Raw genomic sequence first — 115343 nt, forward strand, 5'->3', positions numbered from 1 at the left:
AGGTTACCCACGTACTGATGATTTGAACGGCTATCAACAAGAAGGCTTTGGTCCAATGGACCGCACTGTAACACCAAAAGGTCGTCGTTCAAGTACAGCGCGTGGTTATTTGGATATGGCGAAAGGTCGACCAAACTTAACCATTGTCACCCATGCAACCACCAATAAAATTCTTTTTAACCAGAAACAAGCGGTCGGTGTAGAGTATATTCTGGGTGCTGACCAAGCCAATTTAAAACAAGCGCAAGCAAAACGGGAAGTTTTACTGTGTGCAGGTGCGATTGCTTCACCACAAATTTTGCAACGCTCAGGCGTAGGTCAAAGTACTTTCCTCAAATCAATGGATATTGCTGTGGTTCATGATTTGCCAGGTGTGGGTGAAAATCTACAAGACCATTTGGAAATGTACTTACAGTATAAGTGTAAGCAGCCTGTTTCTCTGTATCCAGCACTAAAATGGTTTAATCAACCTGCGATTGGTGCTGAATGGCTCTTTAATGGCACAGGCATTGGCGCAAGTAACCAGTTTGAAGCAGGCGGCTTTATCCGTAGCTCAGATGAGTTTGATTGGCCCAATATCCAATATCACTTCTTGCCTGTGGCGATTAACTACAATGGTAGTAATGCTGTTAAAGAACATGGCTTTCAAGCGCATGTCGGTTCCATGCGCTCACCGTCTCGTGGTCGAATCAAGCTCAATTCAAAAGATCCGTTTCAACATCCAAGTATTTTGTTCAACTATATGTCCACTGAACAAGACTGGCGTGAATTTAGAGATGCAATTCGCATTACTCGTGAAATCATGCAACAGCCTGCTTTGGATGCCTATCGAGGTGATGAAATCAGTCCTGGTAAGAAAGTACAAACCGATGCTGAGCTAGATGATTTCGTACGGAACCATGCAGAAACGGCTTATCACCCTTCTTGCAGTTGCAAAATGGGTGAAGATGAAATGGCCGTGGTGGATGGTCAAGGTCGAGTGCATGGCTTAGAAGGTTTACGTGTCGTAGATGCCTCGATCATGCCATTGATCATTACTGGAAACTTAAATGCAACCACCATTATGATCGCAGAAAAAATTGCAGATCAAATCCGTGGTCAAAAGTTACCACGATCTGAAGCGGGCTATTACAAGGCAGGAACAACGCCTGTACGCCAAGCACCTTTGCGTGCAATCCATTCATAGAGGTCTATATTGCGCCAGCTGAGTAAGCACTGAGCTGGCGCATTACACAAGGACGAATAAGATGAAAAAGCAACTATTATTTCTCATTCCTTGCAGCATATACGTTCAAGGCATCTATGCAGACGAATCGAGTACAGTCACGACATCACCGTATAGCGCGAATCTAACCATAGCAAGCCAATATATTTCACGTGGTTTCCAACAAACTTGGGGGAAACCTGCTGTACAAGGTGGCTTAGATTACAATCATAGCAATCGCTTTTTTGCAGGAACATGGGCATCTACAGTCAGTGATGATTTTATCCGAGATGCGACTGTCGAATGGGATGTATATAGCGGATATCGCCGTAGTTTCGGTGAGCTTACGCTAGGTACAAAAGTCGCGTATTACTATTACCCTGGTGCAAAAACTACAGCAGAAACGGCACATACCCGATTTAATTATGGTGAGATCATTCCTGAAATCAGTTATGGTCCATTCAGCTTGAAATATGCCATCACCTATACACAAGACTACTTTGGCAATAACTCTGACACCTTAGCCATTGGCAACAATCAACACTCTCGTGGCTCTGGATATCTAGACTTGAATTGGTATCAACCCATTACTCAAGGTTGGTCTGTAAATGCACACTATGGTCACCAACGTATTCGAAATTTTTCTGAGGCTAACTTTCAGGATGCAAGTTTGACCATCAGTAAACAATTGCCTTATCAGATTTCAAGCAGTTTGAGTTATAGCAAAGCCTGGGATAAAGATGGTTTCTATCAGAACTATAGTAACGGTAACCCAAATGCTAAAGTTTCTAATCCGATTGACTCAACCTTGACTTTTGCACTCACCAAAAGTTTTTAGTTTTCAGGCTCAATTCTCAGAGCTTAGTATGGCTATCCTATAAAAGGGACTAAAAACCTAAATATTTTTGAATTCAGTTCCCTCTTTAGCATGACTCATCCTCATGCTTTTTTTATTGATCTATAAGACTTCCCCTCCAGCACATACATAAAATGGCTAGCTCCACACCAACCAAAACCAATAAAAATTATTTTAATTACAACAGCTTAATAAAAACATTCTCCATTTATACTCTATGTGCTTGGTCTTTGTAAACCGATGATCTCACTATAATTTTTAAAATTTTCGATGATTTTATCGACAGTCTGACATATTTTGTGACGTGATATTCCCTATTTATTTTCAGGTTTTTTATCGTTTTTATGATTTAGCAATGTATTCCTGCGAACTTTTACTTTAAAATGCACCTACTATCTTTTCGTAATTCGTCACCACCTTGCGCCAAAGCAACTGTTTTATGCGTGGTAGCACGAATAAACATGCCTTTGAAAATTCGCGTGGCTAATAATCGTAATGACTCAAGCAACTCATCATCCTATGGAATCCATTTCCAACATCCGTGTATTGGATGAATGGCAAGAAGAAATTCCAGAGGATTTATACATTCCTCCTGCTGCATTCGAAATTCTGCTTGAACATTTCGAAGGACCACTCGACTTTTTAATTTATCTGATTCAGAAAAACGGTTTTGATCTTTTACAATTGGATATTGCTCCAATTGCAACGCAATATCTGTCTTATATGGACAATATGAAATCGCTTAACATTGAACTCACTGCGGACTACATGGTCATGGCAGCACTGTTAGCTGATTTAAAATCGCGCTTGTTGTTGCCAAAACCGAAAACAATTAATATCGAAAAAGATCCAAAACAAGATCTTATTGATCGTTTAGAAACTTATTTACGAATCAAACAAGCAGCTGAACGTTTAGGACAAATGCCTGTTTTAGACCGAGATACTTTTGCCAGTCATGTGGCAATTGGTGAAATTCCAAAAGTATATGAGGGCTATGATGTCAACATGTTAAAAGATGCCTTGTACTGCATTTTTAACCGCCCTGAACCAATTACCCATAAAATTGAACAAGAGCCTGTCCTGCTTGAAGAACGTATTGCTTATATTGAATATATGACCCAATCTGGTGGAGTACTCAGTTTTCAAGAATTGCTTAAGCCAAACCAAGGTCGTATGGGCATGGTGGTAACTTTCATGGCAATCTTAGAGCTGACGCGTCAGCAAAAAGTTCAAATTATTTCATCTGGTGTCGAAGCTCCTCTTTCCATTCAAGGTGCAAACGCATGACCATAGATCAAAATAATGTATTTAATGTTGATGAATTACATCATGAAGTTTTGATGCAACTTGAAGCGATTATCTTTGCCAGTGACGCCCCTGTCTCTCTAGCACGTTTAAAAGAAGCATTTCAAAATCAGTACTCTAAACAGCAGTTGCAACAGTATTTACAACAACTGTCTGTTTTACAACATGGTCGTTCTATTGAGCTGATTGAAACCGCTCAAGGTTATCGTTTTCAAGTTCGTGCTAAATATCGCAATATGATTGCACAAGTTTGGCCTGATCGACCAACCAGATTATCGCCATCACTGTTAGAAACTGTTGCAGTGATTGCTTATCATCAGCCTGTAACCCGCGCTGATATTGAGCAAATACGAGGAGTGACAAATAATAGTCAAATACTCAGGACTTTATTTGATTGGAACTGGATTAAAGAATCTGGTTACCGTGAGCTCCCAGGAAGACCCGCGTTGTTGGTAACGACGCCACAATTTTTAAATGCCTTTGGTCTAGTGTCTTTGGATCAATTGCCTCCCCTACAGGACGCCAAGGAAGCTTTTATGGCTTTGGATGCGCAAGCGCCAAAGTCTTAAATAGGTGCACTGTTGATGATTATTTCTAAGGTTATGCTGTCATGAGTGAAAAATTGCAAAAGGTACTCGCACGAGTTGGTCTGGGCTCTCGCCGTTATATGGAAGAGGTCATTGCCGCTGGTCGTGTAAGTGTCAACGGGCAGGTTGCTCAAGTGGGTGAACGTATCGAACCAGGTGATGAGCTTCGCATCGATGGTCGTAAGGTTCAGTTCCAAATTGAAGACGAAATCCGTCGTCGTGTATTGATTTACTACAAACCAGAAGGTGAAATCTGCTCACGTAATGATCCAGAGTCTCGCCCGACCGTGTTTGATCATTTACCGCCAATTGCCAACGACCGTTGGGTCATGGTAGGTCGTTTAGACATTAACTCTACCGGTTTATTGCTTTTCACAAACGATGGTGAACTTGCCAATCGTTTAATGCATCCCTCAAATGAAATCGAACGTGAATATGCTGTTCGTGTCATGGGAGAAGTCACGCCTCAACTTAAAAACAACATGACAAATGGCGTTGTTTTAGATGATGGTCCAGCTAAATTTGAATCTTTCTCTGAAATTGGTGGTGAAGGGATCAATCGCTGGTACCAAGTCGTTGTAAAAGAAGGTCGTAACCGTGAGGTTCGCCGTATTTTTGAATCACAAGGTTTAAAAGTAAGTCGCTTGCTACGTACACGTTACGGTACTGTGATTTTGCCTCGTGAACTTCGTACAGGTCGTTGGATGGAACTGGATAAAACTGATATTGATAATTTAACCAAAGCGGTTGAACTAAAACCACGTCAAGGTACGGGTCTATTTGGTATGGCAAAACGCCGTACAGAACGTATGCAAGACAAACCAATGGCTGCACGTCGTGGCGGTTTCCTTCGTCAGCAACGTCGTGACAATGAAGGTGAGCAACAAACTAACCATAATGAACAACGCGACTATAAAGCGGGTTCAAATCAATATGGTCAAAACCGCAGTGAAAATCGTGCTGATCAACGTAATGAACGTTCTGAAAACCGTTTTAATAAAGCGCGTTCTGGTGGCAACCATTACAATCAAGATCGTGCAGATAATCGTGGCAACAGCTTTAACAGCAACCGCTCTGAAAACCGCTATGGTTCACCACAAAATCGTAACCGCTCAGATGAACGTTACAGCAATGATCGTCGTGATTATTCAGACCGTCAAGAACGTAGTGAACAACCTGAAAAGAAAAAACCTTTTGTAGTGAATAAAGGTTTTAAAAAGTTTTAAGTCATACATAGACTGAACGCTAAAAAGCCACTCGATTGAGTGGCTTTTTGATGTGCATCGGATCAGAACAGTTACTCAACAACAGCTTTTGGAATGGCACTCAACAAGCGTTTGGTATACTCATGTTTAGGTGACTGATACAGTTCATCAGAATTGGCAATTTCGACAATATCACCATGATTCATCACCATGATTTGATCAGAAATATATTTCACTACAGATAGATCATGTGAAATAAAAATATAGCTCAATCCAAACTCATCTTGTAAATCCTGAAGTAAATTTAACACCTGAGCTTGAACAGATACATCCAATGCAGATACTGACTCATCACAAATTAAAATTTCAGGCTTTAAGGTTAAACAACGAGCAATTGCAATCCGTTGACGCTGACCACCCGAAAACTCGTGTGGATAACGATCAAAAGCCTGTACAGGTAAGCTGACTTTCTCCAATAAGGCTAAAGCAAACTGTTTGCGCTCTACATCGTTTGCACCAATGCGATGAATCTGCATCGGTTCCATCAAGATCTGTCCAACCGTAAAACGTGGGTTCAGTGAAGCATATGGGTTTTGGAAAATAATCTGAATTTTACGTTGATATTGGGTGAATTCTTTTTCAGACATTGCCAAAATATCTTTACCTTGAAATAATGCCTGCCCGCCTGTAGCCTGTTGTAGACGCATCAGCAATAAGCCAATCGTGGTTTTACCAGAACCTGACTCACCGACCAAGCCTAATGTCTTTCCTTTTGCCAATTGAAAAGATGCACCTTTTACCGCTTGATATTCCTCTTTTCCAAAGAACCCTTTACTGCTAAAAAATGATTTTTTTAAGCCTTTGACTTCTAGGATGATTTCCTCACCACCGACTAAACCACGTGTTCTTTCTGGTATTTTTGTTTTTGCTAAATCTCCGCCTTCGACCCAATGCCCTTCTTGTTGTTTAAGAAAGTCACTGATGACAGGTAAACGATAAGGACGTTGTGATAATGTTGGTCGGCATAACAATAAAGCTTTGGTATATGGATCTTTGGGATGTTCTAGCACCTCGTTGGCTAAACCTTGCTCACGAATTTCACCATGACGCATCACAATGACTTGATCAGCAATTTCATTCACCAAAGCCAAATCATGAGTAATAAATAGCATCGACATTTGGCGGCGTTTACGCAAAGCCTCTAACAAATCTAAGATTTGTTTTTGAATCGTAACATCTAATGCTGTGGTGGGTTCATCAGCGATCAGTAATTTCGGTTCACAGGCAATTGCCATTGCAATCATGACCCGTTGCTGCTGACCACCTGAAAGCTGATTGGGATATGCATCAATCTTGGTTTCTGGTGATGGGATCCCCACTTCAGTGAGTAACGCAAGTGCACGTTGTCGCGCTTGTTTTCGTCCCATGTTTAAGTGAATACGTAGAATTTCAGCAATTTGATCACCGACAGTAAAGACAGGATTAAGCGATGACATCGGTTCCTGAAAAATCATGGCAATATCTTTACCACAAATCTTACGCATTTGTTTGGTTGTCAAACCCAGTAAATCTTGACCTTCAAACATAATTTTACTTTTTTCACCGATACGAGACTGATCTTTGGGTAATAGTCCCATTGTTGCCAAAGACGTCACAGACTTACCACTGCCAGACTCACCCACCAATGCCACGGTGGTATTGGCAGGAATCTGAAAAGAAATGCCTTTTACAGTTTCAATGAATTGCTTATTTTCCCCCTTAAAACTCACACTCAGATCTTGAACACTGAGCAATACAGGAGGTGTCACATATTGTTCTGACATTGATGTGCTCCTTATTTTAATTTCGGGTCTAGTGCATCACGTAATGCATCTGTAAACATTGAAAATGCCGTGACGAGTACTGCCATTGCGACTGATGCAGCAACCAATTGCCACCATTTACCCAGTATGAGCTCGCTTTGTGCTTCATTTAGCATACTGCCCCATGACACAACCCCTACAGGAACACCAAAGCCAAGGAAACTTAAAATCACTTCTGATTTAATAAATCCAACCACTAAAATTGACATTTGAACCAGTGCAATATGACTGACATTGGGAAAGATATGCACAAACATTCGTCTCAGGTGGCTCACCCCAATAGCTTTAGCCGCAAGCACATATTCACGTGAGGTATGCTTCATATATTCAGCACGAATTAAACGAAACACACCTGTCCAACCAGTTAAACCTAAAATCAAAACGATAGACAAAATTCCTTTTTGTTGTAATACAGCTGCTATCGCCAAAACCAGTAATAAATAGGGAATAGAGGTAAAAATGCTATAAAACCAGTTTAGAACGTCATCGACCCATCCACCAAAATAGCCTGCAATCGCCCCAAGAAAAGTACCAATCACCACAGCAAGCAATGCAGAAACCAACCCTACAACAATCGAGGTTTCAGCGCCTTTAATGGTCTTTAATAAAACATCCTGTCCCCATTTATCAGCACCAAAAGGCAAAGTTTTTTTCAACTCGCTTTGCTGATCGAGCAAATGTCCACCCAACTGCTGATCAATGACCTTCATATCCTCAGCGAGTGGATCTTGAACACCATAATAATCCACTGCACCACCTGAAGCCTGCTCAGTGGCAATTTGAGCATTTAATTCTTTGATAACATCTTTTAAAGGATCAACAGGATTTTCAGGTAAAGCTGCTGTATTTGCTGTCTTTTGAGCAGCATTTTGTAGTGTTTGATCTGCTCCCATAAAGGTAGGAGGTGCATAACTTTCGGCAACCTCTTTGTTCCAGTTAGAAGCGATGACACCTGTCATGGATAAAATCAAGATGATGAAATAACAGAACAATACCCCTAACGACACCATGGCGACACGATCAGCTTTTAATCGTCGCATAGCCAAGCGCCATAACCCCGGAGAAGCTTGCTGTTGTGTTTCTACTTTTTTAGATAAAATTCCAAGCATCATCCCACCTACTTCAACTGTACGCGTGGATCAACCACTTTATAAATCAAATCAGCGATGAGATTAAAAATCATGGTTGCGGCTGCGACATACACAGTAATGGCTTTAATCACAGGAAAATCACTACGCTCAACTGCAATGATGATTTCACGCCCGATCCCTGGAATCCCAAAAAAACGCTCAATTAAGAATGCACCGATTAATAAACCAGGCAGACTTGCCATCACATCAGTGATAATCGGAATTGAAGCATTACGAAGCACATGAATCCCCAAGATACGTCCTTCCCCTACGCCTTTTGCACGAGCAGTTCTGACATAATCCTGATTGACTTCATCCAAAATAAAGCTGCGATAAAGCCGTAATGTAGGCGCAATACTGACCACTAACATGATTAAAATTGGCAATAAGGCATACTCAAATAAATTCCCCGTCAGACTGTCACTCCATCCTTGCACAGGGAACCAACCAAGCTGATAAGCAAGACTGTATTGAAATACAATGATATAGACCAATATACTGATCGACATACCGATGGTACACAACAGCATCACCATGCGATCTGTTAAAGAACCACGGACCGATGCAACAGCCAACGCCAAAATGATTGAAATCACAGTTTGTAAGATCGTCAATGGAATAATGATGGTGAGTGATGGTCCTAGACGGGTCAAAATAATATTTGAAACAGACTCCCCGGTACTCCAACTAAAACCATAATCAAAAGTGATAATTTGTTTAATAAAAATCCAAAGTTGAATGTAATAGGGTTGGTCAACGCCCAATTGCTGGCGAATATTTGCAATTTGTTCTGGATTCGCCATTTTGCCTGCAAGGATATATGCAGGATCGCCCCCGACCCAATTAAATAAAAAGAAAATCAGCAACACAACTCCCAACATGGTAGGAATCATTTGCCATATACGACGTATGATATATGCCAACATAGTTCTTATTCCCTTTAGTTACGTTGTCCCGTAATTTCTTGAAAGAATGCCTTGTTATCTGGTGCTCTGCCTAAGAAATCGACCACCAATTGTTCAGCTTTCTTCTGCCCACCTTGCGACAAGATTGTCTTCCGATAACGTGCACCAACTTCAGGATTATTTAAGTTATCGCCAAATGCTGAAAGCATGTCTAAGGCCAAGACTTCAGACCACATATAACCGTAATAGCCGACTTGATAGCCTCCCATAATATGACCAAACTGACCTGGGAATTCTGTCGTAGGCACATAGCCTAGAGCCGTTTGAGCTTCTAGATTTTTCCAGACGTCCATGGGTTGGGTTTTTAATGCATTGGCAGTATGTAGTGCCATATCATATTGCGCATACAAGGTCTGACGAGAATAGAACAAACCACGTCCATAGTTTTTAACCGCTTTGAGTTTTGCAATCAGTTCATCATCAATGCGTGGACATGCAGGCTTACAATAATCCGCCAAGGTAGAAAGCGTTTCTTTACGACGTGCCCATTCCTCATACATTTGGGAAGGTGCTTCCACAAAGTCACGCTCTACAGAAGTCCCTGATTGCGAGGCATAACGCGTATTTGAAAGAATTCCATGTAAAGCGTGACCAAACTCATGGACAAATGTTTCCAGTTCATCACTGTTTAAGCCTTTACGATTAAAGTTGGTGACCAAAGCAGAAATGGGCTTACGCTGGGTCAGTGTACTTCCGCCTCTCACTCCCCAAACCGCAGCGTGACCATATTTACCTTCACGTGGAAACTTATCCATATACAGACCACCTAAAAGTTGACCTGTCTGCTTATCGATTACATCGTAGTACTCAACTTCATCTTGCCAAACATCGACTTTAGCAGGCTTAAACTCGATTCCATATAACTGAGATGAAATGGCAAATAACCAGTCTTGCGACGCTTGGGTTGGAAAATACTCACGCATTTTTTCTTGGTCAATTTTGTACTTATCTTGGCGTAATTTTTCACTCCAATATGCTTCACTCCAGCGATTAATTTCAGCTTTTTCCACAGGAATGTTCAACGTTTTGGCTTTGAATTCACGGAGAGTCTGTACTTCTTTTTGTTCTAATGGTGCAACGGTATTGTGCACGTCTTTGAGGAACTTATTGACTGTTTCAGGATTTTGCGCCATGCGGTTTTTCAATGCCCAATCGGCATAGCTGGTTTTACCAAAGAGTTGTGCCAACTCATAACGCAGATCAATGGCTTGTTTAAGCAGGACTAAATTCTTTTCAGTTCCGCGACGTGTATAAGCAATTTGATAACGTTTACGCGCATCATCGCTGTCTGCCAACTCCATAAATGGACGATATTCGGGATAGTCAAATCCCAATAAATAGTTACCCTTTTCATTTTTCTTTAAATTGGCGATATAACTTTCGGGTAAACCTTTTAGCTCGGCAGGTGTGAATTCTAATTTTTCTGGATTATCACGAATATTACGCGCATATTCTTGTTGGATCTTGGTCAACTCATCCAAAATGACCTTTAAACGGGCTTGTTTTTCTGCGGAGAGCTGAACACCAGTATCTTCAAAACCATCTAAAATATCTTGGCGATATTTACTGTCAATCTCATTATTGGCTTTGGTTTTTTTAATCTGCTGATATAACTTGGCATCTTGATAAACTTCAGTCTGGAATTGGCTAATTTTAACCTCACAATCCTCAGCAGCTTTGCGTAATGCTGCATCTGGATCGACATTGCTCATCAAATTGATCGGTCCATAAAAATCTTCAAACTCAGCAAAAATTTGATCCCACTTTGCCAACACATTACCAGCAGGCGCATTATTTTTTAATTTGATTTTGGCAAATTCAGCAAGTTTACTTTTTACATCAGCAATTTTTGCATCACATTGGGCTGGAATGTCTTTCGCTTGAAACTTCGGTAAAGTACTCCGTTCCGATTGTGCATATGCCCACTGTCCTAAACCTATTGATAACATACATAACGCACAGAGCTTAAATCGCTTCATTTTCATCTTTAACTCCAATCTTCAATTTATTTTTCAAAATTTAATCTGTTTATTTTTTCAACCACTGCAATAAATTACTTTTTCATATCAAAATACATCCATTCTGATGGAAGAATAGGATGCTTTTTAAATCCAATCACACGCGGTTGCGCCAAAGCATTTCGATAACGTGTTGATGCCATTTGTACAGGCATATAAACTTCTAATATTCTTGCCATTTTGCGATAGAGTGCATCGCGTTCAGGACCCGGCTTTAACTTTTGGGTTTGTTCATAGAGGCGGTCATATTCAGGAATTTTCATACAGGCATTGTTGGTCGCATGAATATTTTTGCTGTAGAACAATTGCATAAAGTTGTCAGCATCAGGATAGTCAGCAACCCAAGCAGAACCTTTAAACATGGTTTTACATTGCTTTTCAGCTTTTAGACCTTCTGCAAAAGGTAAGGATTTGGTGGTCATTTTGACTTTAATATTGTCTAACGTTTTTTTCCAAAATTCGGCACTCTGCTGACTACGCGCACTCCCCCCATAAACTGCTAATTCGATCACCAACGGCTTACCATCGGGCAAAGTTCGCCAACCATCTGCCCCCACCTTATAGTGATAACGATCAAGAAGTAAATTGGCTGCTTTGACTGAATAAGGGATACTGGTTTTGTAATTTGGATCATGCCCCACTACCCCATAAGGGACAGGGAATTGTAATCTTTGTGCATCCCCTTTCATTAAAATTTTAATTTGGTTATCTGGGGAATACGCCATTGCCATGGCACGACGTAAAGCAATTTTTTCTTTACTTAAACCACCAACAACAGGATTCTGCATATTCCAGTAATAATAATCAATCGAAGGATCGACAATTCGAGAAAGTTGAATGCCTTTTTTCGCCAGTTCAGGCTTGAGCTGACCATCCTGAATCGCTTGAACAGTTAAATCACCATCAAGGACGAATAAGTCTGTTTCATCTTTGCTAAACGATAACCAGCGTGATTGCGCTTCTTCCATCACTTGAATATCAACCACACCGATTTGCGGCATCTTTTTGCCTTTCATCGCATCGACAATTTTCTGATCTTCGGGTGTTGAAGCTTTGAAATCCCAAACATAGCCACGATAGTCAGGATTTGCTTTTAAAATAATACGTGAGCCAGGAATCCACTTGGTCAAAATATAAGGACCTGTACCTACAGGATGAGCCATAGCAAAACCGGATTTATCGCGATAATGTTCAATTACTTCCCGAGCCACCGCACCTGCTGGCTGATGTGCCAAGAGCATTGGAAAGTTTTGATCAGGCTGTTTTAACTTAATCACCAAAGTATAACGATCTGTTGCCTGAAGCCCTGCAACAGGTTGATCATAATCAAACTTCCCTGTTTTTTTGGCTTGATCAAGGAGTTTATCTATACCCACGATCTTGTCATCCAACAACCAACTATTGGGTGAATGTAAACCTGGATCTAATAAACGTTTATAAGAATAAACATAATCTTGTGCAGTTAACTCTCGCGCCTTACCTTTAAACACTGGATCTTTTGCAAAATAGATACCTTTTTTAATTTTAAAGGTATAGGTCAACCCATCCGCACTCACTTCAGGCAATGCTACAGCAGTACGCGGGACTAATTTGGCAGGTGATGCTAGATAATCATAGGTATATAAGCCTTCAAAGATTGAATTATGCACATGTGCAGAATACAAATCTTGTGTTCCAGCTGGATCAAATCCCGTTTCCGCAACGGGAAAAACATAACGTAAAACCTTATTTGGATCTGCTGGATTTTTGGCAAAAACATTCATCGTGCCTGTAAGCATCATACTGCCCAACAATACACTTAACCCAATCTGTTTAAGTTTCCTATTTAAATTATCCTTCATCATTTCCTTCAACTTTATCAGTTATTTTTTGATTGACTGTACATCAAGATATTGCCAAACGGTATTCATCATTGGGTGCGCTTTATAGCCTTGAACTTGTGGTTGCAATAACCAATTACGAATTCGGGTGGTATGTATAATCCAAGGATTATCGGCTTCAATCTGACGACTGATTTTTTCATAAAAAGGCTGTCGTTGTTGTGGTGGTAAGGTTAAGGCTTGCTGATAAAGTGAATCGTAAGCTTTAGATTGATAACAACTTAAATTGCCTTTTCCTGAATTAGGACCATAAAGCAACTGAGCAAAATTTTCGCCTTCAGGGAAATCAGCAATCCACGCACCACCCCAAATCATATGCTTACATTGCATGGCTTCTTTTAAATTATCAGCAAAGTTACTGACTTTAAATTCAACACGCACCCCAATCGCGTCCAAATTTTTCTTCCATAACTCAGAATGAATGACTGAACTGGAACTATTTTCCGTATTGTATTTCAATGTCAATGGCTGCCCATTGGGTAAAGTTCGGTATCCATCCTTGGCTTTTTTATAGCCAAATCGATCCAGTAGTTTGTTCGCCAATAGAGGATTATAAGCCACGCTACTGCGATATTGGGCATTATGCCCTTGTACACCATCTGGCACGAGCATTTCAGCTCGGACAGGTTGTCCCTTATAAAGCTGCTTAATTGCTTCTTCTTGGTTATATGCCAAGGTAATCGCTCGACGCAAGGCGATTTTATCTAAACTATAGCCACCCACAATTGGATCTTTCATGTTGAACATGGTGTAAGTAATTTCTGGATCTTTATTGGGAAAGTGCTGAATACCTTGTTTCTTTAATTCAGGTTTTAATTGTGTACCATTGAGTGCCTGTGGAACAGCATTAGAGGTTAATTTATCAAAGTCCAATTGCCCAGATTTAAACGCTAACCATCTGGATTGCTCCTCCTCAATAATACTGACCACAACCTTACCGACTTGGGGCATTTTTTTGCCTGTCATTTCCTTGACCAACTGATTATCCCAAGCTGTTCCTGTAGATTTATAATTCCAGATAAAACCACGATAGTCAGGATTTGCCACTAATTCAATTTTACTACGTGGCACATATTTACTGAGTTGATAGGGTCCAGTACCTACGGGATGTTGCGCTATACGATCTCCATAAAACTCAACAACTTCTCGTGCTGTTCCGCTAAAAGTGACATAAGCTAAAATATATGGAAAATTATAGTCAGGACGGGTAAGGGTAAATTGCAATGTATATTTATCTAAAGCTTTAAGCCCTGCAATCGGTGCATCATAATCAAACTTTCCGGTCTTTTTTGCCTGAGCAACAACAGATGCTAAACCTTGAATCTTACCATCGATAAAAGAGTAAGTTGGAGAGTGATTTTTCGGATCACTGATACGCTGTATTGAGTAAATATAATCCTGCGCAGTCAATTCACGTCGTTTTCCCTTAAATGCAGGATCTTCAGTGAAATAAATTCCAGGCTGAATTTTAAAGGTATAAACCTTACCCTCTTGTTCTATTTTTGGTAAGGACTGTGCTGTATTGGGCACGAGTACCACTGGTCGAGCCAAATAATCATATTTTAACAAAGGCTCAAATATCGCTTCTGCGATATTGCCGCTGTAGTAATTATAGGTTTTAACCATATCAAAACCATCATCTGGCGCTTCAAAGGCCAAATTCAAAATTTTATTGGGTTGCGCAGGAGTTTTCGCAATGGCGAGTTCCCCACAACCGATTGCATAAGCACACAACGCAATACGTAAAAGCTTAGATTCCAAATTCATACCTATGTATTTTTATAAGAGTAGCAAACCTTGAAAAGCGCCTCAGCTCTGAATCAGATCATATGAAACAGTATGCTAACGGTACGATCATCCTGTACATTACCGCTTTGGTACGAAACCAAATATCAAATTAACAATAGTGAAAAACTGCACAAGATAACAGCCCTAAATCGAAAGCGAATTTCATGCCACCCATAATCAACGTTGTAAATTTTGTTTATTTTTACCGCAATAAATCGACAATTATTAAAGATTTATCAAAGTTCGACATATACTAATTTGTACGATAACTGATATAAATATTAAATTCGTATAACCTTTATCAAAATGACTTATATTGCACAATTTAAGCACACCAGTGTTCCAAAATTGCTCACTTATTTTATCAAACACTTTAAAATAATTAATAAATATATGATTATTATAAAATAATATAAAAATTTAAATCATAATAAATTTATATAATACTCATAACTTATATTAAACATTTGATTTTAAAAACATTGCTTAAACATAATCACCATAAAACAACACCTTTAATTACAATCTTTTCATCTTTCCTTAATATTTTTTAAAAATTATATTTTTTCAATCAAGCCACGGAAGAATAAGATAATTAGACACTAGTAACGTAATTTATTAGCAATTTTTTGTATATTTTTACAACATATAATTAGATAGTTGGCACTTGTATTGCTAGAAAGCATTGCAGCAATATCGCTAAGTACAAAAAAAAACGGATGTCTGAAAATATGAAAATGAACAAAGAGTTTCGTTCTTTGGAATCGCCAATAATAGGGAAAAATATTCTTAAATTAAGCATACTTAGTTTAAGTTTGATGTACCTCTCTGTAGCAAAAGCAGCGGAAAATGAAGAAAGCCCTCAAACAACCAAAGTGGCAAAAGTGACGGTCACAGGCTCTTCGATCAAAGGGGTTGCTGCCCAAAGTGCGTCCCCCATTACAATTATTAAAGGAGATGATTTAGCGAAACAAGGGGTCACCACAGTTGAAGAAGCGTTGACCAAAGTCAGTTCAAACCAAGCAGGATTTTCAACTTCACAAAACGTCGGAGCAAGTAATACAGAGGGTTCTTCTGCCAACCTTCGTGGTTTAGGAACAGATAAAACATTGGTATTACTCAATGGTCGTCGTTTGGCTTATAGCCCTTTCAGCACATCCACCACCAATCTTAATATTATTCCAATGGCAATGGTGGAGCGTATAGAGATTCTCCGTGATGGTGCTTCCGCCGTGTATGGCGCAGATGCAATAGGAGGTGTAATTAATTTCATTACAAAAAAATCCTTTGAAGGACTCAATATTAGTGTTGGTGCTACTCAACCTGAAGCCAGTGGTGGAGATAAACAAGACATTTCTATTTTTGGGGGATATGGTAATTTAGACGAACAAGGCTTTAACGTTTACGGCGTAGTTGATTATCGTAGAGCCAATAATATCATGGCGAAAGACCGTAAAATCAGTCGTCGCGGGGGCGTAATCCCTGAACTGGGACTAGATGCCAGTTCAGCAAATGCCTTTCCTGCAAACTTTTTTGAGCCAAAATCCAATATTCTTGCAAACCCATATGGCAATACAAATTGTAATAACACACCCAATGTTATTGCAGATGGGGGCTTATGCTATTTGAACACGCAAGCACTGATTGGCATTACCCCAGAAGTTGAAACAATTTCAGCACTTGGTCGAGGTACATTTAAACTTTCAGATCAATTTAATTTAATTGGGGAGTATATTTTTTCTCGCAATGAAGTGACAACTTCGATTGCCCCTGATGTATACAGTCGTTCTGTAACACTCCCAAGTACAAGTCAATATTATCCAGGCAAAGGAATCACCCCAGAAGTGAGTGGCTTGAATGATGCAGATTTACAACTTTATCTGCGTTCACAAGGTGGCAATCGCTCTGGCAAAACAACCAATGACTCTCACCGAGCTTTTGCTGGAATTGAAGGTGAAGCTTATGGATGGGATATCAATGCAGGTTTAACTTATGCAAAAAGCGAGGCAACAGACAGCTTTAATGCTGGTTATCTTAACCAAAGTAAAGTTCAAGCTGCATTAAATGATGGTTCGCTCAATCCATTTGGTCCCTCAGCAGATGCCAATATTTGGAAATCATTTGAAGTCAACGGAGATACCAACAAAGCCAGTTTAGATTCAACTTCTGTTGATGTCACTGTATCTCGCCCCATCTACAGCTTACCTGCTGGTGATGTTGGCTTTGCTTTAGGTGGAAGTTTTACCAAACAAAATTGGGATCAAAAAATTAATGCTGAAATTGTTAGACAAGTGCCTGGAAGTGGAATAGATCCAGACAAACCTGTGAGTAAAGGTGATCGTGATATTTCAGCCGTATTCACTGAATTACATATTCCGATTTTAGCCAATTTAGAGGCGCAACTTGCCGCTCGCTATGATGATTACAGTGACTTTGGGGATACTTTCAATCCTAAAGTAGCGCTGCGCTGGGAACCTTTAAAACAATTAATGTTCCGCACATCCTATAGCACAGGCTTCCGTGCACCAAGTTTATACGACATCAATGCACCTCAAAGCCAGACCTACACAGGCTCAAGATACAATGATCCTGTACTTTGCCCAGGTGGAGTTGCAAGTTCACCACAATATCAAACAGAATGTAATGTCCAATTTAAGCGTATGCAAGGTGGAAACCCAGATTTAAAAGCTGAAGAATCAACATCATATACAGCTGGCGTGGTATTTGAACCGATCAAAAACCTTGTATTCACAGCAGATTATTACAACATCAAAGTTGATAATCTAATCGATGCCATTACAGATTCAATTGTTTTCGCAGATCCAAATAAATATGCAAGTCTTTTTGTCCGTGACGCAGATGGTCGTATCAAATATGTCAGTACCACTTTGATCAATATGGGAGGGATCAAAACTCAAGGGGTTGATTTAAGTTTGAATTATCTTACACCTGTGACCAAAACTGGACGATTTGGGTTTGGTATTGACGGAACCTATGTCATCAAATATGACAAACAAGAAGAAAAAGGCGGTGAATGGATCGGTCGTGTAGGGAGCTATTACAATCAACAAGTGTATACACGCTGGAAACATGTTGCCAATGTAAATTGGAGCTACGACAACTGGAAAATGATCTTTGAACAACAATTTAGCCGTGGCTATAAAGACTCAAATACAACGGGTGAAGCAAAATACGACCAACATCGTGTAAGCGATTACACCCTCTACAACATCGCAGGTACTTATAGTGGATTTAAGAATCTTGAACTCACTGCAGGAATCAAAAATATTTTTGATCAAGATCCACCTGCCTCGAACGTTACAGATAACTTTCAATATGGCTATGACTCAAGTTATGCCGATCCAACAGGTCGTGCATATTACTTAAGAGCGACCTATAAGTTCTAACTGAGTATTTCACAAACAGCAGCCCAATTTCTTCTGTTGTTTGTGAAAGTAAATCGTTCACATCGTCAAACAAAAAATTGAACACAATTTTTATATAGCCTCTTTTGCGCTATTTATTGTTTGTCTCTCATTTCAGGAGTCGCAATGGGCAAGAATTTTTCAGAATTAGAAAATAATTCTGCCAAACGCCTGATTGGTATTGGAGCTGTAATTCTTCTGCATCTGATCATCCTTTATGGACTGATTACAGGATTGTCTAAGCATGTGGAAAAGCCGACTAATGAGCCAGTTGAATTACTCATCATTCAGGACAAAAAGCCTGAACCAGAAAAACCAAAACCTATTGAAAAACCACCTGAGCTTCCAAAGTTAGTGGAGAAAGTATTAAAAACACCCGATCCAAAGCCTCGTGAAAAACAGGTGCAAAAAACCAATCCAGATTCGAAACCTCAGGAAAAACCAACTGAAAAGCCAACACAGAAAACATCTGAAAGCCCAGAGTCTACACCAACCCAAAAAACAGAGTCAGAGCAGAAATCTGATCCTACGCCAAAATCCAAACCTGCTGGTGAAACACATGGTGTTTCTCGTGGTGAAGCGGGCTGTAAAAAGCCTGATTATCCAAGGGAGTCTTTACAGAATGAAGAACAAGGTGAAGTTCTTATTTCAGTCTTTGTTGGTGCTGATGGCAAAGTTAAAGAAGCCAAAGTTAAAAAATCGAGTGGTAGTAAAGCTTTAGATAGAGCAGCTTCAAAAGCTTTCAGTTTATGTACTTTCAAACCTGCCTTGAAAAATGGTGAACCTCAAGATTCTTGGTATGACATTCCCTATGAATTTGTAATGAATTAATTAAAAAATTGGAGATCCTGAATGAATAAAATGATGAAAACTGTCCGACTTTTTGCATTAACAAGTGTTTTAGCAGGTACGAGTGTACTGCCTATTTCTAGCGTATTTGCAGAAGAAACAGTTACAGCAACAGCAGTTCAAACTACTGAAAATGCCAATAATAGTGCCCACACCCCACCACCTCAACCTGCTACAAGTCAAGCTGTTCACAATCCTTATGGCTTAGAAGCGTTATGGCGTGAAGGCGATATCGTTGCTAAATCGACCTTATTTATCTTGGTGCTGATGTCGATTGGTACATGGTACATCATGGTGACCAAGTTTATCCAACAAGCCAAGATCAAACGTCAGGGAAAAGAAGTTGAAGCTAAATTTTGGGATGCAGCTTCGATTGACCATGCAACAGAAACATTAAATGAAACAAGTGCATACCGTTTTATTGCAGAAAAAGGGATTCATTCAACAAAAAAACATGGAGGTAATTTACTAGAGCGTATTGATTTCAACACTTGGGTCACGATTTCGATTCAACGTGCCATAGATAAAATCCAAAGTCATTTAAGTGGTGGCTTGGCATTCTTGGCGACAGTAGGTTCAACTGCTCCTTTTGTGGGGTTATTTGGGACGGTTTGGGGAATTTATCATGCCTTGACCGCAATCGGAATTTCAGGACAGGCATCAATTGATAAAGTTGCTGGTCCTGTGGGCGAAGCCTTAATCATGACTGCAATCGGTCTTGCTGTCGCAGTACCTGCCGTACTCGGCTATAACTGGCTCACTCGACGTAACAAAGCAGTTTTGGACAATGTTCGTACTTTTGGTTCTGATCTGCACACAGTGTTATTGAGTGGTGAAATCAAAAATACCGATGATCTTAAATAATATAAACAATAATACGAGGTATTTAGCATGGGAATGAGCGTAAATTCAGAGGGCGATGAAGATGATGTAATTTCAGCCATCAATACCACACCATTGGTTGATATTATGTTGGTCTTGCTGATTATCTTTTTAATTACTGTGCCGGTTGCCATACATACAGTGCCAGTCAAATTACCTGAGGAAAAAAATACGCCTTATGTGACCAAACCTATCAATATCCAAATTGCAGTCAACAAAGCAGGTGATATTTTTTGGAACGAAAAATATATAGCAGATAAAACTACCTTGATCAGTCGTTTACAGGTGGAAGCTCAGAAACGCCCTCAGCCTGAGGTACACATCCGGGGAGATCAAGTCACCAAATTTGAGGCAATTGATGAAGTCATTAGTGCGACCAAGCAGGCAGGTATTGGCAAAATTGCCTTTGTGACCACTCCTGTTGCGGCACCATGATCAAATAAGAGGAATATTTTATGGCGATGAATGTTGGTTCAAATAAAGATGATGATGTCATGTTGGATGTCAATATGACACCGCTTATCGATGTCATGCTGGTCTTGCTCATCATGTTCATTATTACTATCCCAATCCCTAATAACGCGATTAATATTAATTTACCTAATGGCAATCCTCCACCCAATCAAGATCAACCACTAGAGCCAATCAATTTGAGAATTGATCCACAAGGTAAAATTTTTTGGAATAATCAAGAGGTGGAAAACAAACAAGCGTTGGAAGTTTTATTGGCAAGTGTTGCGCAAAAATCTGATCAAGATCAGATCAAAGTACAACCTGACCAATTCACTGAATATAAAGATGTCGCGATGGTTATGGCAGCAGCACAACGCTTAAATGTGAAAAAAATTGCCATTGTAGCAAATCATTAAATCGTAAACTCAAACTGAATCACGCATAGATCAATCTATGAGTGATTCTAAAGCTACTTGAATTTTAAGAAAAAAACTTATTAAAGCACATCTTACTTACTGCTTTGCTGCCAAATTTGATATAAATGAAAAGGCAGATCCAATTTTAATTGAACAAATTGTAAGCCATCTTGCTGTTGTGGAGGCTGCCTAAGTTGCACAGCCACCTGTTCAGTCGATAAACCATAAGGTTCTGCATCAGAATTGGAATAAGCATAGACAATTTTCTCCACGCCAACCATCCGCATTGCAGCCAAACACATTGGGCAAGGCTGACCACTTGCATAGACCACACAATCTTTTAAAGATAAACGTTGTAATTTCTGGCAAGCTTGGCGTACTGCGTTCAGTTCTGCATGCGAAGTCGGATCATTGTGAGCTAAAATCTGATTAACGCCTGTACTCACTAGCTCGCCTTGATAAACAATAACTGCACCGAAAGGACGACCACCTTTCTCAACATTTTCTCTAGCAAGATTCACGGCGTATTGTAAAAACTCAATATCCTGCATGCTTTCATCTTCTCTTAAATAGCTTAAATTTCAGGCAACATCAGTGAGCAAAAGGTTTAAACTTTTTTAACAAACTCAGATTTCAACTTCATTTGACCAATACCCTCAATTTTACAATCGATATCATGACCATCACTACTATCTGTAAGCAAACGAATACTTTTAACTTTAGTACCCACTTTTACCACTGAAGATGAACCTTTGATTTTTAAATCTTTAATGACAGTAACAGCATCGCCATCTGCCAAAATATTACCTACAGCATCTTTGATGACAACTTGCTCTTCAGCTTGTGATAACTCACCTTCTTTCCATTCATAACTACATTCAGGGCAAATCAACAAATCACCGTCTTCATAGGTATATTCAGAACTACATTTTGGGCAGTTAGGCAATGACATGATTCACTCCTATAATATTAAAAAAGAAGCATCATAACATCTATCCATTTTTCATCAACTTAAAACCCCTAACAAATATAAGGAATAATAAACATCATGACGAGACTGGATGATTCAGCACCTCAAGCAGTACTGTCAGATGATTATGATCTTCATTCTTGACAGCAGTTAATAAAGTCACTGGACCCTGTTGACCCCATTGTCGCAGTTGTTCTAAATGTGCCTGTTGTTGCTCTAATTCAGCCTTATATTTCAGTCTAAATTCGTCCCAACGATGCTCAATATCTTGGTGATACCATTTTCTTAAATCATTTGAAGGTGTAATTTCTTTAAGCCACACATCAATATGTGCATTTTCTTTTTTTATTCCGCGCGGCCATAAACGATCCACAAGAATACGTTTTCCATCTTTTTCAGACACTTCCTCATAGATACGCTTTGTATAAATTGTCACTTTTATTAAACTCTACTGGTCTATTTTTTATTGATCAGGAATAGTTGGATTGACTAAAAGACCGAGAAGCTGCAGCGATTCTTGCCAGCCTAAATAACAAGCTTCAACAGGAATGACTTCAGGAATACCAGACTGAGTAATATTCACTTCCGTTCCCACAAGCACACTTTTTATTTCAATGATGACTTCAATTTCACCAGCCAATTCAGGATTATCAAAACGATCAAAATAACGTATGCGTTGATTCGGGATCAGTTCCGCATACGTTCCGCCGAACGAATGAATTGAACCCGTTGAAAAATTGGTAAATGACATTCGATATGAACCACCCTCTGTGGCATCCATATGATGTATTTTGGCGGTGAAACCATGCGGTGGCATCCACTTAACCAGTGCATCTGGGTCTAAAAATGCTTTATAAACACGTTCAGGTGGTGCACTAAAAACACGATGCAATTTTACAGTATTACTCATCTTTTACATCCTTGATTATTTATTCTTGTTAAATATCTAGTTTAGCGCTGTAAATTATTGGTATTTGTATGGCTTTAGTAGTTTGAAACTTAAAAAAGAAAAGCATATCTCTTTGGATATGCTCTATAAATAATTGATCTCAATTTAATTGTTGATCATCACTCTCTTCGATATCAAAGACATAAGTTGTACATCCCCAACCATCATATTCACCATCGAACTGCTCGGCAATCTTAGTAAACCATTGTTCTAAGTCCACAATATCCTCATATTCTGGAAAAAGATTGACATAGATGGTAATCACCCATTCATTAGGATGTACTTCTTCATCTAAATACAGTGATATTTTTTGTTCTTCAAGCAACAGAGAAATCGCACATTTTTCAGCAAGTTCCTGTGTCTTGAAATACATTGAGAATTCAAGCTCATGTATTTCGTCTAAATCATCACCATCTTCGTGCATTTGCCAAAGTAGATTACCATTATCATCTTCTGGAAATTTTTCAAAATCACGAGTCATGGCAGCGTCCTCTTATAGGGTTTTAAAATAGGATGACTTTAAAAATAACAAAACTTTATGACAGTTTTAAAATATTGCCTATTCGCACACAAATTACTACTTTTATTTGGCTTTGTTTTGTAATAAAAAATGAATTAATTCTATGATAAATAAAAATTCCTAAGGCTTACTGGCGGTTACTAAGTCGTGCTAAAACCAATACTCAAAGGTGAACAATGACACATTTTAATAATCATCAATTGCAGGAAATTCGTTTACTTCTTCAACAAAACCGTAAAGTTGAAGCAGTTAAATATGTTAAAGATCACTCAAATTTAGGTTTAAAAGAGTCCAAAGACTTTGTTGATCAATTTGAAAATCAGGCGCAATTTTTTAACAGTGAATACGCTCATCAGAACACAGATGATTTAAATACACCCCAACCGATACAACATCATGAAGTTCTATCGCTCATCCAACAAGGTCGTAAGATTGAAGCAATAAAATTGGTCATGGACCAAAGTCATCTGGGTCTAAAAGATGCTAAAGATTTTGTGGAGGAATTAGCTGAGAATCCTGATTCTAACATTCTCGACTTTGAATCTGACCAGGATTTTTATCAGCGTTCTCATCCTCAGTACAAATCTATTCAAACCAACTACAGCACAGGTGAAATTTTTATTTTATATCAGGATGGTCGTAAAGAACGCATTAATGAACATCATCCTGACTGGGATGATATTATGGATCAATTTGGTGGTGGAGCAAGCTATGATTCAGCAACGGATTATCTTACCGCTATGCAAACAAGAACCCAGAAAACCACAACAGATGCCACGCTTCACGTGCACAATCGTCCAAGCGCCTCAACAAGCCCATTGGTAGGAATTGAAGATCAATCGAAGAAAAAACTTTCACCTTTGTTTATCATTGTTATCGTGATCATTATTGCATTCATACTCTACTTGTTAAGCACCCGCTAAGAAAAACATGCATCTAATCATGTTTAAACAAAGTTCTAAAATTTTATTTACCCATCTTTTACATCAAGATTAATCAGTATTTTGAGGGCACTATGTATCAACTTAACCCACAACAATTACAAGAATTCTCTACACTAATGAAACTGAGTCAATACGATCAAGCAGAACAACTTTTAATTGAACAGCTTCATTTAAGCCCAATTACATCAAAGAATTTAGTACATGCACTCAGCCAATCTGATGAAGCGATGAAAAGTTTTCAGGCAAATCCGCAAATTGTGTTTGCCGATTCTGCTGAATTCGATAAAGAAATGAAAGCGGTAGAACATAAATCTTTTGAGTTTAATTTTTCTTCCAGTAAAGTGAAAATGACCAATAAGGAAGGAAAAGTCGTCGAAATTGATGACCAACATCCAGATTGGCAAGAAATCAAAAAACAATTCAATATTGATTTAACTCAACCTGATGCATTGTCTAAGTTTGCTGAAAGTTTTAGGCAAGGACAATCACAAAATAAAGACTCGCAAGAAACCTTTTCATCTCAAGATACCAGCGCTTCACCTCATTCATCCACCCCAGCAAGCGTTGAAGACTTAAACCATCAAAATAAATCCAGCTCACTCTGGCTACTGATTGGATTCATTTTGCTGGTCGGGATAGCCGCCTTTTATTATTTTAAGACCTAAATTCATTTGAAATTAATATAATTCAATAATATCAATCGTTGGTGGCACTCTAAAGCGGAATGGTACACCCACCATTCCAGTACCCACACTGACAAAAACATCTGCATTCTCATGCTGATATAAGCCACGTTTATGCCCTAAGATCGACACCTTTTTCATCACATAACTGGTTAACCACGGTAACTCAACTTGTCCACCATGTGTATGACCAGACAGCATTAATGGACGTGTCGGTAATTGCGGAACCATATCCACTGTATCAGGATTATGCGATAAAATTAACCATGGTTTATCTTGAGGTAATTCAGGCATATATCGCATATCGGCTTTACCAGCCCATAAATCTCCAATCCCGATTAAACGAAAGTCATCGAACTCAACAATTTTTCCTTCAATGTCCATTACATTGTTGGCTTGTAATGCTTTTGCCAGCAACGTTTGAATAGGTGGTCCAGGATATTGTTCATCATGGTTACCATTGACAGAATAAACAGGTGCTTGAATCTCTTTTAAAATGGCGAGTTCTTCGACCAGTTTATTTTCAGGCTCATAAGTCCAATCCCCTGCAACCACAACAAAATCAGGTTGTGCTAAGTTGACTTTTTTCACGATACTTTTAAGTTGACGTTCATGCCCTGAAAAAAGCCCGATATGTAAATCTGCTAACAATGCAACTTTGACAGGTCGTACAAAACGTTGTGATTGTCCTAGAGCATAAGATAAATGTTTGACATGTACCGTGTGCGGTTCAATGAACCGTGCATATATCAATAAAGCGCTCAATATGAAAACAAAAATACTTTCGTGTAAGGAAAATATTCCAATCCAACCTGCATAAATGCTAAAAAACAACAACGGAATTAATAAATAAGACAGGTAAAATGCCAACAAATGGACGAAAGACTTAAAAGGATGGATTGTTTCAGTTCTAGATTGGCTTATCCATGCTTGGCTGACTCCCCATATGGCAAGCACAATAAAGCAGAGATAAAAAATTGAGGTTATCGTTAGGGTTGGAAACATATTCAATCTCTCAAGTACCATGTACTTGTCATCTCATTATTTATCTTTTCAATGAAGACAATTATACTCTAGCTCTGAAAAATCTTAGAAAATATTATGCAACGAACGATCAATCGTAATAGTCAATTACAGCAAAAAGATGACAATCAACAGTTTAAAAACTGGGTGCTTGTTCTCAGCTCGTGCTTATTTCTAAGTCTTTCGGCATGCTCTACTTTACCAAAACAGCAAAATATCAAGCCAGAATATGCCTATGATATAGACACCAAAGACACTTCTTTGGCAAAAATTATTAACCCCTTAAAAAGTCAAAATCCAGAATTAACAGGTTATCACGTTCTGTATGATCCTCTTGAAGCCATTGCAGCGCGTATTAATCTGATCGAAAAAGCACAAAAAACATTAGATCTACAATATTACATTTGGGACAATGACAAAATTGGTTCATTGGCTTTATATAAAATTATTGAAGCGGCGGATCGTGGTGTTAAAGTTCGTTTATTAATTGATGATAACAATGCCAAGCAGATGGAAGGTGTCTATCTCGCATTGGATCAGCATCCAAACATTGAAGTTAAATTATTCAACCCATATCGTTTTAGAAGCTTGCGCCCGATTGACATGGTACTGGATTTAAAACGTATCAATCGACGAATGCATAATAAAACCTTTACTGCTGACAATCAGATTTCTTTGATTGGCGGACGTAATATGAGTAATCAATATTATAATGTCAGTGACAACTACCAATTTTCAGATGTTGATGTCATGTTGGTTGGACAAGCAGTAGATGATATTACCCATTCATTTGATGAATATTGGAATCACAGCTATGCTTATCCTGTCAGAAATATTGTCAATCACAATACTTATACCCTGCGTTATGACAACTTAAAACAACAACTCACTCACCACTACCAAGAAATAACGGTGCAAAATTATTTAAATTTAAGTAATCGCACACATGCCTTTGATGAATGGTTGCATCACAATATCCAACTCGATTGGGTTAAAGCGGAAGTCGTAAAAGACGCACCAGATAAAATTCAGGCGAAAGCAAAAAAAGAACAACATCTCAACTTTCAGATGGTTAAACGTTTAGATATCCCCACGCAAAGTGTAGATCTCATTTCTGCCTATTTTGTGCCGCAGAAAAAGGGAGAAGCAAAGCTGATTGAACTGGCACAAGAAGGTGTCAAAGTTCGTGTTTTGACCAATTCATTTAAAGCCAATGATGTCGCGCTAGTCCACGCGTTTTATGCTAAATACCGTGATGATTTGCTTAAAAATGGTGTAGAGCTATATGAATTCCTTCCAGCTGTCTCTGAGGAAAATTTATATGCCAATTCAGAAGAAATCTCAAAAAAAGCCAAAGTCAGTTTAAAAGGATTAAGCCGTTCAAGTTTGCATGCCAAATTGATGGCGATCGACAATAAACAAGTATTTATTGGCTCTTTTAATTTTGATCCACGTTCCGCCAACTTAAACACGGAAATTGGAGTGATTATCAATAGCCCGCCATTGGCCAATGCGGTACATAAAACCATGGATGAGCATTTAAAAAAATATGCCTATAAATTAGTTTTGGACTCACAAAACAAAATCAACTGGCTGAAAGAAACGCCTCAAGGCATTGTTACGCTTAGAAAAGAACCCAAAATGAAATGGTGGCAAAAAGCTGGCATTAAAGTGATTTCATGGTTGCCGATCGAAGGCTTTATGTAAGTCTAGAAAATTGTTAAACCTTTTTGTTGATTCATTTATTTCGTACTTTTGAATCATATAGATGATCTTTCTATCATGAGACGACATGAATGTCGCCATGTTGAGTGGTGTATATGACTAAAAACAAAGCGCTGCTGGGTTTGTAGCGCAAGAATACAGTGAAATTAAACATGGGTGAGCAAAGTGAAGCTTCACTTACGCACATTGATTTAATGAGGAAAAATACAATAACCTGTTGAAAACTAGTCCATTGTAAGAACTTCTTTCTGTAAGTCTTCCAAACCTTTTTGCATCATTTCTTGGACTTGTTGAGTCAGCGTTTCAACAGTATGTCCTTCTGTAGAAATCGCGGGAAAGGTTTTTAAATGCGCCACTACTTTAGGCATTTCTAAAACGGCTTGTACATGCTCAACAAAACCAGTTTCACCAATAAATGGAACCACGTTATCTAATTTTCCATCTTGATTGACATAGCAAATTACACAGACTTGTACAGGCTTTTTAGCCTCAATGGCTGCGCCTAAAATACGCCCATGGACTTTCTTAACTTTTGATCCATCTGTGGTTGTTGCTTCTGGGAAAAACAATACAGGAATATCTTTACGTAAAAAATCTGCAATTTGTTCACGGATACGAACAGAGTCCCCAGAACCACGTTTAATAAATAAAGTACCACCACCTTTCGCAAGATTTCCAAAGACTGGCCAACTCTCGATTTCAGCCTTCGCCAAGAAAAATACGCGTGCGCCTGAGCCAAGAACAGCAATATCTAACCAAGAAATATGATTACTCACCCACAATGCAGGTTCACGTGGAATATCACCATGGACACGCACATCCACATTGAACACTTCGCTCAAACGGCGACAAAAATATTGAACGTAACGGGTATTTTTTGGATTATTTGGATCTTTATATAATTGATGGCGATAAACGAGATAAAAGCCTTCTGCAACAGCAGATGTACTTGATACTAATTTTTTACCATATAAAAAAACTTTAGATAAAGCACTTAAATTCGATGATTTTGACTTTTTGATTGCTTGTTGTTGAGTCATAGACATTCACTAAACAGAATATATTTCATATTAAACCACGGCTATTGTATACAAATCATATTCAACTTGCATTGACCTTAAATCGTTTTAGTAAAATTTAACTCACTACTGATGATTATAATCGGTGCTCTATCATTTTAAATAGATCAAATTTTTTCAAGAATATGATCTTTTTATAGCATCTGTTAAGCCCGTTCTTTTTCGGTTAAAACGGGCATCTCACTTATTGTTTGCAATTTTATTTCATTACACCAACACTCATTCAGGATTTACACTGCAATATCCTTTAGAATGAATTTTTATCCAAGCAATGGCTGAGTTGTATTATCTGTGGAATATGTTGATCAAAGTCAAGGTTGTGAAAAAACCATTCTAGTCACAGTAAATGTTCAAATCTTAGAAGATTTAGATCCAGAAGAATTTCGCTTGTTGGCAAAGTCTGCTGGGGCAGAGATTCTAGACCATTTAACCGTACAACGGATTAAACCTGATCCAAAATTCTTTATTGGTACAGGAAAAGCAGAAGAAATTGCTGAGCAAGTCGAGAATGATGAAATTGAATTGGTGATTTTTGACCAAGCCCTATCCCCTGCTCAGGAAAGAAATTTAGAACGCATTTTAAAATGCCGTGTTATTGATCGTACTGGTTTAATTTTGGATATTTTTGCACAACGTGCACGTACACATGAAGGTAAATTACAAGTTGAGTTGGCTCAGCTTGATCATTTGTCTTCTCGTTTAGTGCGTAGTCGAAGCAATTTAGATAGCCAAAAAGGAGGAATTGGTTTACGTGGACCTGGTGAAACATTACTTGAGACAGATCGCCGTTTATTACGTATTCGTATGGAGCAACTCAAAGATCGTCTAGAAAAAGTTCGTAAAACACGAGTTCAGGGGCGTGCAGCGCGTCAAAAGGCCAATATTCCAACCGTTTCCTTAGTGGGTTATACCAATGCAGGAAAATCAACACTGTTTAATATTTTGGCAAACAGTGATGTTTATGCAGCTGATCAGCTCTTTGCAACATTAGATCCAACATTGCGTCGTTTGGATTGGGATGGTATTGGCACATTGGTTCTTGCAGATACTGTTGGTTTTGTGCGCAATCTCGCTCATTCTTTAGTCGAATCTTTTAAAGCTACGCTAGAAGAAACCTTAGAGGCAACTTTGTTGCTACATGTGATCGATGCCAGTAGTCCAGACATGATGGAGCAAATCGATGCGGTTGAAACCGTATTAAAAGAAATTGGTGCTGATATTCCAACGCTTAGGGTGTATAACAAAATTGACCAAAGTCATGATGAAGCAAAAATCATCTATGCCAAACCTCATCAACCCGAGCGTGTTTATGTTTCAGCCCATACCAAACAAGGCTTAGACCTGCTTCGTAGAGCAGTGCATGAATGTTTAATGGGACAAATTCAAAAATTTGAACTGCGCTTAAAACCTGCTTATGGGAAACTCAAAAATCAGCTTTATGAATTGAATGTGATTGAATCCGAACATTATGATGATGACGGTCAACTCCTTTTGAGCATTGCCATTGCTCCGCATAAACTTGAGCAGCTCATTAAACAGGCACATTTACCGATTGATGAAATTCTTGGAGAGAAAGCCCAACAGTTTAAAAGACCATTAGAAGAGTTTGAAATAAAGCGCTAAATCGGTTAAAACGTGAAAGGTCAAATTTTATAAATAAACACACATGGATCAGTTAAAAGGTATCGATTGGCAAGCTTGGATCTTCACGTTAGGACTCATCATCTTTTTTCGTGAAGCTTCAGTATTTATCATGTCGCAATTTAATCACCCAGAACTGGGCAATTTAACAGGCTTATTAAGCTTATTGGTTGTTTTGGTTGTTTGGCGTAAATTCAAAAAAATTCCAGCGCGACTGGTCGATACCAACAATAAATTAATGAAAGAAAGTGGCTTTGCATTTCTGCCTATCTGTGCAGGCTCATTGATCATGTTGGTGAGCATGGGCAAAGAAATTCCATTATTTTTAGTGATTATGTTTGTTAGTACGCTGATTCCATTATGGATTTATGCAAAAATGGCAAAAAAGTGGTTATAGGAGAAACATATGTTAAGTGTACTGACTGGTTTTTTAATCACTTTAATTGCTTATCTTGCTGCAAAACCCATCAATAAGCGTTTTCCTCAAGTACCATTACTGGTGATAGGCATGTTTTTTGTCATTGGGATTTTAATGTTATTTAAAATTCCTTATGAAAAATACAATACCGATATGAATGGACTATTTAGTCACCTCTTGGGTTATGTCACTGTTGCTTTAGCGATTCCTCTGGCTGCAATGCGTTATGATGATTTACCGTTAAAATCTATCGTAGGTATTTTAGTCTTTGCCAGTATCAGTGCTGTCGCTTTACCCATGAGCTTGGCTTATTTATTACACATGTCTGAACCGACGATTATGGCTTTTGCAACACGTGCAGTAACGACGCCGATTGCGATCAATATTGCAACTTTATTGCACTCGCCAGTCACTTTAGTAATTTTGATCGTCATTTTATCAGGTGTAATTGGTGCTGCATTTTCATCGATTATTTTACGTAATATAAATGACGAACGCGCGTCAGGCTTAGCTTTGGGGCTAGCTGCACATGCAATTGGAACTGCGCAAGCATGGCAACGTGGCGCAGTTGCTGGGCGTTATGCAGCATTTGGTATGGCTGTAAATGCGGTCTTTACCGCAATCTGGTTGCCAACCTTTATACTGTTTCTTAAATAAGTGTGATTTATTTAACTTTTCACGTGATTGCACAGGGTAATTATTCAGCTTAATATGAACTATACTTCCCCATTTTGATAAGGAATCAAGAAATGAGGTTTAATAAGTTTATTTTAGGGACATTAATTTCCATTTTAAGCTGTAGCAGTATGGCAAAAGATATCACGGGTATCTGGAAAAATATTGATGATAAAACGGGTTCATCAAAAGCCATTCTTGAAATACGAAAAGAGTCTAACGGGACTTATACTGGTAAAATCATCAAGGTGACGCCACGACCAGGTTATACGCCAAAAGAAACCTGTGTAGATTGCCCCGAGCCTTATACCAATAAGCCTATTTTGGGTATGGATGTACTGAAAAATCTAAAACAAAGCAGTGATGAAGATTATGTGGGTGGCAAAATCATTGACCCATTGACAGGTAAAATCTATTCAATGAAAGCCAAACTCAGCCCAAATGGCAATCGTTTATTATTAAGAGGCTATGTCGGCGTTTCGGCACTTGGTCGTAGTCAAACTTGGATTCGTGAATAATTTAATTCGCGAATCTCTACTTCTTTTATTCAAACAACAAAGTAGGTATGCTGATGAAAAAAGGATTTTTCTGTTGTATGCTGTTTACTATCGTCAGCTGGACACATGCCGCTGATATTACTGGAACTTGGCGCACGGTGGATGACAAAACAGGTTATGTCCGTGCTTATATTCAAATTGAAAAACAAAAAGACGATACTTATGCTGGAAAAATCATTAAAGATTTTCCTGCTCCTGGTGAAGTGCCCTTAACCCAATGTCATAACTGCCCTGCTCCATTTACCAATAAGCCAATTATAGGATTGACCATTTTGCAAAAAATGAAAGTTGATCCTAAAGACCCCAACAATTATATCGGCGGTGAAGTTCTCGATCCTCGTGGAGGCAAAATTTATCATGGTAAAGCACGCCTAAATGCTAGTGGTAACCGACTTACGCTACGTGGCTATATTGGAATATCAATGATTGGTCGCAGTCAAACATGGATTAGAATGGAATAATTATCCTTTCAAGCTCAATTCAATGTGCTAATAAATAATGAGCTACTCATTGGATTTAAACCCCAAACAGTCACCTATTTCAGCTCAGCAGGACTAAAGTCCTGCTTTGTGTATAACGCAAATTGAGACAGCATCTCGTTAAAATCACTTAATCTGTAAACATAAAACACGGCATCATACATATTTGCCATCATCAAATAGCTAAAGCTGATCTCTTTTATCCATCATTTACATGTTTAATTTCCCGATAAAACCTGTTTTATAAAATTCAACTCTACGCAAATTTTTAAAGGAATATTAAGCTTTGGCTATTTATATATGCACCATGTCCAACATGGTTGCATCGATATGTATAACCATCTCACCTATCTCGCAAAAATCATCAGAACTTATTTTGTTCCAGATAAAACCTACCTAAGCAAAAGATTCGTACAAAAATTAGGATATCTTCCGAACTTGTATCATCCACAAAGTTTCAATGAAAAAGTAACTTCGAGGATGATTTTTGAGCGAAATTCTCTTTATACCGCACTGGCTGACAAACTTACGGTTAGACAATTGATTGAAGATAAGATTTGCATTTCACATGTGGTACCACTGCTTGGTGTACATCATTGTTTTAATGAAATTAACTTTGATCAGTTGCCTGAAAAATTTGTCTTAAAATGCAATCATGACAGTGGTAGTGCCTTGGTTTGTAAAGATAAAAATCAATTCGATTTTAAAAAAGCCGAGCGCAACCAGATGGAACCAATAACTGATGAGCCAGTGTGAGTTCTCCCTGATCCATACTGCCAAGTTTGGCGTCAATAATTTCATGAGTATTGGTGTTAACCAAACATGTTGCTCTTACTTGTGGATAGGGTGCAATAGCTGTTTTACCTTTGGATGAACCGAAGTGTTTAAAGTTTTCATCTGTAAGAGGCATTGACCAGACTACACCATCAACAGCACATATCTGAAGTCCATGAAAATCTGGATACTGTTGTTGTGCATCCTTAAACCAAGCCTGACTTAAGATTGAAAATAAAACACTCAGGGGTTCCAAACCTAGACGTTGTCTGGCTTGTACAGATGCGCTAGGAGCACAATAGTCAGTTGTTCCAAACACAAGTTGTAATTGTTGTACGACATACCAAATGGGTTGATCACGAAATAAGGCAAGTCCAATCACCAGCCAAACCACATGCTCAGCAGGTAATTTTCTTTTTCGAATAGATGCTTTCCCTGTCTGTTGCAGGCTCTGTTCAATCCAGTTTAAATCGATCAACTCACTAAAATGAGCTAATGTTAAAGAAGATTGTTGTGAAGTAAGTTCTAGATTTTGAGATAAAGTCATAAAAAAATGAGCATATTTATATACACTCATTTTTACCGCATTTTAACTTTTTTGTCTTAACTGATCAGCATTCCACTCTGGTGAGTGGGTTTGGTTTCTTGTATGCCTACTTTATTTCAAGTGGAAAGAATAACTTGTGGTTTGTTACTCTCGCACCAGCCATAAACATTCTGGCTTTAGAGTCCCTAAACTCATATGCTGACCAAACCAATCCAGCATAAAAGTCTATGAACTGCAACTCCAAGCATTTTGAACTATCCATAGGTGACACATTACAAGATTGATTTTCCACATAATGTTCAATAGATTGCTCTAAAATCATTTGGTTTAAATACTCACCCATATTCCATTTTGTATTGACTTTTTCACTACGTCTATCAGGCATGAAATCTACGAATTTTGATTCACATATTGGTTTTAATAACAAACACTTAATCATGTAGTTATACAAAACGTTTGGGTCTTTCTTCATTTTTGAATTTACATACTCTTTATGAACCGTAATTGATCTCAATTGGATATCTTTGTGTTCTGAGAGCAGCTTTGCCACCAGTCTTAGAAAAAGTTCTTTATCTGCTGTATTTAAATCAACAGACTTCAATTCATTACTAAGCGGTCTATTTCTCTTTTTGTATAATGCTCGTACGATACGTTGAATATATTTAGATTTTTCTTCAGGCATACAAATAGCAGCTAAGGTTAGCATTCTGCTTGACCCACCTTTTTGATAAGGATCATGCATATTCCAGCCTAAATCACCACTCTCATCCAAATATATAAATGTTCGCATAAATAATTTATTATCAAGTATTAAAAAAGCCTCTAAATAATTTTAGAGGCTCTAGAATTCAGGTGCGGCACCTAGAGGCAACTTACTTACAGTAAGTTTACGATTATCGCAGGATTTATCGTACCTCGGTCTAGGCGTGGATTATTTATACCGCGCTGCGACTACATGCTTATAATACCCATTAAACATGGCATAGGTCAACATCTATGGTATCAGTAAGAATTCTTTTGTTAATAGCTATTATATTACTAAAAAATCTCAACTACCCATATAAAATATTGTTTTATATATAAAATTCAATTAACTTTACTCTAAAACAGTATTCAATAGTTACAACTTAATAACTATCCAAAACGGCATAAGTAAATGTCTATTGTATCACTAAAAAAATCCTAAATTAGTTATTTTTGGTACTAAGTTGCTCTCAAAAAAACCTCCCGAGAGGGATAACGCTTATCACAGATCCACCAAACGAGCGGTGAGCTCTGGAAAAATTTGAGCAACCACGATGATACTGTCACGTTTACCTTGTTCACCTGTGAACTCAAATACATTTGTAAATTTATTAGGACTTAGTTTTAATTCTAATTCTTGCGCCCATGCTTTTGCATCTCTCAGAGTTGTAAAGGTTTGGTACTGTGACGAATGAGGCTTAATGCCAACAGTAGCGGTTATACTTTTTTTCTTTTTTAATATGTTCCCATTCTAATTTCAACCTTGTCGCACTTAATTTCTAAATTCATTGTATTTTAAATCAAATGGATTTTTAAATTAAAATCTAAGTTGTTGTTATTTACATATTATCTTAAAATCAGATAAACCATACTTAAAAATAAAGCCACTGGATGTGGCTTTATTCAGATCACATCACTGGATTATCAACTTTAAAAATTTCTTTATCTTCTAGTCGATATGCAATCAATTGATGCCCCCATACACAGCCACCATCCACATTTTGAATTTGTGAACTGATGCTTTTACCTTGCAAAGCAGCCCAATGTCCAAAAATAATCTGATGCGTTTGAGCAGTCTTTGATTCAAACTCAAACCAAGGCTGAAATCCTTCAGGCATCGGTTCATCCAGCGCATCTTTAAAACTAAACTCTAAACGACCTTGAGCATCGGTTAAACGCATACGGGTAAGATAATTGGTAATACAGCGTCGTCGTGCATTGCCCTGTAAATTATCTTCCCACAATGCAGGTTCAGCACCATACATCTCTTTTAGAAATGAATCGAGTACGTCAAAATCATCATCCGCCAATACAGTTTCGACTTCTTTTGCCAAAACAGCAGTTTGTTCTGCATCCCAAATATTGGGAATACCAGCATGCGTCAAAATAGTCTGAGGGTTTGGAAAAAGACACAAAGGCTGCTTACGTAACCAGTCAATCAACTCATCACTTTCCAAAGCGTGAATGACATCATCAATATGATCTTTGTCTTTAAGTTTTTTGATCCCACGAGCAACTGCCAGTAAATTTAAATCATGGTTCCCCAACACTGTTGCAGCGCAGCCTCGCTCGCATAGTTTTTTAATAAAGCGTAATGCACCTACTGAGTTTTCACCACGCGCAACCAAATCACCTGCAAACCAAATGTAATCTTGATCAGCATCAAACTGTATTGCTTTCAATAATGCTTTCAGTGCTTCAAAACAACCTTGTACATCACCAATCACATAATTAAATCTGACATTTTCTCGTGACATTTTTAAGCCACCATCTGATCTGACAATGCTACAAACTGAGCCAGACTCAATGTTTCTGGGCGCGCCATTGGATCAACACCTGCCCGCTCAAAACCATCTTCAACCAACATCCCTTTTAAACTGTTACGTAAAGTTTTTCGACGTTGGGTAAATACATGCGAAACCAAACGTGCCAATGCTTTTTCATTTTTGGCGATTATTGGCTTAGTTGCATAAGGCTCTAAACGAAAGACTGCAGATGTTACTTTTGGTGGTGGATTAAAAGAGCCAGGCGGTACTTCAAATAAAAAGGTAGGTTTGCAATAATATTGGATCATCACAGACAAACGACCATATTCTTTGGTATTTGGTTCCGCTGTAATACGATCTACGACTTCTTTTTGCAACATGAAGTGCATATCTTTGACTTTATCGCCAAACTCTAAAAGATGGAAAAGCAAAGGGGTCGAAATATTATATGGCAAATTTCCAACCACACGTAATGGGCGATCTTGTTGAAACAGCTCAGAAAAGTCATATTTTAATGCATCTGTTTCAATGATTGTTAAACGCTCAGGATGTGGGACACGACCAGGTAAACCTGCTGCCAAATCACGGTCTAACTCAACCACAGTTAAAGCATCACATTCACCAATCAAAGGTGAAGTTAGTGCCGCAAGACCTGGACCAATTTCAACAATATTGTCACCTGTGCGTGGTGCAACAGAACGCACAATTTTTGCAATTACACGTTGGTCATGTAAAAAGTTTTGACCAAAACGCTTTCGCGTATGATGCCCTTCATCTTTTGGGTTTAAGGCATTAATTTGATACATAAAAAATTTCCAACGCGGTATATAAGTTTGTTTACCAATTAATTTGATCGGGCAAGGTCAAGTGCCAAATCAACTGCGACATGTAAACTTGAACTCTTTGCAAGCCCAGTACCCGCAAGATGTAATGCAGTACCATGATCGACAGATGTACGAATAAAAGGTAAACCTAAAGTAATATTGATGGCTTCACCAAACCCCTGTGATTTTAACACAGGTAAACCTTGATCGTGATACATCGCTAAAACTGCATCCGCATTTTTTAAATTATCTGGCGTAAACAAAGTATCTGCGGGCATACTTAAACTGAGCTGTATACCTTGTGCACGATAGCTTTCAAGTACTGGATTAATCGTATCGATTTCTTCATGCCCTAAATACCCACCTTCTCCTGCATGAGGATTTAGTCCACAGACCAGAATGCGCGGCTGACTAATTTTGAATTTTGTTTTTAAATCATGAATCAGAATATCGATAATTTGATGTAGGCGTTCTTTAGTGATGGCGTCAGCAACGTCGCGCAGTGGAAGATGCGTGGTGACCAATGCTACTCTCAGAGTTTTGGTAGCAAGCATCATCACCACACGATCTACACCTGCATACTCTTGATAATATTCAGTATGCCCACTGAAATATATTCCAGCATCATTAATAATTGACTTTTGGACAGGTCCTGTTGCCACACCAACACTTGAGCCTTGCATTGCGTAATAAGCCGTTCGGCGTAATTGTTCGATCACATAGGCTGAGTTTTGTGGATTAAGTTCCCCTAAGACAACATCCTCATTTAAAGGAACATGCTCGACGTAAAGCTGACCTTCTGCCAAACCCTGCTTTTGTCCTTGATACTCGATCAACTGAATCGTTTTATTTAAAATTTTGGCACGATCTCTCAGCATATTGATATCAGCCAATACCACTACTGGACGATCATCAACACGATCTGCCAAATCCAAACTAATATCTGGTCCAATGCCAGCAGGCTCACCGCTGGTTATATATAAAGGAAGCATCGAGAACTCTTTTAAACAGACGTTGCATTGATAGTATACATCGGTTCCAAATCATCATTTCCTATTCAAGTTAATTTTTGCATCAATTTGACTGAAAATGTATAAACTTAAACTAAAAACTATTGCAAGACGACCCACAAAATCCATGACAATTGTTATTCACAAGTGCATGCTGAATATTTGAATTTAAAAATAAAAGTAACTTTTAAAAAAATTCAACCCAAGCATAAACCTAAATTAAAAATCATGATACATCTATATCAATTGTAAAGAAAAAATGCGATAAAACACACATAAACCACAATACTAACAGTCTTTAACGCTTGTGTATAAATCCCATACAAATGCTGAAAAAACGGATAAAAGTTAACATTTGAGTGCAAAAATAAATGCTATTGATTCAATTATCCGAATAAAAAACGATTTATTCCAATCTATTAAAACTGACTTAACTCACTTAAACATCACTTAACTTTTCCACTTATTTTGATACTTAATTAAATTTTTAAAAAAAATATTGATCAATCCTGCCATTGATACACACGGGTATTTCAAAATCCAAAAGTCGGTTTGATTATTGCTCAAATTCTGCATTCTCACAGCTATTCAGGTCAATGTGTTGATCAAAAATAATTCTAACGTGATGATCGGGTTCAACTTTTCCGTACACAGTATATTCCACAGCTTGATGATCTCGACGATTTTTCAACTCAATTACCACATCTATTTCTTGACCGATCTCAATATTTTGTGTTTGAACCAATATTCCAACAGGCTCACAAGGAAAAGCATCATCGATTTCCTGAGTAAAATCAGCAGTCATCCACTTCACATCGAGAATCGTATCTAATTCCTCATGCTGTTTTTCTGGAGGTTTAGCCAACACATGCGCTTTATCTTGCCAAACGGTCTGAGCAGAACTTCGGATAAAATTCCCGGCTCCCCACAGGAGTAATAGCAATATTATTGAACTTATTATTTTCATTTTGCCTTGTGTTTTTCTTGATTTAAGTGCTAATTATTGATCAATTTCTTTATAATTCCAATCACAAAATATACTTCAGTATTCAAGGTATAAAGAAGCTTTGCTTTTTTTAACAACACTCAATATAATAATGCGCTTGAAATTCAATATTTCGATTGTGAATCTATCTCATTTCAGCTAGAATTTGCTCTCCTTTTTGTTTGGACAGATTCCATAGTCCAAACCAACTATAATAGGTAGTGGTTTAATGAAAACTCTCAGCGCTAAGCCTGCTGAAGTTCAACACGACTGGTACGTTGTTGATGCTTCTGGCAAAACTTTAGGTCGCCTTGCGACTGAAATCGCTCGTCGTTTACGCGGTAAACACAAAACTTCTTATACGCCTCACGTTGACACTGGTGACTACATCGTTGTGATCAATGCAGAGCAAGTTCAAGTGACTGGTAACAAATCACTTGATAAGAAATACTATCGCCACACTGGTTTCCCTGGTGGTATTCGTGAAACTAATTTCGAAAAATTAGTTGCTCACAAACCAGAAGAAATCTTCGAACGTGCTGTAAAAGGCATGTTGCCAAAAGGTCCTCTTGGTTATGCAATGATCAAGAAAATGAAAGTGTACGCTGGTACTGAGCATCCTCATACTGCTCAACAGCCACAAGTTTTGGACATCTAAGGGATACAGCACATGGCTACTAACTATGGTACAGGTCGCCGTAAGACCGCAACTGCACGTGTTTTCCTATCAGCTGGTACTGGTAAACTCGTAATCAATAATCGTACTCTTGAACAGTACTTCGGTCGTGAAACTGCTCGTATGGTTGTTCGTCAACCGCTTGAGCTTTTAGACGTAACTGAAAAGTATGACCTTTACATCACTGTTGCTGGTGGTGGTATCGGTGGTCAAGCTGGCGCTATCCGTCACGGTATTACTCGTGCGTTGATCGCTTCTGACGAAACTTTAAAACCTGCTCTTCGTCAAGCTGGTTTCGTTACTCGTGATGCTCGTGAAGTTGAACGTAAGAAACTTGGTTTACGTAAAGCACGTAAACGTCCTCAATTCTCTAAACGTTAATTCGTTTACCGAATCGGACAAAAAACCTCGGCATTTGCCGAGGTTTTTTTATGGATTAAAACTATTCGAAGTTTCAAAGTTATTTTGTTTTATCTCGTTTAGAACAGTCCATGACAGCATCGGCAATCCCGTCGGCATATTTTGATTCTGTGATCGTACAGCCATTTTCCTGATAAGTTCGAGTTTCCTTAGAAAACTTATGGTCTTTCGGAATTGGTGCATCACATGGCTTATTGGTCTTTACATTGACCATTTTTACAGGTCCATCATTGTAAATCGTGACCTTACAACCCTTAACAACATACTCCTGTTCGATTCCACCGTACCTTTCATCCTCTGAAACAGCAGATGCAACATCACAAGCATCATCAGCACGACATGCGGCTTCTTCGTCACTAGCCACAGTAGCTTCAGCTCCGGCAGCTTCCATAGCTTCAGCAGCCGCTTCCTGCACTTGAGCATCTACAATTTGTTTCTTTGCATATGTATTTGAAAGATTCATCATAAGAAAAACAGCAAGAAGCAACTTACTGCTATTATTTATTAAATTCATGAATGACCCAGACCTTATATTGATTTAAATTCAGCGCATACCGTAAGCTTATTAAAGTTAAGGTGATTTTATTGCCTATTTTTAGTATCCTAGTCTATTCATTTTTTCTAGTTTTTGGAATATGTCAGTCGAAAATGCGCCTCAACAAGGGATTACGTTGTATAGCCACGAGGATGACTTTCGTTCACATTGGATCAGATTTCTGCTTGCAGAAAAGCAAATTAAACACACTTTAATAATCGTTGAAGAAGATGATGAAGACTTAGCAAGCCTTAATCCATACAATCAACTGCCAATGTTGATTGAAAACGATTTGAAATTGTTTAAAACCCATATCATTTCTGAATACCTAGATGACCGTTATCGGCAAAATAAACTGTATGCCGATGCACCTGCCCCACGCGCAGAACAAAGACAGTATATTTGGCGTTTTGAGCAAGATTGGTTTAAGCTTGCAGACACCATGCTCCGCCACCCAGATACGCTCAACGCAGCAGAAAAGAAAAAAGCTCAGCAACAACTGAAAGATACTTTAGTATCTTTAACACCACTTTTTCAGCACTATCCGTATTTTATGTCTGATAACTTTACAATTTTAGATTGTATGTTAGCCCCAATTTTCGTACGGTTAAAACATATGGGAATTGAGCTGCCTAAACAGCAATGCCGTCCAATTTTACTATATTGCCAACGGATTTTTAGCCGACCCGCTTTTTTGAAGTCGATGACCTTTCAAGAAAAAAGCCGATATAGTGAACTTTTGGCAAAACCCTAGATCGCAAAACAATAGAGTATTTTCTAATGTCTGAACCAGAATTGAACTTAACCCCGACTCGACCATACCTTGCACGTGCAATATATGAATGGATTTGCGATAACAATTTAACCCCTTATCTACTTGTTGATGCGACGCAACCTTATACCGATGTTCCGCAACAATTTGTACAAGATGGGCAAATTGTTCTTAATCTGGCACCACATTCAGTTCATATGTTAAATATGAGTAACGATGCAATTACTTTCTCTGCGCGTTTTAGTGGCGCATCGAAAGATCTTTATATCCCAATGAATGCGGTATTAGGACTGTATGCGCGTGAAAATGGACAAGGTTTATTCTTTGATCCTGACGAATATGCCAATGTGCAAATCGAAGAAGATGCTTTAAAATCAAACAAAAGCGATGAAACAGAAATCACGACTGATGCGCCAAAGAAAAAATCGAGCTTACGCATTTTAGAATAGAACAAGGAGAACTGAATGGCTTTTGATCTCGTACAATACTTTGCTGAGCAGATAAAGATTCAAAAGCCTCAGCTATTATCACAACTACAAGCTGTTGAACGAACTGCACATATTGAAGAAATCAATGCGCTCACTTTAGGTAAAATTATTAGCCTGTGGCGTAAGGATGATGATGCACTTTATCAGGAGATTCTTTCGCAAGATCATCTATATAGTCAAGAAATTGCACGGCATCTCACCACATCACCACAGAACAAATCTGATTTAGAGCAAACAATACTTGAATCAGCAACAACTGAAATCCTTGAACTACAATTTGCTGAATTAAAACAGTTAGACACTGCAGGAAGTTTGGGAAAAAGAGGTTTAAGAGAACTGGTGATTGGGCAAATTGAACATTTATCTGGTCAAGCAAAAGATTGGGTTTGGTCAACAAATGAACTAACCGAACTGATTGGCTCTCAACCTACAGTGCAAGAAGAGATATCATTAGATGAAACCATGAAGGAGTTTAATCAAATGGTCAATGTTCAAACTACAGATACGCATGCAGACCACCCAGAAGTTACTGTTGTTGAAACAGTTCAACCAACTTGGGCAAAAGTTGCTGAACCTGTAGTCGCACTTGTTGTGCTCTATATTCTTTTTGAAGCTGTCAGCAAAGTTTTTGCTTAAATGTTACTGATAATCTAAATTTATTAAAAGCGATCTAAATGATCGCTTTTTTTCATGCAAAAAATATTTAAGTTTATTTAATTATTACAAGTGATAAATATCACAATAATAAAATTATAAATGATTAAATATGCACAATAATAATCAAAATCCTAAAAATTTTTAAGTTAATCTTCTATTGGTGAAAATCATTTAAAAAAATCTTCGGGTTTAAGATAGATTTTCAATAATAACTAGTGTTAAGTTAAAGCGATGAAATTCTCTAAACTTTAAATAAAATTAACAATTTACAAAGGAGGATAAAACCGAAATAAATAAAACGACTAAATGCTATACATTTAAACATTAAAAAAATGTTTTAACTGGAAAAAGAATAAATCTAGCGTTAATTTAAACACATGATGACTGTTAAAATGTATTACACACTTTAATCTTTTAATCTCAGATAAGTGATATTATGAACAATCAATGTATCAATATCGCAATTTCAGGCTTAGGTTTAACCACCTCAGATGATCTTAAAATCAGGCTGCGAAAAATTTTACCAACCCATATTGGTATAAATTGGACAAGTGTTTCAGATCAAAATATCAACTGTATTTTGATCAATGAGCAGTTTTTTGAAAATGATAATATTCAAAATATTATTCAAAATAAAAATATTCCTTATTTAAAAATATCAAAACACAGTGAACATACAGAAAGTGCTCAAGATAACTTACTTTGCATCCCAATTTATGATGAATGTACGCTTAAAGATTGGGTCAATGTCAAATTACTTCAGCAAGCAGATTCACCTGTAACCAGTTTAGATCTGTCTATAGACGACACTGAAACTCAACTTGAAATTAAAGAAATTGATTTCTTTGCTGATCTCTATACACAGGACAGCCGCAAAGTCATTCTCAGTGATCATTTAGGAACTATTGCCATTATAGACCACCATGCACATTTGGCTTGGCTTGAGGCGACACGTGATGAGTATCAGACAGACCTTTCAATACATTATGCAGCAGCACTCACCTCCGACTTTATTAAGGTTTCACGTAAACGCCAGTTCAACTTAGAAGACTGGTTATTTAATTTGATTTGGAAAAATCCACAACTCATTACTGTACCTGCGGCTGACAAATATTATCGTTTGAAGTTTTGGGTTCAACCCAATCAACTCGATAAGAAACTATTATTACAACTCACCGCTTGCTTTATCTATGGTGCACAAATTCAACATGTTGCAGATAAACTCAATATTCCTGTTGCAACTGTTCAGCATTTTGTAGCAGCCAATCTAGCCATTCATAATGCGGAGGTCATTTCAGCAAAAGACAGCCAGTTCGACAAAACACAGAGCGAAGAACAACACACTGAAAATAAAGGAATCTTAAAAAGCTTTTTTAACAAATTAAAGAGTAAATTTAAGTTTTAAGGGATAGATACGCGATGATTATTCAAAAATACAAAATTGTTTTTGCAGGTTCGATGGGGGCAGGAAAAACCGAAGCGATTAAATCGCTCTCAGAGGTTCCTGTATTGGCAACAGAAGCCTTTAATACGGATGAACATAGCCACAAAAAACTCAATACCACAGTAGGAATCGACTATGGAGAAGTCACACTTGATGATGGCAATAAAGTTGGGCTTTATGGAACACCTGGTCAAGGGCGTTTCGACTTTATGTGGGGAGTGATTTGTAAAGGGGCTATTGGCACAATCCTATTGATTGACCATAGTTTACAGACACCTTTGGAAGAGTTGGACTATTACATCAACACCTTTAAACAATACGGCGACAACATTGTAATTGGTATCACCCATATCGATGATGATTTGGCTAAACCGACTCACCAATATCGACAATGGTTGTTAGAACGGCAACTCAACTTTCCTGTTTTCTTTATCGATGCACGAAAGAAAGCAGATGTACTGTTGCTCTTAGAAACATTGATTACAGCATTGGAAATTAAATACTTATAACCAATCAAGAGGTGCGTATGAATTTACCAGAGCAACGGGCAGCACCAGAAGCATTGGTTGCATTTGCTAAACAACAAATCCAAGAAGTACTCAACCATGTCAATCATATTGAATTCATTATGATTTGTTCAAGTGATGGTTTTGAGTTAGCTTCTGTGAGTAAACGCTATCAATTTCACTCCAGTAAACTAGCAGCGGTGAGTAGTTCCATTTTAGCGATGGTCAGTGCATTTTTATCTGAAATTAATTTGATTGGCTGTCAAAGTATTACTTTAGATGCTGAGAATGGCAAAGCCGTATTAACAGCTGTACCATGCACCAAGCATCCTATGCTCATCGTCACATTAAGCAGTAAAGAGGTACTACTCGGACAATTGCTTTATCACTTAAAAGAAGCCAGCCAAGCCATTATCCAACAAGATCAATCATAGAAAGAGGGCTCACCCATCTTGGTTAAACTGTTCGGTAATTCCTGTTAAGGTTTCGCATCAATAGTGGTTTGCGATTTACCATGTACTTTAGACTGATACATCAATAGATCTGCCTGATGAGTAGCCTCGTCAATATTTTCAGGTAATTCATCATAAGTACGAATCCCCATACTAAAATCAATACCGAACTGCTGTTTTAATCCACTTAACAAAAAGCTTTTTCTTAAACGTTTTTCGTAGTCTTCAATGGCGTTTAGATCAATATCTTGTAAGATCACAATAAATTCATCACCGCCCATACGCGCAACGACATCAGAATGGCGTGTGGTCGATTTTAACACCTGCGCAAACTCGACTAGGACATCATCCCCTTTACTGTGCCCGTAAGTATCATTTACAGTTTTGAAGCCATCTAAATCAATTAGACCAACAGCAAATGTTTGTTCTGTTTTACCATGTCTCTTTTTTAATGCCTGATAGGCTAAATTAAACGCCCGTGTATTATTCAATGAGGTTAAGGGATCTTTCATCGCCATAAGCGTCATTTCATTTAAATTGATTTTTATTCTACGTAATAAAATCGCTACAACACTAAAGAAACCCAGTCGCACACAAGCATTCCAGAAAGGAATAATCGAATTGGTGTACTCATGCCCTGCACTATAATCGGCATATAACCATGTGAGTCCAGATAAAATTACGGCAATGATGACAACATACTTATGGTCATACCATGCGGCAATCGAAACTGGAATTAAATAAAAAACAGCAAAAGAATATTCATAGCCCGTTGAGAGATCAATGATTCCTAAAACTATAATGATCAAAAGTAAAGTAATACGCCGAACAACAATGGAACTCATAAATAAATACGTTTCCAACTGTTTAATCATATGATCACAATCCTTTGTGTTATTATTTCATTATCGTATAGATTAATTAAAAAATCTAGCAAAGCAAAAACTCAAAAAATAATCAATAAGCCAATGTTTTAAATAGATTTAACATAATTTTTTAAAAAAAAACAGAGACTGTTTACTTAGCTGTAGTTAAAATAGTAATAAAGGTAAAGTGATATATAGGAGGATAAATACTGTTATAAAATAGAAATCTTTGGGTGTTAGGGAAAACAACTGATGGTTTACTTCAACGCATTAAAACTAGATAAGTTTTAACTCTATTGCCTATAAACTTTTGGTTTATAGCGTCCTAAGCCGAATCAAGACCTTGTGGGTAAGTACTACACGCACGTTGTACGTTACTGGTAGCAATCTACTCTTTTCGATCCCTGATCACCCTTGCAAACCATAATACCCAAAGCTGTTCAGGATTATTTTCCTAAGATGAGGTCTTTTCAGCTGAATATAAAAAAATTTCCCGTCAAAGTACGAGATTAAAGAATTTTTAAATGGTTTTATATTTAATTCTATTTTTTCTCAGTCTCAGTATGAAAAAAATAGAAATCCTTTCTGTTCAGCTCTCACATACATCAATGACGCTAAACTATTTTTTCTTATTCATTTCTGACAACAAGTCCAATTGAATTTCCTGAATTTTTGCCAATTTATCCCATTGGTGCATCAACAAATGGTCTATTTTTTCATGTAAATGTCGAATTTCAAGTTCAGCTTTTAAATTGACTTGATAATCATTTTGCGAACGTAGACGATCTTTAGCTTCTTGACGATTTTGACTCATCATAATAATGGGGGCTTGCACAGCCGCCAAGCAAGATAAAATAAGATTAAGTAAAATAAAAGGATAAGGGTCTGCAGGCTGTTTGACCATTACCACAGTATTCACAATAATCCAGATTGCCAAGAACAAGCTAAAACAAATTAGAAAAGCCCAACTTCCTCCAAAAGTTGCAATCTTATCTGCTAAGCGTTCTCCCAAAGTCCAGTTTTCGTCGAGTTGATTTTCAGTATTCTTGGTGATTAGTTCGTGCTGTTGCATACTGTTGAGCACTTCATAAGCTAAGCTTGATACTTCGCCTTGTTCAGATTGCAATAGAGATTGCACATATTGCATACGGTACTTGGTTAAATCAGCTCTACAAATATAATCTTGTACAGACCAGTCTGGGAAATCGCGTGCAATTTCTTCTGTAATCACTTTGCGAATGGTACCCATTGGAACCACTTCACGATGGGAAAAACTCTTTTTACACACAAAGCAAATATGATTCTCAAGTTTTTCGTTCATAACGCTACTCTTATCGTGGTTCTTTTTAATCCCTGATTAAGACCAAGCATAGAATATATTTGAGTGGCTTTGTGTATGAAGAGTATCTTGGTTAGATGTTTTTTTCTGATATAAGAAATAAAGTTCAATAGATTTATTTGATGAAATACTTTTAGGTAAATATTTTTATTGAATTTTTTGGATGAGCGGGAAAACAACTGTGGTTTACTTCAACTATTAAAACTTTGTAAGTTTTAACCCTATTGCCTATAAACTTTTGATCTATAGCGTCCTAAGCCGAATCGAGACCTTGTGGGTAAGTACTACACGCACGTTATACGCAACTGGTAGCAATCTGCTCTTTTCGATCCCTTACATCCTTGAAAACAATATTAATCAAATTGCTTCGGGATTATTTTCCTAAGATAGATTGATTTTTGTCTTTTTCAGGAAATTTTTTCTTTAAAACAATCAATATAAAAAAAATTTCCCAACTCAGTTAATTAAATGATTTTTTATTGCATAAAATAGAGAAAAAATGCAAATTTAATTTCTAAATTTGCACCCCCAACACAGCAACATTACTTTTTTAGTTATATGTAAACATGCTTTCAGTTGAATACTGATTTTCTTAATGAGCTTGTTTAACTTGAGTGAAAATGTCTTCTAAAGCGACTCTATCTTGATTTAAGAACGCTGTTAAACTCGTCTTAATCTGCTCAAGTGTACTCTGCTTGATGGCAAATAGCGCTTTATTTTTACGTGTCATTAATCCGAATAACTCACGCTGCGGAATAATCAACGTAATATTACTTTCTACCTTAAACTCGAAATCTTCTGTTTTAGCATAAGCATTCAGCGTTATGGTCAAAAATTCATTGGATATAGGATGGATCACCTTAAACATCGTACTGAGACCCTCTAATTGCAATTGTAAAACGCGTTGGCGTCGCCAACTGATGCTTTCAAATTTCGTCAGTACTTCTGCAATCTCAAGATTGCTAAACCGCTCCATATCATGCTCACTGGTGTGATTTGGATACTGAATGTGAATTTCAAAATTGCTCATTACTCTAAAACGCATACACTTAAAATCTTTTTGTAGTGTAACAATACTCTTCAAAAAACATAGAGAACCAGATCATACTTTTAAAACTAAGTTATTTATTTTTAAATGTAAATTGTGAAAAAATTCACTTTTTTTATTTTTTACATGCACCAAGTTTATTTTACTCATTGGTCTATTATTTAAGTATTTGCATTTAGAGCAATTGAAAAAAATCAGGAAGCTTTGACTTCCTGATTTTTGTAGATTTCGTAAATCTAAAATTAGGCTAAACGATGTTCTTGCAACATTTTTTTGTGCATCAATTGTCTATACTGTTCTGTCATTGCATCAATTTGCCCATTTAAAAACAGACTAAGTTGTTCTGAAACCTGTGTTTGATTCAAATTCTTATACACCACATCGTATTTCTTTTTGCGTGTTAAGAATCCTAAAAACTCCTTACTTTCTACAGTCAATTGAATATTACTGTCAATTTGGAAGACAGGCTCAGCTTTACTCGATTGCGTATTTAACTGTATATGCAAATATAATTCTGTTTCTGTATCTTGTACTGCAAATGAGATATCTGAATCAGCAGCTTGAAGTTGAGTCAAAAATAAACGACGCCAGTTAATCGCATAAAATTTTGCCCGAATCTGTTCTATATCTTCAGCTTCAAATGATTCTACTGCTTGCGCAGGCAAACTGATTTCGACATCGAACTTTCTCATTGTTCTCACCTATCCATGTGATGTTGATATTATGATTAATTAATAGCATTTATATCGTTGTTTTAAAACAGCTATTATCATTATTTTTTTAAATTGATTATTTTCAATACAACATGGATCACAACAATTCATCTAAAATTTGAAGCAGTCCATAAAATGTTGTTTGAACTAAAAATGAATATCTAATATTTAAATACCCCTTCTAATTTGAGGATAATAAATCTCAAGCAAACACCTATTTTAAAGGCCTTCTCCTTTCCTATCATCGTATTAAATGATGAGTCTACATCATATTTTTATAGCGAAATCAAAGCATCCATGCGGCAGTTGTGTAATGCTCCAACATGGATGTAGAATTTATTTCAAATTCTAAGCCTCTGAACAACAGTGTATACAAACTTTAATTTTTTCTCTTGGCCAATTCATCTTTGCCCTCTTTAAAGCCAAATCACTGGTCGCAAAAAATCCTAAGAGATTTTGCTGAGTGATATGGGGTAAATAATTACAACCTTGAGTAGCATTATGTACTTCATACACCCCATTGGCTTGCGGATTTTGATTGATAATAAATTTGTCCATCATAAAGTTTCCCCCTATTTATTCGTAAAATAAACGAATAAACCCATAATTAAATTATGCCTTTATTAATTCCATAATAAAAATATGCCTTTATTGTATAAAAATCAATCTTTTTATTTTTTGTTCTTATTGATTTTCCACAATCAATCTAAGTATTTAATTTTTATAAGTCTTTTAATTATCATGTTTATCTTTAAACGGTTGAATGATTTGTACTTTCTTGTCTTTTTCTTTTAATCCAACGGATGGCAATAACCACCAAGAGAATTCCAACAATCACCACCAAAACGGGGACAATGAGCGATAATATTGAAACAACAATTGCTCCGATCCATTCGCCTGTAGACACGACAGGATTTGCGATACCACCTGTGGTTGCTGTGGATAATCCCCGAACTGCAACTGTTCCCATTTGTACTGCTGTTGCTGTTCCTCCACCTACAATAATTGCAGCCGCCCAACTGGCAAACTGTGACATTTCACCACTACTCACCGCCATGGTGGTCAGTGTTCCTGCCACCATTGCCGCAGGTGTAGCAATGGTATCTAAGGCATTGTCTACCCAAGGAATATAATACGCACCAATCTCACAGACAGTTGCAACAGCCAAGCCTATACACACAGAGGGTATTGCTAACCACTCAAAACCTTTCATTGGTTCAAACCATCCCATCAATGATGCAATGCTCATCACCAAGAGTGGAACAAATACACGAAAACCGCAGGCTGCGCTTAAACCTACGCCTATACATAAGCTAAGAAGTGTTTCGATCATGATATTTCTGCCTGTATTTTCATTATATTTTTAAACTTTTTATTAAATTAACAAAAAAGCCCTATTGGATGATAGGGCTTTTTCTTAAAACTGCGAGTAGCTGTTTTGTTGGTGCTGCTTAGGCATTCTTGTTGTTGAATTGATTGCCAAGGCATTTGGTACACGGAGGTAAACGATCTGTACCAATTTCTAAGTAAACGCGATGTCCACATTGGACACAAAAATAGAAGCCTGTTCCAGGTTTTTGACCAGCAGTAACCATTTTTGTTCTCCATAGGTTTTAGAAATGGTGAATAAAGTATAGCCAAATTTTAATGTATGTCTACTGTCTATTTTAAAAAATGATGGTGTCATTTTTGCAAGAAATGATTTCAAAAAGTAATACGATTTTTCTTATTAACGACTTTCCATAAATTAGAATCCACAAATTAATTAAATTGTTTCTCTTTCTTGAGGTGGTTCATCAGTTCTATCTTCCTCATAAAAATCATCTGGCATTTGTGACAATACATTAAAAAAATGTTCAACTATCATTGATTTATATGGATTTTCAGGATCATTTTCTGTGAATAAAATCATTTTCCTTCCTAAAAATAAATATCCTACTTAACAGTAGGATATTTTTTAAACCTTATCAATGACTTCATTCTTTAATCTCCCCACATACAAAGTAATACTCACTTTTGAAATACTGAAAACTCCCTCCTTTTTCGAAGGAGGGTTTTGAGGATTAAGAAATGTAATTAAATCAAGCCACTTGACCTTCCAAGAAATCCTGTGCAAAGCGTTGTAAAACACCACCCGCCTCATACACATGTACTTCTTCTTCAGTATCCAGACGACAAGTTACAGGAACTTCAATGATTTCACTCTTACCGTCAGCCGTTGCACGCTCAATCACCAAAGTTAAATCTGTACGTGGTGCAATATTACCGATCACACTATAAAGCTCAGTACCATCAAGCTTTAAAGTTTTACGATCTGTACCTGCTTTAAACTCAAGTGGTAAAACACCCATACCCACAAGATTGGTACGGTGAATACGCTCAAAACCTTCAGCAACAATCGCTTCAACCCCAGCAAGACGAACACCTTTTGCAGCCCAGTCACGGCTTGAGCCTTGACCATAATCTTTACCTGCAATGATGATCAGTGGTTGCTTACGATTCATATAAGTCTCAATCGCTTCCCACATACGCATCACTTCGCCTTCAGGTTCAACACGTGCTTTAGAACCCTGTTTAATCGTACCGTCAGAACGAACCACCATTTCATTAAACAATTTTGGATTGGCAAATGTTGCACGTTGCGCGGTCAAATGATCACCACGATGCGTTGCATAAGAGTTAAAATCTTCTTCAGGTACACCCATTTTATGCAGGTACTCACCCGCAGCAGAATCCATCATGATCGCATTCGATGGCGATAAATGATCCGTGGTAATGTTGTCAGGTAAAATTGCCAGTGGGCGCATATTCGATAGTGTTCGTGGCGCAGCAAGCGCACCTTCCCAATATGGTGGGCGACGAATATAAGTACTTTGCGGACGCCAATCATATAGTGGACTTTCAGACTTTTCAGCCACACCTAAGTCGAACATTGGAATGTAGACTTTGCGGAACTGCTCAGGTTTTACTGACTCTTTCACTAAAGCATCGATTTCAGCATCCGATGGCCAAATGTCTTTTAAATAAATTGGATTGCCATCTTGATCATTCCCCAATGCATCGGTTTCGATATCAAAACGAATTGTCCCTGCAATTGCATAAGCCACAACCAATGGTGGTGAAGCCAAGAATGCTTGTTTAGCATAAGGGTGAATACGACCATCAAAGTTACGGTTACCAGAAAGTACCGCAGTCGCATATAAATCACGATCGATAATTTCTTGCTGAATCTTTGGATCTAAAGCACCTGACATACCATTACAGGTCGTACATGCATACGCCACGATCCCAAAGCCCAGTTTCTCTAAATCATCCATTACACCTGCTTCTTCAAGGTATAAAGCTGCTGCTTTAGAGCCTGGTGCAAATGATGATTTCACCCATGGTTTACGTGTTAAACCCAATTCATTTGCTTTACGTGCCAATAAACCTGCGGCAACCGTATTACGTGGATTAGAAGTATTGGTACAAGACGTAATCGCAGCAATAATGATTGCACCATCTGGCATTAAGCCATCAGTACGGTTTTCAACAACACCTGCAATCCCTTTTTCTTTGAGTTCTGCTGTAGATACACGGGCATGTGGGTTCGATGGACCTGCAATATTACGTGTTACAGTAGAAAGATCAAAACGCAGTACACGTGGATATTCCGCTTGTTTCATATCCGATGCCCAAAGACCGATTTCTTTAGCATAGGTTTCAACCAATTTGATTTGATCCGCTTCACGACCTGTCAGCGTTAAATAATCAATAGTGTTCTGGTCAATGTAGAACATTGCCGCAGTTGCACCATACTCAGGCGTCATGTTCGAAATCGTTGCACGATCTCCAACTGACATGCTGTCCGCACCTTCACCAAAAAATTCTAAATAGGCACCAACCACACGTTCTTTACGCAAAAATTCTGTTAACGCTAAAACGATATCTGTTGCTGTAATGCCTGCTTTGCGTTGCCCGACCAGCTCTACACCAATAATGTCAGGTAAACGCATCCAAGATGCGCGACCAAGCATGACATTTTCTGCTTCCAAACCACCAACACCTACAGAAATTACGCCGAGTGCATCGGTATGCGGTGTATGTGAATCGGTACCGACACAAGTATCAGGAAAAGCAAGACCTTCACGATTTTGAATAACTGGAGACATTTTCTCCAAGTTGATTTGATGCATGATGCCGTTACCTGCTGGGATAACATCGACATTTTCAAACGCAGTTTTGGTCCACTCGATAAAGTGAAAACGGTCTTCGTTACGACGGTCCTCTACAGCGCGGTTTTTCTCAAAAGCATCTGGGTCAAAACCACCGTATTCCACTGCCAAAGAGTGGTCAACAATCAACTGAGTTGGAACGACAGGATTCACTTTTGCTGGATCACCACCTTGGTCTGCAATCGCATCACGTAAACCGGCAAGGTCTACCAATGCTGTTTGTCCAAGAATGTCATGACACACGACACGTGCGGGATACCATGGAAAATCGTGATCTTGCTTACGATGGATTAATTCTTTGAGTGACTGTTCGAGAATGGCTGGATCACAACGGCGTACCAATTGTTCAGCCAATACTTTTGATGTGTATGGAAGTTTTGCATATGCGCCTTGCTGGATGTCTTCTACGGCTTGACGCACATCGAAGTATTCGAGCTGGGTACCTTGCAGGGGTTTACGATAATTTTTATTCATTGCGTTTGTGCCTCTTGCATCGTTTTGTACTGCGTGTCTAATGCTTGGCATAGTACACTGTCGAAAACCCATTTCCCAAATCGTTTATATTTCATAAGCTTAGATATAAAAACAGGGGTTTTAGAAATATTTAGTAACAACTTCATTAAAATATTTGCACTAAAACTGCTTTTTTTTGAAAAATAGCGGAAAATAAGATTAATTCTTTAGTATTAGATTTAAGACAAGCGAGCAATTCATGAGCGATCTAGCTTTCTCCTCTTTTACCTTAATCGGTGTTGATGCGGTCAAGTTCTTACAAGGTCAAGTTACTGTAAATGTTGAAAATTTAGCTGAAAATATTAGTCAATATACGGCTATCTGCGATTTGAAAGGTCGAATTCATTTTGGCTTGTGGTTAAAAAAGATTAATCCTGAACATCTAGAAATTGTGACCACACAAGATCAAGCTGAAGAATTTGCTCAACACATCAAAAAATATGGTGCTTTTTCTAAAATGAAACTTGAGTTGGGTGGGCAAGTTTTTCCAATACTCAATGGTTCTACAACTGACTTTTCTGCCACTGAAACTGATATTGCAGCGTGGGAAATTTCAGCAATTCAAAATGGTCAAGCCTATATTAATAAAGTGACTGACGGTTTGTTTCAACCTCAAGAATTACGCCTGCATCAACGTGAAGGTATCAATTATGACAAAGGCTGTTATCTTGGTCAGGAAGTAATTGCGCGTCTTTGGTTTAAAGCAAAACCTAAGGCTTGGTTACATCTTATTCAGGGTACTGGTGAAGTCCCTGCTCCTGCTGAACAACTAAATAAGAGCGTTCAAGTCGTGAACAGTGCAGCTTTTGAAAATGGCTATATTGCACTGGTTGTTGCCCGTCCTGATGCTCTAGAAGAGTTGGGCGTGACTGTTTTAGCTCTACCTGAGCATTTGAGTGGTGATGTTGCTAGACCACAATAACGATTTAATTTTTATATAAAGATAGCGTTGATAACGTTATCTTTATGCTATTTCATTAAAATCACACTTAAAAAATCTTTTAATTTATTATAAAATGATAAAAATCATTATATTAATTTATCTTTTTTATAACTATGAATCAGAGTTTCCAGGACTCCAAACATAAATTTATTGCCTTATATTATGGTGGATTTTCATTTTTTGCGATATGTATATTAATTTATCTCATTGATTTTAATAACATCAACTTATTCTCCAAAATGATTTATGGATTGATGTTGACTCAACTGATCATTACACTCTACGCTGCTTATCAATATTGGCAATTGAATATTACAGGACTTAAAATATTAAAATGGATCAGTTTTAGTTTAATTTTCTTATTAAGCACACCGTTATTTTTATATATCCCCAATATTGCCATCATATTTGGATTTTTCGTTGAATGGACAGATACATCATTTTTTTCTACCTTAAAACTACACGCAGGGTACAACACGACCATTACCTTAAATGGTGATAGTCCTTGGGGGTTTGGTCTTAATTTTATTGAAATTTTTATGTTTTATCGATTTAGAAAAATATTAAATAACACACAAATTCCATTAAAGGAAAAATGAAAATGAATAATTTAGAATTTAACGATCCTAAATACAAACTTATCGCTTTATATTATGGTATTTCTGCCATCATTGGATTGGGCTTGATTACCTATCAACTCTTTACCAATCCCTTTCATATTTTAGTATTCATCTTATATGTCTTAATTTACATTCAACTGGTTTTTATGTTGTTTGGTGCACTTCAATATTGGGACAAAAGACAAACAGGTTTAAAAATCTTGTTTTGGATTTCTTTAAGTTTAATTCCAGCATTTTATACACCTTTGATTGCCTATATTCCCAAAATTACCTCAGGTTTGTTTATTTATTTCGAAACTGGCTTTGGTGCAAATGGAGCTGGATTTGATGTATTCGTCTTCTACAATACAACGCTAAGAATTTTTAACGAACAATTTTGGCGTATTGGTATTAATTTAACTGAATTTTTTATTTTCTTACGTTTTTTAAATTTAGCCAAAGCACAAAATATTTCATTATCACCTTTCAGACGTTAGATATGCATCCATAGAAAAAAATTTAGCTTAAACAATTTCCCCCCTACTTCAATTATCGAAATATATTGATCATTGAATAAACTGAATGAGATTAATCTCAATTTTAATACAACAAAATGAATAGATACCTTCACACCATGACATCTAAAAGAATCATCGTATTACTTCTAGTCAGTATCTTAAGTATCTGTAGTCATGCGCTATCGCCTCAACTGTTACAGCAACTCAAACAACAGCATATTGTTGATACGACTTCTACCCTAGACAACAATCAAATCGAAGCATTAAAAAATCAAAATAGACAGCTTTATCAGCAGAAAAATATTGATTTGAAAATATTAATGATCCCTACGATTGGAGATACATCAATAGAACAATATGCTGAACAAGTCTTTAATCAAATTAAAATAGGCAATTCAGAACTTAATAATGGCGTGTTGCTTGTCGTGTCTAAAGATGACCGAAAAATGCGCTTTGAAGTTGGCTATGGTCTGGAAGGTGATTTGACAGATGTGCAAATGGGGCGAATGATTCGAAATACCCTTGCACCAAATTTTAAAAATAATGATTATTATCAAGGTCTTTCTCAAACCCAGAAAACGCTTTTCAATCAAAATATTTCATTGAGAGAGGTCACCACAAAACACCCAGAAATTGTTTTCAATCTCAGCTTTTATGGTTACCTGTTTCTTTCTATTTTGCTTTGTATTCCAATGTATTGGGTCTATACCAAATTGGTTGTCAAACTGGGGACTGGAGGCGGATTAGCAGCCTTTGTCGCTTTTTTTGTGGTAGAGATATTTATTCATCTATTGATTTTTTCTTATTTAAATCTTGCTAATTTAGGTTTCTTTTTGAGTGCGCTTATTCCAGTATACGCACCATTTTTAATTGCAGTCTTCATACCTAAAGATCAAAGCCATAAAATGTTGAAATGCATTTTGTATAGCCTGCCGCTTCAAATTTTTTCAATCTTTGGATTAGGTATTTTCTATCTAGTTGATTTCATCCCTGCAACTGCAGTTTTTCTGTTGAAATGTTTAACTATCTGCGTAATTTTAATCTTTTTACGTTATCTACAGTTTTTGTATCGCTTCAAACATCGCACTGAAAATCAATATTTAACAACTTACTACAATCAATATCTCAGAGAAAAAGAGCGACAACAGGTACGCGAGGAGGCTTTTGAAAGACTTCAGGCGCTACGGAAAAACTCCAATTCAGACAATAATTACTCATCAAATCATCATTCATCCTTTGATAGTCATCAAGATTCATCTTCGAGTAGCAGTTCATCCTCTAGCAGCAGTTCATCATCCAATGACGAACGAGATTCAGGCGGCAGTTCAGGTGGTGGTGGTGCATCAGGTTCATGGTAAGTGTCAAGGTGCTTAACATGTGATGGAGGAAGATTATTTCCTCCTCACATAATAAATTACACCGCCTTTGTCATCGGAGAAATAAAATGAATTTTCATCAACTCGATAAATATCAGCAGGTCGACCATAGACATTTTTTCCCACTAAAAAACCATCCATGAAAGTCTCAAGCTTTTGTCCTTTACGCATAATCGCAATTTTGTAGCCATGACCAATTGAGGCATCTGTAGAACCATGTAAAGCGACCAAAAAAGAATTTTTAATACTTTCATCTGAATCTGGATGATCAAAATAATCAAAGCCAAGTGCAGATAAATGTGCAGGGAAATAGGCGTACGGTGTTAATACATTTTTACAGCCACCTGAACGTTTGAATTTTGGATCGGCAAAAATTTTACCATTCGACGAATAACATGAAGGCCAACCATAATCAGCATCACGTTTAAGAGCATAAAAAGTTTCATCAGGCTTATTTTTACCTAAATGGTCTGCCCCCTGATTGGTGGCAAATAAAACTTTACCTATCCATTTTAAACCCACTGCATTACGTAAACCTTGGGCAAAAATCTTTTGTTCAGAACCATCTGGGTTCATTTCTAAAACTGTTGCTCGAACTTTTTCTTTTTCAACACATGCATTGCAACTAGAGCCAACTGAAACATAAATTTTTCCATTGCCTCCTACAGCAATTGTCCGTGTTAGATGCCAACCACCATATTTGTAGCTTAAGCCATAGTCTGGAAAAGTAGCTAAAACTTCAGCTTTATCCGTGGGTTTGGTTTCACCTTGGGTAAACTTACGTCGAGTGAGTTGGTCAGTTTCAGCTAAATATAACCAATCTTGCCCTGTATCATCTGTATAAAACTGAATAGAATTTGGATTTTTCAAACCAGTCATATAAGGAATTATTTTGCCAAATCGACCTGTTTCAGCATTCCATTGATCCAAAATATAGATGATGCCTTTTTTATTATCAGACAAATCATGCATATCGGTGACAAACATTCTCCCATCAGGGGCTTTTGTAAAAAAGCGGACTCGTTTTAAGCCCTCAGCAGCAGGAATAATTTCAAAATTTGCCGGTAAATTTAAAGAAAAGCGCTTTCCATTTTTCAAATTGATTTGATGTGGTACTAGCTTTGGCTGTTGAGCTAAAACTGTCATTGGACAAATTAAACATAATAATAAGATTGACAGTATTTTGTTCATTTTTGATACTTCTCAGTTCATCTTATGAAGAAACAACTTCTTTTTTGATATTATACAATTTAAATGATGAATACATAGTCAAAGGCTTCTGAGAAAATCAACATAGACACTTCATTCATTTATAAAAACTCTTTCACCCATGCTCCTCTCCATTTAGAATGAGTTCAACAAATTAAAAAAACATAAAAGATGCATCTATCCAATAAAGCCATTTATCAACAGTTCATTCTTTTAGCATTGAGTTTATTGTTGAGTATTAGCAGTCATGCCCTAACTCCACAACTTTTAGAAGAATTAAAAAAATACAATATTTTAGATACCACGCAAACATTAACTACCGCTGAGATTGAAAAGCTCAAACAGAACAACGAAGTTATTTTTAAACAAAAAAATATCGACCTTAAGATATTAATGATTTCCACTTTAGACGGCGAGGTAATCGAGCATGTGGCAAATGATATATTTAACATCATCAAAATCGGTAATGCTCAACAAGATAATGGTGTGTTGTTACTGATCGCCAAAGATGATCGAAAAATGCGAATTGAGGTTGGCTATGGTTTAGAGGGGGATATAACAGATATACAATCTGGTCGCATTATTCGAAATACTCTCGCACCCCATTTTAAAAATGATGAATACTATACAGGTATTGCACTCGCACAGAATGAACTTGGTCAATCACCCAACTTAACCATAGACATTCCCAAACTTCACGACGTTGAACAAAAATCTACTCCTGATACGATAGCACAAAGCACATATCATTATGCTACGCCACAGCAAGAAAATCCGCATGTCATACACTTAGACCAACCCTCAAAGCACTTCATCAACTATTTCGTTGTTTTTATTTGGAATATTATGGTGAGTTGTATTTTAGTCATCTATTTTTCGCCAATTTATCAAACGCTTAAAAAACAGCAAATTAGAATCAAAGGAATTCCTTTATTTTTAATCGTATTTTTGCCTATTCACCATCTATTTTGTTGGATTGTTACAGGACTAAATTTCTTTTTGCTTTTTGTCTTGTACGTTTTTGTCCTTTGGCTAGTCGCTAAATTTAATCATTATCAAAATATCTATAAACTGATGAAATTATCAACTTTACCTGAAAAGATTCCAAAGAAATATGCTGTTTTATTGATCAGTATTCCAATTATATTGGCATTTCTTCTGCCAAACAGTTGGATTCCCGTATTGATGTTTTTTATTTTCTGTCCATTCATCTTGCTTTTGATTTGGACACTCATTTATTCGATAGCCAAGCCTTATCAACATTATTATCCTGCTGAATATCAGGAATGGTTTAAAGAAACACCTTCAACCTTTTCACATTCATCATCCTATTCAAGCTCTTCCTCAAGTTCATCGAGCAATAGCTCATCTTCCTCTAGCCCCAGTTCATCATCGGGTAGCAGTAGAAGTTCTGGAGGTAGTTCAGGGGGTGGAGGCGCATCAGGCTCTTGGTAACCGTTAAGCCTGAGCGGCTAAATTCTATTTAAAAACCATGAAACAGTTTATTCATGTCCTTGCAGACATATTCCTTAAAATGAAAAGCACGGGCATGTTTTGCATCAAATTTTGCAGTTAAACCGTCTTTTTCAAAGCAATAGACACGATCATCTTGACTCACAAGAAACTCACCACCTAACTTGATCAGTAGCGCATCAATCTTGTCTTCGTCAGCAATACTTTCGTCCTGACTAATTTTGTCATAATTACGCTTAATCGCTTTAATAAACATGGTTTTCTCATCACTTCAATTGAATGACAATTATAACGTTTCAATTCATTTAAGTCTGTTCAAAGTGCTGATCAGCACATACTTACAACTTGTCTGGATCAATAAATACTTATAAAATAATTCCATCATGTGTTATCGCGGCTGCTGAACCCGATCAACTCATGAGTTTTATCCTATGGACATTACATCACAATTATTTGCAAACGATATAAACAGAAACCGCGCATGGAGACGTAAAGTCAATTTTTTACATCGTGGTCGAGATTGTAGACATACCTCAACCCTGTGGAAACCTGAAAAAGACTGGAAAATGCTTTGGAATAGATCACTCAAAAGATCTCGCTCCAAACAACTTGGGATTGAATATCCGCGTGTTTCCTCGGCAAAAAGACGAAAACAAGCACAATATGAGTTTTGGATGATCGCTGATTGAACAGCCTTTTTATATGTAGTCGTAATCAATGGCGCAGTCCCACTGCTGAGCGTATCTTTGCAGTGGGCTATGGCATTGCCACTCGTTCTGCTGGAACAAGCAAACATGCCAAACATACGATCTCTCTCAAAGATATCGCTTGGGCAGATATGATTTTTGTGATGGAGCAAAAGCACAAACAAAACATCAAAGAAAAATTCCCTCAACCACTACAACACAAAAAAGTGATTGTTTTGGACATTCCGGATGAATATCCCTACATGGATGAAGCATTAATCGAGCTTTTGAAAGAGAGCATGTTGCCTTATTTGCCTTAAATGAAAATATAGTGCTACAAGCAATCTGCACAATTCTCTACTAAATTCGCTACTGAATAGGTAAAAAATAAATTAGAATGATCTTGTCATGAGGACTGATCACAATTAAAAAATAAAGCGAATAATGCAGAATCCATTCAATGTTTTTTCTATCCTTCGAACCATTACTCTCCTCTTAACAGCTTTTGGGCTTCTGTTGAGCTTGAGCTTTTTATTTAGATGTTCAGGTCCAGACTCAAATACCATACCTTTTGGTGCAACCAGCGAGAAAATGGGAGTATTTGAAAAATATAACAACCAAATTTATGCTTCAGTACCGAGTAATGGCGACTACCTCATTCCCGAAGCAGATGCGAAAACATTTTATTTGCCAAATGACCATTACCAATATCGACAACTTGGCGCAGATCAAAAAAATGTCTACTGTGGCAACATCCTTTTAAAAGGTGTACAACCGCAAAAACTGAAGACTATCGGCAACAGTTATTTCACAGATGGAAAAGAGACTTGGTATTGTTCACCGATGACTGAGCGAAATGAAAATTTATCTGTGATTCAAGAAGTTTTTCAAATCATACTACAAAATTTTGGCATTGGTTCAAAACCACAAAGTTATCTTTATCCTTATTTTAAACTGGAACAGGGTGATCAACCTTATTTAGTCAATGCAGACATTGATACAGCCAGTAACGGAATATTGACCTATTATCGTGGAAAATTACTTCCAGATGCTCACTCTCATCAATTACGCTTCGTCTCTGGCGAAGAAAATCATATTTTTAGGGCAGATGGTACGAACGTATACTTCAACAACACACGACTTAGCTTAAAGGACAATGAAAAGCTTTATACCCTTGATATAGAGAACTCTAACAATCAAAGCTATTTATTCAATCCGATTGATGGCATGGTTTATGTCAATCAATTTGCTTTTGATCCACAATTTGCACCTTATCATCTGCTCAGCAAATATGGTGACCACAGCAATCATGCGTTATTTTATAACGACACTGGCATCTATTATTTTGATGTAAATAAAGAAAAAATGGTACGTGCTGGGGATAATCCATTTTTAGGGCAATCCTTTAAAGAAATTGCGCCTGCAATTTTTTCGAATGGTCAGCAACTTCTCTACTTACAAGCCCGTGAATATCGAAGTAGCAAAGGTTCATCTTCCTCCAGAGTAACCCGTATTTTAAAATTAGATGAGCCACAGGTTTCGACTTGGCAACAACTGGGAAATGTGAATTACAACAGCGGTAGCGTATGGAAAAATGGCAATGCTTTTTATTATTTTGACCAGCTTGGTGACAGCCAACTGATTCGAGCCACGGTTTATCATATTCGTGACCCGCAAACCATTCAAAGTTTACTAAAAACTCAACCACGTACAGACGATATTCGTCAGTGGATTGATGAACAGAAGATGGTTGAAGCCAAACACACAACTTTGGTTGAGGCGAAGACAGAGAACAGCTCGGACAAATATTGGGGTTTTGTTGCTCCCCTCATCTTTGTTGTTATTTTCAGTGCTTTGATTTGGTTATTTAAAAGGTTTAATTTAAATTTTGCCCCATTTTATATTCGAAATCATAAATTGATTGTCAGCAATTTGATGCTGACTGCTTATCCTATAGCGCAGATTCAACAGGTGGAATTTAGTATAAACAGAACAACACATGCAAAAGGCTGTATTGGTCATTTCCGAATTGTACAACGCAATGGCAAACGTTCAATGAGCTTCAACTTTAGTTCAAAGTTGAGTTTAAATGTAGATTCTCAAGCAGAATTAAATCAGTATATTGAACAATTACAACAGCAATTGGCACAACATGGTATTCACAGCATTTTGAAAAAATGAACAACAGGTTTGAGTGAGATTTTTTAATCTCAATTACATGATCTCAATATATTTTTGAGTACCATTGAGTGCACAATATCGATATTATTATTTCGAGTTTTATCATGAAAATTTGGTTATCTCTTCTCAGTTTAAGTATTTTTAGCTTTACTTCGGCACATGCGGACATCAAAACATTAGAACAAAACTTAAAAACTAAATATCCTGAAATTGAAGTGAAATCGGTACAGAACTCGCCGATCAAAGATGTTTATGAAGTTTATATGGGGGGGCGTATTGTCTATACCAATGAAGAAGCGAAATATTTCTTTGTCGGTAATTTGATTGATTTAAAAGAACAAAAGAATTTAACTGCTGAACGTGAACAGGTTTTAAAAAGTATTGATGTCAAAGCATTACCTTTAAAACAAGCCATTAAGCATGTCAAAGGCAAAGGTGAACGCACCATTTATGTGTTTAGTGATCCCGATTGTCCTTATTGCCAACATCTTGAAAAAGAATTAAAAAATGTCGACAACGTGACGATTTATTTATTCTTATACCCAATCACACGTTTACATCCTAACGCTGAAAATGTCTCACAACAAATTTGGTGCGCTAAAAACCCATACCAAGCATGGCAAGATTATACCCTTGATAAAAAACAACCAAGTTCAACCAAATCTTGCACCACCCCTGTAGAAAAGAATATCGCTTTGGCTAAAACGCTTAATGTAGATGGTACGCCAACTTTCTTCTTACAAGATGGAACACGTATTTCAGGTGCACGTGATGCAGGTGAAATTGAGTTATTGTTAAAAGCAGTTAAATAATTTTTTCGAAAAGCAGAAGCAATGATTTTCATTTCTTCTGCAAGAATAACTTTAAAACATGCTTAATTTATGCTTATCTACAAAAAATCTAAAACATAAATGCACCAACAAATACAATTGGTATGTTTACATTATTAATTTTCAAATTATGATTAAAAATGTCATCAATCCATTCTGACACCATAAATGGAATTATGTTGAAATTAAAATCAGGTACCGTTTCAAAATGAAAAAAACACTTATTGCAGCACTTCTAAGTTTATCTTGTATTTCAGCATTTGCTGCTGATGCACCTAAAACGAATGTTGATCCTGCTTTTGCGAAGGCACAAGAACTCATTCAAGCAAAAAATTACCCAGCAGCCTATCAAGAATTAGATCGCCTCGCTAAAACAGGCAATGCGCAAGCCTTATATAACTTAGGCTATTTAACCCAAACTGGGCAAGGTACTGCCAAAGATGATAAAAAAGCATTGAAATATTATCAGGATGCTTCAGCAAAAGGCTATCCAGTTGCAAGTTATGTGTTGGCTCAAAGCTATGCTGTAGGACAGTTAGGTTTAAGCAAAGATGAAAAGAAAGTTCGTGAATACTTAGAGAAATCATCATCTCAAGGTTTTGATGACGCGACTGTAGAATTGGCTGTTTTATTATTTGCAGAGGGTACGCCTGCATCAGACAAGTTGGGTTTACAAAAACTTGATCCTTTAGTGAAAAAAGATTTTGCACCTGCGATTCATGCCAAAGCCCTCTATGACATTACAGATGGTTTAAAAAAGAAAAATGCAGCCACGGTGAATCAAGGTCTCAATGAAATTCAAAACTTAGCCAAGAAAGGCTATATTCCTGCATTAATGGCTGTAGGAAATATGCTGACCAACGGCAATATCATTGATCAAAACTTACCTGAAGCGCAAAAGATTTTCGCTGAGTTAGCAAAAAATAATGTGCCTAAAGCGAAAGAATCCCTAGAAGTGGTCAATAAGTTAATTGCTGAGAAAGCTAAAGCGCCAGCAAAAGCTGCTGCTCCGAAAAAATAATCTGCCAAAGGGTAAAGCACACGCTTATGTGTGCTTTACCACCATACACCGATCAAAACACTCACAATCATAAAACTCAAAAATGTACTGATCATCAACGGTGTCAGTGCTTTTTCATTCAAACCATAAATCTGTCCAAAAATTCCAAAGATCGAAGGCATCGGCAAAGCTGCAATTAATGTACCTGCATAAATCATTTTTTGATCTAAGTCCGTAAAATGGGTAAAGCCCAAATAGACCAAGATCGGCATACAAATATTTTTTGAGACCACAAGATAAATGGTTTGCAGATTAAAGGATTGAATAGTGAGCCCCACCATTCCCCCGCCAATAATAAAGAGTGCCAGTGGCGAAGCTGTTTGCCCAAGCATAGCAAAAACGGAATCCAACAGATGTGGAATCTGTATATTGAAAACTGCGCAACTCATGCCAATCATTACCGATAGAAATAGCGGATTTTTTAGTAAGGTTATAAAAGTTATTTTTAAGATAGCGACTAAATTGGCTTGTCGTTGGCGTCCAATTTCAGCCAAAGTTAACATTAACGGCACAAGAAAAACACTTTCGATGATGACCACCAAAGAGATATAAATCATGGCCTCACTGCCCATGAGCAAAGTTAAAATTGCAGCACCCAATAGTCCTGTATTGGACATGGAAGCCCCCAATGAAAATACTGAGGCATGGGTAAAATGATTTTTAAAAATTTTCTGCCCTATGAAGAAAGCCAGAATAAATAAGGCAAAAGTGACACTTGCATAAACGAAAAAATATGCTGGATACCAAATCTCATGCAGATCTTTTGAAGCTAAGGCATGAAGGAGCAAAGCAGGCAAAGCGATTTTGATCACAAAAGCGCTCAAGGCTATGATCTGTGCTTTATTTATTAATTGGATTTTGACAGAGATAAAACCCAGAAATAACAAGAAAAATACTGGAAAAATTACCGAAAAAATCATTTAAACCGTTCCTTTTCCAGAACTTGTAAATAAAGATATATCCTAGAATATATCTTTGATGAATATAAATACTTTAAAAGAATAATAGATTACACAAAACTGTAATGTCATCAGTATGCTGAAAACAAATCCTTTATTCCATGAGGCTGACAACGTAAATACTGAGGTGCAATCGAAATGTGAGCGCCCAGTTTCGCTGCAGCATGCCATGGCCAACGTGGGGCATACAAGATTGCTCTTGCCAATGCAATTGCATCTGCCTCACCCTGCTGAAGAATCTGTTCAGCCTGTTCAGCCTCGGTAATCAACCCGACAGCAATTACTGGAATATTCACTTGTTGTTTAATTGCATTGGCAAATGGCACTTGATAGTTTGCACCAATCTTGATGTTTTGTTGAGCATGTAAGCCACCTGAGGATACATGGATATAGACCGCCCCCAACTGTGCCAAGGCTTTTGATAAACCAATACTCGACTCAATGTTCCAACCATTTTCAGCATCCATCCAGTCCGTTGCTGAAAGGCGTACACCTATAGGATAATTGGCAGGCACTGCATTTCGAATGGCTTGAAAAACCTCTAAAGTTAAGCGAATACGATTTTCAAAACTACCACCATATTGATCCGTACGATAATTCGACAATGGTGACATAAATTGATGTAGCAAATAGCCATGGGCTGCGTGGATTTCAATCAATGAAAAACCTGCCTCAACAGCACGGATTGCAGCCTGTGCAAAATCATCAATGATGACTTGTATTTCATCAAGCGTTAATGCATGTGGTGCAACATCTTCAATGTTGAATGCAATATCACTGGCAGAAACTGTCTGCCAACCATGCGCATGATCTGCTGCAATTTGCCCTTTCCCCAACCATGGTTTATCCGTTGAGGCTTTACGTCCTGCATGTGCAAGTTGTACGCCAAAAGGCGTTGGCGCTATCGTTTTTACTTTATTCAATAAAGCCTTTATTTGATCTCGTTGTGTATCATTCCACAAACCAAGGTCTGCATAGCTGATACGTCCTTCTGCTTGAACCGCAGTCGCTTCAACAATACACAAGCTTGCACCTGACAAAGCATAATTTGCCCATTGCTGTTCGTGCCAATACGTGATTTCACCTTGATCAGTTGCAGAATATTGACACATTGGTGCAATAATTATTTTATTGCTCAATGCGAGCGAGCCAAATTGAATGGATTCAAATAACTTCGGTTGAGCAGACATAAATTACTTTCCCAGCGAATTAAAATTGTTTGGTGACACTCAAACCGGCACTCCAGTTAATACCATCTGCAGGTTCAAAGAATCGCCCATTACCATCATTCACAATGACTGAACCCACATAGTTTTTGTCGAATAAATTATCGACTCGAGCAAAACTACGGACTTTCCAATCTTTGTTTTTCCAGATATAACCGACATTTAGGCTGGTGACTGTATAACTTGGTGCAGTATCTGTATTGAGATCGTCAACATAGATTTTATCCATATAACGAACATCGACCCCAGCATTTAAACCACTTTCTGGAAGCCAACCAAGTCCAATAAAGGCTTGATTTTTAGCAATACCGGGAATGTAGTTTCCACTTTGGATGACTTTTTTCGGATCTGTATTTGGGATATCGGCATCAAATGTTGCATCTAGGAAGCTATAACTGGCTTGTGCAGTAATATCTTTCCATAGTTTTTTATTCCAAGACAATTCAACGCCCTGACGCAATGTCTTGTCTGCATTTTGATAGGTCGCTCGACCATCCACAGAACCGGCAGAAACAATATCATCTCGTGTATTGCTTTGAAAAACTGCAGCCGTGAAATTACCCAATTGATTTTGTGCCTTTAAACCCAGTTCATAGTTATCACTGGTCGAAGGTTTCAGTGCAAAGTTTATCCCTGAAGTTCCACTGGTTGGATAAGCCATTTCAGTGAAAGTTGGTGTTTCAAATCCTTTGGCATAGCTGATATAACTGCTAATCTCAGGCGTAATTTCCCATGTCAAAGCAGCTGATGGAAGTAATTTGTTATAATCTGTTTGCCCACTATCGTTGCCATTAGAGCTTGTGATGTAATGATCTTTAGATTCATAATGGACATTGCTATAACGCAATCCTGTATCTAGCCGTACAGTTGGTAAAAATTGCCAAGACACCTGAAGATACGGATCTAAATTCCATAAAGTATTTCGTTCATCACGGCGTAGCTTACCTTTTACTCCATATTGACCATTGGCATCAAAATTCTCATATCCTTGGCGATCTTCATTCATGGCATCATAAGCAAGCCCTGCACTGATACGCGTGTTCGGCAAAAGCTCTTTACCTGTCCAACGTAAATCTGCACCATAAAAATCTCTAGAGAAATCAATAACACCACCTGCATGGCGAGGATTCTTTTGAGCAGTATTCGGAATAGATTGATATTGTGTGACCTCTCGATGACCTAAATAAGCCATTGAATAAATTTCATTTTGGTCGTTGATGGGTTTGGTCCAATTAACACCTGTTTGTGTCTGATTAATATCTTTGCGCACATTATAGATATTCTTACTATCATTCACTTGTTTAGGGTTTTGCTTCCATTGATCCCGACTGAGACCTTGTGGATCATCCGCATGAATATTTACATAGTTGGTGATCCAATTAATTTTTGAGCCGTCATCCAAATCCCAAGTGAGTTTAGCATTACTCAAGGTTTTTCTTGCTGCACTATGATCACGATAGCCATCAGTATCAAAATACGAAGAACTAATCACATAACTTGGCTCATTGGCTTTATCGGCACCACCTTGTAAAACAATATCAGCACGCCCTTTATTGTTACTTCCACCTGAGTATCCTAACTCAATCGAATCGCGCCCTGTTCCCTCTTTGGTCGTGGTTAGAATCGTCCCACCTGATGAATTTCCATAGAGTGATGAAAAAGGTCCACCCAGTACTTCAATATGATCCAAACTGCTTAAATCAATATTTGACGTCTGACCTTGTCCATCGGGCATGGTTGCAGGAATACCATCCACATACAAACGGATACCACGGACACCAAAGGTTGAACGTGCACCGAAGCCACGCATGGACAGTTGTAAATCTTGCGCATAATTTTCACGGTTATTGAGCTGTAAGCCCGGAATGCCTTTGAGAGTTTCAGTGAGGTTCACTCCCATATTATTTTGATTTTGCTGTTGGTCTATACGATAAACAGATGCAGGCGTATTGAGTATGCTCGTGTCTGAGCGTGTTGCTTCAACTTTAATGGTGGGGAGTTGCTGAGTGGAATCCTGAGATTCCGATTCAGCATAGATGTTCTGGGAAATACAGACTGTTAAACAAAGTAGTGTGGTATTAATTTTTAAATGTTTCACTCTTTGCATCTAGGTTTCCTCGGGTGATTGCAGAAAATAATTTTAGAAAATAATTTTAGACCCCAAGCCAATGACCAATGCATTGTCGACCTGATTGGTTGCACCAGGATGCACCACATACTGCACTAAAGGACGAAGCATGAACCATTTGGCAGGGTAATATGAGTAATTTAACTCAACATTATACTCTGCATCTTCATTCAGCTGTCTTAAATTTGTGCCTAAGCGACTATTATTCACATAATCCGTATAACGATCGTTCAAATGTACTCTATTGACGGCTAAGCCTAGAATATCGTTGGGTTGGCTTTTAAATAGTCCATAGTACTTTAAACCCAGTTGTTGTGAATCACTTACCGCTGTTGTCGTCCGATCATGTACAGTAAAATTACCAAAGCTATGTAGACCTCGTTTGCCCTCACCTACTGAGGTCAATTGCTGTTCAAAGGCAATCCAGCCGCCATATGTACGATCTTCAGCCTTAGTTGCTGCTTTATAAGCCACATCGTACTGATTTTTTGCCTCGTCAGCAGTATTGTAAAGCGTACCAAAGCGATAACTGCCTGGTAAAGCATTGAAACCTTGCTTTGGTGACCACACCACTTCAGAAAGAATATTTACACCATCAGCATGTTTGGTATCCAAGTTCCAGCCTAGACGCTCCAAAGCATTGTCTGGGTTGTATTCAAAAACGCCCACTTGTGCGAATAACTCAGGATTGATTTGATACTTCAAACGTCCGCCCCATTGTGAAACGGGTGTGTTATACCAAAGCTTACCTTGCCATTTCCCCATTTGTGCAGCACAGAATGCATTGCCTTGGAAATCACAAGCCATGGTATTAAATTCAGTCCCCAAACCCATTCGACCTACACGAATACTGAGCCCTTGTTCTTTAAAGTTTTTTTCAATATAGAGTTCACTCAAACGACTTCCTGAATTACCTCGCCCCCAATTGGCTTGAGAGTTCGCCCATTGTGGTGCATCAGGTGCCTGAATCCCTCTTAATGATGTGCTTTCCCCTTGGCGTGCGGTGACTAAAGCACGAATCGTAACATCACTCCAACCTGCTAATTTCGCCATATCCAAAGTAGTTCCAAGACCAAACTGGGTTGCAAAGGTTGGTGCTTGATGTGCATCATAACCACCATCAGCAAGATATGAACCATCCATGGCAATCGTACCATCGAATTTGATCCCTTTTTCAGCCCACTCAGTACGTGTACCATTCCAGTCCCCTGTCATGGTTGATCCATGCAGGTCAAAAGCATCTTCAGCCGATGCAACAGACATCATGGTAAAAGTAGAGATTGCCAATAAAGGATAAGCAATTTTTTTCATGGGGCAGCCTAATTTGGAGCAGAATGAATACAGATAATTTTGTTAATTTCAAACTTTTGATCCTTATAAAATTAATATAAAAATCATATTTTAAAATCACAATCACGCCTAAAATACTATGGAGAATCCAAATTATTTATAGAGATTATTTACTAGAAATTTACACATTTTTTTACATATAACTATCAGATATTTTTTATCAATCGGAAAACTTTATTTTATCAATAAACTTTATTTTAATTAACAAAAGCTTATCAAACACGCTAACGAGTCATTCTGCGATTTATCTTATGGCTTCAACCTAAAGTCGTAGGACTAACAGTATCGCACTTTAAAGCCGTCCCATTCTTGCATACAATAATGAGCTCTTATCCCAATACGACACATGCATGCCTGAATTACCTGAAGTTGAAACAACTAAAACCAGCTTAGTTCCCTTAATCAATCAGAAAGTGATGTATGTCCAAGTCCGTGAATCTCGCTTACGTTGGCCAATTCCCGAAGATATTCAGCAACTTCAAGGTCAAAAACTCATTGGTTTAACTCGTCGTTCCAAATATATTTTGGCTGAGTTCGAACGTCATACAATGCTCTGGCATTTAGGGATGTCAGGCAGCTTTAGAATTTGTGATGAGTCAGATGAAATGAGAAAGCATGATCACCTCATCATTCAATTTGAAGATATGCAATTACGCTATCATGATCCACGCCGATTTGGCTGCATTATTTGGCTGAATGAACAAAGCCAAAGCAAACTTATTGATACTTTAGGTCCTGAACCCTTAAGTGATGAATTTAATGCTGAATATTTGTTTGAAAAATTAAAAAATAAAAATGTCGGCACAAAAGTTGCAATCATGGATAACCATATTGTCGTTGGTGTAGGAAATATCTATGCAACTGAAAGCTTATTTAATTTGGGTATTCACCCTGCCCAACCTGCGTCAAGCTTATCAAAGCTACAAGTTCAAAATTTGGTGATTGAAATTAAACGAATCCTAAAGCAAGCAATTGATTTGGGTGGGTCAACTTTACGAGATTATAGCAATGCGATGGGTGAAAATGGCTATTTTCAACAAACTTTGTTGGCATATGGTCGCGCAGGTGAAATGTGTATCAACTGTGAAACGACTTTGGAAAATCTAAAACTTGGACAAAGAGCCAGTGTTTTTTGCCCCCAATGCCAACCACTTAAGCGAATCAAAGATACGCCTAAAAAGATACGAGGAAAAAGTAAATGAAAACTGCAATCGTTCGACATATTCTCGTCAAAGACAAAGATCTTGCAGAGCAGCTCAAGAAGAAGATCCATGATGGCGCTGATTTTGCCAAAATTGCGAAACAACATTCAACGTGTAATTCAGCTAAACGTGGTGGTGAACTGGGTGAAGTGAAAAAAGGACAGCTTGTTCCTGTGATTGATAAATTGGTATTTACTGCGGCTGAACATATCCTACATGGACCTGTAAAAAGTCAATTTGGTTTTCATTTGGTTGAAATTAAATTTCGTATGGATTTTTAGTTTAAAGATTTACATTCTTGGTATGAAGTTGAAATGATATCGCCTTGTCTGGCAATTCCCGTACTTGCACCTTGCTCAAAACTCATCCATGCTGTAGTAAGGGGCTGACTCGGTTGATTGATATATCCATACAATCCTTTACCTTGCCCTTGAATAATACAGATTGGCTGGTTTATAAATAACTTCTGAGTATTGCCACTTAGAATTTGAACTGTTTGCTCTATAACTGTTTCGGAATCATCATTTCGCTCTAATGACTTTGAAATGTCTTCCGCAGACTTTACTGTCAAATGCAAAGGTTGATCAAACACAAGTGCTTTAAAGCGTTTAGGCAATGCTTGATAAGATGGTGATGGTTCTTCATCACCTTTATAATGATGATAATCCTGAATATGACAATGAATCTTCTTAAATTGCGAACGCGCACTTCCCATCGTTTGTGACCATGACATTGAACTGGCTACATCCTCAATATCTTTAATTAGAAATGCACTTTGAGAGTTTCGCAAATAAATAAAGTTTTCAAAATCTGCACTTTGGTTTGCCAAGGGGTCTGACTTAGTCATTTTTTCCGTTTTTAAAATGATTTGGTCATTTCGTTTTATATATTGACCTGTTTGCAATTCAATATTTGAAACTTGATCCATAGAAGAATACTTGACATCATCAAAGCTTAATATTTCAAATCTGTTGTTTTTAATTCCAATAAAGGTATATAAACCAAATGCGTAGTGACTAAAATAAACTCCTTGAACCTGATCATTAGAATCATATTGTTCACACATCGAGGTTACTTGAGGGCGTATTTCTGGGCTGAACTGCTTAATAAAATTTTCATCAACTTTAACATGGGCTTGGCATCCATAGATTAGAAAACTCGCCAAAAAAATAAAAATCTGAGCTGTTCTCATGAATTTAAACTCTTTTATATATTTGAATCACTTTGTTCAGGTTTAAACTCATGGACAAACTTCGCATAATCATCAATATACGTCCTAAACATCTCTGCTCTGGTCGTAAAGTAAAAAATTTCATTGCCATTTCTGACAATATTTTCAGGCGATTTACCATTGCAGTAACCTCCTGCCGAATTAACGGCTGATTCCAGCATTTTAAAACTTTGTTCAGCTGTCGCTTCATCTTTAAAACTAAACACCAACAAGACAAAATCTGGACGATACTGTTGATCATCACCTAATTTTTCTTTACTGACGGCTTTATATGAACGAATTCCTTCGCCTTTTACTTGTATGACTTTGTTGAGCGTACAATCATTTTCCGACCATGATGATCCACTGTCTTTTTCAATAAATTCAAAATTAGCCTTTAACAACCGTGTTTCCAAAGCAAGTAACAGTGCTTCATTTTCATCTGTTGAATCTGTTTCAATGGTGGCATACGTGGTCTGTTCATTCGGCATATCGCTAAATGTCAAACCACTTGCAGCTTGGGCTTGATCTGCACGTTCAGCCTGAGCCTTTTCTACCGCCTGTTGTTCTTTTGGATGCTCAGAACAAGCGGATAAAGCCATGAGTGTGATCACTATCCCTATGCTTTTTTTTACCATAGCCATCATCCTTTTATGTTCTCGCATAAAAAACGGTACTTAATCGTACCGTTTCAATTCGTTTCTTTACAATCATTTTATATTTCTAAAACCACTTAAAAATATAATCCTGCAACTTCAATCCAATTTATTAGGCTTGCGGACGTTTCTTCAATTCATCACGAATTTCACGGAGTAATTCAATATCTTCAGGTGTTGCAGCAGGTGCAGCTTCAGCAGGTTTACGGATTTTATTAAGGAATTTAACCAACAGAAATACAACCCAAGCCAAAATCAGGAAGTTTAAGAAGATCGTGATGAAGTTACCATAGGTTAAAACATTCACACCTGCTTTTTGTAAAGCATCCAATGAAGTTAAATTATTCGGGTTGTCCCCCAATACAATAAATTTTTGTGTGAAATCTACACCGCCCCCTGTGATTACAGAGATCAATGGCATGATCACGTCTTTGACCAATGAGTCAATAATTTTACCAAATGCCCCACCGATGATGACACCAATTGCCATATCCATCATGTTGCCTTTAATGGCGAACTCTCTGAATTCTGAAAGAATACTCATATTTTAACTCCAAGCCAATTTTAGGTATTTTTTATGTGACGAAGTATACATTATGTTTCCATGTACATTTCCGCTTAATTTACTCGTTTTTTGTTAAAAACCAAAAGCCTTTTACATTTATATAAAAAAACCGCAATTTATTAAAAAATTGCGGTTTTTTTGCTAGAAATGAAATTATTCCTAGTTAAAACACTTAGCCACGAGAAGCACGTTTACGTTCATTTTCAGTTAAGAATTTTTTACGAATACGAACAGATTTAGGTGTAACTTCAACTAATTCGTCATCTTCAATAAATTCTAATGCTTGTTCAAGCGTGAATTTAATAGCAGGTGTCAACGTTAATGCTTCATCTGTACCAGATGCACGCATGTTAGTTAACTGTTTCGCTTTAGTTGGGTTCACAGTCATGTCGTCTGAACGAGAGTTCATACCTACGATCATACCTTCATACACTTCTAACTGTGGTTCAGCAAACAGACGACCACGGTCTTGTAAAGTGAACAATGCAAACGCTAAGCAAGTACCGTTAACCATAGAGATCAACACACCATTTTGACGTTTCGCAACTGCACCCTGTTTCGCAGGACCATAATGCGAGAAGCTTGAAGTCATGATACCAGTACCAGAAGTAATGGTTAAGAATTCAGAACGGAAACCAATCAAACCACGAGATGGAACAGTTGCTTCAATACGGATACGACCTTTGCCGTCAACTTCCATATTGGTCAACTCACCTTTACGGTTACCCATTTGCTCCATAACAGAACCTTGATGCTGTTCTTCAACATCAAATGTTACGTTTTCGTATGGCTCTTGCATTTCGCCATCAACTTCTTTCATGATCACTTGCGGACGAGAAACACCCATCTCGAAGCCTTCACGACGCATTGTTTCAATCAATACTGAAAGATGAAGTTCACCACGACCAGATACTTTGAAACGGTCTGGACTGTCAGTATCTTCTACACGTAAAGCAACGTTATGAATCAATTCACGATCCAAACGTTCACGGATATTACGTGAAGTTACAAATTTACCTTCTTTACCCGCAAACGGTGAGTTGTTTACTTGGAAAGTCATCGAAACTGTAGGTTCATCTACAGACAATGCAGGTAAAGCTTCAACATTTTTAGGATCACAGATCGTGTCAGAAATGTTTAATGCATCTAAACCAGTGATACATACGATATCACCTGCCTGAGCTGAATCTACATCTACACGCTCAAGACCATGATAACCCATAATTTTTAAGATACGACCATTACGTGTCTTGCCATCTTTATCGATCACAGTCACTGGTGTATTGGTTTTTACTGAACCACGTTGAATACGACCCACACCGATTACACCCACAAAACTATTATAGTCAAGTGAAGAAATCTGCATTTGGAATGGACCATCAACATCAACTGAAGGTGGTTCAACAATATCTACGATTGTTTCGAACAACGGGGTCATATCTTCAGCAAGTTCTTCTGGAGATGGACCAGCAACACCACGAAGACCAGAAGCATAAACAACTGGGAAATCTAATTGTTCGTCGCTACCGCCTAAGTTATCAAACAAATCGAATACTTGATCGATCACCCAGTCTGGACGAGCGCTTGGCTTGTCTACTTTGTTGATGATCACGATTGGCTTCAAACCACGCGCAAACGCTTTTTGAGTTACAAAGCGAGTTTGAGGCATTGGACCTTCTTGTGAATCAACCAAAAGAAGTACACAGTCAACCATAGACATTACACGTTCAACTTCACCACCGAAGTCAGCATGTCCCGGGGTGTCGACGATGTTAATGCGGTATTCAGTGTTTGTACGTTTGTCTAACCATTTGATTGCAGTGTTTTTTGCAAGAATGGTAATACCACGTTCAGACTCAAGCGCATTCGAATCCATAACACGCTCAATCTCACCCGCGCGGTCACCGAGTGCACCTGATTGTTGTAAAAGTTTATCTACTAGAGTCGTTTTACCATGGTCGACGTGCGCGATGATGGCAATATTACGGAGAGTTTTAATATCAGACATGTAAATTCGATACGCTTTAAATTTGAGGGCAAATTATACAGAAAAAAGATAACTTTTAGTAGTGACAGTTTATTGACAGTTACAAGTTTTTTTCACAACTGCTGGCTTTTTATTTTGTAATAGTGTGTAAAGCGATTAGAATAGCGCCATCTCGCAGCTTCCTCTTTCTGTACCATGTCTGATTCTCATACCTCTTCCGATCAAAAACAGGGTCAAATCGATCTTATTTATGGTTTAAATGATCGTCCAAAACCACTTATCGCATTTTTTGCTGCTTTACAACACTTATTGGCGATTATCGTTCCAATTGTGACCCCGGGTTTACTCATTTGTTTAGCACTAGGCGTATCGCCTCAAGACACCAACATGATTTTATCGATGTCTTTGGTGATTTCAGGGGTAGCTACTTTTTTACAATGCAAAAAAATTGGACCTTTTGGTGCAGGTCTATTGATCGTACAGGGTACAAGCTTTAACTTTATTGGACCAATGATTGGGATTGGTTCTGCAATGGTAGCAGCGGGTACTCCTGTTGAAGCAGTCATGGCTTCTATTTTTGGTGTGGTGATCGCAGGTTCATTTATTGAAATGGGTGTATCACGCATTTTACCTTGGGTGAAAAAACTCATTACACCATTGGTGACAGGAATCGTGGTATTGCTGATTGGATTGACCCTAGTTAAAGAAGGTCTTATCAGTATGGGGGGTGGCAAACAAGCGATGGATAACCATACTTTTGCCAGTACAGACAATCTAATTATGTCATGTACAGTATTGGCGATTATCATCTTACTCAATCGATTTAAAGTGGTTTGGATTAAGAGTTCTGCAATTTTAATCGCCTTAGTGATTGGATATATTCTTGCAGGCTTTATGGGCTATTTAAATTTTTCAGGCTTAAAAGATGCCCCATTAATTCAAATCCCAACACCTATGCACTTTGGAATTAGTTTCTCTTGGAGTTTGTTTATTCCAATGGCATTCATCTACCTTGTGACCTCTCTAGAAGCAATTGGTGACGTGACTGCGACCTCAAAAATCTCAAACCAACCTGTTGATGGTCCTGTTTGGATGGAGCGAATCAAAGGTGGTGTATTGGTCAATGGTGCAAACTCATTTCTTGCAGGGCTGTTCAATACCTTTCCAAGTTCTGTTTTTGCCCAAAATAATGGTGTGATTCAATTGACAGGTGTTGCGAGTCGATTTGTCGGTATTTGGATTGCGATAATGCTCATCATTCTTGGATTATTTCCAGCTGTTGCTGGAATCATCCAAGCTGTGCCTCAAGCCGTTCTTGGTGGTGCAGTCATGGTGATGTTTGGTGCTGTAGCAGCATCGGGAATTAACATTTTATCGGGAATTCAACTTGACCGTCGTGCCTTGTTGATTATTGCAATTTCACTTGCACTTGGCTTAGGTGTTGCCCAAGTTCCTCAAATTTTAGAACATTTACCAGAATTACCACGCAATATCTTTAGTTCTGGTGTTGCGACAGGCGGACTAGCTGCCTTAATTTTAAATTTAGTTTTGCCTGAAACTAAAAAATAACGAATCAATTCTTTATAATGCCCAGCCTAGACTGGGCATTATTGTTCAATTTTAATGATGGATGGTGAATATGGAGCCAAGAAGTGAAGTTGTCATTCGACAGCATGACTATCTCTCTGGACGTGTTTTATTGGTCAATGCACCAACGGATGATCTACTTTCAAATTTAGCTCATGACATCGAGGCAAGTGTTTGGACTTGGAATTACAATGAGTTCCAATATTTCCAAAACCAACAAGCCAACGTGCATTTTGGAACAGACATGGCAGAGGCTGATTTTGATCAAGCTATCGTTTTTGTCCCAAAATCCAAAGAATTACTCAATTATGTTCTGCATCAGTTGGTTGCTCGTTTAGCAATCGGCGCTTCAATTTTTTTGGTTGGAGAAAAGAAAGGCGGTGTTGAACGTGCTGCAAAACAATTATTGCCTTATGGTCAAGCCATAAAATTAGACAGCGCACGTCATTGCCAAATGTGGCAATTGACGACTGATAAAACCGTGACTCCGAAACCGCTCGCACAATGGGCGCAAGAATACAATGTCAGCACGCCTTCAGGTGATCTTCGCATTTGTGCCCTACCTGGTGTATTTAGTCAAAATCGATTAGATATTGGAACTGCTGTACTATTGCCTTATTTGAAACAAGTCACTTCAGGAAAAATTGCTGACTTTGGATGTGGTGCGGGGGTCATCAGCGCATTTCTCTCAAAACTCAATCCTAAAAATCGTATTTTTGCTTTAGATGTTGATGCTTTTGCTTTAGCTTCAACACAAATGACGTTTGAAAAGAATCATCTACCTTTAGAACAACTCGAAATAAAAGCAGTGACTGGAATTGAGGATGCGCCATTGTTTTTACATGCCATCGTCAGCAATCCACCGTTTCACCAAGGTATTCAAACCGACTACAATGCCAGTGAAACATTATGTAAAACTGCAAAACGACATTTAAAATCAGGCGGTGAATTATGGATTGTGGCAAACCGCTTCCTAAATTACCCATTACTCATTGAGCAGAGCTTTGGTCAATGCATTACAAAAGCCGATCAACAAGGCTTTAAAGTGCTATTCGCCAATACTCAAAAAAGCAGTAAGGAATAACGATGAGCGAAACAGATCATCCACAACTCCAGCGTAAGCTTGGAGCACGACATTTAAACATGATCGCGATTGGCGGTTCTATCGGTACAGGATTATTTCTTGCTTCTGGTCAAACCATTGCCACAGCAGGTCCAGGTGGAGCACTACTTGCCTATGTACTGATTGGTATTATGATTTATTTCTTAATGACCAGTTTGGGTGAATTGGCAACCCACAATCCAACTTCAGGTGCATTTTTTACCTATGGTAATAAATATGTAGAAGAAGGCTTTGGATTCGCTCTGGGTTGGAACTATTGGTATAACTGGGCAATTACTGTTGCTTTTGAGCTGGTTGCAGTTCAGTTCATTATGAAGTTTTGGTTTCCCGATATTCCTGGATTCTGGTGGAGTGCAATCTTTCTCGCCATTATCTTCTTTATCAATGCATTAACCGTCAAAGGCTTTGGTGAAAGTGAATTCTTATTCTCCTTGGTCAAAGTCATTGCCATCCTGTTCTTTATTGTGATTGGCTTATTCATGATTGGCAAAATCATGTTAGATCCAACAGATTCAATTACAAAGAATTGGACTATTGGTGATGCACCTTTCGTGGGTGGATTCCAAGCCTTGGTCGGTGTTGCCATGATTGCAGGATTCTCATTTCAGGGAACTGAAATGGTAGGCGTTGCTGCGGGTGAATCTAAAGATCCAAAGAAAACCATTCCGATTGCAATCAAACAGATCTTTTGGCGAATTCTGTTATTCTATATCTTATGTATTTTTATCATCGGTACCTTGGTTGCATATACAGATCCAAATCTTGCTCTTGCCGCTGAAGGCGACGGTAATATTACCCTTTCACCATTTACCTTATTGTACGAAAAAGCAGGATTAGCTTTTGCAGCAGGATTAATGAATGCGGTGATTTTAACTGCGATTATGTCTGCGGGTAATTCGGGCATGTATTCATCAACACGTATGTTATTTGATATGGCTCGTGAAGGAAAAGCACCACGAATTTTCGCTAAACTCGATCTGCGTGGCGTGCCAATGAATGCACTCTATGCCACGACTGCAATTGCAGCACTGTGTTTCTTGACCACCTTTATTGGTGAAAGTGTGGTATTTACGTGGCTGTTAAATATGTCAGGAATGTGTGGTTTTATCGTGTGGTTAGGTATTGCAGTCTCGCATTATCGCTTCCGTAAAGGCTATTTGGCACAAGGTCACAAACTGGAAGATTTAGCGTATCGAGCAAAATTCTTCCCATTTGGTCCTTGGTTTGCATTTATTCTCTGTGCCATTATTATTCTTGGACAAAATTCAGAGGCTATTCTTGCAGGCAAATGGATGAGCGTGCTGTCCACTTATATCAGTATTCCGCTGTTCCTTGTGATTTGGCTTGGTTATAAATGGAAGCATAAAACTAAATTTGTACCTTATGACAAAATGGATGTCAGTCCAATTTCAGTGGAAAAAGAATAAATCAGCGTATTTAGATAAAGCAGCTTTCGAGCTGCTTTATTATTTTTTAGCTTAAAGGACCCTGTTTAATCTAAAAAAATTGGCGGGATGGATTGACAAAGTTTTTTTTATTTATAGAATAGCGCCCATTGGATAATATCCAAACAGAATTTTGGTCTTTGATTTTCGAATCAAAAAATAAACAGGAGTACGACATGCAACAACTTGAGAAAACATTGAATTAAGATTAAATCGTCGTCTACTCACGGACACTGATTTAATCAAAGTGTCCGAATGTCAGTTTCAAACCTAGCATTCGCTAGGTTTTTTATTGCCTACTGAATCCAAGTCATGGATGGGTAATATTTATTTAAAACTTTCGGACAATAAAAATAATTTGCTTAGAGAATGAAAAAATGGGCATACAAATGATTTTGAACGCCAAAGCAGAATATGGCGTTCCTGTAAAAATTTATACTACGGATGTAGATGAAGAAAGCCTGACACAGCTACGAAAGATGTCACAGCTGCAATTTATTCACTCGCATATTGCAGTCATGCCTGATGTACATTTAGGTAAAGGGGCTACAGTAGGTAGTGTGATTCCGACTAAAAATGCCATCATTCCTGCTGCTGTGGGTGTGGATATTGGTTGTGGAATGAATGCTTTAAGATTAAGTCTAAAAGCTGCTCAACTTCCCGACAACTTGAGTAGTTTACGTAACGCGATTGAAAGAAAAGTTCCTGTTGGCTTTGAAATACACAAGCAAATTAAAGCCAAAGCATCAACACTTTCACCTTTAGATAAAAAACTAAAGTTAATTACTGACAAGCATCCAGCATTAAAACGTATGTTACGTAGTTTTGATGTCACTTGGCAGAAACAACTTGGAACTTTAGGGGGTGGAAACCACTTTATTGAACTTTGCCTTGATGAAAATGATGATGTTTGGGTCATGCTACATTCGGGCAGTCGTGGTTTGGGCAATGTGATTGGTACGTATTTTATTGAACGTGCCAAAAAAGAAGCGCAAAACCGTTTTGGTCATGTGCCTGATAAAGACTTGAGCTATTTTGCAGAAGGTTCAAGCAACTTTGATGATTATGTTGAAGCTGTTGAATGGGCACAAGAATATGCTTTTGAAAATCGCCGTGAAATGATGCGTTTAATTTTGGAAGCCATTCGTCCATTATTACCCAGCTTTCAGATGACCAAAGAAGCGATTAATTGCCACCATAATTATGTGCAAAAAGAGCTTCACTTTGGTGAAGAAGTCTTTGTTACCCGCAAAGGTGCAATTCGTGCAGGGCTTGATGAATACGGAATTATTCCGGGGTCAATGGGCGCGCAATCCTTTATTGTAAAAGGCAAAGGCAATCCAGATTCATTCTGTTCATGTTCACACGGTGCAGGACGGAAAATGAGTCGAACAAAAGCTAAACATTTGTTCAATCAGCAAGATCTAATCACACAAACTGCTGGCGTTGAGTGTCGTAAAGACAAAGGCGTGGTAGATGAAATCCCTAGTGCCTATAAAGATATTCATCAAGTTATGGCAAATCAAAGCGATTTGATTGAAGTGGTGCATACCCTTAAACAAGTATTGTGTATTAAAGGCTAAGTCTTAATTGTAGTTAAGCACTTCCTTTTTGTGAGTTTCGATTTGCAAAGAGGAAATCGAACGCAAAGTTAACTGTATCGGAGCTTAGGACAATATTCACGAATGACGATGACCTGTTGGCAAATACCTTCAGCCTGGCGTTGTTGTTCAAAAATATTTTTTTGCATTGGATCAAAGCTATCATAAAAACATATTTCTTGATCATCAATTGAATACACCAAGGAATGATTACCAACCCCCTCTAAAGTGTCATAATAAACAACTATGGCATAACCCTGTTCAATGTTGGTTTGAATATCTTGATAAGTTAAGGGTTGTTCAATAGCCAAACCTAGACGATTTGCCTCTGTGTAATGCTCAATTTCTTTGAAGTGAATATTGGGATCTTCTGCTGTATGAAATACAACATCAAAACCTAATTTCTTAAGCCCAACTGCCAAGCCTATTGTAAATGTTCCATCTTCAGAGTCATGCTTGCAAAGCTGAACGAGCGTTTGAATATCAACTTGGATAACATAATTTTGCATCAGCATCCAGACCGCAAAAATACCGCCATTGGCTTCTAAATTCAGTAATTCATCGGGAAGTTGTAGACTCATTCACAATCCAAACACTTAAAAAATCTGAGTAAATCATTATAACGTGTATAGAAAAAAATTGAGTTCTATTGTGAATTTACTTAATTTTTAAAATAACAGTGACCCGTCTATTTTTTGCTTTACCTTCCGCAGTTTTATTATCTGCGATAGGCTTTGTTGGACCCAAACCAAGAGTAATCAATTGATCAGGATTAACCTTATATTCACTCACTAAATAATCTTTGACGATATTTGCACGTGTCAATGAGACTTTATTATTGGCAGCCAATGAGCCTGAACTGTCTGTATGTCCTTCGATATTAAGCACAAAATTTTTATTGGTTTGCAATAACTGTGCAGCAACTGATAAAGCTGGGCGATATTGCGGATCGATTTCAGTCGATTTCGGCTGAAAATATATAGAAAGCCCATGTTTCAAAGACTTTACTTCGTTTGGATATTGTTTTTGGATGGAAACAGTATTGCTATTTATGGGCGTAGACGTGCAAGCAATTAAACTCAACAACATCAATCCTAGAATCACGTATTTCATGACTAACCTATAATTATTGATTTTTGCTTCAGTTTTATTTAGATATTGATCAATTATATGTATTTCCAATAAAAAAGCGACTCAATTGAGTCGCCTTTTTTTAACTAAATAATTAATTATTTAGTTACAGTACGGCTACCAGTGATCGTCGCGAATACACGACGGTTCATAGCACGACCTTCTTTAGTTTTGTTGTCAGCAATCGGTTGATCCCAAGCGAAACCTTGAGTAGACAAACGAGATGCATCAATGTTGTACTCGCTTACAAGCGCTGATTTAACAGAGTTAGCACGAGCTAAAGATAAACGTTCGTTTAACTTACGTGGACCAGTGTTATCTGTGTGACCTTCAATACGAGCAGTCGCATTCGGGAATGTATTCAACGCATCAGCTACTTTAGCAACTTCTGGTTTATACTGATCTTTGATGTTTGATTTGTTTGTATCAAAGAACACACGAAGTTCCATGTTCAAATCTTCAGTAAGAACTTGTGGAGCTGGTTCTACTGGAGTTGGAGCAACTGGAACCACTGGAGCAACTTCTACTACAGGAGCAGCAGGTTTCAAGTGACCACCAAGAACTACGTTAAGACCTGCAAGAGCAGTATAGTTCCAGAATTTTTCGTCAAAGTTATAAGTACCACGAGCTTCAGTACGAAGAGATAAAGCATCGTTTAAGCGCCAGAAAGCACCAACACCCGCGTTACCTAAAGTACCTTCTTCGTTGTTGTGGTAAGACATGTCATCAAGTTTGTACTTGTAATGACCAGCACCTAACAATACGTATGGCTTGATTTTGCTGTCATAGTTTTTAGTGATCAAATCAGAAGTAGCATAGAAGTTACCGTTGATTTGAGTTTGCTTGTATTCAGAACCAGCAACGCCAGTACCGTCAAGATCACCTTTAACTTGGTTATATTCAGCTTCGAAACCTAACCATGGAGTAAGTTCAACACCAAGTGCAGCACCAACGAATAAATCGTCTTGTAACTCAGGACCGTTAGTTAACTCGCCTTTGTCACCACCGTTGTTGTGTTGAGAGTCTTGGAAAGTGTAACCAAGCATTAATGGTGTAACAGTTACACCAGCATTAGCAGCAGCGAGTGGAGCAGCAACAAGCATAGCAAGTGCGATACGACTCAATTTCATGGATATCCTCCAGAGATAACAATTGTTGTTCAAGCCTAGCCTAAAATTTATTGGCTACCCTGAGATAAATTTTAATACCCCAGTATTATTTTTAAGCTACTCACGTTGAATCATACAAACACTTGAGGCTTTTTCCAAGTGCTTGATAACTTTAATCAAGTAAATTATTGACAAAATTACTTACAATTTCCGTTGTAATTCGGTAACTTTCTACTCAATTTTTTTTCGTGAATCGCTTATCTTTTTACTACCTGTATTTTAGCAGTAAAAGAAAGTGATAGTAATAAATATTTTACTACAAAAGCGTTTCAATAAGATTTAATAGACAAGTCATTATTTTTCAAATAAAAAACAATACTTAACAGAAGATTAAAACATGTATTTTTATTGTAAAGAACAAGGTTTTTCTTTGTTTGAGCTTATAAGCATAATTGTTATCGTTGCAATAATTTGCCTAATCAGTTTGCCTTTTTATCATGATTGGATGCAAAAGCAAGAATTTCGATCGATTCATCCCATGATTCAACAGCATGTTTCTTATGCAAGAAGTCAGGCATTGGCACGACGAACAACGGTTGTCATATGTTCGTCGGAAAGCTTGATCCAATGTGAAAAAAACACGTGGCATAAAGGCATAATTATTTTTACAGATCGTAATAAAAATAAGCAGATTGACGATGGCGAGCTCATACTCCTTAAAACTGAAAAAAATATTAAATATGGAACCTTGACTTGGATTGGGAGTGCCAGTAGCCGTGATGTCTTGACCCTTCAAGGTGATACCGGACTACCACGTGGTTCACCAGGCAGTTTTTACTATTGTGGGCATCATGATACTGACAACAATACCCGCTATAAAATCGGACGAATGGCGACTTTAAATAAGGAGCCTACTGAAAAATGTTAAAAACTGTTCTCTAGCGTCTACATATATTGCATATTCAGCATTTATTCTTGTGCTGTTTTTTATATACTGCTTAAGTTTTGGATATATTTAACAAGAATCATGTGGAGATCAGAACAATGACTGACATCGTAATTGTCAATGGTGCACGTACTGCAATGGGCGGTTTTCAAGGTAGCCTAGCCAATGTCACTGCGCCTGAATTAGGTGCTATAACCATTAAAGAAGCAATTGCGCGCGCTGGTTTACAACCCAATGATGTAGAAGAAGTCATTATGGGTTGTGTACTCCCTGCTGGTTTGAAACAAGGTCCTGCTCGTCAAGCGATGCGTAAAGCTGGCTTACCTGATTCAACAGGTGCAGTCACAATCAATAAACTATGTGGTTCAGGCATGAAAGCTGTTATGCAAGCCGCTGATGCGATTAAAGCAGGTTCTGCAGAGATCATTGTTGCTGGTGGTATGGAGTCGATGACCAACGCACCATATCTACTGCCGAAAGCCCGTGGTGGATATCGTATGGGACATGGTGAAGTCAAAGACCATATGTTCTTTGATGGACTGGAAGATGCTGAAACTGGTCGCTTAATGGGATCTTTTGCACAGGATATGGCGAATAGCAAAGGTTATAGCCGTCAACAAATGGATGACTTTGCCATTCGTTCTTTACAACGTGCTCAAAAAGCCATTACTGAAGGTTGGTTTAAAGACGAAATCGTACCTGTGACTGTTTCAGGTCGTAAAGGTGATGTGGTTATTGATCAAGATGAACAACCGTTTAATGCCAATATTGAAAAAATTCCAACCTTACGTCCAGCATTTGCTAAAGATGGAACCATCACGGCTGCAAATGCCAGCTCAATTTCGGATGGTGCATCTGCTTTAGTTTTAACCTCTACAGATGTTGCAAAGGCAAAAGGTCTGCAACCTTTAGCAAAAATTGTGGCTTATGCTTCAAACTCTCAACATCCATCTGAATTTACCATTGCCCCTGTAGGTGCAATCCAAAAAGTTTTAAATAAAACAGGCTGGGATGCTCAAGATGTCGACTTATGGGAAATCAATGAAGCTTTTGCTATGGTCACTATGTGTCCAATCGATGAATTCAAATTAGATGCGGAAAAAGTCAACATCAATGGTGGCGCCTGCGCATTAGGACATCCTGTAGGCTCAACTGGCTCACGCATTATCTTGACGTTGATCCATGCATTAAAACGTACAGGTGGCAAAAAAGGTATTGCAGCATTGTGTATTGGTGGTGGTGAAGCAACCGCTGTGGCGATTGAAATTCTTTAAGCTTTTTCTTATAGATTAAAACTCACTGAAATAAAAAGGCATCACCATTATGGTTGATGCCTTTTTATTTTAATGTCATTCGATAAAAAACCAAATCCATCCCACGCCTCTGTTAAAAGGCTCAAGCCTATATGCTACCAATCAATATGATTCACTTCATATCAATAGAATATCTTTGCTTTTTTTCATCAGCCAATCTTGCCTGACATTGCGATCGTGAAGCGACATGAATGTCTTCATGTTGAGTGGGAGTATATGAGCAAAAACAAGGCTCTATTTTGTTTACAGTGCAAGAAGAGCGTTAAAAAAATTGATTGAGTAAAGTAACGCTTCGCCTACGCAAATCAGTGAAAACTTTTCTCAAAATATAAGACTGTAAATGCGCCTTGTTTATACCATGTAAATTTTCAAGAATGCTGTGATTTATACCGCTCTTTGTTCAAGGTGACATTGTTTCATATATAAAAATAAAGGCAGCCCGACTGATGCTCCGCCCATCAGCGAAGCAATGACAGGGACCCATAATCTATTCATTTTCAGTTGTTGACCATCCTGTATCACCATAACGACAATCACCACAACGGTGACAATGACATCTAGCCATGCAAATGCAGCGATTGGGTTATCAATAATTTGCTGAAAAAACAGGGTTAAGTTTAATCCATGTTGATTTAACCACAGGATAAATTGTGAGAATGGAAGAATGATTCCAAGGAGGGTCAATAGCGCGTATATTCTTTTCATGATTATTCCTTTCTAATTAAATTGACCTTATTTTCAAAAGATTTAAATATAACCTGAGTTCGATAAAAATCCTTGATGAAAGATGATACATCCAAACCGCCTGATTATTCATACAAGTGATTTGGATGATTCATTTATTTTGTACTTTTCAATCATAGATGGTCTTGCTATCGTGAGGCGACATGGATGTCGCCATGTTGAGCGGGGGTATGAGGATGTACCCCTCGCTCAACGAAAGATTTTTGTCACTTTTCATCTCTGAAAAGTGAGGCATCCCTACGCAAAACAATTTAAACTTTAGAAGTAAAGCGTGGCAGTGCAAGCTTTAGATCATCAAACAATCTATTGATCGCCTTCATTTTATTGATCAAGACAAATGAAACGCTATTGATGGTTGCGCTTGCGGAGCTCCGCTCCTCATTCTAAAATTGGATGAAAAGGTAGCAAGAATCCATAGAGATTTATTATTTTTCAATGAGTTGAAGATTTAATTACATCGAACTCAGGTTAAATATAAATAAATATCAAAAATATACCACGCATTGATCAAAATCTCTAATCAGCTTTTTTGTCTTAGTAAAAAGTATTTAATATTGAGATAAATCTAAACATTGATGAAACATATACGGGACTTCTATTACTGGGCACCATCTTAGCGATTTGATTGAAACGCTAAAATAAAGTATCTCGTGATATGCTTGAACTTGGTATATTTATTTCTAAGTCATACTAGAAGGTTCAGAATAAATAAAATTTAGCCACATTCTCACTAAAATCATCTCAGAACTTAACTCAATAAACACTAAGGTTTCAATATCTCGCCTTGAACCATCCACAGACTTAATTAAGACTCTAAACGCTTTGGTTCAGGAATAGGGGCAATATAGGCGATGAGTAACATCACAAAACCTGCTCCCAAGAACGATATGACTCGGGTCAGTGTGCCGATATGAGATAAATCAAGCAAAACCAGCTTCAAGGTCACAATGACCAGAATGCTGCCACCTAAAATCCATACAGGACGTAATTGTTTACGGCTGGCAAAACTCATACTAATCAACGCCAGGCTCACCCAAAGTAAGGTCAAACTTAATTGTGCCGTCGCATCTTGCCATAAATCCAATTGATTATAAGGTGTAGCAAAATACACATGTAGCGCACGCAGAACCATATAACTACTTAACCAAAGTAGACTTAAAACCGACAAAACAGCCAGAATACCTTGGTCTGTACCCTGTTGTAGAGCCAGCTTCTGTTGCAAGTTGAGCATCCATAAAAAGCCCATTAACATTGCAATACTCACCAAATCAAATGGGTTCAAGATTGGCAATAAATAGCCTTGAAAAGCCTGTTGAGAAAATAATTGCGAACAGATGATCCATATCAGCATCAGCGCCAAACTGGTTCGTGTTTGCCAAAAAATTTTCCAATCCGCACTTTTCTGAATAAAGCACCACCCACAAAACAATAAAGGTAATATCACGACACTAATATAAGGTGTATAAGGAATTAAAGTTAAGCTAGCTAAGCTTAAACTGATTAAAACGCCTAAACTCCCCCACTCTTCCATAAAGCGTAGCGCATGAAAAGGTCTTAACCATAGTGTGGTCAATATCAATCCTGCTAATGTCATTCCCCATCGATCAATGTCAGTTTGCCAAACCAATACACCATTTTGACTTATATCCAATAAAAGAATCAGTGCAAAAACATAAATAGGAATAATACCAATCCACTTGGGGATCAACCATGTTGATAATGCTTTTAACTTGAGCATCAATTCATTCATCAACAGATAAGTAGCGCTGAGTATCAGCAATGTGTATATGTAGCGATAAGCACCATTAAAATAGTCAAGGAGTAGAATAAGCAACATCGACGTTGCTGCAATCATCAATAAACTCAGAAATAAGGTAGACAGCGCATTCAGTTGCTGTCGAAATGTCTCACGACTATTTCCCAATAACACTGCAAAAATATAACTAATACATAAATACCAGTACATTGTAGTTGGGAAGTTTGGCAGTTTAAATAAATAATACAGGCTTGTTGCCCCTGCAACGACCATCAATGCCATCGCCAAATAACGGCTAATTGCTGATTGTCGATATAATGCATACCCCCATATACATAACCCTTCGAGTACCCATCCGACTACACTCCATTGTCCATGTAATAAAATAGGTGGAATCAAAGCCATAAAGATCAAGGCAAGACTAAAATAACTCTGTGAAATCAATCGAATCGACTGATTACGTTTTGAAAATTGATAAATACCTGCGAAAAGCGCAGCAAAAGCTAAACTAAAACTCGCCAATAACATGCTTTGATGAAAATAAAGCAAATATAAAAAAAGATAGCTGACAATCGGAGCACCAAAAATCAAGGCAATATCTAAACTCGGTTTAAGCTTAAATTGTTCCACATCTTGTTTGGCAATTAGTTGGCTAAAACGGAAACCCAACCAAATAAAAACAGCTGTATGCGCAAAAATTAAAAGGGTAAGTGTCTGTTTGTCTTGTAAATCACCATGACCAATTGCATAGACACTCGCAACGATTGCTGTAACCAAGAAACCGATTTGATTCAGATATTTCCACGGTCTCAAAGTGCTCATTATCGCAATTGCAATATTAATCAGCAAATAATAGGTTAAAAGCTCAACGACAGTGGCGTCGCGTACGGGTAAGGTAAAGGGTGCAATGTAGGCAATTGACATTGCCATAAGTGCCAATTCAACACTTTGCTGCTTTAAGCTTAAGCTGAGTGTAATGAGCATAATCATAACAAAGCAAAGGCTTGCCAGATAAATATTAGAAATTACATGGGTATAATATGCAAAAAATAAGGTGAGAGATAATCCAGCAAGCCCCAATCCCTCCAGTGCCAATGCAAAACTACGATTTTTACTTTGCAGACTCAGACCAAGTGTGGTGATTGCGATACTCGATAAAGCAACCAATGTGAGTTTAATTACGAGACTCAATTGCCAATGCTCTGTTGCAAAACGCAGTAACAGTATAATGCCAATGACCAACACCAATATGGCAACTTTCAGTACAGGATTCCCCTTAAAAATCCAATCTTGAATTTGTGAAATCAAACTCGTTGCGGAATCTCGTGGCACTTCTTCAGATTGCGTTGAAGGAATTGAGAATGAAGCAGTTGATCGATTCGCAGAATATTCAAGCGACTGAATTTGTATCTGAACTTGTGTGAGATAACGTTCTAGACGCCTCAACCATCTAAGAAAAAAGAAAATCCATGCCGTTAAACCTAGTCCCACCATCCAACTCAAATGTAGGGTTAATCCGACAACAGCAATGATAGAAGAAATATAGAGCGGGACTTTTGAGGTACTATGTAACGGTAAATGCATGCTTTGGGCGATATCTAACATCGGATTTTGAATCGCATCGACATAGTGCATTACACTCATGACAAAAGCTAAACCACAGAGATAAGTCAATACGTGTGCATCTAAAAACCATGCACTCACCGCAATAATGATGAGCATCATTAACCAGATAATGCGAATTTCACTCTGCCCTTTCAGCATATTTTTACTTTCTTCATCCTCAATATATTGATCATACAACAGCATTCCAACATGATTCTGTTAATTCATCAGATATTCAGTAACACAAGCACGATGGTTGCCACTACGCAACAGAGAAAAATCACGTACAATAAAGCGGTAATTTGAATTAGGAAAATATCAATGCCACCATTTGTATTGGTCGATGGGTCATACTTTTTATTTCGTGCCTTTCATGCACTCCCACCTCTAACAACATCAACGGGATTACAGACCAATGCGATTCGTGGAGCAATCTCGGCAATCCAAAAGCTTATGCGTCGTGTACAACCAACCCATATGGCTGTTATTTTCGACACACCTGAACCGACTTTTCGTCATCAGCTTTCACCGATTTATAAAGGTGATCGCCCAAGTATGCCTGAAGAATTATCCCAACAAATTCCTTATTTACATGCGCTAATTCGCGCCTTAGGGATTCCACTTCACACCCTTCCAGGTGCTGAAGCTGATGACATTATCGGTACCTTAGCCAAACGTGCTGAAAAAGAAGGTTATCAAGTTTTAATCTCAACTGGCGATAAAGACATGGCGCAGTTGGTGACAGATAAAGTGACATTGGAAGACAGTTTCAAAGACAAACCAATGGATGTTGATGGTGTCATTGAAAAATTTGGAGTACGTCCGGATCAGATTATTGATTATCTAACCTTAATGGGAGACGCATCAGATGGTATTCGTGGAGTTCCTGGGGTAGGTGCAAAAACTGCCGCCAAGCTTTTAAATGAATATGGTTCAATCGATGGCATTTTAAAAAATGTGGACAATATCAAGGGTAAAGTTGGACAAAGTCTAAAAGACAATGTTGATGGGATTACTCTTGATCATCAACTTGCCAGCATCATCATTGACCTTGATTTAAACATCAGCTATGAGGACTTAAAACTTTGCGATCCTGATGTTGAAGCATTGCGCAACTTATATACAGAGCTTGAGTTCCGTAACCAATTACAGTCTTTAGATCATCCCAACAATCCCAATAGTTCAACCTATAAACAAACTGCACAAAGTGCCATCAAAACTGAACAAGCTGTTGAAAGTGAAATCACCGATCAAGCCACAAGTTCAAGTGTCGATGACCGTTTAGGTGAAGCAACGTATCATACTGTATTAAGTCAAGATGTTTGGGACAAAGTATTCCAGCGTTTAAGTACGGCAAAACGCTTTGCAATTGATACAGAAACAACAAGTTTGGATTATCGTGTTGCTGAAATGGTAGGTTTCTCGCTTGCATTCGATGCGCATGATGCCTATTACATCCCTTTAGCACATGATTATGAAGGTGTGCCACAGCAACTCAATCGCGAAACAATCATTCAACAAATTAAACCTATTTTAGAAGATCCAAATATTGAAAAAATTGGGCATCATTTAAAATATGATGCGCATATTTTTGAAAACCATGGGATTCATCTACAAGGTTGGTTCTTTGACACCATGTTGGCATCTTATGTGTTGAACTCAGTAGCAACTCGTCATGGTATGGATGATGTTGCTCGTGTTTATCTGAGTCATTTAACGACAACCTTTGAACAGGTTGCGGGTAAAGGGGCGAAGCAAAAAACCTTTAATCAAATTGATATTGAAACTGCTGGTCATTACGCAGCAGAAGATGCGCATGTCACTTATCGCCTTTATGAAGTATTAGAACGAAAACTCAAAGAAATCCCAGAGCTCAGCGGAATTTTACACAATATTGAAATGCCTGTTGCTAGCGTTCTGACCAGTATGGAAGAAAATGGTATTGAGCTAGATTTAAAATTTTTGGATCAACTCAGTGTTGATTTCGCCAATACAATTCAAAACCTTGAAAATCAAATTATTGAGATCGCTGGTGAATCTTTTAATGTCGGTTCACCAAAGCAAGTGGGTGAAGTCTTATTTGAAAAACTGGGTTTAAAAGGGGGCAAGAAAACAGCAACAGGACAATACAGTACCTCTGAAGCTGTCTTGGAAAAAATTGATCATCCAATAACCCAACTGATCATTGAGTATCGTGGTTTAACCAAATTGCGAAGTACTTATACTGAAGCTTTGGTCAAACAAGCGAATAATGAAACCCACCGAGTGCATACGAGCTATCATCAAGCGCTAACTGCAACTGGTCGTTTATCTTCAACAGATCCGAACTTACAAAATATTCCAATACGTGAAGAAATTGGACGACAAATTCGTAAAGCATTTATTGCACCCAAAGGTCGTGTGTTACTCGCTGCCGATTATTCTCAAATTGAATTACGTTTAATGGCACATTTTTCGCAAGATGAGGCTTTAGTCGATGCCTTTAAAAATGGACAAGATGTACACCGCCGCACAGCATCTGAAGTATTGGGCGTTGCTCTTGAAAATGTGACTTCTGACCAACGTCGTCAAGCGAAAGCAGTGAACTTTGGCTTATTGTATGGGATGTCTGAGTTTGGCTTGATTCGTCAATTGGGCTTTACCCGTGAAGAATCACAAAACTACATCAAACAATATTTCCACCGTTATCCAGGCATTTATGAGTATATGCAACGTACTCGTCAGGTCGCTTTGGAGCAAGGTTTTGTTGAAACCATTACAGGCCGTCGTTTATATACACCAGATATTGATGCACGGAATATGATGGTGCGCAAAGGCGCTGAACGTGCTGCAATTAATGCACCATTGCAAGGCTCAGCAGCAGAAATCATCAAAATGGCAATGATTGAAGTTGATAAAATCCTACCTAAAGATCAAGCAAAACTTCTTTTACAGGTTCACGATGAATTGGTGTTTGAGGTCGATGAAGCTGTTGCCGATCAAGTGGCTGAACAGATTAAAGATGTCATGCAAAAAGTTGTGACTTTATCTGTCCCTTTGGAGGTTGAGGTTGGTCAAGGCAAGAACTGGGGAGAAGCTCATTAAGTAAGCCCAGTTTTTAATCTATTCTCTTTATAATGGAGCGTAGATTAAAACATATCCTTCGCATCACAAGATTAAGATGGAAGTCAAATCAAAGCACTTCTATCTTAATTGCGTGGACTATTTTTAGAATCAATTATTTGGGCTTTTGTTGTTGATCAACTTATCCTAGACAGAATCAACGTGATCTTCAGTATATAGCTTTGTTAATCCGCCTTTACAGTAAATCTGTATTTTTTCAACTCTTCGCGTAATGGTTGATAAAGATGAGATTTTGCTGGATGAATGAGATTTAATATTTTAGATTGATTTTCCAATATATTCTGTCAAATAAAAATGCCCCACAAATGGAGCATTTTTATTTATAAAAAATTAGAATTTAATCTATCAAAGCCAAGAATACTTAACCGATCACAATTTGCTGATTAATCATATCCATTAAATCTATTTTACTCTTACCTTCAATAATTAATATATCCGCCCATTCATGCTGAGTATTTAAACTACCATCACGATCTACTTTGAGTACTGCATTACCGCGACCATCATCTTCAATTTTGATAAATTCTCCAATATTACTTTTATCTGAAAGTAAGCCATCAAAGAAATCAGAACTGAATTCAATTTTATCGTTTGATTGGTAATCCACCCAAACATCAGTACCATTGCCGCCAGTAGCATCAGCATTGATAAGCACATCATACATGATGGTGTCATTACCACGACCTGTAGAAATAATATCATTGCCAGAACCGCCATAAATAATATCATTACCTGCACCTGCAATAATAATGTCATCACCGGCACCACCATAGATCGTATCATTCCCACCCTTAGTGGCTGGGTCATTCGCATCAGCTTCAACAAATTTCTTATAATTTTCTTTCACAAAATCATAAATTTGCTGTTGGGTTGGTTCTGCTCCACTTGTGACTTCTGCTTTTAAATACGCAATCAGTGTTGAATAACCTGAATATTGTGGATGCATCAAAGGATCTCTACCTGACCATGTAATCCAGTTGGTATTCATCGCGTCACCAAACAAGATATCATCACCTGCACCACCTTTAATGGTATCGCTGCCTACATCAGCAGGTACAAAGTTTTCTGAACCGCCGATCAAATATGCAATGAGTTTATCCGCATCAGCAATTGCTTTCGCTTCTCCATGATTTGAACCACTCCAAGCACTAGGTAGCTTATTTCCATTCGCATCTGTATTGTCGTAGCGTGACACAGTTGCATCACTTACAGCACTACTCACACCAACAGCAAAGACTTTACTTTGATCAGCCAATGGACGGAAGGCGCTATCTAGTGTGTTTTGCGAACTATTTGGCTCACCATCCGTAATATAATATGTTTGATTTTCAAAGTTAGCATCAGACACATCATTGAACCAATTTACAGCTTTATTAAAACCTAGTTCAGGATAAGTTCCGCCTCCTGCTTGAAGCCCATCATTTTTTCCAGTTCCAATATCCGCAAAGATTTGATCAATATTGTCTACGCTTACATTGGTATAGATTTTATTGACGGTGTTTCCAAGACCATTATTTGCTGAAAAAGATGCGATTTGTAAATTAATCGTACCGTCATGATCAACCATCTGTTGAATAAAGGCTTTTAAACCTTTTTTGGCAATTTCAAGACGCGTTTCGCCTTCTGGAACATTCGCGCCATTTCTAATCGTTCCTGCCATATTAAATAGCATACTTCCTGACAAGTCTAAAACGATGGATACGTTATAGTTCTTTCCAGCCACAAAGTTTGTTTTTAAGCCACCCGTGTCTCCTGCGATTAAATCATCACCTGATGTACCAATGATGGAGTTATCCCCATTTGTAACACCCGTCGACTGATCATTTTTGATCACAGGATCAACTGTTTCAATATCATGGTCTTGAATCGTATTTCCATTACGATCATTGGTTTTTGCAACAACATCTACTGTAGAACCTTGCGTACCTGTTGCAATACCATCTGCTGGTGTTAACTCATAAACATAATGACCATTTGAATCTGTTTGAACCGTTCTATCAATTTTAACTTGTTCTCCATTTTCATCATAACCCGTGATGGTAATCACCACATCGCTATTCGGTGCAACATCTGTGGTGGTTCCAGTGATTTTACCCGCTGTATTGATCTCAACCGTAATCTCAGCTGTGACCAAGTCTAAGCCAGTATCGTCAGGCGTACTTGGATCGTTGTCGTTATCGCCTTGACCTGCAAGATGATCGCTTGCGGGTCCAACACCTTGACCGTTGCGATCTGTGGTCGTGGCTTCAACATTCACTGCCGATCCATCTACGATGCCATCAGCGACCGTGAGTTCTGTCTGGTAGTTGCCATCCGCATCGGTCTTCACCGTCTTGTGAATCACGACATCTTTGCCTGCTGCATCTTTACCGGTGATGGTAATCACCACATCGCTATTTGGTGCAACATCCTTGGTGGTTCCAGTGATTTTACCTGCTGTATTGATCTCAACCGTAATCTCAGCTGTGACCAAGTCTAAGCCAGTATCGTCAGGCGTACTTGGATCGTTGTCGTTATCGCCTTGACCTGCAAGATGATCGGTTGCGGGTCCAACGCCTTGACCGTTGCGATCTGTGGTCGTGGCTTCAACATTCACTGCCGATCCATCTACGATGCCATCAGCGACCGTGAGTTCTGTCTGGTAGTTGCCATCCGCATCGGTCTTCACCGTCTTGTGAATCACGACATCTTTGCCTGCTGCATCTTTACCGGTGATGCTAATCACTACATCGCTATTCGGTGCAACATCTGTGGTGGTTCCAGTGATTTTACCCGCTGTATTGATCTCAACCGTGATCTCAGCTGTGACCAAGTCTAAGCCAGTATCGTCAGGCGTATTTGGATCGTTATCGCCTTGACCTGCAAGATGATCGCTTGCGGGGCCAACACCTTGACCGTTGAGATCTGTGGTCGTGGCTTCAACATTCACTGCCGATCCATCTACGATGCCATCAGCGACCGTAAGTTCTGTTTGGTAGTTGCCATCCGCATCGGTCTTCACCGTCTTGTGAATCACGACATCTTTGCCTGCTGCATCTTTACCGATGATGGTAATCACCACATCGCTATTCGGTGCAACATCCTTGGTGGTTCCAGTGATTTTACCTGCTGTATTGATCTCAACCGTGATCTCAGCTGTGACCAAGTCTAAGCCAGTATCGTCAGGCGTACTTGGATCGTTGTCGTTATCGCCTTGACCTGCAAGATGATCGCTTGCGGGTCCAACACCTTGACCGTTACGATCTGTGGTAGTCGCTTCAACATTCACTGCCGATCCATCTACGATGCCATCAGCGACCGTAAGTTCTGTTTGGTAGTTGCCATCCGCATCGGTCTTCACCGTCTTGTGAATCACGACATCTTTGCCTGCTGCATCTTTACCGATGATGGTAATCACCACATCGCTATTCGGTGCAACATCTGTGGTGGTTCCAGTGATTTTACCCGCTGTATTGATCTCAACCGTAATTTCAGCTGTGACCAAGTCTAAGCCAGTATCGTCAGGCGTACTTGGATCGTTGTCGTTATCGCCTTGACCTGCAAGATGATCGCTTGCGGGTCCAACACCTTGACCGTTGCGATCTGTGGTAGTCGCTTCAACAGTGACACTTGAACCATCTACGATGCCATCAGCGACCGTGAGTTCTGTCTGGTAGTTGCCATCGGCATCGGTCTTCACCGTCTTGTGAATCACGACATCTTTGCCTGCTGCATCTTTACCGGTGATGGTAATCACCACATCGCTATTCGGTGCAACATCTGTGGTGGTTCCAGTGATTTTACCCGCTGTATTGATCTCAACCGTGATCTCAGCTGTGACCAAGTCTAAGCCAGTATCGTCAGGCGTACTTGGATCGTTGTCGTTATCGCCTTGACCTGCAAGATGATCGCTTGCGGGTCCAACACCTTGACCGTTGCGATCTGTGGTCGTGGCTTCAACATTCACTGCCGATCCATCTACGATGCCATCAGCGACCGTGAGTTCTGTCTGGTAGTTGCCATCCGCATCGGTCTTCACCGTCTTGTGAATCACGACATCTTTGCCTGCTGCATCTTTACCGGTGATGGTAATCACCACATCGCTATTTGGTGCAACATCCTTGGTGGTTCCAGTGATTTTACCTGCTGTATTGATCTCAACCGTAATCTCAGCTGTGACCAAGTCTAAGCCAGTATCGTCAGGCGTACTTGGATCGTTGTCGTTATCGCCTTGACCTGCAAGATGATCGGTTGCGGGTCCAACGCCTTGACCGTTGCGATCTGTGGTCGTGGCTTCAACATTCACTGCCGATCCATCTACGATGCCATCAGCGACCGTGAGTTCTGTCTGGTAGTTGCCATCCGCATCGGTCTTCACCGTCTTGTGAATCACGACATCTTTGCCTGCTGCATCTTTACCGGTGATGCTAATCACTACATCGCTATTCGGTGCAACATCTGTGGTGGTTCCAGTGATTTTACCCGCTGTATTGATCTCAACCGTGATCTCAGCTGTGACCAAGTCTAAGCCAGTATCGTCAGGCGTATTTGGATCGTTATCGCCTTGACCTGCAAGATGATCGCTTGCGGGGCCAACACCTTGACCGTTGAGATCTGTGGTCGTGGCTTCAACATTCACTGCCGATCCATCTACGATGCCATCAGCGACCGTAAGTTCTGTTTGGTAGTTGCCATCCGCATCGGTCTTCACCGTCTTGTGAATCACGACATCTTTGCCTGCTGCATCTTTACCGATGATGGTAATCACCACATCGCTATTCGGTGCAACATCCTTGGTGGTTCCAGTGATTTTACCTGCTGTATTGATCTCAACCGTGATCTCAGCTGTGACCAAGTCTAAGCCAGTATCGTCAGGCGTACTTGGATCGTTGTCGTTATCGCCTTGACCTGCAAGATGATCGCTTGCGGGTCCAACACCTTGACCGTTACGATCTGTGGTAGTCGCTTCAACATTCACTGCCGATCCATCTACGATGCCATCAGCGACCGTAAGTTCTGTTTGGTAGTTGCCATCCGCATCGGTCTTCACCGTCTTGTGAATCACGACATCTTTGCCTGCTGCATCTTTACCGATGATGGTAATCACCACATCGCTATTCGGTGCAACATCTGTGGTGGTTCCAGTGATTTTACCCGCTGTATTGATCTCAACCGTAATTTCAGCTGTGACCAAGTCTAAGCCAGTATCGTCAGGCGTACTTGGATCGTTGTCGTTATCGCCTTGACCTGCAAGATGATCGCTTGCGGGTCCAACACCTTGACCGTTGCGATCTGTGGTAGTCGCTTCAACAGTGACACTTGAACCATCTACGATGCCATCAGCGACCGTAAGTTCTGTTTGGTAGTTGCCATCCGCATCGGTCTTCACTGTCTTGTGAATCACGACATCTTTGCCTGCTGCATCTTTACCGGTGATGGTAATCACCACATCGCTATTCGGTGCAACATCTGTGGTGGTTCCAGTGATTTTACCTGTATTATCAATGTGAATGTCTATGTTACTGTCTACACGATCAAGCCCAGCACTTTCGTCCTCTGGAGTATTTGGATCATCAGTCGCATTTTTACCTAACTGATCTTCCGCTTGAACAGTATTGCCATTACGATCAACAACTTCTGAACTTACAGTCAAATCACCATCCACAAATTCTTCTGGAACTTCAGCTGTATAGCTTCCATCTGGCTGAACAGTAACTTCGATGTCTTTGCTTAATGTATTTCCGTTCTTGTCTTGTCCTGTAATGGTAATAACAACTTTCGTTCCTTCAGGAATATTTTCTGTTTTACCAATGATTGAGCCATCCGTTTTTACTTCAACACTATTTTTCCCATTGGGAATATTTTCTTTATTTTTATCATTATCATGTGTTGCTGCGATGACACCACCGACTACACCTGTCCCAATCAGCCAAGGAAGCATTCCAGTCAAATGACTACTTGCTTCAGGTAATAATGCTTCCAGCCCTGTGATTTCTTTAAAGCCTGAAACTCCATCAAACCAATATAAAATACAACCATCTTCATCTTCAAAGACTAAATCTGAAGTTACTTCTTGGTGAACTACAAAGAAGTTTTCAATAACAATCACTTCACCGTTTTTAAGCTTTAATAATAAATGATCACCATCTCGAATATATTCAGCCACATCATCTCTATTCATTTTAGTATGAATAATTGATGCTTCTGACAAAGTGATATGGTTGGTATCTACCGTTGATTTACTTAAAGAATCTTTTTCAATTACAACAAAATTAGCCATTTTTTACCTAAGGAGATTATGTACATTTATCTTTTAAAAAATCAATTACTTAAAAATATGCACGCAGAAACCCTACAAAAATGAAATTTTTGATGGGGTTGGGAGATATTTATGAGTAAAAAATAAATCGATAATTAAGTATGATTACATTTGAGGTACGACAGTTTGAGTGGGTTCACTTTTGTTAGAACATTGAAGCGTCTGACCGTCATTTAAAATAAACGGTTTTCCCTCTCCATCTACTGAAAGTAAAAAATTATGACTATTCAACTTTTGCACATCTACATCAACATCACAGCTAAAGCATGATTCAGTATTGCAATTTTTCACTTTAAAATTATAAACTTCAGACTTTAAGTGATACTTTGCCGTATTATTTATATAAAAGTTCCCTGCTTGTATACGATCAATATAGAAATCAATCGCACACTTCTGATGTGTTGCGGTATCCCCAGAACAAAGCTTTTCATCTCTTTTCACAAGAACAATTTGATTGTTCGTCAAACTTTTCTCTTGAAACCTTAAATTTGATGGTTTTTGATACTGATTGCTTACACAGGCTGTCATACCTATTGCAGCAGTCACTACCATCAAAATAACTTTTGACATCACCGTACTCCGACATTAAAAATAATCGATAAATTCACAACATTAAAATAAGCAGGTTTAGATGAAAAAACAGATCATTTATATCTCGTATTATCTTTATATGATATTCAATTAAATCTATATTCCATCCAGCACAAATCAATAAAGCATAAGGATTAAAATAATTACAAAAATAGAAAACCCATTAATTTAAAATCAAAAATAGACTAAATAAACTTCAACAAAAAAAATGCAAAACAATACCCTTACCGAAATATTTTATAAAAATAAATCAGCAAAATTTATGTATATTTTTTACACTAAAATTGGGAGATAACTTCAGCCTAAATAGATTAAATATTATTCAATACAGGTATTTTTCATTCATGTATTCGCATAAATTAAGTCCTTTAAATTTAACTTTATGAGATTTAACTCACACAATCCTAGCATAAAAATGATACAAATCATTATCTTTTTTTTATTTGATGATAAATTTTTTATGATTTTTTAGGTTTTCTTTATAAAAAAACAATTATCATATCAACGGGTTAAAAAAAGTATTTTTTATAAAGAATACATTTACAATTTTATTTTATTTTTATATTTTTTATCCAGAAAATGCTCAGCATATAATCTCTTATCTCCCGCATAATCTCTAAAATACAAATGTATAGATTATAATTCCATAAACATTAAATTAAATATTATATTCTTTGCAAAGCCACAATCTATAATCATTTATTAACAACCAATACACTATCATTCATTGTTTAATTAACAATCAAAACAATAGCTAAATTTATATTAAATTTAAATCATTCTGCTAAAATCAAATCATTACTGTGTAAAATAAAATAATATTTACGAGAAACTTGAAATAAACCAATGCCGATAATTACAAGCATGATTAGGTGCCATTCAGGAATGTTAATCACTCACAAACCCATAATTTTTTTAAAAAGATTGGGTGCAATCAGTCTATGTGTTCTGATTCAGAACAATAGCCATGCACAAGACACCCGCTATTTAAAAGGCATCAAGGAAAGTGTATCGAGTTTAATCAAACCCAAAGATGACTCCTCCTTTCGTACCGTGCAACTTAAACAACTCGCTGACTTTGAATACCAACCCGAGCAAAGCACTGCGAGCCCTTTGCCCGTGGTCAAACCCTATCTGGGGCAAAAGGCGTCTTTAAATAATCTCTATCTGGAAAATCCACCAACTGCCCAGCAATATGCAGTACCCACACGGACCTTAAACCTTGAAGAAGCCGTGCAAATCGCTGTCAAACGCAATCCCAATATTGCCCAAACCATTTCTACTTTGGCTTCCCAAAACGCCAATATTGATGTCGCCAAGGCACAATACTATCCACAATTAAAAGCTGGCATGAATACTGGTGACTTCACCTCAAATGATAAAGGGCGGCAGTTATATTCTGTTGAAGCCAATCAATTGCTCTATGATTTTGGCAAAGTCAAAAGCAGTGTCACCACACAACAAAATAAATTGGCGGTTGAACAAGCCAATGTCTTGATCAGTATTGATGAAATCTCTACCCAGACGGCTCGAGATATTTTAGGTTTATTGAGATATCGTAATATTATAAAAATCGCCCAAGATCAATTTAATGGGGTCAGTCGCTTACATGAGATTGCACGTTTAAGAGCAGAAGCGGGCATCAGCAGTCATGCAGACCCTGTGCAAGCGCAAAGTTATGTTGAATATTCTCGTTCCTACCTGATTACCCAGCAGAATTTTCTTAAACAGCAAGAACAAAAGTTACGCACTTTATTGGGTTTTGATGTCAGCCAAATTGAGTTCAATATTCCTGATGAATTCGTCAAGCAATCAGGGCTATATGACGACCCCGAAGTCAATACCATCCCCAGTATGATTGCCGCAAAGGCTGAAATTGATGTGGCACAAAGCCAAAAGAAACAAACTCAACTCAGTGTCTATCCGACCATTTCTTTGGTGGGTGCGGTGACCAAAGCATTGAATGGGCAAAATCCCAATACAGGGATTGAGAATGATACCGACAGTTCGATTGGGGTACAGATGTCGAGTAATTTCTATCAAGGCGGTGCAGTGGGTTCACAGGTTAAAGCAGCAAATTATGCTGAACAAGCCGCCCGTGCCAAGCTGAATGCTACCTATCTCAATATTATGGATCAAGCCCAGATTGCCCGTGAAAGTATTGAAAACACCGATAAACAAATTTGGGTATTGATGGACCGAGAACGTTCAACTGCCAAAACCCGAGAGCTGTATGAAGAACAATACAAACTCGGCAAACGTTCGATTTTAGATTTACTCAGTTCAGAACAATCGTACCAAAGTTCAAGGATTGAAAGAGAAGCAGCACGATTTGATATCTATGACACGATTGCATTATTTATCAATGTAACCGGAAAGAGTAGACATGCTTATCATTTAAATAATATTCAAATTCAGGGGTTTGAAGTTCAGCCATGAATAATAATAGATTAAATTATCAACCCTGGTTACAAGCCATTATCGCGGTTGCACAACATTATCGTATTCAACCCTCAGAAGAACAAATTCGTCTGCAACTGGATTGGAATAAATATCACAATCTTGATGACATGCTGGCACTGATTACCCGTCAAGTCGGCTTAAATATACGTCAAGCTGACTTTAGCACGGATGTTCTCAATCCATGGCGCTTGCCAGTGGTGGTCGAGCTGAATGATGGTCAGGTGGCGGTGATTGAGAAAGTAGATGCTGCTGGAAATGTCAGCCTACAACTCAGTGGTGATCAAGGGCTGTCACAAAGCTTCAGTGTGCAGCAACTACAAGCCCATGCCAAGCGCGTCTATATATTTAGACCTGAAACCTCTGTACCGGATGCGCGTGTTGATGAATATATTAAGCCTTATGAAAAAAGCTGGTTCTGGGACATTGTTTTAAAAGACTGGAAACGCTATACCGACATCATGGTGGCTTCAATGATTGCCAATATTTTGGCATTGGCGACCATTATCTTCTCCATGCAAGTTTACGACCGTGTGGTGCCGTCTCAATCCATTCCGACCTTGTGGGTGCTTGCAGGTGGTGTACTGATCGCCGCAATCTTTGAATTTGTTCTGCGAATTGCACGGGTCTATTTATCCGATATTATCGGTAAACGTGCCGACTTAAAGATTTCAGACCGGGTGTTTGGTCATGCACTGCGCATTCGCAATAAAGACCGAGCACGTTCAACAGGCTCTTTTATTTCGCAGATTCGCGAACTAGAAGGGGTCCGTGAATTGGTCACCTCAACCACCATCAGTGCAATTGCCGATCTTCCTTTTTTCTTCCTATTCTTGGTGATTTTTTGGATGATTGGAGGCAACATTTTCTGGGTGATGTTGCTGGTGGTACCGTTGATGATTGTTCCAGGCTTTTTGGTACAAAAGAAATTGGCACAATTGGCAACTGAAGGTATGCGTGAATCGGCAATTCGTAATGCGATTTTGGTTGAAGCGGTGCAAGGCATTGAAGATATCAAACTACTGCGTGCTGAAGCCCGATTCCAAAATCAATGGAATCACATGAATGAGGTCTCAGCAGATGTCAGCATGCGTCAACGAAAAATTGTCGGTTGGTTAAATGCATGGACACAGAAGATCCAAGGCTTGACCTATGCCATTGTGGTGTTGGTGGGTTGTTTTGCAGTGATGAAAGGTGACATGACTACAGGTGCCTTGGTGGCGTGTTCGATTCTCTCTTCACGGATGTTGGCACCTATTTCTCAAGTGACGGGTGTGCTTGGGCGTTGGCAACAAGCCAAAGTGGCAAAGAATGGTTTAGATGAGTTGATGCAAAAACCGGTTGACCGCCCTGAGCGTGCTCAATTGATTCAGCGTAAAGTGCTGTTAGGGGATTATGATTTTAAAGGGGTGGTGTTTAAATATACCGAAGATGACCCACGTCCGACCTTAGTCATTCCACAACTCAAAATTGCGGTCGGAGAAAAGGTGGCGATTCTGGGACGCAATGGCGCAGGAAAATCGAGCCTTTTACAATTACTTGCCGGGATGCAACTGCCTGTCCAAGGTAAAATTAGTCTTGATGGTTTCGATCAATCCTTGCTTGATCCTGATGATATTCGCCGAGATATAGCACTGCTCAATCAAAATGCCCATTTATTCTTTGGGACCATCCGAGAAAACTTAACCTTGGGTGCACCCTTGGCAACCGATGAAGAAATTGTGCGTGCCTTGCAAATCACCAATGCACTGGAAATCGTAGAGCAGAAAAAAGAAGGCTTAGACCATACCATTCTTGAGGGAGGTGTGGGCTTTTCAGGCGGACAAAAACAAGCACTGTTGCTGACCCGGTTGCTGTTGAGAAATCCGAATATTGTGTTGTTGGATGAACCCACCGCCTCGATTGATGATGTTTCTGAAAAAGTCTTGATTCAACATCTTAAACAATGGCTGGGTCATCGCACTTTGGTGGTGGCAACCCATCGCCCTGCAGTATTACAACTGGTGGATCGGATTATTGTGGTACATGAAGGAAAGATCATTAAAGATGGACCACGAGATGCCATTTTAAATCCTCAACATCAACCGAATGCGGGAGGTGCTTCAGCATGAGCCAAGAACAAAATCCGCAAAAGATTGAAATCCAAACCCAATCGCCTGCTCAAGCTGATGATGCGACCAATATCCTACAGCGACCAACCAATCCCTCAGCACTCAAGTTCTCAGAACCGCCCTTGCCTAAATCCAGTTTTATTATTTGGATCGTGGCAGTGGGCTTATTGGCATTCTTGATTTGGGCATGCGTTTTTAAATTGGAAGAAGTTTCAACGGGCACAGGTAAAGTAATTCCTTCGTCCAAAGAGCAAATCATTCAATCCTTAGATGGTGGGGTACTCACCAGTTTGGATGTCAAAGAAGGTGATATTGTACAAAAAGGACAAACCCTTGCTCAGATTGACCCCACTCGATTCGAGTCACAAGTCGGAGAAAGCCAGACTAAATTACTGGCAACCCAAGCCACCGCTGCACGTTTAGAGGCGGAAGTGAATGGTACACCGCTACGCTTCCCTAAAGATGTATTGGCAGTACCAGCCTTAGTTCGAGAGGAAACGGCACTGTATACCTCTCGTCGTGCCAATTTGGATGAGTCCATCACGGGGTTAAAACATGCCTTGGCTTTGGTGCAAAATGAATTACAAATGACTCAACCATTGGTTGCCAAAGGTGCGGCATCTGAAGTTGAAGTGTTACGTCTAAAACGAGATATCAATAACTTTGAAAATCAGATCAATGACAAGCGTAATGACTACTATGTAAAGTCACGCGAAGAGTTGGCGAAAGCCAATGCAGATATTCAATCGTTACAGCAAATCGTGGCAGGTCGAAATGACTCAGTCAAACGTTCCACCTTTAAAGCGCCTGTCCGTGGTGTGGTCAAAGAAATTGCCGTGACCACGATTGGTGGGGTGGTACCGCAAAATGGCAAGTTGATGACCATTGTTCCGATTGATGAGCAGTTATTGATTGAAGCACGAATTTCCCCACGAGATATTGCATTTATTCATCCGGGGCAGCCAGCTTTAGTGAAAATCACAGCCTATGACTATTCTATTTATGGTGGTTTGGAGGGTAAAGTGACGGTGATTTCACCGGATACTATCCGTGATGAGGTAAAACAAGATCAGTTTTACTATCGCGTCTATATTCGAACCAATAAAGATAAACTGGTGAATAAGGCAGGTAAATCTTTTTCGATTACGCCGGGTATGGTGGCTACTGTTGATATTCGCACAGGTCAGAAAACCATTATTGAATACTTGTTGAAACCATTCAATAAAGCCAAAGAAGCATTAAGAGAGCGTTGAGTTTTAGATCATCAAGCATGGGTTGAAATACATCAATGGAAATAAAAAACCAATCTACGGATTGGTTTTTTATTGGGGTCTATTCTTATCTATAAGTCTTGCAATGTTAAAATAATACTATCTTGAACCTCATCCTACTGATGAAAACATAGACGACAAATATGATTTTAACGCTGTGAATAGGAGCAACGAATGAGCTAACCATTCGACACATTTATAACGAATCATTGATGATTAAGATGACTTATTTGCTCAAACGACATGAGCGAAAATACGACAATTTAGTCACACCATAACAGCTTTATTTTTTGAACGTTAGAGACGATATTTTAAATAAATTCCAAATGCGGAAAAGTTTTTATGATCTCCAAACGCCTCTTTGGCTGCACTTTTAGGGTTAAGCCAACTATAGGATAAAGATGTGTACAGTTTAGTTGTAGGTACCCACTCTAAATAAATACTGTACTCATCCGCAAAACGACGATTATGAACAGGTGTTCCAAAATAATTGGCTTTATCCAACGCCAACTGATAATAAATTGTTCCGAATGTAAGTTGATCATTCAATTGGGATTTAATCGAAAATTGCTGAACTTTTTCATTGCTATTGTACAAAGCATAATTTCCCGCAACATCACCCAATAACCAAGTTCCCCACCCAATATAACCTTTACTTAACGCATTCCAACTACGGCGTTGCTTATCTTGTAAATTATCATCTCCAGAAAAAAAAGAATATCGATAGCCTAATGTAGGTTGAAATGGCAAACCGTCAAAAACATAGTCAGCTTGGGTATACCAGGCATTTGCCTGATAACTCACACCATCCCCACGACCGCGTTGAATTGCATATTCACCGTTCAAAGTTAAGGCTGGAATCAGTGCTGATTTAGCATTTAATGCCCTTAAATTATAAACTTGCATTCCATCTTTAGGGGCAGCATCGGAAGAAGGAGCTTTAACTTTAAATGCAGTTAAACCCAAAGTAAGATTTTCGTTCCAATCATAATCTAGATTCGCACCATTCATTTTAAAACTGCCCAAATCATAATCTGTACCTAACGTAAACAGCTGTGCTTTTAAATTTTGCTGTTCCCATGCAAGCACTGCGGAATTGCGAAATGCAGAACGTGGAGCAATATAATAGGTTCCATCTTGATATTGATCCAAATTACCATCCATGATGATAAAACCTGTCGCAATCGAATAATTTTGCCGTCCAGCCGTCAACTTCCAGTCACCATATCCAATACCCGCATAAAGCTCCTCAACACTGGTTCGACCATCTGAACGTCGGGTGTAGCCACCGGCATCACCATCTCCAAAAGTTTGTGAAGCAACGATTGATGTACCAAGTATTAAATTTATATCTGAATCTAGCTTATAGTTCAGGTTTAAATTGGGTTTTAAATAAGCTTCTTGCCAAGTTGCTTGTTGACCTGTCATTGTCTGATCACGTAAATCGATTCGCCCACTACCAAAATTAATATGATCTGCATACAGATTGGCAGCAGTTATGGTTAATCCCAATTCTCCAGTAAGATTTCCTGATTTTATTTCATACTCAGCAACAGCTGCTAAAGGCACAAAGGAAAGTACAACAACACACAACATAGAATGAAAATAAGATGATTTTTCCATAATCAATATCTCCTTGAAATTATTTTTAGTTTTTGCTTTTGGATGGATACTCTTGAACTCCGCAGAGTTTGATGGCAACAAGATAAAAAATAGAAGTTAGAATTAACCCCACAACCCATGAAATATCAGCACCATTCAATACATGGGCAATAGAACCTGTATACAACTCTGTGGCAATAAATGGGATTTGAACAACAACCCCAAAGATGTATGCCGAGACAGCCAAAATGTTAAATTTTCCATACTTCCCTCCATCTTGTAGAAAAAATGATTTCACATCATATTCACCATGCCGAACCCAGTAATAGTCCACCAAATTTACTGCTGTCCAAGGAATAAGGACGTAAATCAGTAAGAAGATAAAGTTGGTAAACATCGGCAAGAAATTACTGGATGCCTTAATCCCAATCCACAATGCGATACCAATAAAAACAAAAGAAATCAGTACCCTACCCTTCGCTGTTGGAATAAATGATGGAATAAGGGTTTGAATAAAAGAGATTAAGGTCAATACACCGCAATATAAATTCATTGAATTTATGGCTGCGATTGCGATGACAAGGATAAAAATAATTCCACTACCTATTTCTGGTACATAGTTGATCAATCCAGAAATAACATCACCATTGGGTGTCAACAATCCGATTGTGATCCCCAAGGACATGGGGATAATCGTCCCCAAAGAGCATCCCCAATAAGTTGCCCAAAATGCGGAATGAGCTCCTGTTTCTTTAGGCAGATAACGACTTGCATCAGAGACATAAGGTGCATACGCTATTTGCCATAAAGCGGCTATCGAAAGTGAGGCAAGAAAACCTGTTGCAGAAAAAGAGTTTCTTTCAAAAAAGTCTAGCGGTAATCCATAAATAATGAATACCCATATATATGCCAAAACAAACCCGATCCCACAAATGACAAAGATAATTTTGGTAAAGAGGTGAATCAACCTATAGCCAACGATGGCACCTGTCACAGCGACAATACCTGCCAGTAAAATCCCGAAAGATTGACTAAATGAGGGAATAAGCAAGTTGATCGCCTGTCCTGCCAAAGTTATATTGGAGGCAAGAAAACCAACATACATGATCACCACAATTCCTAAAATCGGCAATGCGCCAAGAGATCCAAACTGTCCCTTGGTTTGAATCATTTGCGGTACACCAAGTTGAGGACCTTGAGCTGCATGTAAGGCTGCAAAAATAGCACCAATCAATGTTCCCAAAATCGTACTGAGAATCGCGGATATAAAAGATTGCTGAAAAATAATGACAGAAAGTGATCCTGTCACAAAGGTCAATAACATCAAATTTCCACCAAACCATAAGGTAAAGAGGTCCAAAGGTCGACCATGCCGTTCATTGAGTGGAATTTGCTGAATGGTATGTTGTTCAATCGAATGAACAGGTTGTTCTTGCATGATATAGCTCCTTATATAAAGGAAGATTTAAAATTTAGATTTCTTGTTTAAATTGCTTTTTTAGAGATATAAACTCCCCTGCGTCTCAAGTACGCATTTGAAAAATATTGAAGTGAGTGGGTGAAAAAAGTTGTGCTATCAGTGCATCGGTTCAAGCACAATGTCATCAAACAAGGCTTGTATATTCTGCTGAATTGCACCTTCAAAAATGATCACAATTCTTGTTTTTGGGTCATCATCTGACCATGTATCGAGGTAAGACTCTGGAAATAAATAATGCTGTACACCATGTATTACAACAGGTCTCAAAGACTCCCTAATATGAATCAAACCTTTGATTCGGAGTAAATTCTCTCCATGCAGGCGAGCGAGTTTCTGAAGAAACAGGGTTATACTCCGCCAAGCTAATGGTTGATCAGCATATAAACATAAATTACTCATACCTTGGTGCAGTGATTGACCCAACTTGTTTCTCAGATGACTATTTTGTTTAAACCATTGGATCTGCGGTAAATCACGTACAATTGGATACTGTTCGCGATCAAAAATTAATGAAGCAACAGCTTCTACATCTGAAGAATCAATGATTTCAGCAGCATCATTTAAAGCCGCTATCCCTTCAACGAAATTATAAAAGGCATGAGATAAATCGGTTTTCGTCAAAATAATCTTGTCCGCAACCGCAATTTGCCGCAATCGTTCTATATGTTGCTTGGGGAGGTCGAGAGGTAATAAGCTATCCACGGTCGTAATCACTGTTTGCACACTAAATAGCACGGCTACACTTTCATCAACCAACAACTGTTTAAGCACTGGAATAGGATCAGCCATTCCCGTTGTTTCAACAATGACCCGATCAAATATAGGTATTATTTCTGCCTGTGCACGTTGATAAAGTAATTTGAGCGTCTCTGAAAATTCAGTTTTAACACTACAACACACGCAACCACTTTTGAGTAAAACCATATCTTGATCAATCTGACCAACCAGCAGATGATCTAAACCAATCTCTCCGATTTCGTTAATGATGACAGCTGTGCGCTTCATTCGTTCATCAGCCAACAAGTTTCGGAGTAAAGTTGTTTTACCACTCCCTAGAAACCCTGTCAGTAATGTCACAGGGATACGTTTTACTGCATTCATCTCTGTTCTCCCTAAGCGAAACAAACAATATTTTTAAACGGTATTAACTGGTCCGCTGAAATACATGCTGACCTTGCAATACAGTGGTGATGACTTGAGTCGCTGCAATTTCTTCTACTGTTGACTCAAAAATATTGCGATCCAAAACAATAAAAGTTGCATCTTTACCCATTTCTAAGCTTCCAGTGCGATGGCGATGACCTATGGCAATTGCACCATTCAAAGTCATCATTTGTAGCGCCACCTCCAATGGCACACTTTCATCACCGTGTTGCAAAATGCCAGCTAAAGCTGGGAATAAATTAGGGGTTGGGGGTAAGAGCCAATCCGTTCCCACCGTCATGATTGCACCAGCTTCATACAAACTTCGAAAGTCGTAAGCTTTACCTAGCGCTTGCTGATATTCAGGGATATGCCAAATTGCTGGAGACATCTCAGCAATAATGCCGAGTTCTCCAAAACGGGGACGATCTTTTAAAGACACATAATGAGCATGTGCAATATCATGAAAATGTCCTGCTTTTCGCTCGATATAATTTGCATTTTCATAATTATTCAGCGCAATACGCACGGAGCCATACCCCGTACAATGTGCCTTAACAATCAAATCTGCCTTGGTCCATTCACGGATTTTTTCAGTAAGTTCATTTGAATCAAGAAGTAAGTTATAGGTTATTGGCTGATCTGTGACTGGGTCTAGAGGTACATGACTAAAAGTAGGCGCCATAGACGTACCATCCAACATGACTTTAATACCGTTGACCATGACACGTTTTGAAGCATATTGTTCGCGCTGTGCAATGACCTGTTCATCTTCCTCACGATCACTTAGGGACACCACTTCCGCTCGCCAAGGCAGATGACAAAACAAATCCAGTGTAAGTTCCTGCGCTTCATCCAAAGTTTGCGCCGCAATCAAGAACGGACGTGTTGCTGAGGCTTCCTGCGTTGAAGTTATGCCATATTGGTTACAAATACTTGCCGCCATCTTAAGCGCTTGCTTATTCTGTTCTGCACTCTCAGTAGGCGCAGCCATATATAATTTAACCCAAGCCCCTTCACGTAAGATTCCTGTGGGTTCACCAGTTAAAGGATCTTTTCCGATTTTTGCTCGTATTGTGCTGGGTGTATCACGGGTAATGCCAGCAAGCTCTAAGGCGAGACTATTCGCCATAACGTTATGAAATGAAAAATCATGTATGACAATTGGTACATGGGGAATCACTTGATCTAACCATTCACGTGTCAATATGTCTGCCGTGAAAATTAAAGGATTGTAGAGACCTGCAAAAATCCATGTTCTTTCTGAAGCATATTTTGCCCAGTATGTTTTTAGTTGTTGTGCCAGTTCATCTAAGGTTTGGGGATCATTTAATTCGCAAGAATATTCCAACCGACGCAATGCTGCTTTTAAAAGATGAGTATGCGCATCATGTATACCCGGCATAACCATTTTTCCTGCTAAATCATAGTGCTCTGCACCCTCAGCCAAAGCCAAGAGTTCATCTTGATCACCTATTGCTAAAATTTTACCCGCCTTGACCCACATGGCTTCCGCCCAAGGTTGTGATTCATTCACGGTATAAATTTTTGTATTGTAGTAAACAATATTACTCATTGTTTTATCCCTGCTTACGCTCAATGAATATTCAGCTCAAATTTCTGAAAAAGTCATAAATACATATTCATCAAAAAGCTTTTCCGTTTTTCACAGCTAATCTTTTATGTGTATTGCTTATTTTTTATACTCCACGGCAACCATATAAGTAATTCTTAAAAATTGATGTAGATGTTCTGAATTTTCAAAGTAACTCATCAATCATGTTTTGCTGAGTCAAAATCTGTACTTAATCGGATGTGATATAAAATGCAAAAATTAGCCGATAGATGCCTGTTTCTCTTCATCCATTTCAAAGTGGTATTGTTGACAATGATGCATTGAATAATTACTTAAACTATCGCGCCAAGCTGCCTGTCGTTTTATTCACCAATTACCCATCCAATTCCGACGATTGTTCAATTTCAATCTATTTTTAATTAGGGATTCATCTTAAAATTTCGCATCTCTTTTTGTTATATATCTACAATGAAAGCCTTTTTATTATTCAGTGTCATTATTCTCTTGGCTGGATGTGCACTGGGTACATCTCGTGAAATAAAAACGGCTGAAAAAATTCTCAACCAATTTCAATGTAACAATATAGAAACCGCTGAACTCAATCATAGTGCAATTAATCTTTATCACGAGCATTCACTTGCTGTGAGTAAAGAAAAAGCCACAGATTACATTGAACGTTATAAGTCAGGAGAGGAATTATTTAAAATTCCTTTAGATGAAGTGGTTCAACAGCAATATGATATTTATAAGACTGCATGTGAATCACTTGGTGGTGTGCAAACGGAAAAGCACTAATTATTTGGGACAAACAAAAATAGGGAATAAGCAAAACGCTTATTCCCATGAAATCACGTCCAACAGATTGTATTTATTATTTTAGCTAAGTTGTCGATTAAAACTCAGCTTCTTGCATAAATCTCGTATCCACACTAAATAAATCTGGATGTTTGGGATTAATCTGCGCATAAAATGCCATGATTTCAGCCATATCCTGCTGATAGTCTCCTGTCGGATATACAATTTTACCAATACCCGTTTTTTTGTTTGCATAATCCATATATGCCAATGCAATTGGCACACCTGCATTCATCGCCACATGATAGAAGCCAGTTTTCCACTGTTCCTGTTTAGAACGTGTTCCCTCTGGCGTGACTAGCATCACCAATTTAGAATGGCTTTTAAATAAATCGCTCATCAACTGAACCATACTTGGACGAGCTTCACCATCTTTCTTAGGACGGCGATCAATACCAATTCCGCCCATTGCGCGGACAAAAGGTCCAAAAGGCAATTTCATATAGCTATCTTTGATGGTAATACGAACATGAACACCCAATGCTTTGAGTGCTAAACGTGCATAGAGTGCATCCCAATTGCTGGTATGTGGAGCAGCGATCATAACGCATTGATCAATGTTTAAATCCCAATGGTTATCGATTTGCCACCCCATCCATCCCAAACTTCGCTCAGCTAATTTTTCAAACACCCTACGCCCCAACAGATAAAATTTGCGCAGGATTGTAGCAATCATCATCCTAGATAAAAATGCAAATCGCCTATAAAACAAACGATTAATATATAAATGTATAAAAATAATTAAAAGCTAAACTTGTCAGTAAATCATCCAAATTAAATCAATTTTGCAAAGAATTTGCATATATCAATTTTTAACTGAATTAAAATACTGAATCCAATGTAATTCACGACAATGATTATCAAAATGAATTTTTTGCGGATGAATATTTTTATTTGATTGGTGAATGACTTGATACTCGGTCCAACTTTCCAAACATGCTTCCACTTCAAAAAGCTGATTGTCCTGTTCTATGGTCTGTTTTATTTGAGTTCCATCAATAAAGGTATAGATTTTAGTGGTCTGAGTAAATGTTATATCATTCAAACGCGTTTGTTCAGACTGTTCAACCACATGTTGTATTTTGAGGTGGTCATTACGTGTTTCTTGATTACTTTGCATATCATAAATACAAGCAACATATTCAGCCAAATGAGTCATAACTTTAAATAACACCACCACAACAGAACCAACATAGTAGCTCAACTTGAGTAAACAGACTACATTGCACTGCATTTCCTTACATAATTCACATTTCTTATCAGTGAGATAGCTTATATTCTTAGGATCTGTTGACATTTCAACCATGCATTGCGTTATTGGTTCAAATGACATAAACAAAACATGATATAAAAACTTATCTATTTAGGTGATACGATGAAAAAAACACTCTTGGTTATTTCACTATTAGGGTTAACTTTAAGTGCTTGTTCTAAACCGACTCATCAAGCATCTGAAGATATTCAAACAACTGCACAAACTCAAGCTGCTGCATCTCATGAAGCAGCAACACCAACTATTGACTCTGAACACAATGCACAAAATAGTTTGGACTGGGCGGGCGAATATACTGGCTTACTACCATGTGCTGATTGCTCAGGAATTAAAACCAAACTGATTCTCAAATCAGATCATACTTACGAACTGATTGAAGAATATGAAGGGGTTAAAGGTGAAGGCAAACCATTTAAAACTCAAGGCAGTTTTAGCTTTGATGAGTCAGGATCGATTATCGGTCTAGATAAAAATGCCGATGGACGTAAATACTTCGTGGGTGAAAATATACTGGAAGCACGTCGTTTTGATACAGGCGAAAAAATTGAAGGTCCAAATGCCGAGCTATATCAGTTAAGCAAAACAGCTGAATAACCAATCAATCGCTGAAGATGTATTCTGTGAACACTGAATAAAAAAACCTGCTGAAGCAGGTTTTTTTATTTATGCAAGACAAGATCAATGATTGCCTATCAAATAAATCCCAAACAATGTAAAGATTCCACCAGACACACCATCAATCCATTTTGCGGCACTTTGATAAGCTGCTTTAAAGCTTGGCAATGAAAAGACAAAAGCCACAAAGCTGAACCAAATTAAAGTCTCAATTGACACAATGACAAATAATAATGAATGTAATCCATCTAAATTTGGATTTGCTAAAAAGATAGAAAAAACACTACCAAAATAAATCACCGCTTTAGGATTAGATAAATTGGTTAAAAAACCTTTGAGAAAAAAGCGGAAGTTGCTTTGCGGCAACTCAAAATGATGTTGAGTTGTCATCACTTTTTTACTCAATGCAGATTTCAACATTTGATAGCCAAGCCAACACAAATAAATTCCACCCACCACCAAAATGACATGTCGAAGCCAAGCCATTTTTTCAAAAATAATATTCAACCCCATCAGTGCGAAGAATGCCCAGAACATCACGCCTGCGGTGATTCCAAGCACGACAAAGATAGATTGCTTTCTTGAACGACTTATTGCTGTTTGAGAAACGAGGAAAAAATCTGGACCTGGGGTGATGAGTGCACAA

99 protein-coding genes and 5 pseudogenes (2 of these 104 only partly in view) are annotated in these 115343 nt (G+C 38.3%); 51 read left to right on the plus strand and 53 right to left on the minus strand.

Annotated elements, in window-relative coordinates; all coding sequences use genetic code 11:
- From betA to rluB, 5 genes and pseudogenes are all read left to right on the plus strand, one after another.
- Window positions 1-1186 carry the 3' portion of a choline dehydrogenase gene (betA, locus tag I9192_RS17200; protein WP_200149955.1) on the plus strand. The gene continues 512 nt to the left of window position 1, outside the view, so the window shows 1186 of its 1698 coding nt (coding positions 513-1698); its start codon lies off the left edge, out of view; the stop codon is at window positions 1184-1186.
- Between the two features lie 61 nt (window positions 1187-1247).
- Window positions 1248-2042 carry a TorF family putative porin gene (locus I9192_RS17205; RefSeq protein ID WP_005033370.1) on the plus strand — a complete coding sequence of 265 codons (795 nt, stop codon included), beginning with the start codon at window positions 1248-1250 and terminating at the stop codon, window positions 2040-2042.
- Window positions 2043-2555: 513 nt separating this feature from the next.
- A complete protein-coding gene (locus I9192_RS17210) occupies window positions 2556-3347 on the plus strand; it encodes a segregation and condensation protein A (RefSeq protein ID WP_005033372.1) in 792 nt (263 codons plus the stop codon).
- Window positions 3344-3934 (plus strand): SMC-Scp complex subunit ScpB, encoded by a 591-nt coding sequence (gene scpB, locus I9192_RS17215; RefSeq protein WP_004829778.1) that lies wholly within the window; start codon window positions 3344-3346, stop codon window positions 3932-3934. Before I9192_RS17210 ends, scpB begins: the two co-directional genes overlap by 4 nt.
- 41 nt (window positions 3935-3975) lie before the next feature.
- Window positions 3976-4834 (plus strand): annotated as a pseudogene (rluB, locus tag I9192_RS17220) (23S rRNA pseudouridine(2605) synthase RluB); the annotation flags it as partial.
- Between the two features lie 415 nt (window positions 4835-5249).
- Here rluB and I9192_RS17225 read toward each other — a convergent pair.
- From I9192_RS17225 to I9192_RS17250, 6 genes are all read right to left on the minus strand, one after another.
- On the minus strand, window positions 5250-6980 hold the full coding sequence (locus tag I9192_RS17225; RefSeq protein ID WP_005033377.1) for an ABC transporter ATP-binding protein: 1731 nt from the start codon (window positions 6978-6980) through the stop codon (window positions 5250-5252).
- 11 nt (window positions 6981-6991) lie between these two features.
- Window positions 6992-8128 carry an ABC transporter permease gene (locus I9192_RS17230; RefSeq protein WP_005033379.1) on the minus strand — a complete coding sequence of 379 codons (1137 nt, stop codon included), beginning with the start codon at window positions 8126-8128 and terminating at the stop codon, window positions 6992-6994.
- Window positions 8129-8136: 8 nt separating this feature from the next.
- On the minus strand, window positions 8137-9075 hold the full coding sequence (locus I9192_RS17235) for an ABC transporter permease (protein WP_005033381.1): 939 nt from the start codon (window positions 9073-9075) through the stop codon (window positions 8137-8139).
- Between the two features lie 14 nt (window positions 9076-9089).
- Window positions 9090-11099, minus strand: a complete 2010-nt coding sequence (locus tag I9192_RS17240; protein WP_005033384.1) for a M3 family metallopeptidase — start codon at window positions 11097-11099, stop codon at window positions 9090-9092.
- 68 nt (window positions 11100-11167) lie between these two features.
- Window positions 11168-12973 carry an ABC transporter substrate-binding protein gene (locus I9192_RS17245; RefSeq protein WP_005033387.1) on the minus strand — a complete coding sequence of 602 codons (1806 nt, stop codon included), beginning with the start codon at window positions 12971-12973 and terminating at the stop codon, window positions 11168-11170.
- A 21-nt stretch (window positions 12974-12994) separates the two neighbouring features.
- On the minus strand, window positions 12995-14785 hold the full coding sequence (locus I9192_RS17250; protein WP_200150433.1) for an ABC transporter substrate-binding protein: 1791 nt from the start codon (window positions 14783-14785) through the stop codon (window positions 12995-12997).
- Between the two features lie 746 nt (window positions 14786-15531).
- Between I9192_RS17250 and I9192_RS17255 the strand changes: the two genes are divergently transcribed.
- From I9192_RS17255 to I9192_RS17275, 5 genes are all read left to right on the plus strand, one after another.
- On the plus strand, window positions 15532-18207 hold the full coding sequence (locus I9192_RS17255) for a TonB-dependent receptor (protein ID WP_200149956.1): 2676 nt from the start codon (window positions 15532-15534) through the stop codon (window positions 18205-18207).
- A gap of 144 nt (window positions 18208-18351) precedes the next feature.
- Window positions 18352-19056, plus strand: a complete 705-nt coding sequence (locus I9192_RS17260; RefSeq protein WP_005033395.1) for a TonB family protein — start codon at window positions 18352-18354, stop codon at window positions 19054-19056.
- Between the two features lie 21 nt (window positions 19057-19077).
- Window positions 19078-19938: a MotA/TolQ/ExbB proton channel family protein gene (locus tag I9192_RS17265; protein ID WP_005033396.1), complete on the plus strand. Its 861-nt coding sequence runs from the start codon at window positions 19078-19080 to the stop codon at window positions 19936-19938.
- Between the two features lie 27 nt (window positions 19939-19965).
- Window positions 19966-20391: an ExbD/TolR family protein gene (locus I9192_RS17270; RefSeq protein ID WP_005033400.1), complete on the plus strand. Its 426-nt coding sequence runs from the start codon at window positions 19966-19968 to the stop codon at window positions 20389-20391.
- Between the two features lie 20 nt (window positions 20392-20411).
- Complete coding sequence (locus tag I9192_RS17275) at window positions 20412-20825, plus strand: ExbD/TolR family protein (RefSeq protein WP_005033404.1); 414 nt, start codon at window positions 20412-20414, stop codon at window positions 20823-20825.
- Between the two features lie 92 nt (window positions 20826-20917).
- Here the strand turns inward: I9192_RS17275 and I9192_RS17280 are convergent, their stop codons facing one another.
- From I9192_RS17280 to I9192_RS17300, 5 genes are all read right to left on the minus strand, one after another.
- Window positions 20918-21376 carry a nucleoside deaminase gene (locus tag I9192_RS17280; RefSeq protein WP_005033406.1) on the minus strand — a complete coding sequence of 153 codons (459 nt, stop codon included), beginning with the start codon at window positions 21374-21376 and terminating at the stop codon, window positions 20918-20920.
- A gap of 56 nt (window positions 21377-21432) precedes the next feature.
- A complete protein-coding gene (locus I9192_RS17285; protein WP_005033408.1) occupies window positions 21433-21777 on the minus strand; it encodes a zinc ribbon domain-containing protein YjdM in 345 nt (114 codons plus the stop codon).
- Window positions 21778-21871: 94 nt separating this feature from the next.
- The gene (locus I9192_RS17290) at window positions 21872-22231 is read right to left on the minus strand and encodes a DUF488 domain-containing protein (RefSeq protein ID WP_005033412.1); all 360 of its coding nucleotides are present in this window, start codon (window positions 22229-22231) and stop codon (window positions 21872-21874) included.
- A 27-nt stretch (window positions 22232-22258) separates the two neighbouring features.
- Window positions 22259-22705, minus strand: coding sequence for an SRPBCC family protein (locus tag I9192_RS17295; RefSeq protein WP_005033414.1), 447 nt, complete (start codon window positions 22703-22705; stop codon window positions 22259-22261).
- Between the two features lie 139 nt (window positions 22706-22844).
- Window positions 22845-23225, minus strand: coding sequence for a ribonuclease E inhibitor RraB (locus tag I9192_RS17300; protein WP_005033416.1), 381 nt, complete (start codon window positions 23223-23225; stop codon window positions 22845-22847).
- 215 nt (window positions 23226-23440) lie between these two features.
- Here I9192_RS17300 and I9192_RS17305 point away from each other — a divergent pair, with 215 nt between their 5' ends.
- Entirely contained in the window at window positions 23441-24187 is a 747-nt protein-coding gene (locus I9192_RS17305; protein ID WP_151800903.1) for a ribosomal L7/L12 family protein, read from the plus strand.
- A gap of 92 nt (window positions 24188-24279) precedes the next feature.
- Entirely contained in the window at window positions 24280-24873 is a 594-nt protein-coding gene (locus I9192_RS17310) for a hypothetical protein (protein WP_005033421.1), read from the plus strand.
- 12 nt (window positions 24874-24885) lie between these two features.
- Here I9192_RS17310 and I9192_RS17315 read toward each other — a convergent pair whose 3' ends face one another.
- On the minus strand, window positions 24886-25896 hold the full coding sequence (locus I9192_RS17315; protein WP_049044448.1) for a metallophosphoesterase: 1011 nt from the start codon (window positions 25894-25896) through the stop codon (window positions 24886-24888).
- 96 nt (window positions 25897-25992) lie between these two features.
- Between I9192_RS17315 and I9192_RS17320 the strand changes: the two genes are divergently transcribed.
- Window positions 25993-27621, plus strand: a complete 1629-nt coding sequence (locus tag I9192_RS17320; protein WP_200149957.1) for a phospholipase D family protein — start codon at window positions 25993-25995, stop codon at window positions 27619-27621.
- Window positions 27622-27863: 242 nt separating this feature from the next.
- On the opposite strand, the gene I9192_RS17325 is transcribed toward I9192_RS17320, so the two are convergent.
- Window positions 27864-28679, minus strand: a complete 816-nt coding sequence (locus I9192_RS17325; protein WP_139421175.1) for a lysophospholipid acyltransferase family protein — start codon at window positions 28677-28679, stop codon at window positions 27864-27866.
- A 330-nt stretch (window positions 28680-29009) separates the two neighbouring features.
- On the opposite strand from I9192_RS17325, the gene hflX reads away from it, so the two are divergent.
- The 6 genes and pseudogenes from hflX to I9192_RS17355 all read left to right on the plus strand — a co-directional run.
- Window positions 29010-30341 carry a ribosome rescue GTPase HflX gene (hflX, locus tag I9192_RS17330; RefSeq protein ID WP_005033432.1) on the plus strand — a complete coding sequence of 444 codons (1332 nt, stop codon included), beginning with the start codon at window positions 29010-29012 and terminating at the stop codon, window positions 30339-30341.
- 43 nt (window positions 30342-30384) lie between these two features.
- Window positions 30385-30756 (plus strand): hypothetical protein, encoded by a 372-nt coding sequence (locus I9192_RS17335; protein WP_004829835.1) that lies wholly within the window; start codon window positions 30385-30387, stop codon window positions 30754-30756.
- 9 nt (window positions 30757-30765) lie between these two features.
- On the plus strand, window positions 30766-31434 hold the full coding sequence (locus I9192_RS17340) for an LrgB family protein (protein ID WP_004829838.1): 669 nt from the start codon (window positions 30766-30768) through the stop codon (window positions 31432-31434).
- Window positions 31435-31526: 92 nt separating this feature from the next.
- Window positions 31527-31970, plus strand: coding sequence for a DUF2147 domain-containing protein (locus I9192_RS17345; protein ID WP_005033434.1), 444 nt, complete (start codon window positions 31527-31529; stop codon window positions 31968-31970).
- Between the two features lie 53 nt (window positions 31971-32023).
- Window positions 32024-32470, plus strand: coding sequence for a DUF2147 domain-containing protein (locus tag I9192_RS17350; protein WP_005033437.1), 447 nt, complete (start codon window positions 32024-32026; stop codon window positions 32468-32470).
- Window positions 32471-32818: 348 nt separating this feature from the next.
- Window positions 32819-33202 (plus strand): annotated as a pseudogene (locus I9192_RS17355) (ATP-grasp fold amidoligase family protein); the annotation flags it as partial.
- Here the strand turns inward: I9192_RS17355 and I9192_RS17360 are convergent.
- From I9192_RS17360 to I9192_RS17385, 6 genes and pseudogenes are all read right to left on the minus strand, one after another.
- Window positions 33195-33809 (minus strand): annotated as a pseudogene (locus tag I9192_RS17360) (transposase domain-containing protein); the annotation flags it as partial. The pseudogenes I9192_RS17355 and I9192_RS17360 sit on opposite strands and share 8 nt — an antisense overlap.
- 106 nt (window positions 33810-33915) lie before the next feature.
- Entirely contained in the window at window positions 33916-34599 is a 684-nt protein-coding gene (locus I9192_RS17365) for a DUF3800 domain-containing protein (RefSeq protein WP_005033444.1), read from the minus strand.
- A gap of 862 nt (window positions 34600-35461) precedes the next feature.
- Complete coding sequence (locus tag I9192_RS17370; RefSeq protein ID WP_005033446.1) at window positions 35462-36310, minus strand: symmetrical bis(5'-nucleosyl)-tetraphosphatase; 849 nt, start codon at window positions 36308-36310, stop codon at window positions 35462-35464.
- A 2-nt stretch (window positions 36311-36312) separates the two neighbouring features.
- Entirely contained in the window at window positions 36313-37125 is an 813-nt protein-coding gene (rsmA, locus tag I9192_RS17375; protein WP_004829846.1) for a 16S rRNA (adenine(1518)-N(6)/adenine(1519)-N(6))-dimethyltransferase RsmA, read from the minus strand.
- A gap of 38 nt (window positions 37126-37163) precedes the next feature.
- The gene (gene pdxA, locus I9192_RS17380) at window positions 37164-38135 is read right to left on the minus strand and encodes a 4-hydroxythreonine-4-phosphate dehydrogenase PdxA (protein WP_005033449.1); all 972 of its coding nucleotides are present in this window, start codon (window positions 38133-38135) and stop codon (window positions 37164-37166) included.
- 574 nt (window positions 38136-38709) lie between these two features.
- Entirely contained in the window at window positions 38710-39120 is a 411-nt protein-coding gene (locus I9192_RS17385; RefSeq protein ID WP_005033453.1) for a hypothetical protein, read from the minus strand.
- Between the two features lie 247 nt (window positions 39121-39367).
- Between I9192_RS17385 and rplM the strand changes: the two genes are divergently transcribed.
- Window positions 39368-39796, plus strand: coding sequence for a 50S ribosomal protein L13 (gene rplM / locus I9192_RS17390; protein ID WP_004829852.1), 429 nt, complete (start codon window positions 39368-39370; stop codon window positions 39794-39796).
- 12 nt (window positions 39797-39808) lie between these two features.
- On the plus strand, window positions 39809-40195 hold the full coding sequence (gene rpsI / locus I9192_RS17395; protein WP_004829853.1) for a 30S ribosomal protein S9: 387 nt from the start codon (window positions 39809-39811) through the stop codon (window positions 40193-40195).
- Between the two features lie 187 nt (window positions 40196-40382).
- Here rpsI and I9192_RS17400 read toward each other — a convergent pair.
- Window positions 40383-40700, minus strand: a pseudogene (locus I9192_RS17400) (hypothetical protein); the annotation flags it as partial.
- A gap of 169 nt (window positions 40701-40869) precedes the next feature.
- Between I9192_RS17400 and I9192_RS17405 the strand changes: the two are divergent.
- The 6 genes from I9192_RS17405 (at window position 40870) to I9192_RS17430 (ending at window position 45070) form a co-directional block, all read left to right on the plus strand.
- Complete coding sequence (locus tag I9192_RS17405; RefSeq protein WP_004829857.1) at window positions 40870-41523, plus strand: glutathione S-transferase N-terminal domain-containing protein; 654 nt, start codon at window positions 40870-40872, stop codon at window positions 41521-41523.
- A gap of 26 nt (window positions 41524-41549) precedes the next feature.
- Window positions 41550-41990, plus strand: coding sequence for a ClpXP protease specificity-enhancing factor (locus I9192_RS17410; protein WP_004829860.1), 441 nt, complete (start codon window positions 41550-41552; stop codon window positions 41988-41990).
- Window positions 41991-42005: 15 nt separating this feature from the next.
- Window positions 42006-42665, plus strand: coding sequence for a hypothetical protein (locus tag I9192_RS17415; RefSeq protein ID WP_005033456.1), 660 nt, complete (start codon window positions 42006-42008; stop codon window positions 42663-42665).
- A 457-nt stretch (window positions 42666-43122) separates the two neighbouring features.
- Complete coding sequence (locus I9192_RS17420) at window positions 43123-44091, plus strand: hypothetical protein (RefSeq protein ID WP_005033459.1); 969 nt, start codon at window positions 43123-43125, stop codon at window positions 44089-44091.
- Between the two features lie 14 nt (window positions 44092-44105).
- On the plus strand, window positions 44106-44639 hold the full coding sequence (locus I9192_RS17425; protein WP_004829865.1) for a GTP-binding protein: 534 nt from the start codon (window positions 44106-44108) through the stop codon (window positions 44637-44639).
- Window positions 44640-44656: 17 nt separating this feature from the next.
- A complete protein-coding gene (locus I9192_RS17430; RefSeq protein WP_004829867.1) occupies window positions 44657-45070 on the plus strand; it encodes a roadblock/LC7 domain-containing protein in 414 nt (137 codons plus the stop codon).
- A 44-nt stretch (window positions 45071-45114) separates the two neighbouring features.
- On the opposite strand, the gene I9192_RS17435 is transcribed toward I9192_RS17430, so the two are convergent.
- From I9192_RS17435 to acnD, 9 genes are all read right to left on the minus strand, one after another.
- The gene (locus tag I9192_RS17435) at window positions 45115-45963 is read right to left on the minus strand and encodes a GGDEF domain-containing protein (protein ID WP_005033462.1); all 849 of its coding nucleotides are present in this window, start codon (window positions 45961-45963) and stop codon (window positions 45115-45117) included.
- A gap of 610 nt (window positions 45964-46573) precedes the next feature.
- Entirely contained in the window at window positions 46574-47275 is a 702-nt protein-coding gene (locus I9192_RS17440; RefSeq protein WP_139421183.1) for a DUF1003 domain-containing protein, read from the minus strand.
- Window positions 47276-47885: 610 nt separating this feature from the next.
- Complete coding sequence (locus I9192_RS17445; protein ID WP_227565957.1) at window positions 47886-48338, minus strand: hypothetical protein; 453 nt, start codon at window positions 48336-48338, stop codon at window positions 47886-47888.
- Between the two features lie 245 nt (window positions 48339-48583).
- A complete protein-coding gene (locus I9192_RS17450) occupies window positions 48584-49033 on the minus strand; it encodes a hypothetical protein (RefSeq protein ID WP_004829873.1) in 450 nt (149 codons plus the stop codon).
- A 369-nt stretch (window positions 49034-49402) separates the two neighbouring features.
- Window positions 49403-49615 carry a hypothetical protein gene (locus I9192_RS17455; protein WP_005033469.1) on the minus strand — a complete coding sequence of 71 codons (213 nt, stop codon included), beginning with the start codon at window positions 49613-49615 and terminating at the stop codon, window positions 49403-49405.
- Between the two features lie 190 nt (window positions 49616-49805).
- On the minus strand, window positions 49806-50384 hold the full coding sequence (locus tag I9192_RS17460; RefSeq protein ID WP_026040285.1) for a DUF4126 domain-containing protein: 579 nt from the start codon (window positions 50382-50384) through the stop codon (window positions 49806-49808).
- A 121-nt stretch (window positions 50385-50505) separates the two neighbouring features.
- Complete coding sequence (locus tag I9192_RS17465) at window positions 50506-50649, minus strand: zinc ribbon-containing protein (RefSeq protein ID WP_004829882.1); 144 nt, start codon at window positions 50647-50649, stop codon at window positions 50506-50508.
- 170 nt (window positions 50650-50819) lie between these two features.
- Entirely contained in the window at window positions 50820-50966 is a 147-nt protein-coding gene (locus I9192_RS17470; RefSeq protein WP_005033471.1) for a hypothetical protein, read from the minus strand.
- A 169-nt stretch (window positions 50967-51135) separates the two neighbouring features.
- Window positions 51136-53742: a Fe/S-dependent 2-methylisocitrate dehydratase AcnD gene (gene acnD, locus I9192_RS17475; RefSeq protein WP_200149958.1), complete on the minus strand. Its 2607-nt coding sequence runs from the start codon at window positions 53740-53742 to the stop codon at window positions 51136-51138.
- Window positions 53743-53980: 238 nt separating this feature from the next.
- On the opposite strand from acnD, the gene ygfZ reads away from it, so the two are divergent.
- The 4 genes and pseudogenes from ygfZ to I9192_RS22610 all read left to right on the plus strand — a co-directional run.
- Window positions 53981-54703 (plus strand): CAF17-like 4Fe-4S cluster assembly/insertion protein YgfZ, encoded by a 723-nt coding sequence (gene ygfZ, locus I9192_RS17480; protein ID WP_151800902.1) that lies wholly within the window; start codon window positions 53981-53983, stop codon window positions 54701-54703.
- Window positions 54704-54978: 275 nt separating this feature from the next.
- Window positions 54979-55323, plus strand: a complete 345-nt coding sequence (locus tag I9192_RS17485) for a hypothetical protein (RefSeq protein WP_010590895.1) — start codon at window positions 54979-54981, stop codon at window positions 55321-55323.
- Window positions 55324-55325: 2 nt separating this feature from the next.
- Window positions 55326-55820 (plus strand): hypothetical protein, encoded by a 495-nt coding sequence (locus I9192_RS17490; RefSeq protein WP_005033482.1) that lies wholly within the window; start codon window positions 55326-55328, stop codon window positions 55818-55820.
- 137 nt (window positions 55821-55957) lie between these two features.
- Window positions 55958-56407 (plus strand): annotated as a pseudogene (locus I9192_RS22610) (TPM domain-containing protein); the annotation flags it as partial.
- Window positions 56408-57232: 825 nt separating this feature from the next.
- On the opposite strand, the gene I9192_RS17500 reads toward I9192_RS22610, so the two are convergent.
- On the minus strand, window positions 57233-58408 hold the full coding sequence (locus I9192_RS17500; protein ID WP_200149959.1) for a PQQ-dependent sugar dehydrogenase: 1176 nt from the start codon (window positions 58406-58408) through the stop codon (window positions 57233-57235).
- Between the two features lie 189 nt (window positions 58409-58597).
- Between I9192_RS17500 and I9192_RS17505 the strand changes: the two genes are divergently transcribed.
- On the plus strand, window positions 58598-59881 hold the full coding sequence (locus tag I9192_RS17505) for a TPM domain-containing protein (RefSeq protein ID WP_005033489.1): 1284 nt from the start codon (window positions 58598-58600) through the stop codon (window positions 59879-59881).
- Window positions 59882-59909: 28 nt separating this feature from the next.
- Here I9192_RS17505 and I9192_RS17510 read toward each other — a convergent pair whose 3' ends face one another.
- Entirely contained in the window at window positions 59910-60155 is a 246-nt protein-coding gene (locus I9192_RS17510) for a hypothetical protein (protein ID WP_004829903.1), read from the minus strand.
- 175 nt (window positions 60156-60330) lie between these two features.
- Here I9192_RS17510 and I9192_RS17515 point away from each other — a divergent pair, with 175 nt between their 5' ends.
- The 5 genes from I9192_RS17515 to I9192_RS17535 all read left to right on the plus strand — a co-directional run bounded on the left by I9192_RS17515 (window position 60331) and on the right by I9192_RS17535 (window position 64617).
- Entirely contained in the window at window positions 60331-60588 is a 258-nt protein-coding gene (locus I9192_RS17515; RefSeq protein WP_005033493.1) for a hypothetical protein, read from the plus strand.
- Complete coding sequence (locus tag I9192_RS17520) at window positions 60585-60905, plus strand: low molecular weight protein tyrosine phosphatase family protein (protein ID WP_005033495.1); 321 nt, start codon at window positions 60585-60587, stop codon at window positions 60903-60905. Before I9192_RS17515 ends, I9192_RS17520 begins: the two co-directional genes overlap by 4 nt.
- A 202-nt stretch (window positions 60906-61107) precedes the next feature.
- Window positions 61108-62766, plus strand: coding sequence for a DKNYY domain-containing protein (locus tag I9192_RS17525; RefSeq protein ID WP_227567136.1), 1659 nt, complete (start codon window positions 61108-61110; stop codon window positions 62764-62766).
- Between the two features lie 104 nt (window positions 62767-62870).
- Entirely contained in the window at window positions 62871-63578 is a 708-nt protein-coding gene (locus tag I9192_RS17530; protein ID WP_005033500.1) for a DsbC family protein, read from the plus strand.
- A 226-nt stretch (window positions 63579-63804) separates the two neighbouring features.
- On the plus strand, window positions 63805-64617 hold the full coding sequence (locus tag I9192_RS17535) for a tetratricopeptide repeat protein (protein ID WP_004829908.1): 813 nt from the start codon (window positions 63805-63807) through the stop codon (window positions 64615-64617).
- 35 nt (window positions 64618-64652) lie between these two features.
- Here I9192_RS17535 and I9192_RS17540 read toward each other — a convergent pair whose 3' ends face one another.
- The 4 genes from I9192_RS17540 to I9192_RS17555 form a co-directional block, all read right to left on the minus strand.
- Window positions 64653-65576 carry an AEC family transporter gene (locus tag I9192_RS17540; RefSeq protein WP_005033502.1) on the minus strand — a complete coding sequence of 308 codons (924 nt, stop codon included), beginning with the start codon at window positions 65574-65576 and terminating at the stop codon, window positions 64653-64655.
- A gap of 110 nt (window positions 65577-65686) precedes the next feature.
- Window positions 65687-66805, minus strand: a complete 1119-nt coding sequence (locus I9192_RS17545; RefSeq protein ID WP_005033504.1) for an NADH:flavin oxidoreductase/NADH oxidase — start codon at window positions 66803-66805, stop codon at window positions 65687-65689.
- A gap of 19 nt (window positions 66806-66824) precedes the next feature.
- Entirely contained in the window at window positions 66825-68948 is a 2124-nt protein-coding gene (locus I9192_RS17550) for a TonB-dependent receptor (protein WP_005033507.1), read from the minus strand.
- A 33-nt stretch (window positions 68949-68981) separates the two neighbouring features.
- A complete protein-coding gene (locus tag I9192_RS17555) occupies window positions 68982-70280 on the minus strand; it encodes a carbohydrate porin (protein ID WP_005033510.1) in 1299 nt (432 codons plus the stop codon).
- A 389-nt stretch (window positions 70281-70669) separates the two neighbouring features.
- Between I9192_RS17555 and mutM the strand changes: the two genes are divergently transcribed.
- Complete coding sequence (gene mutM / locus I9192_RS17560) at window positions 70670-71521, plus strand: bifunctional DNA-formamidopyrimidine glycosylase/DNA-(apurinic or apyrimidinic site) lyase (RefSeq protein WP_005033513.1); 852 nt, start codon at window positions 70670-70672, stop codon at window positions 71519-71521.
- The gene (locus I9192_RS17565) at window positions 71518-71802 is read left to right on the plus strand and encodes a peptidylprolyl isomerase (RefSeq protein ID WP_005033515.1); all 285 of its coding nucleotides are present in this window, start codon (window positions 71518-71520) and stop codon (window positions 71800-71802) included. Before mutM ends, I9192_RS17565 begins: the two co-directional genes overlap by 4 nt.
- Here I9192_RS17565 and I9192_RS17570 read toward each other — a convergent pair.
- The 4 genes from I9192_RS17570 to typA form a co-directional block, all read right to left on the minus strand.
- Complete coding sequence (locus I9192_RS17570) at window positions 71799-72713, minus strand: hypothetical protein (protein ID WP_005033517.1); 915 nt, start codon at window positions 72711-72713, stop codon at window positions 71799-71801. The genes I9192_RS17565 and I9192_RS17570 overlap by 4 nt on opposite strands.
- Window positions 72714-72727: 14 nt before the next feature.
- On the minus strand, window positions 72728-73369 hold the full coding sequence (locus tag I9192_RS17575) for a hypothetical protein (RefSeq protein WP_005033520.1): 642 nt from the start codon (window positions 73367-73369) through the stop codon (window positions 72728-72730).
- A gap of 130 nt (window positions 73370-73499) precedes the next feature.
- Entirely contained in the window at window positions 73500-73931 is a 432-nt protein-coding gene (gene mscL, locus I9192_RS17580) for a large conductance mechanosensitive channel protein MscL (protein WP_004829921.1), read from the minus strand.
- A gap of 193 nt (window positions 73932-74124) precedes the next feature.
- The gene (gene typA, locus I9192_RS17585; protein ID WP_004829923.1) at window positions 74125-75960 is read right to left on the minus strand and encodes a translational GTPase TypA; all 1836 of its coding nucleotides are present in this window, start codon (window positions 75958-75960) and stop codon (window positions 74125-74127) included.
- A 174-nt stretch (window positions 75961-76134) separates the two neighbouring features.
- Between typA and I9192_RS17590 the strand changes: the two genes are divergently transcribed.
- The 4 genes from I9192_RS17590 to I9192_RS17605 all read left to right on the plus strand — a co-directional run bounded on the left by I9192_RS17590 (window position 76135) and on the right by I9192_RS17605 (window position 81677).
- Window positions 76135-77508: a uracil-xanthine permease family protein gene (locus I9192_RS17590; RefSeq protein WP_005033523.1), complete on the plus strand. Its 1374-nt coding sequence runs from the start codon at window positions 76135-76137 to the stop codon at window positions 77506-77508.
- A gap of 70 nt (window positions 77509-77578) precedes the next feature.
- Complete coding sequence (locus I9192_RS17595; protein ID WP_005033525.1) at window positions 77579-78610, plus strand: class I SAM-dependent methyltransferase; 1032 nt, start codon at window positions 77579-77581, stop codon at window positions 78608-78610.
- A 2-nt stretch (window positions 78611-78612) separates the two neighbouring features.
- Window positions 78613-80076, plus strand: coding sequence for an amino acid permease (locus I9192_RS17600; RefSeq protein WP_004829930.1), 1464 nt, complete (start codon window positions 78613-78615; stop codon window positions 80074-80076).
- Window positions 80077-80471: 395 nt separating this feature from the next.
- Entirely contained in the window at window positions 80472-81677 is a 1206-nt protein-coding gene (locus I9192_RS17605) for an RtcB family protein (RefSeq protein ID WP_005033529.1), read from the plus strand.
- Window positions 81678-81745: 68 nt separating this feature from the next.
- Here the strand turns inward: I9192_RS17605 and I9192_RS17610 are convergent, their stop codons facing one another.
- The 3 genes from I9192_RS17610 to omp38 form a co-directional block, all read right to left on the minus strand.
- Window positions 81746-82276: a hypothetical protein gene (locus I9192_RS17610; RefSeq protein ID WP_005033532.1), complete on the minus strand. Its 531-nt coding sequence runs from the start codon at window positions 82274-82276 to the stop codon at window positions 81746-81748.
- A 76-nt stretch (window positions 82277-82352) separates the two neighbouring features.
- Complete coding sequence (locus tag I9192_RS17615; RefSeq protein WP_005033535.1) at window positions 82353-82808, minus strand: OmpA family protein; 456 nt, start codon at window positions 82806-82808, stop codon at window positions 82353-82355.
- A gap of 116 nt (window positions 82809-82924) precedes the next feature.
- On the minus strand, window positions 82925-83956 hold the full coding sequence (gene omp38, locus I9192_RS17620; RefSeq protein WP_004829936.1) for an outer membrane protein Omp38: 1032 nt from the start codon (window positions 83954-83956) through the stop codon (window positions 82925-82927).
- Window positions 83957-84473: 517 nt separating this feature from the next.
- Between omp38 and I9192_RS17625 the strand changes: the two genes are divergently transcribed.
- Both I9192_RS17625 and I9192_RS17630 read left to right on the plus strand, forming a co-directional pair.
- Window positions 84474-84863, plus strand: coding sequence for a GspH/FimT family protein (locus I9192_RS17625; protein ID WP_227567604.1), 390 nt, complete (start codon window positions 84474-84476; stop codon window positions 84861-84863).
- A 116-nt stretch (window positions 84864-84979) separates the two neighbouring features.
- A complete protein-coding gene (locus I9192_RS17630) occupies window positions 84980-86155 on the plus strand; it encodes a thiolase family protein (protein WP_005033539.1) in 1176 nt (391 codons plus the stop codon).
- A 423-nt stretch (window positions 86156-86578) separates the two neighbouring features.
- Here the strand turns inward: I9192_RS17630 and I9192_RS17635 are convergent, their stop codons facing one another.
- Complete coding sequence (locus I9192_RS17635) at window positions 86579-86899, minus strand: DUF2834 domain-containing protein (RefSeq protein ID WP_005033541.1); 321 nt, start codon at window positions 86897-86899, stop codon at window positions 86579-86581.
- A gap of 844 nt (window positions 86900-87743) precedes the next feature.
- Complete coding sequence (locus I9192_RS17640) at window positions 87744-90458, minus strand: DUF2339 domain-containing protein (protein ID WP_171499358.1); 2715 nt, start codon at window positions 90456-90458, stop codon at window positions 87744-87746.
- Between the two features lie 162 nt (window positions 90459-90620).
- Between I9192_RS17640 and polA the strand changes: the two genes are divergently transcribed.
- A complete protein-coding gene (gene polA, locus I9192_RS17645) occupies window positions 90621-93383 on the plus strand; it encodes a DNA polymerase I (RefSeq protein WP_005033544.1) in 2763 nt (920 codons plus the stop codon).
- 400 nt (window positions 93384-93783) lie between these two features.
- Here polA and I9192_RS22415 read toward each other — a convergent pair whose 3' ends face one another.
- Window positions 93784-99681, minus strand: a complete 5898-nt coding sequence (locus I9192_RS22415) for a BapA/Bap/LapF family prefix-like domain-containing protein (RefSeq protein ID WP_228289327.1) — start codon at window positions 99679-99681, stop codon at window positions 93784-93786.
- A 144-nt stretch (window positions 99682-99825) separates the two neighbouring features.
- The gene (locus I9192_RS17660) at window positions 99826-100290 is read right to left on the minus strand and encodes a hypothetical protein (protein ID WP_005033551.1); all 465 of its coding nucleotides are present in this window, start codon (window positions 100288-100290) and stop codon (window positions 99826-99828) included.
- Between the two features lie 906 nt (window positions 100291-101196).
- Between I9192_RS17660 and I9192_RS17665 the strand changes: the two genes are divergently transcribed.
- The 3 genes from I9192_RS17665 to I9192_RS17675 are packed head-to-tail and all read left to right on the plus strand — an operon-like array spanning window position 101197 to window position 106135.
- A complete protein-coding gene (locus I9192_RS17665; RefSeq protein ID WP_010591648.1) occupies window positions 101197-102750 on the plus strand; it encodes a TolC family protein in 1554 nt (517 codons plus the stop codon).
- Window positions 102747-104882 carry a type I secretion system permease/ATPase gene (locus I9192_RS17670; RefSeq protein ID WP_200149960.1) on the plus strand — a complete coding sequence of 712 codons (2136 nt, stop codon included), beginning with the start codon at window positions 102747-102749 and terminating at the stop codon, window positions 104880-104882. Before I9192_RS17665 ends, I9192_RS17670 begins: the two co-directional genes overlap by 4 nt.
- A complete protein-coding gene (locus I9192_RS17675; protein WP_228289328.1) occupies window positions 104879-106135 on the plus strand; it encodes an HlyD family type I secretion periplasmic adaptor subunit in 1257 nt (418 codons plus the stop codon). The genes I9192_RS17670 and I9192_RS17675 overlap by 4 nt, the downstream gene beginning before the upstream one ends.
- Before the next feature lie 315 nt (window positions 106136-106450).
- On the opposite strand, the gene I9192_RS17680 is transcribed toward I9192_RS17675, so the two are convergent.
- From I9192_RS17680 to I9192_RS17695, 4 genes are all read right to left on the minus strand, one after another.
- Entirely contained in the window at window positions 106451-107776 is a 1326-nt protein-coding gene (locus I9192_RS17680) for an alginate export family protein (protein ID WP_009583852.1), read from the minus strand.
- A 25-nt stretch (window positions 107777-107801) separates the two neighbouring features.
- Entirely contained in the window at window positions 107802-109193 is a 1392-nt protein-coding gene (locus I9192_RS17685; protein ID WP_151801144.1) for a purine-cytosine permease family protein, read from the minus strand.
- A gap of 138 nt (window positions 109194-109331) precedes the next feature.
- Window positions 109332-110336: a CobW family GTP-binding protein gene (locus tag I9192_RS17690; protein ID WP_005033566.1), complete on the minus strand. Its 1005-nt coding sequence runs from the start codon at window positions 110334-110336 to the stop codon at window positions 109332-109334.
- A 43-nt stretch (window positions 110337-110379) separates the two neighbouring features.
- Window positions 110380-111954, minus strand: coding sequence for an amidohydrolase (locus tag I9192_RS17695; protein ID WP_005033568.1), 1575 nt, complete (start codon window positions 111952-111954; stop codon window positions 110380-110382).
- Window positions 111955-112422: 468 nt separating this feature from the next.
- Here I9192_RS17695 and I9192_RS17700 point away from each other — a divergent pair, with 468 nt between their 5' ends.
- A complete protein-coding gene (locus tag I9192_RS17700; protein WP_005033570.1) occupies window positions 112423-112749 on the plus strand; it encodes a hypothetical protein in 327 nt (108 codons plus the stop codon).
- A gap of 97 nt (window positions 112750-112846) precedes the next feature.
- On the opposite strand, the gene I9192_RS17705 is transcribed toward I9192_RS17700, so the two are convergent.
- Window positions 112847-113485 carry a 1-acyl-sn-glycerol-3-phosphate acyltransferase gene (locus I9192_RS17705; protein ID WP_005033572.1) on the minus strand — a complete coding sequence of 213 codons (639 nt, stop codon included), beginning with the start codon at window positions 113483-113485 and terminating at the stop codon, window positions 112847-112849.
- 129 nt (window positions 113486-113614) lie between these two features.
- Window positions 113615-114106 carry a hypothetical protein gene (locus tag I9192_RS17710; protein WP_227567290.1) on the minus strand — a complete coding sequence of 164 codons (492 nt, stop codon included), beginning with the start codon at window positions 114104-114106 and terminating at the stop codon, window positions 113615-113617.
- Between the two features lie 78 nt (window positions 114107-114184).
- Here I9192_RS17710 and I9192_RS17715 point away from each other — a divergent pair, with 78 nt between their 5' ends.
- Window positions 114185-114676, plus strand: a complete 492-nt coding sequence (locus I9192_RS17715; protein WP_005033576.1) for a copper resistance protein NlpE — start codon at window positions 114185-114187, stop codon at window positions 114674-114676.
- An 84-nt stretch (window positions 114677-114760) separates the two neighbouring features.
- Here I9192_RS17715 and rhtC read toward each other — a convergent pair whose 3' ends face one another.
- Window positions 114761-115343, minus strand: the 3' portion of a protein-coding gene (gene rhtC / locus I9192_RS17720) for a threonine export protein RhtC (RefSeq protein WP_005033578.1). It continues 38 nt past the right edge of the window; 583 of the gene's 621 nt are visible here — the last part of the coding sequence; its start codon lies off the right edge, out of view; its stop codon occupies window positions 114761-114763.

It is taken from the genome of Acinetobacter bereziniae, assembly GCF_016576965.1.
GTDB classification, from domain to species: Bacteria; Pseudomonadota; Gammaproteobacteria; order Pseudomonadales; family Moraxellaceae; genus Acinetobacter; species Acinetobacter bereziniae.

Bases quoted from the DNA above. Each gene is read 5' to 3' on its own strand.
- I9192_RS17435 (WP_005033462.1), bottom strand. From the start codon at position 45,963: ATGATTAAACAGTTGGAAACGTATTTATTTATGAGTTCCATTGTTGTT.
- I9192_RS17340 (WP_004829838.1), top strand. From the start codon at position 30,766: ATGTTAAGTGTACTGACTGGTTTTTTAATCACTTTAATTGCTTATCTT.
- I9192_RS17230 (WP_005033379.1), bottom strand. From the start codon at position 8,128: ATGCTTGGAATTTTATCTAAAAAAGTAGAAACACAACAGCAAGCTTCT.
- I9192_RS17600 (WP_004829930.1), top strand. From the start codon at position 78,613: ATGAGCGAAACAGATCATCCACAACTCCAGCGTAAGCTTGGAGCACGA.
- I9192_RS17535 (WP_004829908.1), top strand. From the start codon at position 63,805: ATGAAAAAAACACTTATTGCAGCACTTCTAAGTTTATCTTGTATTTCA.
- I9192_RS17455 (WP_005033469.1), bottom strand. From the start codon at position 49,615: ATGATGGACAAATTTATTATCAATCAAAATCCGCAAGCCAATGGGGTG.
- I9192_RS17500 (WP_200149959.1), bottom strand. From the start codon at position 58,408: ATGAACAAAATACTGTCAATCTTATTATTATGTTTAATTTGTCCAATG.
- I9192_RS17510 (WP_004829903.1), bottom strand. From the start codon at position 60,155: ATGTTTATTAAAGCGATTAAGCGTAATTATGACAAAATTAGTCAGGAC.
- I9192_RS17670 (WP_200149960.1), top strand. From the start codon at position 102,747: ATGAATAATAATAGATTAAATTATCAACCCTGGTTACAAGCCATTATC.
- pdxA (WP_005033449.1), bottom strand. From the start codon at position 38,135: ATGCTTCCTTTATATATAACCAGCGGTGAGCCTGCTGGCATTGGACCA.
- polA (WP_005033544.1), top strand. From the start codon at position 90,621: ATGCCACCATTTGTATTGGTCGATGGGTCATACTTTTTATTTCGTGCC.
- typA (WP_004829923.1), bottom strand. From the start codon at position 75,960: ATGTCTGATATTAAAACTCTCCGTAATATTGCCATCATCGCGCACGTC.
- I9192_RS17430 (WP_004829867.1), top strand. From the start codon at position 44,657: ATGAATTTACCAGAGCAACGGGCAGCACCAGAAGCATTGGTTGCATTT.
- I9192_RS17210 (WP_005033372.1), top strand. From the start codon at position 2,556: ATGACTCAAGCAACTCATCATCCTATGGAATCCATTTCCAACATCCGT.
- I9192_RS17280 (WP_005033406.1), bottom strand. From the start codon at position 21,376: ATGCAGGATATTGAGTTTTTACAATACGCCGTGAATCTTGCTAGAGAA.
- I9192_RS17615 (WP_005033535.1), bottom strand. From the start codon at position 82,808: ATGAAATACGTGATTCTAGGATTGATGTTGTTGAGTTTAATTGCTTGC.
- I9192_RS17385 (WP_005033453.1), bottom strand. From the start codon at position 39,120: ATGAAAATAATAAGTTCAATAATATTGCTATTACTCCTGTGGGGAGCC.
- I9192_RS17450 (WP_004829873.1), bottom strand. From the start codon at position 49,033: ATGAGAAAGTTCGATGTCGAAATCAGTTTGCCTGCGCAAGCAGTAGAA.
- I9192_RS17350 (WP_005033437.1), top strand. From the start codon at position 32,024: ATGAAAAAAGGATTTTTCTGTTGTATGCTGTTTACTATCGTCAGCTGG.
- I9192_RS17485 (WP_010590895.1), top strand. From the start codon at position 54,979: ATGTTGACTCAACTGATCATTACACTCTACGCTGCTTATCAATATTGG.
- scpB (WP_004829778.1), top strand. From the start codon at position 3,344: ATGACCATAGATCAAAATAATGTATTTAATGTTGATGAATTACATCAT.
- I9192_RS17695 (WP_005033568.1), bottom strand. From the start codon at position 111,954: ATGAGTAATATTGTTTACTACAATACAAAAATTTATACCGTGAATGAA.
- I9192_RS17240 (WP_005033384.1), bottom strand. From the start codon at position 11,099: ATGAAAATGAAGCGATTTAAGCTCTGTGCGTTATGTATGTTATCAATA.
- I9192_RS17575 (WP_005033520.1), bottom strand. From the start codon at position 73,369: ATGGTAAAAAAAAGCATAGGGATAGTGATCACACTCATGGCTTTATCC.
- I9192_RS17705 (WP_005033572.1), bottom strand. From the start codon at position 113,485: ATGATTGCTACAATCCTGCGCAAATTTTATCTGTTGGGGCGTAGGGTG.
- I9192_RS17545 (WP_005033504.1), bottom strand. From the start codon at position 66,805: ATGTCTGCTCAACCGAAGTTATTTGAATCCATTCAATTTGGCTCGCTC.
- I9192_RS17295 (WP_005033414.1), bottom strand. From the start codon at position 22,705: ATGAGTAATACTGTAAAATTGCATCGTGTTTTTAGTGCACCACCTGAA.
- I9192_RS17345 (WP_005033434.1), top strand. From the start codon at position 31,527: ATGAGGTTTAATAAGTTTATTTTAGGGACATTAATTTCCATTTTAAGC.
- I9192_RS17530 (WP_005033500.1), top strand. From the start codon at position 62,871: ATGAAAATTTGGTTATCTCTTCTCAGTTTAAGTATTTTTAGCTTTACT.
- I9192_RS17305 (WP_151800903.1), top strand. From the start codon at position 23,441: ATGACACATTTTAATAATCATCAATTGCAGGAAATTCGTTTACTTCTT.
- I9192_RS17625 (WP_227567604.1), top strand. From the start codon at position 84,474: ATGATTCAACAGCATGTTTCTTATGCAAGAAGTCAGGCATTGGCACGA.
- I9192_RS17515 (WP_005033493.1), top strand. From the start codon at position 60,331: ATGGACATTACATCACAATTATTTGCAAACGATATAAACAGAAACCGC.
- rplM (WP_004829852.1), top strand. From the start codon at position 39,368: ATGAAAACTCTCAGCGCTAAGCCTGCTGAAGTTCAACACGACTGGTAC.
- I9192_RS17610 (WP_005033532.1), bottom strand. From the start codon at position 82,276: ATGAGTCTACAACTTCCCGATGAATTACTGAATTTAGAAGCCAATGGC.
- I9192_RS17335 (WP_004829835.1), top strand. From the start codon at position 30,385: ATGGATCAGTTAAAAGGTATCGATTGGCAAGCTTGGATCTTCACGTTA.
- I9192_RS17470 (WP_005033471.1), bottom strand. From the start codon at position 50,966: ATGATTTTATTCACAGAAAATGATCCTGAAAATCCATATAAATCAATG.
- I9192_RS17630 (WP_005033539.1), top strand. From the start codon at position 84,980: ATGACTGACATCGTAATTGTCAATGGTGCACGTACTGCAATGGGCGGT.
- I9192_RS17370 (WP_005033446.1), bottom strand. From the start codon at position 36,310: ATGTCACGAGAAAATGTCAGATTTAATTATGTGATTGGTGATGTACAA.
- I9192_RS17550 (WP_005033507.1), bottom strand. From the start codon at position 68,948: ATGCAAAGAGTGAAACATTTAAAAATTAATACCACACTACTTTGTTTA.
- I9192_RS17410 (WP_004829860.1), top strand. From the start codon at position 41,550: ATGTCTGAACCAGAATTGAACTTAACCCCGACTCGACCATACCTTGCA.
- I9192_RS17245 (WP_005033387.1), bottom strand. From the start codon at position 12,973: ATGAAGGATAATTTAAATAGGAAACTTAAACAGATTGGGTTAAGTGTA.
- I9192_RS17710 (WP_227567290.1), bottom strand. From the start codon at position 114,106: ATGTCAACAGATCCTAAGAATATAAGCTATCTCACTGATAAGAAATGT.
- I9192_RS17700 (WP_005033570.1), top strand. From the start codon at position 112,423: ATGAAAGCCTTTTTATTATTCAGTGTCATTATTCTCTTGGCTGGATGT.
- I9192_RS17225 (WP_005033377.1), bottom strand. From the start codon at position 6,980: ATGTCAGAACAATATGTGACACCTCCTGTATTGCTCAGTGTTCAAGAT.
- I9192_RS17415 (WP_005033456.1), top strand. From the start codon at position 42,006: ATGGCTTTTGATCTCGTACAATACTTTGCTGAGCAGATAAAGATTCAA.
- I9192_RS17265 (WP_005033396.1), top strand. From the start codon at position 19,078: ATGAATAAAATGATGAAAACTGTCCGACTTTTTGCATTAACAAGTGTT.
- I9192_RS17640 (WP_171499358.1), bottom strand. From the start codon at position 90,458: ATGCTGAAAGGGCAGAGTGAAATTCGCATTATCTGGTTAATGATGCTC.
- omp38 (WP_004829936.1), bottom strand. From the start codon at position 83,956: ATGAAATTGAGTCGTATCGCACTTGCTATGCTTGTTGCTGCTCCACTC.
- I9192_RS17310 (WP_005033421.1), top strand. From the start codon at position 24,280: ATGTATCAACTTAACCCACAACAATTACAAGAATTCTCTACACTAATG.
- I9192_RS17275 (WP_005033404.1), top strand. From the start codon at position 20,412: ATGGCGATGAATGTTGGTTCAAATAAAGATGATGATGTCATGTTGGAT.
- I9192_RS17405 (WP_004829857.1), top strand. From the start codon at position 40,870: ATGTCAGTCGAAAATGCGCCTCAACAAGGGATTACGTTGTATAGCCAC.
- I9192_RS17205 (WP_005033370.1), top strand. From the start codon at position 1,248: ATGAAAAAGCAACTATTATTTCTCATTCCTTGCAGCATATACGTTCAA.
- I9192_RS17605 (WP_005033529.1), top strand. From the start codon at position 80,472: ATGGGCATACAAATGATTTTGAACGCCAAAGCAGAATATGGCGTTCCT.
- I9192_RS17715 (WP_005033576.1), top strand. From the start codon at position 114,185: ATGAAAAAAACACTCTTGGTTATTTCACTATTAGGGTTAACTTTAAGT.
- I9192_RS17570 (WP_005033517.1), bottom strand. From the start codon at position 72,713: ATGAGAACAGCTCAGATTTTTATTTTTTTGGCGAGTTTTCTAATCTAT.
- mutM (WP_005033513.1), top strand. From the start codon at position 70,670: ATGCCTGAATTACCTGAAGTTGAAACAACTAAAACCAGCTTAGTTCCC.
- I9192_RS17675 (WP_228289328.1), top strand. From the start codon at position 104,879: ATGAGCCAAGAACAAAATCCGCAAAAGATTGAAATCCAAACCCAATCG.
- I9192_RS17255 (WP_200149956.1), top strand. From the start codon at position 15,532: ATGAAAATGAACAAAGAGTTTCGTTCTTTGGAATCGCCAATAATAGGG.
- I9192_RS17235 (WP_005033381.1), bottom strand. From the start codon at position 9,075: ATGTTGGCATATATCATACGTCGTATATGGCAAATGATTCCTACCATG.
- I9192_RS17420 (WP_005033459.1), top strand. From the start codon at position 43,123: ATGAACAATCAATGTATCAATATCGCAATTTCAGGCTTAGGTTTAACC.
- rpsI (WP_004829853.1), top strand. From the start codon at position 39,809: ATGGCTACTAACTATGGTACAGGTCGCCGTAAGACCGCAACTGCACGT.
- I9192_RS17320 (WP_200149957.1), top strand. From the start codon at position 25,993: ATGCAACGAACGATCAATCGTAATAGTCAATTACAGCAAAAAGATGAC.
- I9192_RS17465 (WP_004829882.1), bottom strand. From the start codon at position 50,649: ATGGTTACTGCTGGTCAAAAACCTGGAACAGGCTTCTATTTTTGTGTC.
- I9192_RS22415 (WP_228289327.1), bottom strand. From the start codon at position 99,681: ATGGCTAATTTTGTTGTAATTGAAAAAGATTCTTTAAGTAAATCAACG.
- I9192_RS17445 (WP_227565957.1), bottom strand. From the start codon at position 48,338: ATGCGTTTTAGAGTAATGAGCAATTTTGAAATTCACATTCAGTATCCA.
- I9192_RS17490 (WP_005033482.1), top strand. From the start codon at position 55,326: ATGAATAATTTAGAATTTAACGATCCTAAATACAAACTTATCGCTTTA.
- I9192_RS17595 (WP_005033525.1), top strand. From the start codon at position 77,579: ATGGAGCCAAGAAGTGAAGTTGTCATTCGACAGCATGACTATCTCTCT.
- I9192_RS17260 (WP_005033395.1), top strand. From the start codon at position 18,352: ATGGGCAAGAATTTTTCAGAATTAGAAAATAATTCTGCCAAACGCCTG.
- I9192_RS17665 (WP_010591648.1), top strand. From the start codon at position 101,197: ATGTTAATCACTCACAAACCCATAATTTTTTTAAAAAGATTGGGTGCA.
- I9192_RS17555 (WP_005033510.1), bottom strand. From the start codon at position 70,280: ATGAAAAAAATTGCTTATCCTTTATTGGCAATCTCTACTTTTACCATG.
- I9192_RS17365 (WP_005033444.1), bottom strand. From the start codon at position 34,599: ATGCGAACATTTATATATTTGGATGAGAGTGGTGATTTAGGCTGGAAT.
- I9192_RS17685 (WP_151801144.1), bottom strand. From the start codon at position 109,193: ATGCAAGAACAACCTGTTCATTCGATTGAACAACATACCATTCAGCAA.
- mscL (WP_004829921.1), bottom strand. From the start codon at position 73,931: ATGAGTATTCTTTCAGAATTCAGAGAGTTCGCCATTAAAGGCAACATG.
- I9192_RS17505 (WP_005033489.1), top strand. From the start codon at position 58,598: ATGCATCTATCCAATAAAGCCATTTATCAACAGTTCATTCTTTTAGCA.
- I9192_RS17565 (WP_005033515.1), top strand. From the start codon at position 71,518: ATGAAAACTGCAATCGTTCGACATATTCTCGTCAAAGACAAAGATCTT.
- I9192_RS17285 (WP_005033408.1), bottom strand. From the start codon at position 21,777: ATGTCATTGCCTAACTGCCCAAAATGTAGTTCTGAATATACCTATGAA.
- I9192_RS17590 (WP_005033523.1), top strand. From the start codon at position 76,135: ATGTCTGATTCTCATACCTCTTCCGATCAAAAACAGGGTCAAATCGAT.
- I9192_RS17440 (WP_139421183.1), bottom strand. From the start codon at position 47,275: ATGAACGAAAAACTTGAGAATCATATTTGCTTTGTGTGTAAAAAGAGT.
- I9192_RS17635 (WP_005033541.1), bottom strand. From the start codon at position 86,899: ATGAAAAGAATATACGCGCTATTGACCCTCCTTGGAATCATTCTTCCA.
- ygfZ (WP_151800902.1), top strand. From the start codon at position 53,981: ATGAGCGATCTAGCTTTCTCCTCTTTTACCTTAATCGGTGTTGATGCG.
- I9192_RS17315 (WP_049044448.1), bottom strand. From the start codon at position 25,896: ATGTTTCCAACCCTAACGATAACCTCAATTTTTTATCTCTGCTTTATT.
- I9192_RS17680 (WP_009583852.1), bottom strand. From the start codon at position 107,776: ATGGAAAAATCATCTTATTTTCATTCTATGTTGTGTGTTGTTGTACTT.
- I9192_RS17660 (WP_005033551.1), bottom strand. From the start codon at position 100,290: ATGTCAAAAGTTATTTTGATGGTAGTGACTGCTGCAATAGGTATGACA.
- I9192_RS17425 (WP_004829865.1), top strand. From the start codon at position 44,106: ATGATTATTCAAAAATACAAAATTGTTTTTGCAGGTTCGATGGGGGCA.
- acnD (WP_200149958.1), bottom strand. From the start codon at position 53,742: ATGAATAAAAATTATCGTAAACCCCTGCAAGGTACCCAGCTCGAATAC.
- I9192_RS17300 (WP_005033416.1), bottom strand. From the start codon at position 23,225: ATGACTCGTGATTTTGAAAAATTTCCAGAAGATGATAATGGTAATCTA.
- I9192_RS17325 (WP_139421175.1), bottom strand. From the start codon at position 28,679: ATGACTCAACAACAAGCAATCAAAAAGTCAAAATCATCGAATTTAAGT.
- I9192_RS17270 (WP_005033400.1), top strand. From the start codon at position 19,966: ATGGGAATGAGCGTAAATTCAGAGGGCGATGAAGATGATGTAATTTCA.
- rsmA (WP_004829846.1), bottom strand. From the start codon at position 37,125: ATGTATCAAATTAATGCCTTAAACCCAAAAGATGAAGGGCATCATACG.
- I9192_RS17540 (WP_005033502.1), bottom strand. From the start codon at position 65,576: ATGATTTTTTCGGTAATTTTTCCAGTATTTTTCTTGTTATTTCTGGGT.
- I9192_RS17690 (WP_005033566.1), bottom strand. From the start codon at position 110,336: ATGAATGCAGTAAAACGTATCCCTGTGACATTACTGACAGGGTTTCTA.